This is a genomic window from Billgrantia antri (genome assembly GCF_019430905.1).
GTDB lineage: Bacteria > Pseudomonadota > Gammaproteobacteria > Pseudomonadales > Halomonadaceae > Halomonas > Halomonas antri.
In genome coordinates this window covers 170885-283013 of sequence record NZ_JAHYCA010000007.1, presented here as the reverse complement: position 1 = coordinate 283013, position 112129 = coordinate 170885, and the positions used below count along the sequence as shown (strand labels likewise).

The 112129-nt window shown below is 66.2% G+C and carries 106 protein-coding genes, 1 tRNA gene, 1 other RNA gene and 2 pseudogenes (2 of these 110 cut by a window edge); 58 read left to right on the top strand and 52 right to left on the bottom strand.

The window, feature by feature from the left end; translation table 11 throughout:
• Positions 1-446, bottom strand: partial view of a 4-hydroxy-tetrahydrodipicolinate reductase gene (dapB, locus tag KPL81_RS18415; protein WP_219793377.1) — the 5' portion only. Its footprint begins 358 nt before the window's first position; 446 of the gene's 804 nt are visible here — the first part of the coding sequence; the start codon lies at positions 444-446; its stop codon lies off the left edge, out of view.
• A gap of 132 nt (positions 447-578) precedes the next feature.
• Here dapB and KPL81_RS18410 point away from each other — a divergent pair, with 132 nt between their 5' ends.
• Positions 579-2549, top strand: a complete 1971-nt coding sequence (locus KPL81_RS18410; protein WP_219793376.1) for an MBL fold metallo-hydrolase — start codon at positions 579-581, stop codon at positions 2547-2549.
• Here KPL81_RS18410 and KPL81_RS18405 read toward each other — a convergent pair.
• The 5 genes from KPL81_RS18405 to grpE all read right to left on the bottom strand — a co-directional run bounded on the left by KPL81_RS18405 (position 2546) and on the right by grpE (position 7849).
• The gene (locus KPL81_RS18405; RefSeq protein ID WP_240549372.1) at positions 2546-3454 is read right to left on the bottom strand and encodes a DMT family transporter; all 909 of its coding nucleotides are present in this window, start codon (positions 3452-3454) and stop codon (positions 2546-2548) included. The two genes, KPL81_RS18410 and KPL81_RS18405, sit on opposite strands and share 4 nt — an antisense overlap.
• Positions 3451-3732: a DUF2218 domain-containing protein gene (locus tag KPL81_RS18400; RefSeq protein ID WP_219793375.1), complete on the bottom strand. Its 282-nt coding sequence runs from the start codon at positions 3730-3732 to the stop codon at positions 3451-3453. Before KPL81_RS18400 ends, KPL81_RS18405 begins: the two co-directional genes overlap by 4 nt.
• A 181-nt stretch (positions 3733-3913) precedes the next feature.
• Positions 3914-5062, bottom strand: a complete 1149-nt coding sequence (dnaJ, locus tag KPL81_RS18395) for a molecular chaperone DnaJ (RefSeq protein WP_219793374.1) — start codon at positions 5060-5062, stop codon at positions 3914-3916.
• A 105-nt stretch (positions 5063-5167) separates the two neighbouring features.
• Complete coding sequence (gene dnaK / locus KPL81_RS18390; protein WP_209474628.1) at positions 5168-7099, bottom strand: molecular chaperone DnaK; 1932 nt, start codon at positions 7097-7099, stop codon at positions 5168-5170.
• 120 nt (positions 7100-7219) lie between these two features.
• Positions 7220-7849: a nucleotide exchange factor GrpE gene (grpE, locus tag KPL81_RS18385; protein WP_209474630.1), complete on the bottom strand. Its 630-nt coding sequence runs from the start codon at positions 7847-7849 to the stop codon at positions 7220-7222.
• Positions 7850-8070: 221 nt separating this feature from the next.
• Between grpE and recN the strand changes: the two genes are divergently transcribed.
• The gene (gene recN, locus KPL81_RS18380; RefSeq protein ID WP_219793373.1) at positions 8071-9747 is read left to right on the top strand and encodes a DNA repair protein RecN; all 1677 of its coding nucleotides are present in this window, start codon (positions 8071-8073) and stop codon (positions 9745-9747) included.
• A 90-nt stretch (positions 9748-9837) separates the two neighbouring features.
• On the opposite strand, the gene fur is transcribed toward recN, so the two are convergent.
• A complete protein-coding gene (fur, locus tag KPL81_RS18375; RefSeq protein ID WP_209474633.1) occupies positions 9838-10284 on the bottom strand; it encodes a ferric iron uptake transcriptional regulator in 447 nt (148 codons plus the stop codon).
• A gap of 72 nt (positions 10285-10356) precedes the next feature.
• On the opposite strand from fur, the gene KPL81_RS18370 reads away from it, so the two are divergent.
• A complete protein-coding gene (locus KPL81_RS18370; RefSeq protein ID WP_209474635.1) occupies positions 10357-10842 on the top strand; it encodes an outer membrane protein assembly factor BamE in 486 nt (161 codons plus the stop codon).
• A 13-nt stretch (positions 10843-10855) separates the two neighbouring features.
• Here the strand turns inward: KPL81_RS18370 and KPL81_RS18365 are convergent, their stop codons facing one another.
• On the bottom strand, positions 10856-11164 hold the full coding sequence (locus tag KPL81_RS18365) for an RnfH family protein (protein WP_219793372.1): 309 nt from the start codon (positions 11162-11164) through the stop codon (positions 10856-10858).
• Entirely contained in the window at positions 11154-11588 is a 435-nt protein-coding gene (locus KPL81_RS18360; RefSeq protein ID WP_209474639.1) for a type II toxin-antitoxin system RatA family toxin, read from the bottom strand. The genes KPL81_RS18365 and KPL81_RS18360 overlap by 11 nt, the downstream gene beginning before the upstream one ends.
• Positions 11589-11717: 129 nt before the next feature.
• On the opposite strand from KPL81_RS18360, the gene smpB reads away from it, so the two are divergent.
• Complete coding sequence (smpB, locus tag KPL81_RS18355) at positions 11718-12209, top strand: SsrA-binding protein SmpB (protein ID WP_167119413.1); 492 nt, start codon at positions 11718-11720, stop codon at positions 12207-12209.
• Positions 12210-12330: 121 nt separating this feature from the next.
• Positions 12331-12710, top strand: a transfer-messenger RNA (tmRNA) gene (gene ssrA / locus KPL81_RS18350).
• Positions 12711-12769: 59 nt separating this feature from the next.
• Here the strand turns inward: ssrA and KPL81_RS18345 are convergent.
• Positions 12770-13543 (bottom strand): Crp/Fnr family transcriptional regulator, encoded by a 774-nt coding sequence (locus KPL81_RS18345; protein ID WP_242597481.1) that lies wholly within the window; start codon positions 13541-13543, stop codon positions 12770-12772.
• A 355-nt stretch (positions 13544-13898) separates the two neighbouring features.
• Here KPL81_RS18345 and KPL81_RS18340 point away from each other — a divergent pair, with 355 nt between their 5' ends.
• From KPL81_RS18340 to KPL81_RS18330, 3 genes are all read left to right on the top strand, one after another.
• Entirely contained in the window at positions 13899-15098 is a 1200-nt protein-coding gene (locus KPL81_RS18340; RefSeq protein ID WP_209474640.1) for a saccharopine dehydrogenase family protein, read from the top strand.
• Positions 15099-15104: 6 nt separating this feature from the next.
• Positions 15105-16277 (top strand): carboxynorspermidine decarboxylase, encoded by a 1173-nt coding sequence (nspC, locus tag KPL81_RS18335; protein WP_240549371.1) that lies wholly within the window; start codon positions 15105-15107, stop codon positions 16275-16277.
• Between the two features lie 144 nt (positions 16278-16421).
• Positions 16422-17726, top strand: coding sequence for an aspartate kinase (locus KPL81_RS18330; protein ID WP_219793371.1), 1305 nt, complete (start codon positions 16422-16424; stop codon positions 17724-17726).
• An 81-nt stretch (positions 17727-17807) separates the two neighbouring features.
• On the opposite strand, the gene KPL81_RS18325 is transcribed toward KPL81_RS18330, so the two are convergent.
• Together KPL81_RS18325 and gap are read right to left on the bottom strand one after the other, a co-directional pair.
• Positions 17808-18059 carry a hypothetical protein gene (locus KPL81_RS18325; RefSeq protein ID WP_209474644.1) on the bottom strand — a complete coding sequence of 84 codons (252 nt, stop codon included), beginning with the start codon at positions 18057-18059 and terminating at the stop codon, positions 17808-17810.
• A 192-nt stretch (positions 18060-18251) separates the two neighbouring features.
• Entirely contained in the window at positions 18252-19274 is a 1023-nt protein-coding gene (gap, locus tag KPL81_RS18320; RefSeq protein WP_209474646.1) for a type I glyceraldehyde-3-phosphate dehydrogenase, read from the bottom strand.
• Between the two features lie 348 nt (positions 19275-19622).
• Between gap and pyk the strand changes: the two genes are divergently transcribed.
• The 3 genes from pyk (at position 19623) to pgi (ending at position 23294) form a co-directional block, all read left to right on the top strand.
• The gene (gene pyk, locus KPL81_RS18315) at positions 19623-21089 is read left to right on the top strand and encodes a pyruvate kinase (protein ID WP_209474648.1); all 1467 of its coding nucleotides are present in this window, start codon (positions 19623-19625) and stop codon (positions 21087-21089) included.
• Entirely contained in the window at positions 21086-21565 is a 480-nt protein-coding gene (locus KPL81_RS18310; RefSeq protein WP_209474650.1) for a methylglyoxal synthase, read from the top strand. Before pyk ends, KPL81_RS18310 begins: the two co-directional genes overlap by 4 nt.
• A 73-nt stretch (positions 21566-21638) precedes the next feature.
• Positions 21639-23294, top strand: coding sequence for a glucose-6-phosphate isomerase (gene pgi, locus KPL81_RS18305; RefSeq protein ID WP_209474652.1), 1656 nt, complete (start codon positions 21639-21641; stop codon positions 23292-23294).
• 45 nt (positions 23295-23339) lie between these two features.
• On the opposite strand, the gene crcB is transcribed toward pgi, so the two are convergent.
• Both crcB and KPL81_RS18295 read right to left on the bottom strand, forming a co-directional pair.
• Entirely contained in the window at positions 23340-23732 is a 393-nt protein-coding gene (crcB, locus tag KPL81_RS18300; protein ID WP_219793370.1) for a fluoride efflux transporter CrcB, read from the bottom strand.
• On the bottom strand, positions 23729-24121 hold the full coding sequence (locus KPL81_RS18295; protein WP_219793369.1) for a CrcB family protein: 393 nt from the start codon (positions 24119-24121) through the stop codon (positions 23729-23731). The genes crcB and KPL81_RS18295 overlap by 4 nt, the downstream gene beginning before the upstream one ends.
• 279 nt (positions 24122-24400) lie before the next feature.
• Between KPL81_RS18295 and ybiO the strand changes: the two genes are divergently transcribed.
• From ybiO to KPL81_RS18280, 3 genes are all read left to right on the top strand, one after another.
• Positions 24401-26716: a mechanosensitive channel protein gene (ybiO, locus tag KPL81_RS18290; protein ID WP_219793368.1), complete on the top strand. Its 2316-nt coding sequence runs from the start codon at positions 24401-24403 to the stop codon at positions 26714-26716.
• Positions 26717-26916: 200 nt separating this feature from the next.
• Positions 26917-27318: a hypothetical protein gene (locus KPL81_RS18285; protein WP_219793367.1), complete on the top strand. Its 402-nt coding sequence runs from the start codon at positions 26917-26919 to the stop codon at positions 27316-27318.
• A complete protein-coding gene (locus KPL81_RS18280; protein ID WP_219793366.1) occupies positions 27315-29456 on the top strand; it encodes an outer membrane protein assembly factor BamB family protein in 2142 nt (713 codons plus the stop codon). Before KPL81_RS18285 ends, KPL81_RS18280 begins: the two co-directional genes overlap by 4 nt.
• Before the next feature lie 84 nt (positions 29457-29540).
• Here KPL81_RS18280 and KPL81_RS18275 read toward each other — a convergent pair whose 3' ends face one another.
• From KPL81_RS18275 to hemC, 4 genes are read right to left on the bottom strand one after another with little or no spacing between them, the layout of a single operon-like run.
• Positions 29541-30803 (bottom strand): heme biosynthesis HemY N-terminal domain-containing protein, encoded by a 1263-nt coding sequence (locus KPL81_RS18275; RefSeq protein WP_219793365.1) that lies wholly within the window; start codon positions 30801-30803, stop codon positions 29541-29543.
• Entirely contained in the window at positions 30800-32356 is a 1557-nt protein-coding gene (locus KPL81_RS18270; protein WP_219793364.1) for a uroporphyrinogen-III C-methyltransferase, read from the bottom strand. The genes KPL81_RS18275 and KPL81_RS18270 overlap by 4 nt, the downstream gene beginning before the upstream one ends.
• Before the next feature lie 6 nt (positions 32357-32362).
• Positions 32363-33160: a uroporphyrinogen-III synthase gene (locus KPL81_RS18265; RefSeq protein WP_219793363.1), complete on the bottom strand. Its 798-nt coding sequence runs from the start codon at positions 33158-33160 to the stop codon at positions 32363-32365.
• Positions 33161-34099 (bottom strand): hydroxymethylbilane synthase, encoded by a 939-nt coding sequence (hemC, locus tag KPL81_RS18260; protein WP_219793362.1) that lies wholly within the window; start codon positions 34097-34099, stop codon positions 33161-33163. It abuts the gene before it with no gap.
• 256 nt (positions 34100-34355) lie between these two features.
• Between hemC and argH the strand changes: the two genes are divergently transcribed.
• The 7 genes and pseudogenes from argH to KPL81_RS18225 all read left to right on the top strand — a co-directional run bounded on the left by argH (position 34356) and on the right by KPL81_RS18225 (position 40540).
• Positions 34356-35768, top strand: a complete 1413-nt coding sequence (gene argH, locus KPL81_RS18255; RefSeq protein ID WP_219793361.1) for an argininosuccinate lyase — start codon at positions 34356-34358, stop codon at positions 35766-35768.
• A 26-nt stretch (positions 35769-35794) separates the two neighbouring features.
• A pseudogene (gene lptM / locus KPL81_RS20675) lies at positions 35795-35902 on the top strand (LPS translocon maturation chaperone LptM); the annotation flags it as partial.
• A gap of 60 nt (positions 35903-35962) precedes the next feature.
• Complete coding sequence (gene lysA, locus KPL81_RS18245) at positions 35963-37255, top strand: diaminopimelate decarboxylase (RefSeq protein ID WP_219793360.1); 1293 nt, start codon at positions 35963-35965, stop codon at positions 37253-37255.
• Entirely contained in the window at positions 37255-38088 is an 834-nt protein-coding gene (gene dapF / locus KPL81_RS18240) for a diaminopimelate epimerase (RefSeq protein WP_219793359.1), read from the top strand. Before lysA ends, dapF begins: the two co-directional genes overlap by 1 nt.
• Positions 38089-38122: 34 nt before the next feature.
• A complete protein-coding gene (locus tag KPL81_RS18235) occupies positions 38123-38860 on the top strand; it encodes a DUF484 family protein (protein WP_209474678.1) in 738 nt (245 codons plus the stop codon).
• Positions 38853-39767, top strand: a complete 915-nt coding sequence (locus tag KPL81_RS18230) for a tyrosine recombinase XerC (protein ID WP_219793358.1) — start codon at positions 38853-38855, stop codon at positions 39765-39767. The genes KPL81_RS18235 and KPL81_RS18230 overlap by 8 nt, the downstream gene beginning before the upstream one ends.
• Positions 39764-40540, top strand: a complete 777-nt coding sequence (locus KPL81_RS18225) for an HAD family hydrolase (RefSeq protein WP_219793357.1) — start codon at positions 39764-39766, stop codon at positions 40538-40540. Before KPL81_RS18230 ends, KPL81_RS18225 begins: the two co-directional genes overlap by 4 nt.
• On the opposite strand, the gene yihA is transcribed toward KPL81_RS18225, so the two are convergent.
• Complete coding sequence (yihA, locus tag KPL81_RS18220; protein ID WP_219793356.1) at positions 40537-41154, bottom strand: ribosome biogenesis GTP-binding protein YihA/YsxC; 618 nt, start codon at positions 41152-41154, stop codon at positions 40537-40539. The two genes, KPL81_RS18225 and yihA, sit on opposite strands and share 4 nt — an antisense overlap.
• Before the next feature lie 258 nt (positions 41155-41412).
• Here yihA and KPL81_RS18215 point away from each other — a divergent pair, with 258 nt between their 5' ends.
• The 5 genes from KPL81_RS18215 to KPL81_RS18195 all read left to right on the top strand — a co-directional run bounded on the left by KPL81_RS18215 (position 41413) and on the right by KPL81_RS18195 (position 45757).
• Positions 41413-42033: a c-type cytochrome gene (locus KPL81_RS18215; RefSeq protein ID WP_219793355.1), complete on the top strand. Its 621-nt coding sequence runs from the start codon at positions 41413-41415 to the stop codon at positions 42031-42033.
• 184 nt (positions 42034-42217) lie between these two features.
• Complete coding sequence (locus KPL81_RS18210; RefSeq protein ID WP_219793354.1) at positions 42218-42868, top strand: thiol:disulfide interchange protein DsbA/DsbL; 651 nt, start codon at positions 42218-42220, stop codon at positions 42866-42868.
• Positions 42869-42951: 83 nt separating this feature from the next.
• Positions 42952-43719: an endonuclease/exonuclease/phosphatase family protein gene (locus KPL81_RS18205; protein WP_219793416.1), complete on the top strand. Its 768-nt coding sequence runs from the start codon at positions 42952-42954 to the stop codon at positions 43717-43719.
• Positions 43720-43794: 75 nt separating this feature from the next.
• Positions 43795-44343 carry a TRAP transporter small permease subunit gene (locus tag KPL81_RS18200; protein WP_219793353.1) on the top strand — a complete coding sequence of 183 codons (549 nt, stop codon included), beginning with the start codon at positions 43795-43797 and terminating at the stop codon, positions 44341-44343.
• Between the two features lie 10 nt (positions 44344-44353).
• The gene (locus KPL81_RS18195; RefSeq protein ID WP_219793415.1) at positions 44354-45757 is read left to right on the top strand and encodes a TRAP transporter large permease; all 1404 of its coding nucleotides are present in this window, start codon (positions 44354-44356) and stop codon (positions 45755-45757) included.
• A gap of 1 nt (position 45758) precedes the next feature.
• Here KPL81_RS18195 and KPL81_RS18190 read toward each other — a convergent pair whose 3' ends face one another.
• Positions 45759-46190 (bottom strand): YqaA family protein, encoded by a 432-nt coding sequence (locus tag KPL81_RS18190; RefSeq protein ID WP_219793352.1) that lies wholly within the window; start codon positions 46188-46190, stop codon positions 45759-45761.
• Between the two features lie 41 nt (positions 46191-46231).
• Here KPL81_RS18190 and thiD point away from each other — a divergent pair, with 41 nt between their 5' ends.
• The 5 genes from thiD (at position 46232) to KPL81_RS18165 (ending at position 52725) form a co-directional block, all read left to right on the top strand.
• Positions 46232-47044 (top strand): bifunctional hydroxymethylpyrimidine kinase/phosphomethylpyrimidine kinase, encoded by an 813-nt coding sequence (gene thiD, locus KPL81_RS18185; RefSeq protein ID WP_219793351.1) that lies wholly within the window; start codon positions 46232-46234, stop codon positions 47042-47044.
• A gap of 81 nt (positions 47045-47125) precedes the next feature.
• The gene (locus KPL81_RS18180) at positions 47126-47971 is read left to right on the top strand and encodes a universal stress protein (protein ID WP_209474696.1); all 846 of its coding nucleotides are present in this window, start codon (positions 47126-47128) and stop codon (positions 47969-47971) included.
• Positions 47972-48036: 65 nt separating this feature from the next.
• Positions 48037-48474 (top strand): D-aminoacyl-tRNA deacylase, encoded by a 438-nt coding sequence (gene dtd / locus KPL81_RS18175; RefSeq protein WP_219793350.1) that lies wholly within the window; start codon positions 48037-48039, stop codon positions 48472-48474.
• Positions 48475-48641: 167 nt separating this feature from the next.
• Positions 48642-52367, top strand: a complete 3726-nt coding sequence (locus KPL81_RS18170; protein WP_422674144.1) for an AsmA family protein — start codon at positions 48642-48644, stop codon at positions 52365-52367.
• 43 nt (positions 52368-52410) lie between these two features.
• Positions 52411-52725, top strand: coding sequence for a BON domain-containing protein (locus KPL81_RS18165; RefSeq protein WP_219793348.1), 315 nt, complete (start codon positions 52411-52413; stop codon positions 52723-52725).
• 12 nt (positions 52726-52737) lie between these two features.
• Here the strand turns inward: KPL81_RS18165 and KPL81_RS18160 are convergent, their stop codons facing one another.
• A complete protein-coding gene (locus KPL81_RS18160) occupies positions 52738-54693 on the bottom strand; it encodes an ATP-binding cassette domain-containing protein (protein WP_219793347.1) in 1956 nt (651 codons plus the stop codon).
• 77 nt (positions 54694-54770) lie between these two features.
• On the opposite strand from KPL81_RS18160, the gene KPL81_RS18155 reads away from it, so the two are divergent.
• The 7 genes from KPL81_RS18155 (at position 54771) to KPL81_RS18125 (ending at position 60860) form a co-directional block, all read left to right on the top strand.
• On the top strand, positions 54771-55295 hold the full coding sequence (locus KPL81_RS18155) for a TIGR02444 family protein (RefSeq protein ID WP_219793346.1): 525 nt from the start codon (positions 54771-54773) through the stop codon (positions 55293-55295).
• Between the two features lie 102 nt (positions 55296-55397).
• The gene (locus KPL81_RS18150; protein WP_219793345.1) at positions 55398-56426 is read left to right on the top strand and encodes a TRAP transporter substrate-binding protein; all 1029 of its coding nucleotides are present in this window, start codon (positions 55398-55400) and stop codon (positions 56424-56426) included.
• Between the two features lie 233 nt (positions 56427-56659).
• Positions 56660-57238, top strand: coding sequence for a TRAP transporter small permease (locus KPL81_RS18145; protein WP_219793344.1), 579 nt, complete (start codon positions 56660-56662; stop codon positions 57236-57238).
• 29 nt (positions 57239-57267) lie between these two features.
• Complete coding sequence (locus KPL81_RS18140; protein WP_209474711.1) at positions 57268-58551, top strand: TRAP transporter large permease; 1284 nt, start codon at positions 57268-57270, stop codon at positions 58549-58551.
• Between the two features lie 36 nt (positions 58552-58587).
• Positions 58588-59031, top strand: coding sequence for a universal stress protein (locus KPL81_RS18135; protein WP_209474713.1), 444 nt, complete (start codon positions 58588-58590; stop codon positions 59029-59031).
• 103 nt (positions 59032-59134) lie between these two features.
• Positions 59135-59818, top strand: a complete 684-nt coding sequence (locus KPL81_RS18130) for a BamJ family beta-barrel-assembly machinery protein (RefSeq protein WP_209474715.1) — start codon at positions 59135-59137, stop codon at positions 59816-59818.
• Positions 59819-59828: 10 nt separating this feature from the next.
• A complete protein-coding gene (locus tag KPL81_RS18125) occupies positions 59829-60860 on the top strand; it encodes an alpha/beta hydrolase family protein (protein ID WP_240549370.1) in 1032 nt (343 codons plus the stop codon).
• Positions 60861-60906: 46 nt separating this feature from the next.
• Here KPL81_RS18125 and KPL81_RS18120 read toward each other — a convergent pair whose 3' ends face one another.
• On the bottom strand, positions 60907-61500 hold the full coding sequence (locus KPL81_RS18120; protein WP_219793343.1) for an SCO family protein: 594 nt from the start codon (positions 61498-61500) through the stop codon (positions 60907-60909).
• Positions 61497-62009 carry a hypothetical protein gene (locus tag KPL81_RS18115; protein ID WP_219793342.1) on the bottom strand — a complete coding sequence of 171 codons (513 nt, stop codon included), beginning with the start codon at positions 62007-62009 and terminating at the stop codon, positions 61497-61499. The genes KPL81_RS18120 and KPL81_RS18115 overlap by 4 nt, the downstream gene beginning before the upstream one ends.
• Before the next feature lie 128 nt (positions 62010-62137).
• Here KPL81_RS18115 and KPL81_RS18110 point away from each other — a divergent pair, with 128 nt between their 5' ends.
• On the top strand, positions 62138-63055 hold the full coding sequence (locus KPL81_RS18110; protein WP_219793341.1) for an AEC family transporter: 918 nt from the start codon (positions 62138-62140) through the stop codon (positions 63053-63055).
• A gap of 469 nt (positions 63056-63524) precedes the next feature.
• Here KPL81_RS18110 and KPL81_RS18105 read toward each other — a convergent pair whose 3' ends face one another.
• Positions 63525-64430: a LysR substrate-binding domain-containing protein gene (locus KPL81_RS18105; protein ID WP_219793340.1), complete on the bottom strand. Its 906-nt coding sequence runs from the start codon at positions 64428-64430 to the stop codon at positions 63525-63527.
• 84 nt (positions 64431-64514) lie between these two features.
• On the opposite strand from KPL81_RS18105, the pseudogene KPL81_RS18100 reads away from it, so the two are divergent.
• A pseudogene (locus KPL81_RS18100) lies at positions 64515-65369 on the top strand (DMT family transporter); the annotation flags it as partial.
• Between the two features lie 10 nt (positions 65370-65379).
• Here KPL81_RS18100 and trmB read toward each other — a convergent pair.
• Genes trmB through thiS form a run of 3 tightly spaced genes read right to left on the bottom strand, consistent with a single transcriptional unit; the run spans position 65380 to position 67197 of the window.
• Positions 65380-66120 (bottom strand): tRNA (guanosine(46)-N7)-methyltransferase TrmB, encoded by a 741-nt coding sequence (gene trmB, locus KPL81_RS20670; protein ID WP_240549369.1) that lies wholly within the window; start codon positions 66118-66120, stop codon positions 65380-65382.
• A 24-nt stretch (positions 66121-66144) separates the two neighbouring features.
• Positions 66145-66939 (bottom strand): thiazole synthase, encoded by a 795-nt coding sequence (locus KPL81_RS18095; protein WP_209474729.1) that lies wholly within the window; start codon positions 66937-66939, stop codon positions 66145-66147.
• Positions 66940-66996: 57 nt separating this feature from the next.
• Complete coding sequence (gene thiS, locus KPL81_RS18090; RefSeq protein WP_209474731.1) at positions 66997-67197, bottom strand: sulfur carrier protein ThiS; 201 nt, start codon at positions 67195-67197, stop codon at positions 66997-66999.
• 104 nt (positions 67198-67301) lie between these two features.
• On the opposite strand from thiS, the gene KPL81_RS18085 reads away from it, so the two are divergent.
• Positions 67302-67703: a DUF423 domain-containing protein gene (locus KPL81_RS18085; RefSeq protein ID WP_219793338.1), complete on the top strand. Its 402-nt coding sequence runs from the start codon at positions 67302-67304 to the stop codon at positions 67701-67703.
• Here KPL81_RS18085 and KPL81_RS18080 read toward each other — a convergent pair.
• Positions 67679-68092, bottom strand: coding sequence for a PaaI family thioesterase (locus tag KPL81_RS18080; protein ID WP_209474734.1), 414 nt, complete (start codon positions 68090-68092; stop codon positions 67679-67681). The two genes, KPL81_RS18085 and KPL81_RS18080, sit on opposite strands and share 25 nt — an antisense overlap.
• 164 nt (positions 68093-68256) lie before the next feature.
• The gene (locus KPL81_RS18075) at positions 68257-70443 is read right to left on the bottom strand and encodes a malate synthase G (protein WP_219793337.1); all 2187 of its coding nucleotides are present in this window, start codon (positions 70441-70443) and stop codon (positions 68257-68259) included.
• A gap of 304 nt (positions 70444-70747) precedes the next feature.
• Here KPL81_RS18075 and KPL81_RS18070 point away from each other — a divergent pair, with 304 nt between their 5' ends.
• The gene (locus KPL81_RS18070; protein WP_219793336.1) at positions 70748-71731 is read left to right on the top strand and encodes an alpha/beta hydrolase; all 984 of its coding nucleotides are present in this window, start codon (positions 70748-70750) and stop codon (positions 71729-71731) included.
• A complete protein-coding gene (locus KPL81_RS18065) occupies positions 71725-72204 on the top strand; it encodes a hypothetical protein (RefSeq protein ID WP_219793335.1) in 480 nt (159 codons plus the stop codon). Before KPL81_RS18070 ends, KPL81_RS18065 begins: the two co-directional genes overlap by 7 nt.
• A 5-nt stretch (positions 72205-72209) precedes the next feature.
• On the opposite strand, the gene KPL81_RS18060 is transcribed toward KPL81_RS18065, so the two are convergent.
• Positions 72210-73715, bottom strand: coding sequence for a YifB family Mg chelatase-like AAA ATPase (locus tag KPL81_RS18060; protein ID WP_219793334.1), 1506 nt, complete (start codon positions 73713-73715; stop codon positions 72210-72212).
• 74 nt (positions 73716-73789) lie between these two features.
• Positions 73790-74119 (bottom strand): accessory factor UbiK family protein, encoded by a 330-nt coding sequence (locus tag KPL81_RS18055; protein WP_219793333.1) that lies wholly within the window; start codon positions 74117-74119, stop codon positions 73790-73792.
• Positions 74120-74410: 291 nt separating this feature from the next.
• Here KPL81_RS18055 and KPL81_RS18050 point away from each other — a divergent pair, with 291 nt between their 5' ends.
• From KPL81_RS18050 to glnK, 3 genes are all read left to right on the top strand, one after another.
• Positions 74411-74749, top strand: coding sequence for a P-II family nitrogen regulator (locus KPL81_RS18050; protein WP_209474746.1), 339 nt, complete (start codon positions 74411-74413; stop codon positions 74747-74749).
• 47 nt (positions 74750-74796) lie between these two features.
• A complete protein-coding gene (locus KPL81_RS18045) occupies positions 74797-76122 on the top strand; it encodes an ammonium transporter (RefSeq protein WP_219793332.1) in 1326 nt (441 codons plus the stop codon).
• Positions 76123-76260: 138 nt separating this feature from the next.
• Positions 76261-76599 (top strand): P-II family nitrogen regulator, encoded by a 339-nt coding sequence (gene glnK / locus KPL81_RS18040; RefSeq protein WP_086509163.1) that lies wholly within the window; start codon positions 76261-76263, stop codon positions 76597-76599.
• Between the two features lie 233 nt (positions 76600-76832).
• On the opposite strand, the gene KPL81_RS18030 is transcribed toward glnK, so the two are convergent.
• On the bottom strand, positions 76833-77609 hold the full coding sequence (locus tag KPL81_RS18030; protein ID WP_219793331.1) for a ferredoxin--NADP reductase: 777 nt from the start codon (positions 77607-77609) through the stop codon (positions 76833-76835).
• Positions 77610-77755: 146 nt separating this feature from the next.
• Between KPL81_RS18030 and KPL81_RS18025 the strand changes: the two genes are divergently transcribed.
• A complete protein-coding gene (locus KPL81_RS18025; RefSeq protein WP_209474753.1) occupies positions 77756-78682 on the top strand; it encodes a LysR family transcriptional regulator in 927 nt (308 codons plus the stop codon).
• A 14-nt stretch (positions 78683-78696) separates the two neighbouring features.
• Here the strand turns inward: KPL81_RS18025 and KPL81_RS18020 are convergent, their stop codons facing one another.
• From KPL81_RS18020 to phnD, 6 genes are all read right to left on the bottom strand, one after another.
• Positions 78697-80763, bottom strand: a complete 2067-nt coding sequence (locus KPL81_RS18020; protein WP_219793330.1) for a methyl-accepting chemotaxis protein — start codon at positions 80761-80763, stop codon at positions 78697-78699.
• Between the two features lie 113 nt (positions 80764-80876).
• Complete coding sequence (locus tag KPL81_RS18015) at positions 80877-81305, bottom strand: host attachment protein (RefSeq protein ID WP_209474757.1); 429 nt, start codon at positions 81303-81305, stop codon at positions 80877-80879.
• A 95-nt stretch (positions 81306-81400) separates the two neighbouring features.
• Positions 81401-82210, bottom strand: a complete 810-nt coding sequence (gene phnE, locus KPL81_RS18010; protein WP_209474759.1) for a phosphonate ABC transporter, permease protein PhnE — start codon at positions 82208-82210, stop codon at positions 81401-81403.
• Entirely contained in the window at positions 82204-83013 is an 810-nt protein-coding gene (gene phnE / locus KPL81_RS18005; protein ID WP_209474761.1) for a phosphonate ABC transporter, permease protein PhnE, read from the bottom strand. Before phnE (KPL81_RS18005) ends, phnE (KPL81_RS18010) begins: the two co-directional genes overlap by 7 nt.
• The gene (phnC, locus tag KPL81_RS18000; protein ID WP_209474763.1) at positions 83000-83806 is read right to left on the bottom strand and encodes a phosphonate ABC transporter ATP-binding protein; all 807 of its coding nucleotides are present in this window, start codon (positions 83804-83806) and stop codon (positions 83000-83002) included. Before phnC ends, phnE (KPL81_RS18005) begins: the two co-directional genes overlap by 14 nt.
• A gap of 70 nt (positions 83807-83876) precedes the next feature.
• On the bottom strand, positions 83877-84884 hold the full coding sequence (gene phnD / locus KPL81_RS17995; protein ID WP_209474764.1) for a phosphate/phosphite/phosphonate ABC transporter substrate-binding protein: 1008 nt from the start codon (positions 84882-84884) through the stop codon (positions 83877-83879).
• Between the two features lie 157 nt (positions 84885-85041).
• Between phnD and KPL81_RS17990 the strand changes: the two genes are divergently transcribed.
• The gene (locus tag KPL81_RS17990) at positions 85042-85632 is read left to right on the top strand and encodes a histidine phosphatase family protein (RefSeq protein WP_219793329.1); all 591 of its coding nucleotides are present in this window, start codon (positions 85042-85044) and stop codon (positions 85630-85632) included.
• Positions 85633-85744: 112 nt separating this feature from the next.
• Entirely contained in the window at positions 85745-86173 is a 429-nt protein-coding gene (locus KPL81_RS17985; protein WP_209474768.1) for a hypothetical protein, read from the top strand.
• A gap of 68 nt (positions 86174-86241) precedes the next feature.
• Here the strand turns inward: KPL81_RS17985 and KPL81_RS17980 are convergent, their stop codons facing one another.
• The 9 genes from KPL81_RS17980 to KPL81_RS17940 form a co-directional block, all read right to left on the bottom strand.
• Positions 86242-86970 carry an amino acid ABC transporter ATP-binding protein gene (locus KPL81_RS17980; RefSeq protein ID WP_209478738.1) on the bottom strand — a complete coding sequence of 243 codons (729 nt, stop codon included), beginning with the start codon at positions 86968-86970 and terminating at the stop codon, positions 86242-86244.
• A gap of 50 nt (positions 86971-87020) precedes the next feature.
• Positions 87021-88121, bottom strand: coding sequence for an amino acid ABC transporter permease (locus KPL81_RS17975; RefSeq protein ID WP_209474770.1), 1101 nt, complete (start codon positions 88119-88121; stop codon positions 87021-87023).
• A gap of 10 nt (positions 88122-88131) precedes the next feature.
• A complete protein-coding gene (locus KPL81_RS17970; protein ID WP_209474771.1) occupies positions 88132-89322 on the bottom strand; it encodes an amino acid ABC transporter permease in 1191 nt (396 codons plus the stop codon).
• Between the two features lie 109 nt (positions 89323-89431).
• Positions 89432-90460, bottom strand: coding sequence for an amino acid ABC transporter substrate-binding protein (locus KPL81_RS17965; RefSeq protein WP_209474773.1), 1029 nt, complete (start codon positions 90458-90460; stop codon positions 89432-89434).
• A 315-nt stretch (positions 90461-90775) separates the two neighbouring features.
• Positions 90776-92332, bottom strand: coding sequence for an alkyl hydroperoxide reductase subunit F (gene ahpF, locus KPL81_RS17960; RefSeq protein ID WP_219793328.1), 1557 nt, complete (start codon positions 92330-92332; stop codon positions 90776-90778).
• Positions 92333-92507: 175 nt separating this feature from the next.
• On the bottom strand, positions 92508-93071 hold the full coding sequence (gene ahpC, locus KPL81_RS17955) for an alkyl hydroperoxide reductase subunit C (protein WP_209474777.1): 564 nt from the start codon (positions 93069-93071) through the stop codon (positions 92508-92510).
• 128 nt (positions 93072-93199) lie between these two features.
• Entirely contained in the window at positions 93200-93604 is a 405-nt protein-coding gene (locus KPL81_RS17950) for a ribonucleotide reductase subunit alpha (protein ID WP_219793327.1), read from the bottom strand.
• Between the two features lie 111 nt (positions 93605-93715).
• Positions 93716-94882 (bottom strand): ChaN family lipoprotein, encoded by a 1167-nt coding sequence (locus KPL81_RS17945; RefSeq protein WP_219793326.1) that lies wholly within the window; start codon positions 94880-94882, stop codon positions 93716-93718.
• A 56-nt stretch (positions 94883-94938) separates the two neighbouring features.
• The gene (locus KPL81_RS17940; protein ID WP_219793325.1) at positions 94939-96243 is read right to left on the bottom strand and encodes an MFS transporter; all 1305 of its coding nucleotides are present in this window, start codon (positions 96241-96243) and stop codon (positions 94939-94941) included.
• A 187-nt stretch (positions 96244-96430) separates the two neighbouring features.
• On the opposite strand from KPL81_RS17940, the gene KPL81_RS17935 reads away from it, so the two are divergent.
• From KPL81_RS17935 to KPL81_RS17895, 9 genes are all read left to right on the top strand, one after another.
• Positions 96431-96910: a hypothetical protein gene (locus tag KPL81_RS17935; RefSeq protein WP_219793324.1), complete on the top strand. Its 480-nt coding sequence runs from the start codon at positions 96431-96433 to the stop codon at positions 96908-96910.
• Between the two features lie 95 nt (positions 96911-97005).
• Positions 97006-97599, top strand: coding sequence for a molybdopterin-dependent oxidoreductase (locus tag KPL81_RS20905; RefSeq protein WP_209474786.1), 594 nt, complete (start codon positions 97006-97008; stop codon positions 97597-97599).
• A gap of 12 nt (positions 97600-97611) precedes the next feature.
• Positions 97612-100074 carry a formate dehydrogenase-N subunit alpha gene (gene fdnG, locus KPL81_RS17925; RefSeq protein WP_219793323.1) on the top strand — a complete coding sequence of 821 codons (2463 nt, stop codon included), beginning with the start codon at positions 97612-97614 and terminating at the stop codon, positions 100072-100074.
• A 13-nt stretch (positions 100075-100087) separates the two neighbouring features.
• Positions 100088-101017 carry a formate dehydrogenase subunit beta gene (gene fdxH / locus KPL81_RS17920; RefSeq protein ID WP_209474789.1) on the top strand — a complete coding sequence of 310 codons (930 nt, stop codon included), beginning with the start codon at positions 100088-100090 and terminating at the stop codon, positions 101015-101017.
• Complete coding sequence (locus KPL81_RS17915; protein WP_219793322.1) at positions 101014-101709, top strand: formate dehydrogenase subunit gamma; 696 nt, start codon at positions 101014-101016, stop codon at positions 101707-101709. Before fdxH ends, KPL81_RS17915 begins: the two co-directional genes overlap by 4 nt.
• Complete coding sequence (gene fdhE, locus KPL81_RS17910) at positions 101706-102641, top strand: formate dehydrogenase accessory protein FdhE (RefSeq protein WP_219793321.1); 936 nt, start codon at positions 101706-101708, stop codon at positions 102639-102641. The genes KPL81_RS17915 and fdhE overlap by 4 nt, the downstream gene beginning before the upstream one ends.
• A 134-nt stretch (positions 102642-102775) precedes the next feature.
• Positions 102776-104236, top strand: coding sequence for an L-seryl-tRNA(Sec) selenium transferase (selA, locus tag KPL81_RS17905; protein WP_219793320.1), 1461 nt, complete (start codon positions 102776-102778; stop codon positions 104234-104236).
• Positions 104233-106158 carry a selenocysteine-specific translation elongation factor gene (gene selB, locus KPL81_RS17900; protein ID WP_219793319.1) on the top strand — a complete coding sequence of 642 codons (1926 nt, stop codon included), beginning with the start codon at positions 104233-104235 and terminating at the stop codon, positions 106156-106158. The genes selA and selB overlap by 4 nt, the downstream gene beginning before the upstream one ends.
• A 31-nt stretch (positions 106159-106189) precedes the next feature.
• A tRNA-Sec gene (locus tag KPL81_RS17895) sits at positions 106190-106285 on the top strand.
• A 12-nt stretch (positions 106286-106297) separates the two neighbouring features.
• Here KPL81_RS17895 and KPL81_RS17890 read toward each other — a convergent pair.
• The 5 genes from KPL81_RS17890 to KPL81_RS17870 form a co-directional block, all read right to left on the bottom strand.
• Entirely contained in the window at positions 106298-106948 is a 651-nt protein-coding gene (locus tag KPL81_RS17890; RefSeq protein ID WP_209474905.1) for a L,D-transpeptidase, read from the bottom strand.
• Positions 106949-107267: 319 nt separating this feature from the next.
• A complete protein-coding gene (locus KPL81_RS17885; protein ID WP_209474907.1) occupies positions 107268-107510 on the bottom strand; it encodes a formate dehydrogenase subunit delta in 243 nt (80 codons plus the stop codon).
• Between the two features lie 7 nt (positions 107511-107517).
• Entirely contained in the window at positions 107518-108342 is an 825-nt protein-coding gene (gene fdhD, locus KPL81_RS17880; protein WP_209474909.1) for a formate dehydrogenase accessory sulfurtransferase FdhD, read from the bottom strand.
• Positions 108335-111217: a formate dehydrogenase subunit alpha gene (gene fdhF / locus KPL81_RS17875; RefSeq protein WP_209474910.1), complete on the bottom strand. Its 2883-nt coding sequence runs from the start codon at positions 111215-111217 to the stop codon at positions 108335-108337. The genes fdhD and fdhF overlap by 8 nt, the downstream gene beginning before the upstream one ends.
• Before the next feature lie 17 nt (positions 111218-111234).
• A protein-coding gene (locus tag KPL81_RS17870) for a formate dehydrogenase beta subunit (protein ID WP_219793318.1) crosses the window boundary here: on the bottom strand, positions 111235-112129 show its 3' portion. The gene runs 656 nt beyond the window's last position; 895 of the gene's 1551 nt are visible here — the last part of the coding sequence; the start codon falls outside the window, past its right edge; it ends in the stop codon at positions 111235-111237.

The window sequence follows — 112129 nt, the reverse complement described above, 5'->3', positions numbered from 1 at the left end:
TCGTAGCCCTCGTCGCCCAGCGCCCGAGCCGCGGTCTCGAGCAGTTTCAGAGTCAGGTTCACCCCCACGCTCATGTTGGGGGCGAAGACGAAGGGCAGCCGCTCGCGGTAGCCGTCGAGTTCGGCCAGCTCGTCGTCGGCCAGGCCGGTGGTGCCGATTACCATGCGCTTGCCGTGCGCCGCGCAGAAGGCCAGGTTGGCCAGGGTCACCCGCGGCGCGGTGAAGTCGATCAGCACGTCGAAGTCGTCGACGATGGCGTCGAGAGAGTCCACCGCAACGACACCCAGCTTGCCGAGACCCGCCAGCTCGCCGATATCGGCCCCGGCCAGCGAACTGCCCGGCTCGACGATACCGCCGGCCAGGGTGGCCCCGGCATCCTGCTGCACGGCGTTGACCAGGGTGCGGCCCATGCGGCCGGAGACACCGACGATGGCGATACGGGTCATGCGGACTCCTGCGAAATCTGACGAGTGGGGATCGAGGCAGTATATCAGAGCATCGACCGGGCTGGCCGAGCGCTTGGGCAGCGACGGCGGAATCGCCCACACTGGGCATGACGACCCCGCACAAGGAACGCCATGTCTGAGCCGATGCCGACCGACACCCGCCCTGTAGCCGCCCTGCTCGAGCTGCTCGAACGTCATCCGCGCATGCTGCTAACGGGCCCAGCCGGCAGCGGCAAGAGCACCCTGGCGCGAAGTGCGGCGGCGGCCTTGGCCGAACGCGGCCAAGTATGCCGCTGCCTGGCCGCCGACCCCGGCCTGCCCGGCTTCGGCCCGCCCGGTGCCGTGTGCCTGGGGCGATGGGACGAGCACCTGGGCGACTGGCAGCTGGAAGCCATCGAGGCGCTGGCCACGCTGGACAGCGCCCGTTTCCGCCTGCCACTGGTCGAGGCGGTTCGCCGCCTGGCCCAGCGAGTCGGGCCCGGACCGCTACTGGTCGACGCCCCCGGCGTGGAGCGCGGCATCGCCGGCGCCGAGCTGTTGCCGGCGCTGGCCGGCGCCGCTGGCGTCGATGCCGTGGTGCGCCTGGCACCGGCACAGGTACCCGACCCGTATCCCCATGAGCGCTCCGTACTGGGGCTCGCCACACTATGCCTGCCGGCCGACGCCATGGCCCGACACCCCGGCAAGCAGCAGCGCAGGCAGTGGCGCACCGCGGCGTGGGACGCCTACCTGGCGCAGGCAAGGGAGCAGGAGCTGTCCCTGGCAGCGCTGGCCCTCCTCGGCACGCCGCCTCCGCGTGATACCGCCCACGCCTGGCAGGGGCGCCAGGTCGGGCTGCTCGACGACACCGGCAACACCCTGGCGCTGGGCGAGGTGCTGGCGCTGGAGGACGACATGCTGCGACTGCAGGCGCCTGCGCTGACTGCCACGCCCCGCCGGCTGGTGATACGCGACGCCGTTCGTCGTCGCGAGGGCGGCCTGGGTACCGCAGTACCCTCCCCACCGCCCAGCAAAGCCCTTTCAGGCAGCGAGGAGCCGGCGCTTACCCTGGCGCTAGACGAGCATCTCAGCGGCCCGCGCCCAACGCTGCGCCTGGGTAACGTGCGCGCCACCCTGGTCAACGGCGTGTTCGGCGATCCGCTGCTGCACCTACGCTTGCGTCACCACAAGCGCAGCCTGCTGTTCGACCTGGGCGACCCCGGCCGGCTGCCGGCGCGGCTGGCCCATCAGGTCAGCGACGTCTTCATCAGCCATGCCCACGTCGACCACATCGGCGGCTTCCTGTGGCTGCTGCGCTCGCGCATCGGCGACTATTCGGCCTGCCGGATCTACGGCCCACCCGGGCTCGCCGGCCATCTGGATGGCTTTCTGCGCGGCATCCTGTGGGATCGGGTGGAGGAGAAAGCGCCCCGCTTCGAAGTCTTCGAGCTGCACGGCGAGCGCCTGGCACATTACCGCCTGGTGGCAGGCCAGCCGATGAAGGCGCTCTCCCCGCGCGAGGTGGAAGCCGGTGTAATCCACGCCGAGCCCGGCTTTCGCGTGAGAGCGATGGCGCTGGATCATGGCACCCCGGTACTGGCCTTCGCCTATGAGCCGGAAACCCAGCTCAAGGTGCGAAAGGAGGCGCTGGAGGCCCACGGCTGGGCACCGGGGCCCTGGCTCGGCGAGCTCAAGCAGTGCGCGCTGGCAGGAAACAGCGACACATATGTCGACCTGCCCGACGGCAGCCGCCGTCCCGTTGCCGAGCTGGCAGAGCAATTGCTGTTCTCGCAGCCGGGCCAGCGCCTGGCCTATGCCACCGACTTCGGCGACACCCCTGAGAACCGCGAACGCCTGCACACGCTGGCCCAGGGCGCCGAGGTGCTGTTCTGCGAGGCCTCGTTTCGCCAGGACCAAGCTGAACAGGCCCGGCGCACCGGCCATCTGACTGCTCGCGCCTGCGGCGAGACTGCCGCTGCGGCCGGGGTCGGTCAGTTGGTGCCGTTTCACTTTTCGCGCCGCCACGTGGAGGACGTGCAGGAACTCTACGAGGAAATTCGCCGCCACTTTCCGCGGCTGGCCGCAACGCCTGGGAGTGAGCCGGGCACCGAGGAGCTGGATTAACGGGCGTCCTTGCCGTCCTGACGCAGCAGCAGGCCGATGGCGACGAGCACCAGCGCACTGCCCGGCAGCCAGTGCCAGCCGATCTGCTCCGGCGCCGTGGCGAACAGCAGCAGCATGGAAACGAAGGGCACCATGTAGCCGTAGGCGGTCACGGCGCCAGGCGTGAGCACCGAGGTGGCACGCTGCATCAGCCAGAAGGTGAGCGCGCTGGAGAAGAGCCCGAGGTAGATCACCAGGGCCAGGTCCTGCCAGCGCATGCTAGCAAGCTCGCCAGCGGGCTCGATGGCGAGACCCAGTAGGCCGATGGCGAGTCCGCCCAGGCCCAGGCTCCAGAAGGTGCGTACCGCCGCCGAGCCGGGCAGCCACTCGCGGGCCAGCCCCCACTTGCTCAGCACCGGGTAGAGCGCCGACGACACGCAGCCGAGGAAGAACACCGCTTCGCCGATGCCCAGTTGCATGGCTTCGCCGTGACTGCGCGCCTCGGCAAAGGCGAGTCCCAGGGCACCCGTCGCGCCCAGCGCGAGAATGGCGGGCAGCCGCCAGCCCGACCGCTCGACGCGAAAGCCGAGCCCCAGCAGGTAGGCCAGCAGCGGCACGGTGACGTAGAGGGTAGCCATGGAGAGTGCGGTTGCGTGGTGGGCGGCCCAGAACATGGCGCCAAAGAAGCCGGCCAGGCACAGCCCCATCAGCGTATAGAGCGGCACCACCCGCCAGGGCGGGAGGAAGTCGGCCGAGCGCCGCGCCAGCCACCACAGCCCGGCACAGGCGATGGCGAAGCGCAGCGCGGTGAGCGACAGCGGAGGCAGCTCGCTCATCAACCCCACGGCGGGAAACGACAGCCCCACCAGCAGCGCCCACAGCAGCATGCCCAGGTGGGCGAGGCGCGGCGCAGATGGCGCGCTCAATTTTCCCAGACGATGGCCAGCTCCTCGTCGCCCGCCATGCGCTGCAGGTGAGCGTCCACCACGCCTTCGAGCTGATCGAGCACCTCCTCGTCCAGCGCCTCGATGGCAACCAGCAGCTTGCCCGGCTCGACGCGCATCACGCAGGAGCCGTCCTCGAACGCCACGCGGCTCTCCTCCTCGCCCTGCTCCACCTCCAGCTTGTGCGTCCAGTGCTTGCACAACCGGTTCATCAACCTCGCCCCGGATTCGGTAGTGATCTCGGCCCGCGACATCGGCATAACAACGATCTCCCTTCGCATTGAAGTTAACAGACTAAGACGCCGGAGCGGGTCAGCGCCAGACCCGCGGCACAGCGTCAAACGAAACGGGAGGTTCGAGCCGGCAGGTCAATGCTCCGCTGCCATAAAGCAGAAACCCCCGATGCCAAGAGCAACGGGGGCCAACGAGGTGCAAGGGAGACTACGGCTTCATGTCCTCGAAGAACTTCTTCACGCCGTCGAAGAAACTGGTCTTCTTCGGCGAGTGGCGGCTGTTGCTGCCGTCGAGGCTTTCCTGCAGCTGGCGCAGCAGCTCCTTCTGGTCCTCGTTGAGGTTGACCGGGGTCTCGATGACGACCTTGCACAGCAGGTCGCCCGGCGGGCCGCCGCGTACCGGCTTGACGCCCTTGCCGCGCAGGCGGAAGAGCTTGCCGGTCTGGGTCTCGGGCGGGATCTTGAGCTTGACCCGGCCGTCCAGCGTCGGCACCTCGAGTTCGCCGCCAAGCGCGGCGTCGACGAAGTTGATCGGCACCTCGCACTGCAGATGCTTGCCGTCGCGCTGGAAGATACGGTGCGGCTTGATCGCCACCTGGACGTAGAGATCGCCGGGCGGGCCGCCGTTGATGCCGGACTCGCCCTCTCCGTTCAAGCGAATGCGATCGCCGCTGTCCACCCCGGCCGGGATCTTCACCGACAGGGTGCGGGTCTCGCGCATGCGGCCCTCGCCGTGACACTTGTGGCACGGCACCTTGATGTGCACGCCGCTGCCGTGACAGGTGGGGCAGGTCTGCTGCACGGCGAAGAAGCCCTGCTGCATGCGCACCTGGCCGTGGCCGTTACAGGTGGGGCAGGTCTCCTTGGTGGAGCCCGGCTCGGCACCCTGGCCGTCGCAGCGGTCGCACTCCACGTGGCGCGGCACGCGAATGTCGACGGTGGTCCCGGCCACCGCACTCTCGAGGTCGAGCTCGAGGTTGTAGCGCAGGTCGCTGCCGCGCTGCGGGGCATGGGGGCTGCGCCGGGCGCCGCCACCACCGAAGATATCGCCAAACACGTCGCCGAAGATGTCGCTGAAGCCCCCGGCACCGGCCCCGCCGAAGCCACCGCCACCGAAGCCGCCGGCCTGGCCGTCTACGCCGGCGTGGCCGAACTGGTCGTAGGCGGCGCGCTTCTCGCTGTCGGAGAGGATCTCGTAGGCCTCGGAGACCTCGCGGAAGCGCTCGGCCGCCGTATCATCGTCCGGGTTGCGGTCCGGGTGGTACTTCTGTGCCAGCCGTCGGTAGGCCTTCTTGATGTCCTTGGTGTCGGCGCCGCGTTCGACGCCGAGCACTTCGTAATAATCGCGTTTGGACATGGGTCCATGCGCCTCCTGGTCTAGGCAGTTCTGCCCGATCCGCGGAAACGGCAACGCGGGAGTCGTCCCCCCGCGCTACCGTCGTCCGTGGCATCGCCTTGGCGATTACTGCTTCTTCTGGTCGTCGTTGACTTCTTCGTACTCCGCGTCGACCACGTCCTCTTCCGGCTTGGCGCCGGCTTCCTGACCTTCGCCACCGCCCTGCTGGGCGGCCTCGGCCTGGGCGGCATACATCTTCTGCGCCAGGTTGCCGGAGGCTTCGGTCAGCTTGTCCAGCTTGGCCTGGATGTCGTCCTTGTCGTCGCCCTTGAGCGCTTCCTCGAGCTCGGAGGCCGCCGTCTCGATGGCCTGCTTCTCCTCGTCGGTGGCGTGCTCGCCGGCTTCCTGCACGGTCTTGCGCGCAGCGTGGACCATGCCGTCGGCCTGGTTGCGCAGCTGAACCAGCTCCTCGAACTTCTTGTCCTCGTCGGCATGGGCCTCGGCGTCGCGTACCATCTGCTCGATCTCTTCATCGCTGAGGCCGCTGGAGGCCTTGATGACGATCGACTGCTCCTTGCCGGTGGCCTTGTCCTTGGCCGAGACGTTGAGGATGCCGTTGGCGTCGAGGTCGAAGGCAACCTCGATCTGCGGCACGCCGCGCGGTGCCGGCGGAATGTCGGCCAGGTCGAAGCGGCCCAGCGACTTGTTCTGGCCGGCCTGCTTGCGCTCGCCCTGCAGCACGTGAATGGTCACGGCGGTCTGGTTGTCATCCGCGGTCGAGAAGGTCTGGGTCTTCTTGGTCGGGATGGTGGTGTTCTTCTCGATCAGCGGGGTCATCACGCCGCCCAGGGTCTCTATGCCCAGGGTCAGCGGGGTGACGTCGAGCAGCAGCACGTCCTTGACGTCGCCGCCCAGCACGCCGCCCTGGATCGCCGCGCCTACGGCCACGGCCTCGTCCGGGTTGACGTCCTTGCGCGCCTCCTTGCCGAAGAAGTCGGCGACCTTCTTCTGCACCAGCGGCATGCGGGTCTGGCCGCCGACCAGGATCACGTCGTCGATCTCGTTGGCCGACAGGCCGGCGTCGGCCAGCGCGGTCTTGCACGGCCCCATGGAGCGCTGCACCAGGTCTTCCACCAGCGACTCCAGCTTGGCCCGGGTCACCTTGACGTTGAGGTGCTTGGGACCGGTGTTGTCGGCAGTGATGTAGGGCAGGTTGACATCGGTCTGCTGGGCGCTGGACAGCTCGATCTTGGCCTTCTCGGCGGCTTCCTTGAGGCGCTGCATGGCCAGGTTGTCGCCCGAGAGGTCGATACCGCTGTCGGCCTTGAACTGATCGACCAAATAGTTGATCAGCTTCATGTCGAAGTCTTCGCCACCCAGGAAGGTGTCGCCGTTGGTGGCCAGCACCTCGAACTGGGTCTCGCCGTCGACGTCGGCCACCTCGATGATGGAGATGTCGAAGGTGCCGCCACCCAGGTCGTACACGGCGATGGTCTTGTCGCCACGCGCCTTGTCCATTCCGTAGGCCAGCGCTGCCGCGGTGGGCTCGTTGATGATGCGCTTGACCTCGAGCCCGGCGATGCGACCGGCATCCTTGGTCGCCTGACGCTGGGAGTCGTTGAAGTAGGCCGGCACGGTGATCACCGCCTCGGTGACGGTCTCGCCCAGGTAGTCCTCGGCGGTCTTCTTCATCTTCTTCAGCACTTCGGCGCTGACCTGCGGCGGCGCGAGCTTCTTGCCCTTCACCTCGACCCAGGCGTCGCCGTTATCGGCCTCGGTGATGCCGTAGGGCACCATCTTGATGTCCTTCTGCACCACGTCGTCCTTGTAGCGACGACCGATCAGGCGCTTGATAGCGTACAGGGTGTTCTGCGGATTGGTGACCGCCTGGCGCTTGGCCGCCTGCCCCACCAGAATCTCGCCATCATCGGTGTAGGCGATGATGGAAGGCGTGGTGCGGGCGCCCTCGGCGTTCTCGATCACCTTGGCGCTGTCGCCGTCGAGCACGGCCACGCAGGAGTTGGTGGTCCCCAGGTCAATACCGATGATGCGTCCCATAGGAAATCCTCGAAAAATTCGTTTGCCTTGAATCCATCTCAGCGGCGTCTGCCGCGGTTGACGACTATCTGGGGGGCGTGAACTCGCTTTTCAAGCCCCACCCCCGTTTTCATGTTCGGCTCAGCCAGCCGCCTGACTGACGACGACCATGGCCGGACGCACCAGGCGCCCGTTGAGCGTGTAGCCCTTCTGCACCACTTCCATCACACTGTTGGGCTCGAGCTCGGGGTTGGGCACCATGGCCATCGCCTCGTGATACTGCGGGTCGAACGGCTCGCCGGCGGGATCGAGCATCTCGACGCCGAACTTGCCCAGCACGTCCTGCTGCATCTTCAGCGTCATGGCCACACCCTCGCGGTGCGCCTCGCTGGCGTCCTCGCCCATGGCCTCGAGCGCCTTCTCCAGGCTGTCGACCACCGGCAGCAGCTCCTTGACGAAGCGCTCCAGGGCGAACTTGCGCGCCTTCTCGGCCTCCTGTTCAGCCCGGCGACGCACGTTCTGTGCCTCGGCGGCAGCACGCAGCGCCTGGTCCTTGGCCTCGACCAGGCTCTGCTCCAGCTCTTCGACCTGGGCGGCCAGCATGTCGGCCTCGGGGTTGTCGCTCACCGCCGTCGGTTCCTCGGAGGGGGCGGAGGCATCCTCCCCGACGCCAACCGCATCGTCCAGTTCGCCTTCCACCGGCTCCGGCCGAGCCTCTTCCTCGCGCCGTTCCAGCTCGTCGTCAAGCGGGGTCTGGGGTTCTTTAGCCATGCGCATCTCCTGAAGCGTGGTTCGGCCATACGGCCGCAACGGTGTCGAATGGGCGAAAGCCTCGAGTCTGCCCGCCTATATGGGGGCCTTGCCGGCAATCTCAAGAGAACAATGAAGCGCGAGCACCATGGAGATATTGAGCGGCCGCCTCGACTACTGTATAAAAACGCAATACCTTGTATGGATATCCAGCCATTCTGTGCCGGTTGCCGGGAGGTCTCATGCTGACGCAGCTCGCCATTCGCGATTACGCCATCGTCGATACGCTCGACCTGGAGCTTGCCGGCGGCATGACCGCCATTACCGGCGAGACCGGCGCCGGCAAATCGATCCTGCTCGGCGCCCTGGGGCTGTGCCTGGGCGAACGTGCCGATGCCGGCAGCGTACGCCACGGCTGCGAGCGCGCCGATCTCTCGGCACGCTTCGACATCGCCGCCCTGCCGGCCGCACGCCGCTGGCTCGCGGAGCGCGAACTGCCCGACGACGACTGCCTGCTGCGCCGCGTGGTCACCGCCAATGGGCGCTCCAAGGCGTGGATCAACGGCCAGCCGGCCACCGTGGCCGATCTCAAGGCGCTCGGCGAGCACCTGGTCGAGATCCACGGCCAGCACGCCCACCAGCTGCTGCTGCGCGAGGAGACTCACCTGCGCCTGCTCGACGACTTCGCCGGCAACCGCAGCGCCGTGAGCGAGCTCGGCGAGACCTTCCGTCGCTGGCAGACGACCCGCCGCCGCCTGAAGCAGCTGACCGAGAGCGGCGACGAAGTGCAGGCACGCCGCCAGCTGCTGCGCTATCAGGTCGAGGAGCTCGATGCCCTGGCCCTGGGCGATGACGAGCTTGCCACTCTGGAGCACGAGCAGGAGCAGCTCGCCCACGCCGAGGAGACGCTGCGCGAGGCGCAGTTTGCCGCCGAATGCTGCGACAACGACGACGGCGGCGCGCTGACACTGCTCAACCAGGCCACTCATCACCTCGACCCGCTACCCGGCAGCGACCGCGGCGCCTTGGCGGAAGTGCTCGCCATGCTCGGCGAGGCGCGAATCCAGATCGAAGAGGCCGTGCGCGAGCTGCAGCGTTTCGCCGACGCCACCGAGCTGGACCCCGAACGGCTGGCCTGGGTGGAGTCGCGCCTCGGCGAGGTGCACCGCATTGCACGCAAGCATCACGTGATGCCCGAAGAGCTGCCCGCATTGCACCGCCGCCTGCAGGCCGAGCTGGAGAGCCTCGAAGGCGGTGAACACGACCTGGAAGCACTGCGCGCCGAAGTGGAGGCCCTGCGCGACAGTTGGCGCGAGCGGGCACGCACCGTGGGCGAGGCTCGCCGTCAGGCGGCGGGGAGATTCGGCAAGGCGGTACAGGAGCAGCTCGCCTTCCTGGCCATGGGCAAGGCGCGCTTCGAGGTGGAGGTCGAGGGCCGCCATAGCCCCCAGGCCGACGGCATGGAGGAGGTACGCTTCTTGATCAGCGCCAACCCCGGCCAGCCACCACGGCCCCTGGCCAAGGTCGCTTCCGGCGGGGAACTGTCGCGCATCAGCCTGGCGATCCAGGTGGTCGCTGCCCGCCACTCCACGATTCCCAGCCTGGTGTTCGACGAGGTGGACGTGGGCATCTCCGGCGCCACCGCCGAAATCGTCGGCCAACTGCTGCGTCGGCTGGGCGATAACGGCCAGGTAATGACAGTGACCCACCTGCCGCAGGTGGCAGCCCAGGCCCATCACCACCTGCACATCGAGAAGCAGGCCAAGCGCGACATCACCTTGACGCGCATGGCGCTGCTCGACGAGGCCGGCCGGGTCAGTGAGCTGGCGCGCATGCTCGGTGGCGTCAACCTCTCCGATCGCACCCTGGCACACGCTCGCGAGATGCTGGACGCCAGTCAGCAGGGCGCCGCCCACTAGGCTGGCTCGGACCCGCTCCACGCCCATACGCAAGCGGCCCCGATCGAGGATCGGGGCCGCCATGGCGCGGATTCGACATTCACACGCGTGTCACTTGCGCGGCGTGCCTTCCTGGCGCGTGGCATTGGAGCCGCGTGGACGCACGTAGAGCACCAGGGCATGATCGACGAGCTCGAAGCCGTGCTCCTCGGCGATCTCCTGCTGGCGGCGCTCGATGGTCTCGTCGAAGAACTCTATGATCTCGCCGCTGTCGAGGCACACCATATGGTCGTGGTGTTCCTCCTGGGAGATCTCGAACACGGCATGACCGCCATCGAAGTTGTGGCGAATCACCAAGCCTGCCGACTCGAACTGGGTCAGCACGCGATAGACGGTCGCCAGGCCGACGTCCTCCCCGGCTTCCAGCAGGGTCTTGTAGACATCCTCGGCGCTCAGGTGGTGCTGGCCCGTGGCATTCTCGAGGATCTGCAGGATCTTCACTCGGGGCAAGGTGACCTTGAGGCCCGCCTTGCGCAGTTCATGGTTCTGGTCGGCCATGTTCGCTCTTCGCAGTATCAGGTAGGGTCGGGTATGATCGACCGAATCCACGATAGTGAAGAACGGACACAAATGCAAAAGCTGATCAAAACCCTCCCGCTCGTCATCGCCCTGACCGTTACCGGTGGCTGCGTCTACAAGCGCGACCTTCCCCAGGGCAACTACATCACCGAGGGCATGGTCCAGCAGCTCCAGCCCGGCCTGAGCCGCACCCAGGTCGTCGATCTGCTGGGCAGGCCGCTGCTGGAAGCGCCCTTCGACGCCAACCAGTGGGACTACGTGTTCCGCCTCGACGAAGCCTACGGCGACGTCCAGCAGCGTCGGGTGACGCTGACCTTCGCCGGCGACCGACTGGTCAACGTGCGGCAGGAGGGGGATTTCTCCGAGGACATCGAGCTACGCGGGCAGGACGAACTTGGCCCGGCCTCGGAGGGGGCCGACCCCGCCGGCATGCTGCCCGGGAGCCAGCCGGAGGCCGTGCCCGAGCGAGCCCCCGATGCCGGCGGTACCCTGCCGCGTGGCGGCGAACCGGCCTCTACCGAACCGCTGGACATGTGACGCCGCCGCGGCGCTAGAGCCCGGTTCGCTGTGCGCGCCGGGCTCGTGCCTCCTTGGGATCGTTTTCGAGAGGACGATAGACCTCGACCCGATCGCCGGCGCGCAGGCTGTAGTCGTCGGGGTCGCGCAGCCGCTTGCCGAAGATGCCCAGGTCCGCCTCGGCGAAGAACGCGGCCGGCACCTCGGGGAACAGCCTGCCCAGTTGCGCCAAGGCCACGGCCTGACGCGCCGTGGTGCCCGGCGGCACCTCGAGCGCGACGATGCGCTGCCTCTCCGGCAGGGCGAAGGCGACCTCCACCTCCAGCTTCGCCTCAGCGGCCATAGATTTCGTCGGCGCGGCGGGTGAAGGCATCGACCAGTTGCCCGGCCACTTGCTGGAACAGCTTGCCGAAGGCCATGCCCAGCAGCCGATTGGCGAACTCGAACTCCATTTCCAGGCACACCTTGCAGGCCCCCTCGCCCATCGGCAGGAACAGCCAGCGACCACGCAGGCGCTTGAAGGGCCCGCTGACCAACGACATCTCGATGCGCTCGGGCTCGATGAGGTCATTACGGGTGGTAAAGCTCTGCTCGAGGCCCGCCCGGCCCAGGGTCATTTCGCCGATCAGGTGCGACTCGTCGCGCTCGAGCAGCCGCGCCCGCCGGCAGCCCGGCAGAAACTCCGGGTAGCGCTCGAAGTCGTTGACCAGTTCGAACATGTCCCGAGGGGTGTGCCGCACCAGGGCGGACCGATTGACCATTGGCATTGAGCTCTCCGCTGACTTCACAGTGCCCAGGGCGTATCATGAGCGGTTATTTCACGCCTTGAATGGTATCACGCTTCCCCCCATATCGAAGGAGGCGTTGCCCCAGGCAAGTACATGACACGAGGTTCCATGGCCAACAAGAAAGGCAAGGGCAAGGGTCCCGGTAGTAGCGTCATCGCCCAGAACAAGAAGGCTCGCTTCGAGTACCACATCGACGAGTCCTTCGAGGCCGGCCTGGTACTGGCCGGCTGGGAGGTGAAGAGCCTGCGTGCCGGCAAGGCCCAGCTCACCGACACCTACATCCTGGTGAAGGATGGCGAGGCGTGGCTGCTGGGCAGCCACATCACGCCGCTGAATACCGCCAGCACCCACGAGATCGCCGATCCCTCGCGCACGCGCAAACTGCTGCTGCATCGCAAGGAGATCGCCAAGATCTTCTCGCGCTCGCAGGAGAAGGGACATACCTGCGTGCCGCTCAAGCTCTACTGGAAGGGCAACAAGGTGAAATGCGAACTCGCCCTGGTGACGGGCAAGAAACTGCACGACAAGCGCGCCACGGAGAAGGATCGCGACTGGCAGCGGCAGAAAGGCCGCATCATGCGGGAACACACCAAGGCCTGAACGGTCACAACACCTGTCGCCGGGTGGTTCTCCGAAAACAGCAAGAATCGGGGAAGCGGTGGAACCAACCCATCCGGCAGGTGTCATAGAAGTGCCCATGCTGATATGATGGGCCTGCTACGGGGGCGACATGGCTTCGACGCCGGTGACAACCTCCTAGGTGCATGCCGAGAGCGTGATGTATCTCGTAAATCCAACATCACGACTAAATAGTCGCAAACGACGACACCTACGCTCAGGGCGCCCTGGCAGCTTAAAAGCTGTTAGCGGTTAGTCCGGCCCCAAAGCGATGTGCCCATTCATCGCGGAGGGGATACGAGCTAAAACTGATGGGATCGCGGTTGGCGACGTCCTCTCGTCAATCGCTAAAACTTCGAGGAATCGCGTAGCTGGATCCTGCCCGTTGGAGCCAGATGCGTTAAACCAAAAAACGGACCTAAGCATGTAGAGCCGAAGAGCGAGTGCCGGCGGACGCGGGTTCGATCCCCGCCGCCTCCACCAATCGAGTACGAAAAAAGCACCCCAGGGGTGCTTTTTTCGTTTCTGCAAAGGCCGCCGGATCAGGCCTGGGGCGCGGAGGTGCTACGCATGCCGGCAAAACTCTGGAACGCAACGGGTAGGGCCTCGTCGATATAGGTGTCGTTGAACTCGACCAGTCGCGCCAGGGCATCGGGATCGGGCAGGACCACGTGCTGACGGTCGCGGATCACCAAGCCTTCGTCGCGCAGCATCGAAAAGGTGCGGCTCACGTGCACCGCGCTGAGCCCCAGCGCATCGCCGACCTGCTCCTGGGAGAGCGGCATGTGAAAGCCGTTTTCTTCTACCGCCCCGATCCGCTTGAGGCGCAGATAGAGCTCGTAGAGGAAGTGCGCCAGCCGCTCATGGGCGGCATACCGGCCCAGGTAGACCAGCCGCTCGGTGAGCATCGCCTGCTGGCGCACGGTCAAGGCGATGATACCAACGGCCAGGGCTGGCGAGCGTCCGAAGAGCTCGAAAAGCTGCTGGTGAGTGAACGGGCTGATGAGGCCGTCGTTGATCATCGCCACACCGGCCAGCCGGCGCGAGAAGCCGAAATCGCGCATGCCGATGATATCGCCAGGGAGGTAGACCTTGAGGATCTGCATCGATCCGTTACCAAGATTGCGGTAGGAGTATGCCCAGCCCTCCTTGATCACGCAGAACAGATCCACGTCCGCACTCTCCTGCCACAGCACTTCCCCGGCCGACACGCGCCTTGGATTGAGCTCGAGGCTCAGCAACAGGGTCTTGTCTTCCGCCGTCAACGCTGTGTGTCGGCTCAGGCCCTGCATCACTACACTGTCGAGTAGGGTCACACGTTGCCTCTCCGGCTTGTGGTTGGGTTGCGACATACTAAAACACAAGCTTATATAGAGCTTCATAACGCAGGTTATCGACGCTCGATAATGCATAAACGAGCGCCGGAAAGGGCGTGGTGGTCCGCAGCGAAACCACACCCCCGCTCGCTTTTCGGTTGCTTTCGCCCCACCCCCCTGCTTTGGTCTAATAGGTCACGACAAAATCACTTGCCCCTGGCTTCCCTGGAGGCCATTATCAGCCCGCAAGCATGAGCGAGACCGGGGTGGCATCGGGCACGGGCATACGAGATGGCCGAAACTCCGATAAGACCCTACGCTTCCATACACATCCCGATCTGAATTCGAGAGGCCCATGAGCAAAGTCCTGATTATCGGCGCCGGCGGCGTCGGAGGCGTCGTCACCCACAAGTGTGCACAACATCCCGAAGTGTTCAGCGAGATCTGCCTGGCCAGTCGCAACGAAGCAAAGTGCAAGGCCATTGCCGCTCAGCTGGATCGCCCGATCCAGACGGCTCAGGTCGACGCCGACAGCGTCGAGGCCCTGGTTGCGCTGATCGAGTCGTTCAAGCCGGACGTGCTGATCCACGTGGCTCTGCCCTATCAGGATCTGACCATCATGGAGGCGTGCCTCAAGACCGGCGTGCCCTACCTCGACACCGCCAACTACGAGCACCCGGACGAGGCCAAGTTCGAGTACAAGGAGCAGTGGGCGTTTCAAGACCGCTACGCCGAGGCGGGCAACATGGCGACCCTGGGCTGCGGCTTCGACCCGGGCATGACCAACATCTACTGCGCCTATGCCCAGAAGAACCTGTTCGACGAGATTCACCGCATCGACATCCTCGATGCCAACGGCGGCGATCACGGCTACCCCTTCGCCACCAACTTCAACCCGGAGATCAACATTCGCGAGATCACCGCGAAGGGTCGCTACTGGGAGAAGGGCGAGTGGAAGGAGACCGATCCGCTGGCGGTGAAGCGCAAGTTCGACTTCGACGGCATCGGCGAGAAGGACATCTACCTGCTCTACCACGAGGAGCTCGAGTCGCTCAGCCAGAACATCAAGGGCCTGGAGCGCATCCGCTTCTGGATGACCTTCTCCGAGAAGTACATCACCCACCTCAAGGTACTCGAGAACGTCGGCATGACCAGCATCGAGCCGATCGAAGTGGGCGGTGCCAAGATCGCCCCGCTGGAGTTCCTCAAGGCGGTGCTGCCCGACCCGGCCTCGCTCGGCCCGCGCACCAAGGGCAAGACCAACATCGGCATCATTGCCGACGGCATCAAGGACGGCAAGCGGCGCAAGGTCTACATCTACAACATCTGTGACCACGAAGCCTGCTACCGCGAAGTGCAGTCCCAGGCGATCTCCTACACCACCGGCGTACCGGCGGTGACCGGTGCCATGCTGATGCTGGAAGGCATCTGGAAGGGCGCGGGCGTGTTCAACGTCGAGCAGCTCGATCCCGACCCCTTCATGGCACGCATCGGCGACATGGGCCTGCCGTGGCAGGTGGTCGAGCTCGACCCCGATCACGACCCGCTGGCCTGATCCGTCATGGCACCAAGCGACATGGGCCAGCCGGCCTATCCGTTCGACATCGACGCCTGTCCCTCGCCGGCCTACGTGGTCGACGACGCACTGTTGCGCCGTAACCTGGAGCTGCTGCGGCAGGTCCAGGAGGAGAGCGGCGCGCGGATCCTGCTCGCACTGAAGGGCTTCGCCATGTGGGACACCTTTCCGCTGGTGAGCCAGTACCTGGTGGGCACCACCGCCAGCGGGCAGGACGAGGCGCGCCTGGGTGCGGAGACCTTCGGCGGCGAGGTGCACGTCTACTCGCCGGCTTTCACCCCCGAGGAGATGGAAGTGGTGCTGCAGTACGCCGACCACATCAGCTTCAACTCCCCGGGACAGTGGCGGCGCTACCGCGACACCGTCGCGGCGGCCCCACGCCAGGTTTCCTGCGGCCTGCGGGTGAATCCCGAGCACTCCACCGGTGCGGTGCCGCTATATGACCCCTGCGCACCGGGCTCACGGCTCGGTACACGGGTGACGGATCTCGCCGAAGGCGACCTGGAGGGGCTCGAGGGGCTGCATTTCCATACCCTGTGCGAGCAGAACAGCGACGCTCTGGAGGAGACGCTGGCCGCCTTCGAGGCCAAGTTCGGCCAGTTCCTCGCTGGGCTCGACTGGGTCAACTTCGGCGGCGGCCACCATATCACCCGCGCCGACTATGACGTCGAGCGGCTGGTGCGGGTGATCCGCGGCTTCCGCGAGCGTCACCCGCACCTCACCGTCTATCTGGAGCCGGGCGAGGCGATCGCGCTGAATACCGGCTATCTGGTCTGCTCGGTGCTCGATATCGTCGAGAATGACGGCCCCAACGCCATTCTCGATACCTCGGCCACCGCGCACATGCCCGACGTGCTGGAGATGCCCTACCGGCCGCAGATCATCGGCGCCGGCGAGCCGGGTGAGAAGGCCCATACCTACCGCCTGGGCGGCACGACCTGCCTGGCCGGCGACGTGATCGGCCGCTACTCGTTCGACGCACCGCTCAAGATTGGCGATCGCCTGGTGTTCACCGACATGGCCCACTACACCATGGTCAAGACCACCACCTTCAACGGCATTCGCCTGCCATCGATCTGCCGGGTGGACGAGGTCAGCCGTGAGGTGCGTACGGTAAGGACGTTCGGCTACGAGGCCTACAAGGAGCGCCTTAGCTAACCGCTCCAACGCAACAAAGCCCCCGCGGGGGCTTTTTTCGTATCTGCACCGCCATTTGCATGGTGCACCGACCTGCCCTTTCTCTCTCGGAGAATATGCACCATGGTGTAGGGCACGACGATACCAGAGACAGGGAGAGCCGGAATGCCCACCGTGTTCAAGTTCGGCGGTGCCTCGATCAAGGATGCCGATGCCATACGCCACCTGACCCCGCTGATAGAAGCGCATGCAGACCGCCCGTTGGTCGTGGTGGTCTCGGCCATGGGCAAGACCACCAACAAGCTGGAAACGCTGCTCGCCTCCGCCCGTGATGACGGCAGGAAAGATGCTTATCGTGACTGCTTCGACGCCCTGCAGGCCGAGCACCGCGAGGCGATCGAGTCCCTCTTTGGTGATGCATCGGATTCGCCGCGAGAACGGGTGGATGTCCTGTTCGAGGAGCTCGACACCCAGCACCGCAAGCACCGCGACGCTCCCTATGCCAAGCACTACGACCAGACCGTGTGCTACGGCGAGCTGATCTCCACCACCATCGTCGCGGCCTGGCTGAACCACTGCGGCATCGCCACCGACTGGCACGATGCCCGCGAGCTGGTGCGCACCGACGCCTGCCACCAGTCCGCAAACCTCGACTGGACCGCCACCGCCGACGCCATTCGCGGGCGACTGGCGGGCAGTGAGCGGGTGATCCTGACCCAGGGCTTCATCGGCGGCACCGAGCAGAGCGAGGCCACCACCTTGGGGCGCGAAGGCTCGGACTTCAGCGCGGCGATCTTCGCCCACTGCCTCGACGCCCACGAGGTGGTGATCTGGAAGGATGTCACCGGCCTGTTCAACGCCGATCCCAGGCGCTTCGACAACGCCGTACAGCTCGAGCGACTCTCCTACGCCGAGGCCACCGAGCTGGCCTGGCACGGGGCCAAGGTGATTCACCCCAAGACCCTGGGCCCGCTGCAGGAGAAATCGATTCCGCTCATGGTGCGCTCCTTCGAGACGCCCGAGGCCGCACCCAGCGTGATCGACGCCGAGCGCCGTTTCGATGCCGAAGTGCCCTGCTGCATCCTGCGCGAGAAGCAGGTCTGGCTGGAGGTACTGCCGCGCGATTTTGCCTTCATGGACGAACCGCGCCAGCACGACATCCTGGGCCGCCTGGTGGAAGCCGGCCTGCACGCCAATCTGATCGACAGCAGCGCCATGCGCTTCGCCCTCTGCCTTGACGACAAGCCCGAGCGACTCGAGACATTGATCGACTCGCTGGAGAACGATTACGAACTCAGACGCGAGGACAGGCTGACGCTACTGACCGTACGCCATCCCCGGCCGGGAATGATGGATGCCCTCAGCGAGGGTCGCGAAGCGTTGGCCGAGCGGCGCAACGCCACCACCGCCCAGCGCCTGTTCCACAGCGACGACTGCCCCGAGACCTGGCACATCCCCGAAGCCCGCTAGGCGAAAGGAACACCAGGCGCACAGAACCGCGCCCGCTCATGAGCGGGCGCGGTCGGTCCGGATGTGGGCGCCAAGATGGCATCAGTCATCGAGGTCGATATCGTCCTCGTCGGTAACCGCCCCGGTTGCAGCGCCTACCCCGGCGCCGACCGCCGCACCTTCTACCACGCCGGCTCCGGTGACAGCTCCCGCAGCGCCCCCTACGGCAGCCCCGACACCGGCCCCGCTGGCGGCACGCTCACCGGTGCTGGTACCGCAACCCGCCAGGGCCAGCATCAGTACCGCCAGGCAAGCAGTCACTGCATTCCGTCTTCCTGCTCCATCGCGTGTCATGTCGCACCTCCTATTCCATGGATAGCTTTTTCACCATAGTCAAGGCAGATGGCATGGAGCAAAGTGACGCCCAGCGGCGACAGGCCCGCCCGCTTCGTCGAATCGCAGCTCCTCGTACGGCCTGATGCCGCCCCGAAAGGACAAAGCGCCGGGATGTTACCCCCGGCGCTCAATCGGCTTGGCATCACCGCCTCATGCCGCTTCGCGCTTGGCATCCCCCGCGGCCTGCATGGCAAGCGCGGTGTCGAGCATGCGGTTGGAGAAGCCCCATTCGTTATCGTACCAGGCCATCACCTTCACCAGACGGCCGTTCACGCGGGTGTGGTTGGCATCGAAGGTCGAGGAGTTGGCGTCGTGGTTGAAATCGATCGACACCAGCGGCTGGGCGTTGACGGCAAGTACCGGCGAGGCCTCGGCGGCCTTGGCGACGATCTGGTTGATCTCTTCCCGGGTGGTGTCACGGCTGGCGGTAAAAACCAGATCCACCAGCGAGACGTTGATCACCGGCACGCGAACCGCCAGGCCGTCGAACTTGCCGGCCAGTTCCGGCAACACCAGGCCCACCGCAGCTGCGGCGCCGGTCTTGGTCGGGATCATCGAGTGCGTGGCGCTGCGTGCCCGGTAGGGGTCGCTGTGGTAGACGTCGGACAGGTTCTGGTCATTGGTATAGGCATGCACCGTGGTCATCAGGCCGTTTTCGATGCCCACCGTGTCGCTGAGCGCCTTGGCCACCGGCGCCAGGCAGTTGGTGGTGCAGGAGGCGTTGGAGACTACCTTGTGCTCGGGCTTCAGCACGTGCTCGTTGACCCCGTAGACCACGGTGGCATCGGCATCCGGGCTCGGTGCAGAGATCAATACGCGCTTGGCCCCGGCTTCGAGGTGCTTGGCGGCGGCATTGCGCTTGGTGAACAGCCCGGTGCACTCCATGACCAGATCGACGCCCAGCGACTCCCACGGCAGCGCGGCCGGATCGCGCTGGGAGAGGATGGCAATGCGGTCGCCGTCCACGCTCAGGCTCTCCTCGTCGTGCTCCACCTTGAAGGGGAAATGACCATGCACGGTGTCATGGCGCAGCAGGTGGGCATTGAGCGCGGGGTCGCCCAGGTCGTTGATGGCTACCACCTTGACCCGGTTGCGGTAGCCGTTCTCGTACAGGGCCCGCAGCACGTTGCGGCCGATGCGACCGAAACCGTTGATGGCGATCTTGAGCGTCATGGTTCGTTCCTCCGTATGGGTTTTGTCGGTAGGGAGTCGAGCCGATTGGCGGAGGTCGTGCTCACTGAACGGAATACGCGCAGGCCCACGGCTCATGGCAATACCCACAATGTGGCGCAGTAAAGCGACAGACTCAAGCATTTTTTAGTAACTTTACAACATAAACATCTTGATGAATCGATACAGCTGTTATGCCCTTTTCGCCTTCCCTGCAATGCAGCATAGCAAAATTGCCAAGCCAGGCGAGAGGTGGAGCAGATACTTCCTGCCATAGAGAGATGTAGTAAATTTACCGCAAAACCGATATGGTTGTAGCACTACAACATCTCTTCTCTCAGAGGCCTCGACATGCTGAAGCCACCGCCGCACACCCCCATCCGCCGCACCAAGATCGTCGCCACCCTGGGCCCAGCCAGCGATCGCGAGGGCGTGCTCGAGGCGATGATCCGCGCCGGTGTCGACGTGGTGCGCCTCAACTTCTCCCACGGCAGCGCCGCCGACCACCGCCGACGGCTGATCGCCGTGCGCCAGATCGCCGACCGCCTGGGACGCAGCGTCGCCGCCCTGGGCGACCTGCAGGGGCCCAAGATCCGCATCGCCCGCTTCCGCGACGGCGCGGTGGTGCTCGAAGAGGGCCAGCCCTTCGTCCTCGACATGGCGCTGGACACCGAGGCCGGCGACGCCAGCCGCGTCGGCTGCGAGTACACCCAGCTGGCCGACGACGTCGCCCCCGGCGACCGCCTGCTGCTCGACGACGGCCGCCTGGTACTGACGGTGGAGCGGGTCGAGGGCCAGCAGGTCCACACCACCGTGGTCACCGGCGGCAAGCTCTCCAACAACAAGGGCATCAACAAGCAGGGCGGCGGGCTTTCGGCCCCGGCGCTTACCGACAAGGACAAGGCCGACCTCGAGACCGCCATCGAGATCGGCGTGGATTATCTCGCCGTCTCCTTCCCGCGCTCGGCCGAGGACATGCACGAGGCGCGGCGCCTGCTGGGCGAGGCGGGCCGCGAGATCGGCCTGGTGGCCAAGCTCGAGCGCGCCGAGGCGGTGGCCGACGACGCCACGCTCAACGGCATCATCGAGGCCTCCGAGGCGGTGATGGTGGCGCGCGGCGACCTCGGCGTGGAGATCGGCGACGAGAAGCTGATCGGTATGCAGAAGCGCATCATCAAGCGCGCCCGCACGCTCAACCGCGCGGTGATCACCGCGACGCAGATGATGGAGTCGATGATTACCTCGCCGCTGCCCACCCGTGCCGAGGTGTTCGACGTCGCCAACGCCGTGCTCGACGGCACCGACGCGGTGATGCTCTCGGCCGAGACCGCCGCCGGCGACTACCCGGTGGAGACCCTGGAGGCCATGCGCCGGGTATGCCTCGGCGCCGAGCGCGAACGCGTCGCCCAGGAGTCGGGCCACCGCATCCACGAGGGCTTCTCGCGCATCGACGAGACCATCGCGCTCTCCGCCATGTACGCCGCCAACCACCTCACCGGGGTGGCCGCCATCGCCTGCATGACCTCGACCGGCTATACCCCGCTGATCGCCTCGCGCATCCGCTCGGGGCTGCCGATCGTCGGGCTGGCCCACAGCCCCATCGCCCAGCGCCGCATGGCGCTCTATCGCGGGGTAGTCTCGCTGCCGTTCGACACCACGGCGATGGCGGCCAGCGAGCTCAACGACCGGGCCCTGGCGCTGCTGGTGGAACAGGGGATTGCCGAACCCGGCGATCATGTCATCCTGACCCGGGGCGACCACATGAACGCCCACGGCGGTACCAATACCCTGAAGATACTCGAGGTAGGCCAGCCATGACCGAAAGCCGCCCCCGGCGCAGCGTGCGCCGCACCCTGCCGGCACGCAAGCGCATCGCGCTGATCGCCCACGACGGCAAGAAAGCGGAACTGCTGGAGTGGGCCGAACGCTGGCGCGACACCCTGGTCGCGCACGAACTGGTGGGCACCGGCACCACCGCCGGGCGCCTCTCGGCCAGCCTCGGGCTCGAAGTGGAGGGGTTGATGAGCGGCCCGCTGGGGGGCGACCAGCAGATCGGTGCACGCCTTACCGAACAGCGCCTCGACCTGCTGATCTTCTTCTGGGATCCGTTCGCACCGCAACCCCACGACCCCGACGTCAAGGCACTGCTGCGCCTGGCGGCGCTGTGGAACGTGCCGGTGGCATGCAACGCCGCCAGCGCCGACTTCCTGGTCAGCTCGCCCTGGCTGGACAAGCCCTATGAAATGGCCATTCCCGATGCCGACGCCTGGGTCGCCTCACGCAACCCGGAGTGAAGCGCAGGCCCCACAACGTAACCAGAACAACGCGTGACAGGCGGGCCGAGCCCGCGAACCGTGCGAGGACACCATGTTCCAACTTACCCGCAGCGTCACCTGGCAGGCCCTCCAGCGGCTGCAGCAAGCCACCGCCCAAGACCGCATCAGCGACTACTTCGCCGCCGACCCGCAGCGCTTCGACAAGATGAGCCTGCGCGTTGGCGGGCTGTTCCTCGACTACTCCAAGCATCACGTTTCCGAAGCGGTATTGGCCAAACTGCTCGAGCTGGCCGACCACTCGGCGCTGGTGCAGCGCCGCGCGCAGATGTTCTCGGGTGACATCATCAACGTCACCGAGGACCGCCCGGTACTTCACACCGCCCTGCGCAACCTCGGCGAGGGGCCGCTGATGGTCGACGGCAAGGACGTGATGCCCGAGATCCAACGCACCCGCGAGCAGATCAAACAGTTCTCGGAGGCGGTGCGCAGCGGCGAGTGGCGCGGTTACAGCGGCGAGCGCATCAAGGATGTGGTCAACATCGGCATCGGCGGCTCGGACCTCGGCCCCAACATGGCCAGCCGCGCCCTGCTCAAGTACCGCCACGCCGAGCTGAATTTCCACTTCGTCTCCAACGTCGACGGCGCCCATATCCAGAAGGTGCTCGCTCGCCTCGACCCGGCCACCACGCTATTCATCGTCTCGACCAAGACCTTCTCCACCCAGGAGACGCTGCTCAACGCCAAGACCGCGCGGCGCTGGTTCCTCGACAATGCCGGCGAGGGCGCCGACGTGGGCGCTCACTTCGTCGCCGCCTCGACCAATCGCAAGGCGGCCATGGAGTTCGGCATACGCGAGGAGAACGTGTTCGAGTTCTGGGCCTGGGTCGGCGGGCGCTACTCGATGTGGTCCTCCATCGGCCTGCCCATTGCGCTCTCCATCGGCTTCGACGGCTTCATGGAGATGCTCGAGGGCGCCTACGCCATGGACCAGCACTTCATCGAAGCGCCCAGTGCACGCAACATGCCGGTACTGATGGCACTGATCGGCATCTGGTACATCAACTTCCACGGCGCCGAGACCCAGGCCATCGTGCCCTATGACCAGGCGCTGCATCAGCTACCCGCCTTCCTGCAGCAGCTCGACATGGAGTCCAACGGCAAGTCGGTGGATATCTTCGGTCATCCGGTGAACTACAAGACCGGACCCATCGTCTGGGGCCAGACCGGCTCCAACGGCCAGCACGCCTTCTTCCAGCTGCTGCACCAGGGCACCCGCTACGTGCCGATCGACTTCATCGCCTCGCTCAAGCCCGAGCCCGGGGTCGAGGAGCACCACTTCGCCCTGCTCACCAACATGCTGGCCCAGGCCAACGCCTTCATGATGGGCAGCCAGGAGGGCAGCCAGCTCGACCCCTACAGCTGCCCCGGCAACCGTCCCTCCAGCGTGCTGCTGCTCGACGAGCTGACACCGCGCAATCTCGGCGCGCTGATCGCGCTCTACGAGCACAAGGTATTCGTGCAGGGGGTGATCTGGAACATCAACTCCTTCGACCAGTGGGGCGTGCAGCTGGGCAAGCGCATCGCCGGCGAGATCAGCGAGCGCATCGACGAGCGCAGTCAGGAGTTCGATGCCTCGACCCAGGGCCTGCTGGCGCTGGTGCGCGAGCACTTCCGCCCCGTCCCCGAGACGCAGGAGCCCGCCAGGGCCGACAAAGTGGAAAAGAAGGCAGCGAAGGCCAGGCGCTAAAAAAAGACGTAATAGGCAGGCCAGGAAAGCAGCGAAAGCGGCCCGTCAGCCGTGACGGGTCCGCACGAAGCGATCTCCCAGCCAGGCGGCGGCCAACCATAACGGCATGCTGAGCACGACATAGAGCAGCGCTAGCCCGGGGCGACCGCGTTCGAGCAGATGTAGCGTTTCCAGGCTGAACAGCGAGAAGGTGGTGAAACCGCCACAGAAGCCGGCCACCAGGAACGGCTGCCAGCGCGCTATCCGCCCCCGGCCGCGATGGACGGCATGAGCGGCAAAGGCCGCGATCAACCACGAGCCGAGCAGGTTTACAGCGAGCGTGCCCCAGGGAAAGACCGGCCCCAGAGCCGTCAACGCTCCCAGCGATACCAGCCAGCGCAACACGCTGCCCAGGGCGCTGCCGACGCCGACCGCCGCGTAGCGCTGCCAGCCGATCATGTCAGCCCCCTCGTCAGCCACCAGCCCAGCGCCGCCAACGCCAGCCCGGCGATCAACGTCGCCGTCACGTTGGCCAGCGCTGCACGCCGACGACCGCCCTGCCACAAAGCCAGGCTCTGCAGGCTCAGCGAGGAGACGGTGGTATACCCCCCCAGCAGCCCCACCACTACCAGCGACCAGCCGCCCGGCACCCCGGCCTCGTGCGACATGCCGTACCAGCCGGCCAGCGCACCGGCCAGTAGCGCGCCGCTGAGATTGACCGCAAGCGTGCCCCAGGGAAACCCCGTGCCCGCCCAGCGGGCCAGCAGGTCGGACAGCGCCAGTCTCGCCATGCCACCCAGCGCCCCTCCCGCTGCCACCAGCAGCAGCAACCCCATACTCGCGTTCATCCGCCTCCCTCGCCCTGATCAAGAACCGATGCTAGCCGAGTCGACGCATGGGGACAAAAAGAAGCCATCCGGAGGGCGGATGGCCAAGAGGATAGGGCTTCGTTCAGGGAATCGCGCCCAGGGAAGGGGCGCAGGTAAAATATGACACACTATCGACATAATGTACAATAACTGCATAAGTAGTTATCGCCATTCGTCCCTGCCGCTCTGACGCCCTATCATTAGCGGGACGGAATACATACCATTTCCCGCCCGACACGCCCGAGACGGAGGTCACGCGTGAAAGCAAACCGGTTTCTCCCCTGGCTTTTCGGCTGGCTGATATTGGCCCTGCTGGTCGCCGCACCGGCCCAGGCCCAGCCTGCCGACAGTGATGCCGCTCCCGCCCCGGAAGCCCTTGCCGAACTGCTCGAGAACGAGCAGACCCGGCAACAATTGATAGACCACTTGCGCCGTCAGGCCAGCGACCCTGAACTGACCGCCGAAACCAGCCAGGCAGAGGAGGCAATATCGCTGCCCAGGCAGCTGGCCGGCATGACCAGCCGCATCGTCAGCGACATCGGCGGCGAGGTACGCAACCTGTTCGACATCATGGCGGGACTGTTCAGCACCCAAGCCGATACCCCCGCCCTGGACTGGAGCGATTTCACCACGGCCGTGATCAACCTGGGACTGGTGATCCTGGCGACCTTCATTCTGTTTCTGGGCTTTCGCCAAGTGTCACGCCCGCTCTTCTCGCGACTGAGCCAGTGGTCGCGGCAGGAGAGCGGGCTCAATCCGACCATACGCCTGGTGCTGTGCGTTGCCGTCGCGGCGCTGTTCGACGCGCTGGTGGTCGGGCTGGCCTACGTGGGCGGCAATCTCATCGCCACCTTCGCCGTGGGCGAGAGCGGCGAGCTGTCGACCCGCGCCTCGCTGTTCCTCAACGCCTTTCTGATTATCGAACTGATCAAGGCGGCGCTGCGCATGCTGTTCTCGTCGCGCTACGAGGGGCTCAGGCTGCTGCCCATCTCGGCCGGTGAGGCCTCCTACTGGAATCGCTGGTTGGCGCGGCTGGTCGGCTTGATCGGCTACGGCCTGCTGGTGGTGGCGCCACTGGTCAGCGTCTATCTGGCGCCCACGCTAGGCCAGGGTATCGGCGCGCTGATCATGTTCATTGCCTTCTTCTACGCCGTCGCGGTGGTGCTGAAGAACCGCATCCGCATTCGCGGCGAACTCAACGCCATGGCGGCCCGCTCCGACTTCACTGCGACCCGCATTTCGCTGCAGTTGTTTGCTCGCACCTGGCACCTGTTTGCCCTCGCCTATTTCCTGGTGGTGCTGGTACTGACCCTGACGCGTCCCGTGGACGCGCTGCCCTTCGTGCTCTTCGCCACGCTCAAGACCGTGGTCGTGGTGGTGGTCGGCATGCTGCTGTCGAGCCTGCTGACCCAGACCATCGGACGGCGCATTCGCCTCTCCGACGACCTTCGCCGCAAGCTGCCGCTGCTCGAGCCGCGGCTCAACAGCTACGTACCCAACGCGCTGCGCGTCATCCGCAGCGTGATTCTGGTCGCGATCGTGCTGCTGGTGCTCAACGCCTGGGGCGCCTTCGACCTGGCCGCCTGGTACGCCTCCGAGGCAGGACGCGGACTGATCGGCAAGCTGATCAGCGTGGCCGTGATCCTGCTGGTCGCCATCGGCGTGTGGCTGGCGCTGGCCAGCCTGATCGAGCACAAGCTCAACCCCGAGACCGGCAAGGGCGAGCCCGACGCTCGTGCCAAGACGCTGCTGTCGCTATTCCGCAATGCCCTGGCCATCGCCCTGATCACCATGACCGGGATGATCGTGCTGTCCGAGATAGGCATCAATATCGGCCCACTGATCGCCGGTGCCGGCGTGCTCGGCCTGGCTATCGGCTTCGGCGCCCAGAAGCTGGTGCAGGACATCATCACCGGCGTCTTCATCCAGGTGGAGAACGCCATGAACACCGGCGACGTGGTCACGGTGGGCGGCATCACCGGCACCGCCGAGCGGCTCAGCATTCGTTCGGTGGGCATTCGTGACCTCCAAGGGGCTTACCACATCGTGCCCTTCTCCAGCGTCGATACCGTGTCCAATTACATGCGCGAGTTCGGCTATCACGTCGGCGAGTACGGCATTGCCTATCGCGAAAGCATCGACGAGGCGATCGTCGCCCTGCGCGAGGCCTTCGACGAGCTGGCCGCCGACGACGAACACAAGATGAACATTCTCGCCCCGCTGGAGGTGGCCGGCGTCATCGCGCTGGCCGACAGCTCGGTGAACATTCGCGTGCGCATCAAGACCACCCCGGGCACCCAGTGGGGCGTGGGGCGCGCCTACAACCGCCTGGTCAAGCTGCACTTCGACGCCAAGGGCATCGAGATTCCCTTCCCCCACACCACGCTTTACTTCGGCGTGGGCAAGGAGGCCGAGGCACCGCCGGCCAACGTGCGCCTGATGCGGCAGAATTTCGATATCGATGGCCGCCCCGGCGGCCAGCCCCGCTCCGGCGAGAGCAGCCGCGAAGGCGAGGACGATCCGCGTGCGAAGCCCAACCCCGAGTTCAAGGGCGACTACGACGAGCGCGATTGAGCCCTAAGCGCCTCGAGCGCTCATGTACCTCATGACACGCCTCCCACCCCACGGTGGGAGGCGTTGTCGTTGCGCCGCGGATGACCGCCAGGAAGAATCTCGCGACGTGCCTATACTGTCCCTGGGCCCTGGCGAAGCGCTATCTGCATGCCGCCAGCCGGGCCACCATGCTTCGAAGGCGTTCAAGGGATGGGACTACCATGACAAGCAAACCGCAAGGCACCGCCTACGGCGCCTGGTTGCTGCTCGCGATATCGACCATTGCGCTGATTCTCGCGGCAGTCGCCACCTTCAATGAAGGCAATGGCATTGCCTACACGCCGGGCACCTACCTGGTACTGATCTCCACCGCATTGATGCTGCTCGGGTCGTTGCTGCTGGCGCTTGCGCGCAGCATGCCACGCTGGCTGGGCGGGCTGCTCACTTTCCTGCTGCTGCTCGACCTGCTGGGCACGGGCCTGGCGGCCTATCTGCTGCAGGCCGAGTGGCTGCTCGGCGCCGTGGGGGTCGGTCTCGCGGCATGGCTCATCCATGTGGTGGCCGACCCCGCATCGGGCAAGCGCACCCCGGTCATGACGCAACGCCAGGAGGCCGATTCATGACACGCCAGGACATCATCCCCACCTTCGCCTCGCTGCTGCTTGCGGGCTGCATCGGCTACGCACAGGCACAGGAGGATACCTCTAGCGGCGAGGGGGGCGGTCAGCCCCAGGAAATCACCGAGACCCAGGACGACGAGTCCGAACGGGGCGCCAGCGGCGACGAAGCGCCAACAGGCCAGGACGGCGGCGAAGACTCCGCGGTCACCCCGACCGGCCCCGGCGGCCGTGTCGAGACGGGCCCCGCCGGACAGCCCCCGCGCGACGACGGCCAGTCCGAGCCGCCGCGCCAGGGCCCGGACGCCTGGATGGAGTCGCCCGACAGCTGGGCAACCTTCAATGGCGACCTTCGCGCCCAGAAATATTCGCCGGCCGAACAGATCACGCCGGGGAATGTCGGCGAGCTGGAGCCGGCCTGGGAATACCATACCGGCGATGTCGCGGATGGCAGCGACGAGGTGCCCATGTCGGTATGGTCGGCAACCCCGCTGTTCGTCAACGATACCCTTTATCTGGGCACGCCCTTCTATCGCATCATCGCCCTGGACCCGGGCAGCGGCGAGGAGAAGTGGACCTTCGACCCCGAAGCGCCTCTGGAAGCGCTGACCCAGCCCAACATGAAGGGCCGCGGCGTGGCCTACTGGGAGGCCGACGAGCCGCAGCCGGGCGAGGCCTGCCAGAAGATCGTATATATCGGCACCATGGACGCCAAGCTCTACGGCGTCGATGCCGACACGGGAGCCCCCTGTGCCGACTTCGGCGACGATGGCATGGTCGACGTCAACCAGTGGAACACCGTCAACGACAAGTGGCCGCTGTCGCTGTTTCAGCCGCCCACGGTATACAACGACACGCTGTTCCTCGGCTGGGCCGGCAAGGACTGGACCAACGCCGTCGCGCCGCCGGGAACGGTCTTCGCCCTCGACGCACGTACCGGTGAACGCAGGTGGACCTTTCATGCCTTGCCCGAGGAAGTCGTCGAGCGAACCGGTACGGCCAACGTCTGGGCGTCGATGTCGCTCGATCCCGAAACCGGACTGCTCTACATCCCGATCAGCTCGCCGAGCCCCAACTACTACGGCGGCGAGCGCACCGAGGAGCTGCCCCTGGCCACCTCGGTCACCGCGCTCGACACCGAGACCGGCGAGGTGGTGTGGAGCCGCCAGCTCGTACATCACGATATCTGGGACTACGATACCGTCGCCCCGCCCACGCTGGTCGACATCCAGAAGGATGGCGAGACGGTTCCCGCCCTGGTGCAGCCGTCCAAGCAGGGCTTCCTCTTCGTGCTGAACCGGGAGACCGGCGAGCCCGTGTACCCGATCGAGGAGCGCGAGGTGCCGGCCTCGGATGCCGAAGGTGAGCAAGCCTCCCCGACCCAACCCTTCGTCGACGTTCCCGAGCCGGTTACCCCGGATGAGTGGCCGGGGATCTCGAAGCTCGCCGACATCGTGGGCCTGGGCGAGTGCAGCCGCAAGGCCGAGGGGCTGCGCTACGAGGGTCGTTTCACGCCGCCCAGCGTCGAGGGCACGCTCACCTATCCGCCCACCACGGGCGGCTCGCAGTGGGGCGGCGGCGCCGTCGACCCGGAGACGGGCGTATTCGTGATCAATTCCAACAGCGTGGTGCAGATCTATCGACTCATCCCACGCGACGAATACCAGCAGTTGGAGCAGTCGGGCGAGACGGGCGGTTACTACGCCCAGGGCGACACGGCCTACGGCTTCCAGCTCGAGACGTTCCTCAACTGGGCGGGCATGCCGTGCTGGAAACCGCCCTACGGCACTCTCGCTGCCTACGACCTCACTACCGGCGAGCGGTTGTGGAACGAGCCGTTCGGTCAGGTGCAGAAGCATGGCTTCTACATGCCCGAATCATGGGGATCGGTCACCATCGGTGCGCCGGTGATCACCCGTTCGGGATTGATCTTTATCGGCGCCTCGATGGACTCACGCGTGCGTGCGCTCGACCTGAAGAGCGGTGAGGTGCTGTGGAAGCACCTGGTGGATGCTCCCGCCGTCTCGATGCCGGCGGTCTACACCTACGAGGGCAAGCAGTACGTCACCTTCGCGGTGGGCGGCAACTCCATTCTGCTACCCAAGGTCAGTGATCAGGTGATCTCCTTCGCCCTGCCCGACTGAACCGGTCGGCAGGGCTCCGGGAGCCAACGACGAAGGGGCGCCTGGCGGCGCCCCTTCGTCGTCTTGCAGGCGGGTGACGGCGGGTCAACCGGCCTTCTGCTCCTTTGCCTCGCCCTTTTCGGGCTGGACGGCCGGTTCGGCCGGCTGTGGTAGCGAAGGCAGCGACTTGTCGAGCAATTCGACGCTCTGACGATAGTAGAGCTGGCTCTTGTTGTGCTCGCCCAGGTTGGCGTAGAGCCGTGCCAGCTCGGCGCACACCACGCCGCTGGGGCGCTGGCGCTGGCTCGCCTCGAAGTACTCCTGCGCCTTGCCCCAGTAGGCATTGCGCAGCGCCAGGCGACCCAGGGTGAGCAGCAGGTCAGGATCGTTGGGACGCTCCTGCAGCCATTTCTCGGCATGCACCAGCTGGCGTGCGGGGTCGACATCGAGCAACCCGTAGCGCAGCACCAGGCGGCTGTCCCAATGCTCCTTGAGCGAGTGGCGCAGCAGTCGCTCGGCGATCCCCTCCTCGTTGCCACGCACCAGGGCTTCGGTATAGAGCACCACCAGCTCGACGTTGCCGCGCAGTGCATCCGGCATGTCGGCCCACAGGTTGCGGATGCGCTCGACGTTGCCCGGGTCGCGCGCCTCGTGAACCAGCAGCTCCTTGTAGGCGCGCAGCTCCAGTTGGGTGCGCTCCTGCGGAGCGATCAGCTGACGCGCCGCCAGCCGCGGCATCAGCCGGCGCAGGCCGTCCCAGTCGTTGACGCTGAGATAGGCCTGCTTGAGCTGCTTGAGCACCTGGGGGTGATTGGGCATCTGACGGTCGAGACGGGTCAGGATGGCCAGGGCCTCCTCGTACTGCTGGCGATCCAGCATCAGCTGAACCTGCATCAGCCCGACGGCGCTATCGGCCCCTTCGGTAGAGAGATGGGCTCGCTTGAGCAGCGTGTCGGCCTGCTCGTAGCGACCCTGATAGTGAGCCGCCAAGGCAGCGGAGAGGTAGTTGACCAACGGCGTGCTGGAGTCGTCGGCCGCCTTGACCAGTGACTTCTCGGCACGCTTCCAGCGGCCTTCGGCCAGCGCCACCAGCCCGCGCACGGTACGCTTCATGGCGTTGCGGTGACGGGTGCGACGGTTCCACACCTTGAGCCGGCTGACAGGGTGACGCAGGCGCATCAGCACCCGCAGGGCGAAGTGCAGGACCAGGAATACCGCCAGCAGCAGCACCAGGCCAAACCAGAAAGAGGTCTGGTAGGAGGTATCCCCGACCCTCACCAGCCAGTAGCCGGGTAGCGAGACCATCAGCTGGCCGAACAGGGCGCCCAGCGCCAGGCCGAGGAGGACGATCAGCAGCAGTTTTCTCATGCCTCGTCCCCTCCCTCATCGCGCGAGCCGAAGCGGCGCTCGATGAATTCCTGCAGTGCCTCGTGGGAGCCGCTGATGTCGGGCAGTTCGGGCTGGATCGCCTCGCCCTTGAGCTCCTGAAGACGCTCGACGACGGCCTGAACCTCGCTGCTCTCGGTGTCGTAGTAGTTCTCGACCAGCGTCAGCGCCTTGTCGAGGCTGGCCTCGTACAGCGCCTGCTCCTCTTCGAGCAGCGCCAGCTGGGCCTGTTCCAGCACCAGGCGTGCGCTCTGGCGCAGGTAGGATTCCTGTTCCGGCGCGATCAGCCCTTCGAGCGCTTCGTCATGGTGGCGGATGACGATCAGGTCCTTGAGTTCCTGGCCGAAACGCGACAGCTGGTCCTGCCAGCCGCCGCTCGGCGCCTCCTCGATGCCGGAGCGCGCCGGAATCTCCTCCAGCTCGCGCGACAGCGGCAGCTGTGCCAGGCGCTCCTGGACCGAGTTCAGAGCCAGATACAGGCCGGTACGGTCGACCTCCGGCACGCCGGCGAGGATCGACAGCTCGGAGGCAATGGCGCGGCGTACCGAGAGCAGCGCCGGGTTGTCGGCTTCTGCCAGTCGCTCGTCGGCGGTACGCAGCAGCGCCGCGGCGCCTTCCACATCGCCCTCAAGCTGCAGGCGCTGGCTGGCGAGCCGCAGCAGATAGGCGGCCTCGGCGTGCAGCCACTCGCCTGCATCCGGCTCTTGCTCGCGCGAGAGCTCCTCGAGCACCTGGTCGAGCGCCGCGTCGACCTCGCTGCGGTAGCTGGCGAACTCACCCTGCATGGCCTCGATCGCCTCGGTCAGTTCGGCATCGCGCTGCCGTTCGCCGCTCTCGAGCTGCTCACGCAGGCCCGCGACTTCCTCGGCCGAAGCGGCACTGCCGGCGCGCTCCTCCAGCTCGGCCAGGCGCTGCTGCTGGGTGTCGAGGCGCCCCCAGGTATTCCACGCGAACAGGCCCGCGCCGATGCCGAGGAACAGCACCAGGATCAGGGCCAGCACGCCGGCGGCTCGGCTGCCGCCCTTGCCGGCACCACCGCCGGTCGAGCTCGGCGTACCGCCGCCACCGGCCGGAGCCGCCTTGGCGGTGTCGCCGCCGGGCTTGCCGCTGCCGGACTTGTCACTGGCCGGCGTCTTGCCGGAGGCGGCCGGCTTGGCATCGCCCCCCTTGCCGCCGGTCGGGGCGGGCTTGGCATTTTCCGGCTTTGCGGCGCTGGGCTTGTCACTGTCGGCAGGCTTGCCGCTGGCCTTGTCCGACGACGGCGTAGCAGCCGTCGACTTGTCAGCGGCCGGAGTAGAAGAAACCGGTGTGGCGCTCTTGCCCTGGCTCGCGGGCGCATCATCGGCGGGGGGTGTCGGCGGCTTCTCGCCTGCCTTACCTGCCGCGGACGGCGACGATGAGCTACCGCGCTGGGGGCGACTCTTATCGCCGCCGCTGCCGGGCTTGCCCTTGGCACCGGCCTCTTGACCCTTGTCGTCCTGGTCCTTGGCAGAAGGCGCCTTCTGTTCGTCCTGCTCGTTGGTCTGCTTGCTCATCTGTCGCTAGCCCTTTTCGAGATCATCTTGATCGACATCAGCATCCTCCTGGTTACAGGCCGCGGCCACCGCGCCGGCAAGCGCCGCCGGCGTGGCCCCCGGTGCCACCACGGGAGTGCGAAACCCCAAGTCGTCGGCCAGTGTAGCCAACCGGCGACTGGACACGATTAGCGGTTGGCTCAAGGTAGCCCTGGTGCACCATCTTGCCAGATGTTCGAGGATTTCTCCGCTACTCACTACCAGCGCACGGTACTCGCCTCGTGCGAGGCGTTCGCGCAAGGCAGCGGGCGGCGACTCGAGGCGCCTGCGATAGAGCGCCAGCCGGGTGACCCGTGCGCCGCGCGCCTCCAGGGTCTCGGCCAGCAGCGTCCGGCCGCCCTCGCCGGCTACCAGCAGTACGCGCTGGCCGTCGAGGGCGCGCAGCGAGGCAAGCTCGAGCAGCGCCTCGCTGGTGTCCTCGCCGGCCGCGGCCGGCGGCAGGTGCACCCTGGCGCCGAATCGCGCGTGCAGGGCTTCGGCGGTGGCCGCTCCTACCGCGTACCAGGCTGTCCCCAGCGGCAGCTGGGGCCAATAGCGGTCCAGGGCCTGGTAGAGACACTCGGCGGCGAAGGGGCTGACCACCACCACCTTGTGGAAATGGTCGAAATCGAGCCACGCCTGACGCGTGGCCGGGGTTTCCGGCAGCGCCTCCAGCGTCATGGCCTCGAGATTCGCCACCGGGAAGCCGGCGGCCTCGATGGCGGCCGCCAACGCAGCCGCCCGCTCGCCCGGTCGGCAGATCAGCACGGGAAGCCCGGCCGCCATTCAGGCGCCGTAGACCTGTGCCAGAATCTCGCCGGCACCCTGTTCCAACAGGTCTTCCGCCACCCTTATGCCGAGCGCCTCCGGCTCGTGGATCGAGCCGCGCCCCTCGGCGCGCAGCACCTCGGTACCCTCGGGGTTGCCCACTAGTGCGCGCAGCCACAGCGTCTGGCCGTCTTCCTCGAACACGGCATAGCCCCCGATGGGCACCTGGCAACCGCCCTCGAGGCGTGTATTCATGGCGCGCTCGGCGCGCACCCGGGTCGCCGTGATGGGGTCGTCCAGCGGTGCCAGCAGGGCGATCAGCTCGGGATCGTGGATGCGGCACTCGATGCCCAGCGCGCCCTGGCCACAAGCCGGCAGGCACACCTCGGGGGGCAGCTCCTGGGCGATGCGTTCGCCGAGCCCCAGACGCTTGAGCCCGGAAGTGGCCAGGATGATGGCGTCGAACTCGTCGGCGTCGAGCTTGGCCAGGCGCGTCTGGACGTTGCCGCGCAGGGTGAGGATCTCCAGGTCGGGACGCTGCTCGCGCATCTGCAGGCCGCGGCGCAGGCTCGAGGTACCGATGCGTGCCCCTTCGGGCAGCTGGTCGAGCGTGCCGAAGCGGTTGGAGACGAAGGCGTCGGTGGGCTCGGCACCGGCGAAGATCACCGACAGCCCGAGCCCCTCCGGGAAGTGCATGGGTACGTCCTTCATCGAGTGCACGGCGATATCGGCGCGCCCGTCGAGGATGGCCTCCTCCAGCTCCTTGACGAACAGCCCCTTGCCGCCGATCTTCGCCAGCGGCGTATCGAGAATCTTGTCGCCACGGGTGGAGAGCGCGACCAGCTCCACCTCGAGCCCCGGATGTTCGGCCATCAGCAGGTCGCGAACGTGTTCGGCCTGCCACATGGCCAGCAAGCTCTTACGGGTGGCAATGCGCAGCGTAGTGTTGGATCGCACGTGGTTCTCCCATGCAGCGGGCCTGAACGGCCTCGGCTCAGCTGTCGTTGCCGCGCCATTATCGGTCACGGTCGGTAGACGGTCATTGACGTTCATCATAAAGCACCGGGCGAAGCAGGAAAAATTGGCCCTCTCGTCGCTTGCTGCGCCCCTCGCCACTCGCGCCGACTCTGGTACACTGCAAGACCTGACCTACGCCGCCGCACGCGGCTTCCCGAGAACGCCACAGCATGCAACACGCAGGATGCCCACGCCGATGAGCTCTAGTTCCCCAACCCCCGGCACCAACCAGTCCTGGGGCGGCCGCTTCAGCGAGCCCACCGATGCCTTCGTCGAACGCTTCACCGCTTCGGTCGACTTCGATCAGCGCCTCGCCCTGCAGGACATCCAGGGCTCCATCGCGCATGCCACCATGCTGGCCCGGGTGGGTGTACTGACCGACGCCGAGCGCGATGCCATCGTCACGGGGCTGACCGAGATCCGCGGCGAGATCGAGCGCGGCGAGTTCCAATGGTCGGTGAAGCTCGAGGACGTGCACATGAACATCGAGGCACGCCTGACCGACAAGATCGGCATCACCGGCAAGAAGCTGCACACCGGCCGCTCGCGCAACGACCAGGTGGCCACCGACATCCGCCTGTTCCTGCGCGACGAGATCGACGTGGTCGAGGCCGAGCTCAAGCGCCTGCGTGAAGGCTTGATCGAACTCGCCGAACGCGAAGCCGACACCATCATGCCCGGCTTCACCCACCTGCAAACCGCCCAGCCGGTGACCTTCGGCCACCACCTGCTGGCCTGGCAGGAGATGCTCGCCCGCGATCACGAGCGGCTGCTCGACTGTCGCAAGCGGGTCAACGTCATGCCGCTGGGTGCAGCAGCGCTGGCCGGCACCACCTATCCCATCGACCGCCATGTCACCGCCGAGCTGCTGGGCTTCGAACGTCCCGCCGAGAACTCGCTCGACGCGGTGAGCGATCGCGATTTCGCCATCGAGTTCACCAGCTTCGCCAGCATCCTGCTGATGCACCTGTCGCGCATGAGCGAGGAGCTGGTGCTGTGGACCAGCGCCCAGTTCGATTTCATCGACCTGCCCGACCGTTTCTGCACCGGCAGCTCGATCATGCCGCAGAAGAAGAATCCCGACGTGCCCGAGCTGGTTCGCGGCAAGACCGGGCGTGTCTACGGCCACCTGATGGGCCTGCTGACGCTGATGAAGTCGCAGCCGCTGGCCTACAACAAGGACAACCAGGAGGACAAGGAGCCGCTGTTCGATACCCTCGACACGGTGCGCGACTGCCTGAAGGCGTTCGCCGACATGGTGCCGGCCATCGAGGCGCGCAAGGAGAGCATGTACGAAGCCGCCCGTCGCGGTTTCTCCACCGCCACCGACCTGGCCGACTACCTGGTGCGCCGCGGAGTGGCCTTCCGCGACGCCCACGAGATCGTCGGCCAGTCCGTGGCCTTCGGCCTGCGCGAGAAGAAGGATCTCTCCGAGATGAGCCTCGACGAGCTGCGTCAGTTCTCCGACGTCATAGATGACGACGTCTTCGAAGTGCTGACCCTGGAGGGCTCGGTGGCGGCACGCAACCATATCGGCGGCACCGCGCCGGACCAGGTGCGCGCCGCCGCGCAGCGGGCCCGCGATGCGCTGGCGGCCCTGGGCCGCTAACCATGCGCACGGCGAGAAGCAGCAAGGTGCGCACGCCAGCCCTGATGGCCCTCACGCTCGCGCTGTTGGCAGGCTGCGGCCAGAAGGGGCCGCTCTACCTGCCCGGCGACGAGGCCGCCGAGGAGCGCTACGGCAACCCTGCGGTACAAAGTGACGAGCAGCAAGACGCCGACGACGAGGACACGGACTGAATCATGGATCACTTCGAATATCGCGACGGCGTGCTCTACGGCGAGGAAGTACCGCTGTCGCGGGTGGCCGAGGAGGTCGGCACGCCCTGCTACGTCTACTCCAAGGCCACCCTGGCGCGGCACTTCCGTGCCTATACCGAGGCGCTGGGCAGTCATCCCCACCTGATCTGCTATGCGGTCAAGGCCAATTCCAACCTGGCGGTGCTGGGCCTGCTGGCGCGCATGGGGGCTGGCTTCGACATCGTCTCACAGGGCGAACTCGAGCGCGTGCTCGCCGCCGGCGGCGATCCGGCCAAGGTGGTGTTCTCCGGCGTGGCCAAGCAGGAGTGCGAGATGGCCCGGGCGCTCGAGGTCGGCATCAAGTGCTTCAACGTCGAGTCGCGTCCCGAGCTTGAGCGCCTGAGCGCCGTGGCCGAGCGCCTCGGCCAGGTGGCGCCGGTATCGCTGCGGGTCAACCCCGACGTCGATGCCGGCACCCACCCCTACATCTCCACCGGACTCAAGGACAACAAGTTCGGCATCCCGGTGGACGAGGCGCTCGCCGTCTATGAGCTGGCCGCCCGCCTGCCGGGGGTGAAGGTAGTGGGCCTGGACTGTCACATCGGCTCGCAGTTGACCGAGCTCGCCCCCTTCCTCGACGCCCTCGACCGCCTGCTGGTGCTGCTCGAGCGCCTGCGCGAGCGCGGCATCACCGTGGAACATCTGGACCTCGGCGGCGGACTCGGCGTGCCCTACCGCGGTGAGCGCCCGCCGCAACCCTTCGACTACGCCGCCTCGCTGCTCGAACGCCTGGCCCGCTGGGAACACGGCGCCGGCCTGACCCTGCTGTTCGAGCCGGGCCGCTCGATCGCCGCCAATGCCGGCGTGCTGCTGACCCGGGTCGAGTATCTCAAGCCCGGCGAGACCAAGAACTTCGCCATCGTCGACGCCGGCATGAACGACCTGATCCGTCCCTCGCTCTACCAGGCCTGGCAGGCGATCATCCCGGTGGATACCCGGCCCGTGCGCGAGCGCGCCACCTATGACGTGGTCGGTCCGGTCTGCGAGACCGGCGACTTCCTGGGCAAGGAGCGCGAACTCGCCATCGACGCCGGCGACCTGCTGGCGGTGCGCTCTGCCGGCGCCTACGGTTTCGTCATGGCCTCGAACTACAACAGCCGGCCGCGCCCCGCCGAGGTGATGGTCGATGGCGACGCCTTCCACGTGGTGCGTCGCCGCGAGAGCATGGAATCGCTGTGGGCCGGCGAGTCGCTGTTGCCCGAGACAACGGCGGACGCGAGCGGAGAGAAGCGCTGATGCTGCTGCATTTCACCAAGATGCATGGCCTGGGCAACGACTTCATGGTGGTCGATCTGGTCACCCAGCGCGCGCGGCTGCGCGACGAACAGATCCGCCGGCTCGCCGACCGCCGCTTCGGCGTGGGCTTCGACCAGTTGCTGCTCGTCGAGCCGCCGCGCGACCCCGAGATGGATTTCCGCTACCGCATCTTCAATGCCGACGGCAGCGAGGTGGAGAACTGCGGCAACGGTGCGCGCTGCTTCGCCCGCTTCGTGCGCGACCAGCGCCTGACCCACAAGCGTGAGATCCACGTGGAGACCGCCGGCGGCCCACTGACGCTGGTGGTGCAGCAGGACGGACAGGTGACGGTGGATATGGGCAGCCCTCGCTTTGCGCCGACGGCACTGCCCTTCGATGCCGCCGAGGACCGCCCGCTGCACCGGCTCGAGGTTGACGGCGAGACGCTGGAGATCGGCGCCGTCTCGATGGGCAACCCGCACGCGGTACTGCGCGTGGATAGCATCGACACCGCGCCGGTCGAGCGCCTCGGCCCGGCCATCGAGGCTCATCCACGCTTTCCGCGGCGGGTGAACGTCGGCTTCATGCAGGTGGTCTCGCCCCACGAGATCCGCCTGCGCGTCTTCGAACGCGGCAGCGGCGAGACCCTGGCCTGCGGCACCGGTGCCTGCGCCGCGGTAGCCAGCGGCATGCGCCAGGGTCTGCTGGAAACGCCCGTCACGGTCCACCTGCGCGGCGGCGACCTGCGCATCGACTGGCCCGGTGGCGATGCACCACTGCTCATGACCGGCCCTGCCGAACGCGTCTTCGAGGGACGCGTCGCCCTGGCCTGACTTGCCGGGCCCACCCGAACCGAAGGAGGCAAGCATGACCCGAGCCGTCCCCGAACCGCGCAAGACCCTCGATCCGGACCGGGTGGCCGAATGGCTGGCCCGTCATCCGGATTTCTTCGTCGGTCGCGAGGGGCTGCTGCAGCAGCTCAAGGTGCCTCATCCCGAGGCCCATGGCACCACCTCGCTGCTCGAGCGTCTGGTCTACGATCTGCGCCGCCGTGCCGAGCAGGCCGAGTGGCGGCTGGAGCAGCTGCTGGAATCGGCACGTCACAACGAGGTGCAGTACCGTCGCACCCGTGAACTGGTGCTGGCACTGCTGGAGGCCGAGGATGCCGACGCCCTGGGCCAGGCGCTGGCCACACAGATGAGCGAGCACTTCCAGATCCCCGCCGTGGCGCTGTGGTGCCCGTCCCAGCTCACCGACCACGAGCCGCTGCCGCCACAGCCACCGCGGCACGTGCTCGACGAGCATGCCGGCGTGCGCCTGGCGGCGCTGCTCGACGGCCGGACCAGCCGTTGCACCCGGCTCACGCCCACCGACTGGGGGCGCCTGCTGCCGCACACGCGGCCGCCGCGACAGGCCGGCTCCTGCGCCCTGACCCGGCTGACCCTGGGCGAGCCAATGGGCTACCTGGTCATGGCAAGCCCTGACCCGGACCATTTCCGCGCCAGCATGGATACGTTGTTCACCGAGTACCTCGGCGACGTCCTGGCGCGACTGCTGCTGCGCCATGCCCCGGCCCCCCATGGCTGCCCTACGTCGCATGGCTGACAGCCCACTGCGCCAGCAGCTGGCAGCGTGCCTGGAGACGCTGGCGCGCACCGCCAGCCCGGCCACGCTGAACGCCTACCGGCGCGACCTCGAGGCGATGCTGGCCTTCCTGGAAGAGCGTAAGATCGAGGATGGCGCCGGGCTGGACGTCGGCCTGGTGCGCCGTTTTCTCGGCGCCGAGCGCAGTCGCGGCCTCGCTCCGCGCAGCCTGGCACGGCGCCGTGCGGCGATCTCTCACTTCGCCAACTTCCTGGTGAAGCACGGCGTGCTCGAGCACAATCCCGCCGAGTTGGTACCCACGCCGCGCCAGGGCGCCCACCTGCCCAAGCCGCTGGACGTGGACCAGCTCGCGCGACTGCTCGATACGCCTCACGACGGCTCGCCGCTGGCGCTGCGCGACCAGGCGATGCTAGAGCTGTTCTACTCCAGCGGCCTGCGCCTGGCGGAGCTCGCCGGCCTCGACCTTGACGCCCTGGAGCCGCGCCGCGTGCGGGTGCTCGGCAAGGGCGGCAAGCCGCGCCAGGTACCGGTGGGACGCAGCGCCCGACGCGCGCTCGACGCCTGGCTGGCCTGCCGCGCGAGGCTGGCGGCGCCGGGAGAGACAGCGCTGTTCGTCGGCGCCCGCGGCGGGCGGCTCGGACACCGCGCCATCCAGAAGCGGCTGACCGAGGTGGCCCGCCGCCGCGGCCTGCCCGAGCACCTCCACCCGCATCGCCTGCGCCACTCCTTCGCCAGCCACCTGCTGGAGTCGAGCCAGGACCTGCGCGCGGTACAGGAGCTGCTGGGGCACGCCAACCTCTCGACCACCCAGGTCTACACCAAGCTCGACTGGCAGCACCTGGCGGCGAGCTACGATGCGACCCACCCACGCGCCCGCCGGCGCAGCGACGAAACACGCGATGCATGACCATGACTGACCCCTTGCCGCTCCAGGCCATCACCTTCGACCTCGACGACACCCTGTGGGACAACCATGGTGTCATGGTCGCCACCGAGACCGGCCACTACGCCTGGCTCGACCGCGAGCTCGCCGGCTGGCTGCAGGCGCACGGGCGTTCCACCTCGCCACGCTTCAGCGAGTGCTTTCCGCTGGAGAGCTTCGAGCTGCGCCGTCGCGCGCTGGCCCACGCGCACCCGCTGCATCGCGGCCACTTCACCTGGCTGCGCGAACGGGCGCTAACGGAAATGCTGGGGGAGTACGGCCTCGAGCCGGCCACGGCGGAGCAATGGGCGAGGGCAGCGATGGCTCGCTTCATGGAGCTGCGCCACCGGGTCGAGCCGCACCCCGAGGTGGAACCGCTGCTGACCGGGCTGGGCCGGCACTATCGCCTGGCCAGCATCACCAACGGCAACGTGGATATTCAACGCCTGGCGCTCGGCCGGCACTTTCCGGTGGCCATCGCCGCGGGTGAGATCCTCGCTCCCAAGCCCGACCCGCGCCCCTTCCTGGCGGCGCTGGCGCGACTGGGGGCGTCGCCGGCCCGTGCCCTGCACGTGGGCGACTCCTGGCGCGAGGATGTCGAGCCGGCCCGGCGCCTGGGCATGCAGGTGGCCTGGATCTCACCTCACGTGGACGACACGCCGATGCCACCCGGCATCCATCGCCTCGATCACGTGCGCGAGCTGCCCGCGCTGCTGCGCCGGCTGGGCCAGCCGGCGCCGGAGTGGGAGCTGCGCTAGGCGGGTTCGGGGTCGGCCAGCCAGGCGTCGAGGCGGGCACAGGCCTCGTCGACCCCCTCGCGCTTGAGTGACGAGAACAGCTGTACCGTCACCAGATCCTCCCACTCGCGCAGGCGACTGCGCACCTGCTGCAGGGCGCTCTTGGCCGCCCCAGACTTCAGCTTGTCGGCCTTGGTGAGCAGGATGTGCACCGGCATGTCCTGGTCGTCGGCCCAGCCCAGCAGGGTCTGGTCGAACTCGGTCAACGGATGGCGCACGTCCATCACCAGCACCAGGCCGCGCAGGGCACGGCGACCGCGCAGATAGTCGGCGAGGTGGCGCTGCCACTCGCGCTTGACCGCTTCGGGCACCTTGGCATAGCCGTAGCCGGGCAGGTCGACCAGCCGCCGGCGGGTGTCATCGCCCAGGGTGAAGAAGTTGATCAATTGGGTACGTCCCGGGGTGCGCGAGGTGCGTGCCAGCGCCTTCTGTCGGGTCAGTGTATTGATCGCACTGGATTTTCCGGCATTCGAGCGGCCGGCGAAGGCGACCTCGGCACCGTCGTCGGGCGGGCACTGGGCTAGCGTGGGCGCGCTGGTCAGAAAGCGCGCACTCTGATAGTTCATTCGGGTCATGGCCTCAACGTTCTGCCGGTAAAGTCGCAGAGGACACCATCGGTACCTGCCCTGCATTTCCGATGCCGGCCTGTTTCGTTATAATGCGATGTCTTTTTTCTGCGACCTGGGCGCGCTAGTGTAACATCGTGCTCTTGCCGGCAGCGACCAACCGAGTGTCGCCTCGGCAGCAGGGCAAGGCCGGCCTGGTATCCGCAAGGCGGGGCAGCTCCCAGGAATGCGTACCGGTATAATCCATAACGGCATAGTGAATCAGCGATGAGAAAGTTACTGGCAAGCCTGGCAATAACCCTCGGCGCCGTTGGCGTCGCTCACGCCGACCTGGAAGCAGACGCCGACGCTGCCGCTGGTCGCGAAAAAGCCCAGAGCTGTGCGGCCTGCCATGGCCAGAACGGCATTAGCTCCGCGCCCTCCTTCCCGCACCTCGCCGGTCAGCAGGCGAGCTACCTGGCCAAGCAGATCATGGATATCCGCGACGGCAAACGGCTGGTGCCCGAGATGGCCGGGCAGGTCGACGATTTCTCCGACCAGGATGCCTGGGACGTCGCCGCCTACTTCGCCACGCAGGACGCCAACATCGGTCAGGCCGATCCGGCGGAGGAAGCCTTGCTGCGTGGCCAGGAGCTCTACCGCGCCGGCGATGCGGCCAAGGGGATTCCGGCCTGTGCGGCCTGCCACGGGCCCAGCGGCGCCGGTATCCATACCGCCGTCTACCCGGCCCTTTCCGGCCAGTTCCCTCAGTACATCGTCACCACGCTGCAGGATTTCGCCGCCGGCGAGCGCAGCAACGATCCCAACGGCATGATGGGCGATATCGCCGCCAAGATGAGCGATGCCGACATGGAGGCCGTGGCCAACTATATCCACGGCCTGCACTGAGCGCCGCATCGCGGACCTCGCCGGCTCCGGCCGGCACGGAAGGCGGCCCCTGGCCGCCTTCGTCGTCTTGACCCGACGACGTGGTTCGGAACCGTCAGCGGCATCGGCGCTCAAAGTGAACGACGCATCCGTCAAGCGGGTCCTATCGCCGCCTTTCGGCGTACTTCACAGGAGTTCCAGTTCTATGTTCAAGCCCTTGCGTATCCTCCAGTCAGCTGTTTTCGCCATGGCCGGCCTGAGCCTGGCGACACTGGCCAGCGCCGACAACCTGGTCGAGGGACAGCACTACGAGAAGCTGCCCGAGCCCATCGAGACCCGCGCCGGGGAGGACCAGGTCGAGGTGACCGAAGTGTTCTGGTACGGCTGCCCGCACTGCTACAACCTGGAGGAGCCGCTCAACGCCTGGGTCGCCGAGCAGCCCGACGACGTCGCGTTCAACCGCATGCCGGCGACCATGGGTGGCGACTGGAACACGCATGCGGTGATGTTCTATGCCGCCGAGGAACTGGGAATTCTCGAGCAAGCCCATCCCGACTTGTTCCACGCCATCCACGAGGAAGGGGAGCGTCTCAACGATACCGACAGCATTGCCGGCTTCTTCAGCCAGTACGACGTCAGCGAAGAGGAGGCACGCCAGGCGTTGGACGCCTTCGGCGTCAAGGCCCAGGTCAACAAGGCCCACGCACGCATGCGCACCATGCGCCTGATGGGCGTCCCGGCGCTGGTCGTCGACGGCCGCTACCTGGTCACCCCGAGCAGCGCCGGCAGCCTCGAGAACATGCCGCAGGTTGCCGGTGCGCTGGTCGAGCGCGTGCGCCAGGAGCGCACGAACTGAGCGTGTCTGCCGAGCGCTCTCACCTGGTCGATGCCAGGACCCCGACCCTGGAGGGTGGGCATCTCAAGCTGCTCACCTTCAACATGCAGGTGGGCATCCAGACGTCGGCCTACCATCATTACCTGACGCGCAGCTGGCAGCACCTGTTGCCGCATCCCCAGCGGGTGCGGCGACTGGACATGGTCAGCAACGTGCTGAGCCGCTTCGACATCGTCGGGCTGCAAGAGGTCGACGGCGGCAGCTTTCGCTCCAGCCACGTCAACCAGATCGAGTACCTGGCCACGCGGGGCGGCTTTCCGCACCACTACCAGCAGCTCAACCGCAACCTGGGACGCTTCGCCCAGCACAGCAACGGTCTGCTGTCACGGCTCGCCCCAACCCGGGTCGAGGAGCATCGCCTTCCCGGCACCCTGCCGGGGCGCGGCGCCATCCACGCCCGCTACGGCGACGGCCCGGACGCGCTGCACCTGTTCGTCGCCCACCTGGCGTTGAGCCACCGCGGCCGGGTACGCCAGTTGGATTACCTGAGCGAGATCATCCAGCCGCTGCAGCACGTGGTGGTGATGGGCGATCTCAACTGCACGCCGGATCAGTTGCATTCGCATACGCGCTTCTGCGACTCGCTGCCGCTGCATCCGGTGCGCCCGCTGCTCAGCTACCCTTCGTGGCAGCCGCGCCGCGCGCTCGACCACATCCTGATCTCCAGTTCGCTCAAGGCTCAGGACGTGCGTGTGCTCGACCACCTGTTCTCCGATCATCTGCCCATCGCCATCGATGTGGCACTGCCGCCCCGCTGTCTGGCGCTGCTCAAGGAACTGCGCAAACGCCAGCAGCGCGAGCCAGGACGTTGAGGCATGAGGATGACGCACGCTGCGTAATCAGCGATGATGCGTCCCCTGATATTGCTTCGACACGAGACTTCCACCATGCAAACCGCAAACCGTGATCCGGTCCTGCTCGCATGGCTCGACGGCTTTACCGAGGTCGTGGGCCGCTCCATCGCCTGGCTGGTGATCCTCATGATGGCGGTACAGTTCGCCATCGTGGTGATGCGCTATGTCTTCGGCCTCCACAGCATCGCCATGCAGGAGTCGGTCATGTACATGCATGCCATGGTGTTCATGCTGGGGGCGGCCTGGACGCTGCGTCACGATGGCCACGTCCGCGTCGACATCTTCTATCGCAAGCTCTCCGCCCGCGGCCGGGCGTGGATCGACCTGCTTGGCACGCTGTTCCTGCTGTTTCCGGTGACGCTGTTCATCGCTTATTCGAGCCTCGGCTACGTGAAGAGCAGCTGGGCGATTCTCGAGCGTTCGCCGGACGGCGGTATCCCCGGTGTCTTCCTGCTCAAGTCACTGATCCTGATCATGATGCTACTGCTCATGCTGCAGGGCGTGGCTCAGGTGATGCGCCAGGTGCTGATTCTGCGCGGCAAGGCCCCTGGCAATACGCCCGACCACGACGAGGGGGTCTGACGTGGAAGTCCTGTTCGAGTTCATGCCGCTGTTCCTGTTCCTTACCGTCTGTGCCGTGCTGATGCTGGGCTATCCGGTCGCCCTGGCGCTGGCCGGTACCGCGCTGATCTTCGCCGGCCTCGGCCACCTGCTGCTGCAGATGGGCATGCCGGTGCCGTTCGAGGCAAGCATGCTGGGCGCCATGCCCAACCGCCTGTACGGCATCATGACCAACCAGACACTGCTGGCGGTACCGCTGTTCGTGTTGATGGGGGTGCTGCTGGAGAAGTCGCGCGTCGCCGAGACCCTGCTCGACGCCATGGCAATGCTGTTCGGTTCGCTGCGCGGCGGACTGGGTATCTCGGTGATCCTGGTCGGCATGCTGCTAGCCGCCTCGACCGGCATCGTCGGCGCCACCGTGGTCACCATGGGCCTGCTGTCGCTGCCGACGATGCTCAAGCGCGGCTACTCGCCGTCGCTCGCCACCGGCACCATCTGCGCCACCGGCACCCTGGGCCAGATCATTCCGCCCTCCATCGCCCTGGTGCTGCTGGGTGACGTGCTCTCCAATGCCTATCAGCAGGCGCAGCTCGCCATGGGCGTGTGGAGTCCCAAGACGGTCTCGGTGGGCGACCTGTTCGTCGGCGCCCTGATACCGGGCCTGCTGCTGGTAGTGGCCTATATTCTCTATCTGCTGGCCGTGGCCTGGTGGAAGCCGGAGAGCGCCCCGCCGGCCGACCGCGAGGCGCTCAAGCAAGAGCTCGGTCACCGCGGCAGCCTGTGGCCGCTGCTGATCAAGGGTCTGATTCCCCCCGTGCTGCTGATCGTCGCCGTGCTGGGCTCGATCCTGGGCGGCTTCGCCACCCCCACCGAGGCCTCGGCGGTGGGTGCCATGGGTGCCCTGCTGCTGGCGCTGGCCAACCGCCGGCTCAACCTGGCCATGCTGCGCGAGGTGGTTCAGTCCACCGCCAAGGTCACCAGCATGGTGTTCCTGATCCTGATCGGTGCCGCGCTGTTCTCGCTGGTGTTCCGCGCCTACGGCGGCGAGGAGCTGGTCAAGCAGCTGTTCGAGGCACTGCCCGGCGGCGTGGTGGGTGCCACCCTGGTGGTGATGCTGGTGATCTTCCTGCTCGGCTTCATTCTCGACTTCATCGAGATCACCTTCGTGGTGGTGCCGATCGTCGGGCCGGTGCTGCTGATGATGGGCCTCGATCCGATCTGGCTCGGCATCATGATCGCGGTGAACCTGCAGACCTCGTTCCTGACGCCGCCATTCGGCTTCGCGCTGTTCTATCTGCGCGGCGTGACGCCGGACTCGGTGCCGACTTCCGCCATCTACCGCGGCGTAATCCCGTTCATCCTGCTGCAGCTCGGCATGCTGGCGGCGCTGGCGCTGTTCCCGGGACTGGCCACCTGGCTGCCTTCCCTTCTATAGGTCAGTCACATAGCGGCGCCAGCCACGCCTGGGCCAGAGCCAGCACCACGGCGTAGCGTGCCGCCTTGGCCAGGGTGATCAGCAGCACTGCGCGCCACCAGGGCAGGCGAAAGACGCCGGCAAGCACGGTGAGCGGGTCGCCAATCAGCGGCGCCCAGCTCGCCAGCAGGCTCCACTCGCCGAAGCGGTGATACCAGCGCTCGGCGCGGGCCAGGCCCTCGCGCGAGGCAGGGAACCAGCGGCGGTCCTGGAAGCGGCGCGCGTAGCGCCCCAGCCAGACGTTGACCAGGCTGCCCAGGGTATTGCCGCAGGTGGCCACCAGCCACAGCCCCAGCAGCGGCTGGCCCAGGCACCACTGCCGCGCCAGCCAGACTTCCGAACCGCCAGGCAGCAACGTAGCACTGGCGAAGGCCACCAGGAACAGACTCAGCATTCAGCGCCTCCCATACCCATCAGTTTGCAGGACGAGACGCCATGACCCACGATCGCCTCATTCCCAACGTTCTCACCATCGCCGGCTCCGACCCCAGCGGCGGCGCCGGCATCCAGGCCGACCTCAAGACCTTTTCGGCATTGGGCGCTTATGGTACCAGCGTCATCACCGCACTGACCGCGCAGAACACCCGCGGCGTACGCGGCGTGCATCCGGTACCGGTGGAGTTCATTCGCCTGCAGCTCGACACCCTGCTCGACGACGTGGCTGTCGATGCGGTGAAGATCGGCATGGTGGCCAGCCGCGAAGTCGCCGAGACCATCCGCGACGCCCTGCAATCGCGGCGTCCCCGCTGGATCGTGCTCGATCCGGTGATGGTGGCCAAGAGCGGCGACGTGCTGGTCGACGAAGCCGGCATCGCCGCGGTACGTGAGGTATTGGTCCCGCTGGCCGACCTGATCACCCCCAACCTGCCCGAAGCCGCAGTACTGCTGGGCATCGACGCACCCAGCAGCCGCGATGAGATGCTCGCCATGACACCCGACCTGACGACGCTGGGAGCCGGTGCCGTGCTGCTCAAGGGCGGTCACCTGCGCGACGAGAGCTGTCCCGACCTGCTGATCGGCCACGGCACACCGCACTGGGTCGAAGGTCCCCGCATCGACACCGCCAACCTGCACGGCACCGGCTGCTCGCTCTCCTCGGCCATCACTGCGCGCCTGGCGCAGGGCGATTCGCTGCCGCAGGCGATCGCGACGGCCAAGCAGTGGCTCGAGGCGGCGCTGACGGAGAGCTGGCGTCTTGACGTCGGCCGGGGCCGCGGCCCGGTGCATCACTTCCACCGCTGGTGGTAGTGACACGGTGCTTGCGCCTTGGTCGAGTGCCGCCCATGCTGAAGTCTGTCCTGTCAGGCTCATCCGCCACGGAGAGACGTCATGACCCAGACCCTGCTGTTTGCCTGCGACCTATCGGCCGAGAATCGCGCTGCCTTCGCCCGGGCCATACGCCTGGCCATCGAGAACGGTGCGCGCCTGGATGTCATTCATGTCCTCGACCCCTTCCTGCCGCGAAGGGTACTGCACGATCTGGAAGAGGCCGTGGTGGCCGACATGCAGGCTATCCTGACGGATGTGCGCGAGGACTATGCATTACCGGAGCCGAGCGTGATGCTGCAGACGGTGGCCGGCGCCACCTATGCCGAGATCATCCGTGAGGCACACGACCGCGAGGTGGACATGATCGTGCTGGGCTCCCACCGCAAGCGTGGCCAGCCCGATCTGGTCGCCGGCACCACCCTGGCACGGGTACTGCGCAGCGCTCCCTGCCCGGTGCTGTCGGTCTCCCAGCCGGCCAATCGCGACTGGCAGGAGATTCTGGTGCCGGTGGATTTCTCGCTGGCCAGCCGCAATACCCTGCGTGCGGCACTCAAGCGCTTTCCCGAAGCCCGCCTCACCTTGCTGCATGCCTGGGATATTCCCGGCGAACGCGAGCTAGGCTCCGACAGCGACTACGCGCGCTGGCGCGACCGCGAAGTGGAACGCCTGCGCTGCCAGATCGAGCGCGAGACCGACCAACTGATGGGCGAACTCGACAGCGTGCCGGAGGTGGAGCTGGTGCTCGAACAGGGCGAACCGCTGGAAGTGCTGCTGACCCAGCTGCGGCGCCAGCAGCCCGACCTGCTGGCGCTGAGCAGCCGGGGCCAGCTGGGCCGTCAAAGCCCTGTCACCGAGGCGCTGCTCGCCGAGCCGCACTGCGACATCATGCTGTGCAGGGCTTGGTAGCGTCTGCCCTTCGTCCCGGCGCATGATACCCTTCGGCGAGTTGACGACCGAAGGAGACTCGCCGCATGAAGGCCCTGATACAGCGCGTGCGCCGCGCCAGCGTCACGGTGGATGAACGTAGGGTGGGCGCCATCGATCACGGCCTGCTGGCCCTGGTGGGGGTAGAAAAGGGCGATGACGAGGCCGCCGCCGAGCGGCTGCTGCACAAGCTGCTACGCTACCGGGTATTCAGCGACGCGGCAGGCAAGATGAACCTCGACCTGCAGCAGGTCGAAGGCGGGCTGTTGCTGGTATCGCAGTTCACCCTGGCCGCCGACACCCGCAAGGGGCTGCGCCCGAGCTTTTCCAGCGCCGCACCGCCGGCCGAGGGCGAACGGCTGTTCCACTACCTGCTCGAACGCGCCCGGGCGGCCTGGCCCCGGGTCGAGAGCGGTGAGTTCGCCGCCGACATGCAGGTCGAGCTGGTCAACGACGGGCCGGTAACGTTTCTACTGGAGAGCTGAGGCAGCGCCAGACCACACTGAGAGGATGACCGCAGGCAAGGAAAGCGGCACAGGACGGCCGAGTACCGCCTCTCCGGACGGTACAAGTCCCAAGCTAAGGAACAGGGAGCGGACGGATGAAGCATGGCTCCTCTAGGCATTTCTGGTGGTTGGCCCCGGTCCTCATCGTGGCCTTCCTCGTTGCTGCGGTGGATTTGCTGCACTGGAATGCACTGAAGCCGGTCATCATCGAGCGCGTGGAAGAGACTACCGGACGCCAGGTGGCCGTGCGCGGCGATGTGGGTATCGACCTGTTTCCCCGGCCACAGCTGACACTCGAGGACGTGACGCTCGACAATCCCGACTGGGCCGAGGCTGAACACCTGCTCGAGGCGCGGCGTATCACCCTGACGCCCGCCCTCGGCGATCTGCTCCGCGGCCAGGTCTCGTGGGATGAAGCTGGAGTAAGCGATGCGACCCTGAACCTCGAGCAGCGCGCCGATGCCCCGGGCAACTGGCTATTCGACACCGGCCGGGAAGAGCGCCAGGCCCAGGAGGATTCGGCCTCTCGCCTGCCCTTGCGCCAGCTCTCCATCGCCGATTCGCAAGTCCATTACCGGGCCGCCCAGACAGAGATCCCGCTCGAGTTTTCCCTCTCCAGCCTAGAGATACAAGCCGACGACGAGGCCCTGCACACCGAGGCGATGCTGTCGTTTCGGGGACGCCGCTTTGCATTGGAGGCCGATACCGCCCCCATCGCGACGTTCATGGATGCCACTCAGGCGTTCAACGGAGAGGTTTCTCTCAGCTCCGAAGAAAGCCAGTTCACTGCCACCTTCGAGATATCCGGCGCTCCGTCGATGGATGGCTTGCGGGTCAATGGAGATCTCAATCTCAAAGACCTTGCTCAATGGTCTCGCGGGCTGGGGCTGCCGCCAATGGCACTGGATCACCGCGAGGTGGCGGGAAAAGTTGAGCGCGAAGGCCACGTGTGGCGCTTGCGCGATATCGAAGCCTCCGCGGCCGAGAGCCGCCTTAGCGGAGAGCTGGCAATAGATACTTCGGGCGCGGCACCGACCCTGGACGGACGGCTCTCCTCAAGTGAGCTCGATGTCGCCGCCTTGCGCAAGGCCATGCCGGAATCCGAGCAAGAGACGGCGGTCTCGGTGCCCGTGCTGCCGGACTGGCGCGGCGAGGTCGCTCTCTCCGTCGATCGCCTGAAGCTCGCCGAGACAGTGATTCAAGACCTTCAGGGGCAGCTACGCTTCGCCGAGCACACGGCTGCTCTCGAAGCTATTGACTTCGAGATGGCGGGCGGCAGCGTCGAGGCTGAGGCACGGCTGACGAGCGACCCCGAAACGCTCGAGGCACAGGCTCGGCTCTCTCTGCAGAATATCGACCCGGCGCAGCTGGGTATGGGACAGGATCCCGGCGCCACGCTGGATGCCGAGCTTGCGCTGGAACTCGAGCCGCTCTCGCAGCGTGCCAGTTACTCGCGCAGCACGCTGCTCGCCAACCTGCGAATCGCCGACGCTCAGGGCACCTATCGTCACGAGGAAGCCGGCAACGACCTCCAGGTGACGCTCGAGAGCATCGACGAGAAGGCGCCACCCGGGCTACGCCTGACGGCCAACGGCACCTTTCGCGACAAACCGCTAGCGTTGCAGGCCAGCGGCGCCCCCCTACCCGAGCTGTTCGACCTGCAAACGGGCAGCCTGAGACGGGATTACCCGTTCGCGGCGCAGGCGACTTCCGGCAGGCTGGAAGCCGCCACCGATGCGTCCCTCGACCTGCTCCTCAACCCCGAGACCTTCGCCATCGACCTGACGCTCGACGACGAAAGCGGCCGCGCCCTGGAAAGCTGGATCGGCCCGGTGCTGCCGCCCCTGCCCGGCTATCGGCTCGCCGGTCGGCTGAGCCGGGAGGGCGAGCAGTGGGCCGCCAGCAGGGTCGAAGGGGTGGTTGGTTCGACCCCAGTGGCCGGCAACGTGGAAGTAAACGCCACGGAGCGCCCTGAGATCACGGCCGATATCGAGGCCGGGCGCATCGAGCTGGCGCAGTTCATTCCCGCTGATCAGGCATCGGACGACACGGCCCGGGACGAATCGTTGCTGGCGCCGCTGAGAAGCTTCGACGGGGAATTGGACCTTCAGGCCGACGCCCTGGTGCTGCCCAATGAACTCGTACTGCACGACCTCGCCCTCGATGCCGAGCTGGATTCAGGCCGGCTGCAGGCGGACCTCTCGCGGTTTCGCCTGGCAGACGGTTCGCTCAGCGGCGCACTGACGCTGGATGCCGGCAGCGCAGCGGCGTCCGGGCAGCTGGATCTGGTCTTCGACGATATCGCCCTGAGCCGCCTGGGCGACACCTTCACTACGGTGGAGGACCGCCTCGGCCGGCTGTCGGGCGACCTGCACCTCGACGTGAGCGAAGCGCTGCCCGGCGTACGCCGCGACGACCTGCTGTTGCCGTTCCTCGGCCACCTGAGCTTCGCCCCCTCGGAGCTCCGCTTCGTTGACCCACGCGCCGGCACCGACCTGACCCTGCGCCTGGAAACCCAGGGCGCCGGCAGCGGGAACCAGACGTTCCAGCTGCAAGGCGAAGGCCGCTACGACGGCGCCCCAGCCTCGCTTACCCTGCAAGGCGACCCCCTGCTCGACGCCCGCGCCCCGGATCGCCCCTACGCCGTCGAGTTCGAAGCGGACCTCGTCGACACGAGCATCCAGCTGCAAGGCTCCCTCATGCGGCCACTCGCGCTGGCCGGGCTGGATCTGCAGCTCGCGGTGGAGGGGCCGAACCCGCAGCGCCTGAGTCGCCTGTTGGGTGTCTCGCTGCCCGAACTGCCCCCCTACGCCGTGTCGGGAGACGTCCAACTGGAAGATCAGCGCTGGACCTTCCGTAACATGCAGGGGCAGGTCGGCGACAGCGACCTTGCCGGCCGCCTGGCGCTAGATGTCGGTGTCACGCCGCCTCGACTGGAAGGAAAGCTCTCCTCCCGCTTTCTCGAACTAGAGGACCTGGGGTTCCTCGCCGGTGCCACCCCCGAGGAGACCGCCGACGACCGCTTCGTGCTGCCCGATACGCCCATCGTCACCGAGGGCTGGCAAGGGGTCTCCGCGGACGTGAGCTTCCGGGGTGAATCGGTGCGCGCAGGGAACCTCCCCTTGAGCGACGTGAGCTTAGACTTCGAGCTCGAGGATGGCCGCGGCCGCTTCGCCCCACTCCGCTTCGGCGTGGAAGAAGGCAGTGTCGATCTCACGCTCGACATCGATTCCAGCACCCGGCCTCCCAGCGGCACGGTACAGGTGGAAGTCAAGCGCCTGGATCTTAACGATGCGCTGCAGCATTGGGAGCTGGCCGATGAAAGCGTCGGCACTATCGCCGGGCGCGGCAAGCTGTGGGTAGAGGGTGCTTCGATCGCCGAGCTGCTGGCCTCCGCCGATGGCGGCGTGGTCGCGCTGATGACCGGCGGCAAGCTGGATGCGCTGCTTGTGGAGCTTGCCGGCATCGATGCCGGCCAGACATTCTTGAGCTGGGCGCGAGGGCGCGGCCCGATTCCCATCGACTGCGCTTACGCTGACCTTCAGGCGAGGGACGGCGTGGCCCAGATGGACACCTTCGTGGTCGACACGAGCGATACCACCTTCACCCTGGGAGGCCAGCTCGACCTGAACCGGGAACAGGTGGATGTCAGTATCATCGCTCATCCCAAGGACCCAGTCTCTTCGTCGGCCGCTCCCCCCTTCATCTCGGCGGCACGTTCTCCGACCTCGACCTCGACCCGCACCGCCAAGGGCTTGCCCTGCGGGCCGGAGCGAGTGTCGCCTTGGGAGCCCTTGCCAGCCCCATCACCGCTCTCCTGCCGCTACTGGAGCTCGGCGCCGGTCCCGACGTGGCCTATTGCCAAGGCTTGATCAGCCGCTCCCGTGGCGCCATCGTTGACGAGGAGGCCAATTGATGCTTCGATGCCGCCGTCTCATGCCTCTTGCCCTACCGGGGCTCCTGCTGCTCGTACTGGCCGCTTGCACCGTTGCCCCGGTCAATGAAACCGCCAGACTCGAGCAGCAGGATTCGCTCGCTGCCGTGCAGATCAAGGCCCGGCTTCTCGAAGCGCCGGACCTGGCGGGTTCGGCCATCGACGTGGATCTCGCCGGTGACCGCGCCATCCTCACGGGCTTCGTCGAGACCGAGGAGCAGCGTGAACGGGCCGCCACCCTCACCCGGGAGCAGGACGGGGTGGCGCAGGTAGACAACCGCATCACCGTGAAATAGTCCCTCGGCGCACTATTCACTTCCCGTCGTCAGCAGCTCCGCTTCCATGGCCTCCAGTGCCTCCTCGGCGTCGAGCCATTCGGCTTCCAACTCTTCGAGCCGCGTCTTCAGTTCACCCTGGCGGGCCAGGTGCTCGGTGAGCGCGGCCTTGCGCGCCGGGTCGGTATAGAGCTCGGCCTCGCCCAGCGTCTCCTCCACCGCGGCCAGCTCCGCCTGGGCCTTCTCCATGGCCTGCTCGGCGCGATCGCGCGCCTTCTTCAGCGGGCGCAGCTTCTCGCGCAGCTCGGCGGCGGCGCGGCGGCTCGCCTTGCGGTCCTCCTTCGGTGCGGGACCCTCCGCCTGGCGCTCGGCCTTGTCGGCTCGCGCCTCGCGTCGCTCGCCCTCCAGCCGCGCCTTGAGCCAGGCGCGATAGTCCTCAAGATCGCCGTCGAAGGGCTCGACACGATGGTCGGCCACCTTCCAGAACTCGTCGACGGTGGCACGCAGCAGATGGCGGTCATGGGAGACCAGGATCACCGTGCCTTCAAAGCTGGCCAAGGCCTCGGTGAGCGCCTCGCGCATCTCCAGGTCAAGGTGGTTGGTGGGCTCGTCGAGCAGCAACAGGTTGGGTTTGCGCCACGCCACCAGGGCCAGCGCCAGGCGGGCCTTCTCCCCGCCCGAGAAACGCCCCACCTCGCCGAAGGCATCGTCGCCCGGGAAGCCGAAGCCGCCGAGGAAATTGCGGATCGACTGATCGCTGGCAGTGGGCGAGAGGCGCTGCACATGCATGAACGGCGTAGCCGCCATGTCGAGCCCCTCGAGCTGATGCTGGGCGAAATAACCGACGCTGAGATGCTCGCCCGGCACCCGCTTTCCCGCCAGCAGCGGCAGCTCGCCGGTCAACGACTTGATCAGGGTCGACTTGCCGGCCCCGTTGGGCCCCAACAGGCCGATACGTTGTCCCGGTAGCAGGGTCAGCTTGACCGCGTCGAGCTGCACCTTCTCTATGCCGGCTTCGTCGCGGTAGCCGAGTCGTGCCTGATCCAGCACCAGCAGCGGATGCGAGGTCTTGTCAGCGGCGGGAATGGTGAAATGAAACGGCGAATCGGCATGGGCCACGGCTATGTCGCCCATGCGCTCGAGCATCTTCAGCCGGCTCTGGGCCTGGCGCGCCTTGCTCGCCTTGGCCTTGAAACGCGCTACGAAGCGTTCGATCTCCTCGCGCCGTGCCTGCTGCTTGGCGGCCTCGGCCTGCTGCAGCGCCAGCTTCTCGGCGCGCGTGCGCTCGAAGGTGGAGTAGTTGCCGCGATAGAGCACCAGCCGACGCCGGTCGAAGTGCACGATGTGGTCGCACACGGCATCGAGGAAATCGCGGTCGTGGGAAATCAACAGCAAGGTACCGGGGTAGCGCATCAGCCACTGCTCGAGCCATAGCAGGGCATCGAGGTCCAGATGGTTGGTGGGCTCGTCGAGCAGCAGCAGATCCGACGGCATGAACAGCGTACGCGCCAGGTTGGCACGCATGCGCCAGCCGCCGGAGAACGCCGACAGTGGCCGCTCCAGGTCGGCCTGGGTGAAGCCCAGCCCGATCAGCAGTTGGGCGGCACGCGCCGGGGCGCTGTAGCCGTCCAGCGCCTCGATGAGGCCGTGCAGCTCGGCCTCGCGGTGAGCGTCGCCACGCTCGCGCGCTGTACCCAGATCCGCCTCGGCCTGGCGCAGCTCACGGTCGCCGTCGAGCACGTAGTCGACGATGGCGCGATCCAACGCATCGACCTCCTGTGCCATGTGGGCGATGCGCTGGCCTCCGCTCATTTCTATCTCGCCGCGATCGGGGGCAAGCGTGCCCAGCAGCAGACCGAACAGGCTGGACTTGCCGGCCCCGTTGGGGCCGACGATCCCGGCCTTGTGACCGGCGTGCAGGGTCAGGTCGGCGTTCTCGAGCAGGGTCTGGGTGCCGCGTTGCAGGGCAACCTGGCGCAGTGCAATCATGCAGGCTCCAACTGGCAGAAAGGTGGCGCCACGGCGCCGGGCCCCGCTTGCGTGGTCCGGCTGGTGACGACGGGTTCATGACGGACGATTCTACCGCAACGCTTGTCGCTCTGCGGGCCGGGCTTGGCGCCGACCCGCTGTGGGACTTTGCCCTCGCCTTCTACGCTCGCCCCGGCGTTGAGGCCGCCTGTCTGTGCCTGCAGGACGAGGCCGGCATCGACGTGTGCGAACTTCTGTGGCACTGCTGGCTGTACCGGCACGGTCTGACCCTGCGTGAGGAGCCGCCCGAGCTCGAGGCCATTCGCCGTTGGCAGCGCAGTGTCACTCAATCGTTGCGTGATCTGCGCCGTCAGCTCAAGGCAGAGGCCGCCCGCAGCCCCGGCATCGCCGATGTCCGCCGGCGAATCCAGCAGGCCGAACTTGCCGCCGAACGTGAAACCTTGCAGCGTCTCCAGTGCCTCGCCAAGCAGGCCGAGCCACTCACGCCCCTGTCAGCGGACGATCCAGGTCTCGTAACTTCCCTGGCAAGTCGCTGGAAATTACAGAAAAAAGCACAACTTTTGGCACTCCAAACCCTCGAATACCGCCTTGACCCTCTCTAGGGGGCACGCTAGCCTGAAAAAAGCTGTGTAGCTTTTTGTGGCTACCGATGCCTGTTGATGTTGCATGTTTTCACGGGCCAAACCTGCGAGGAGAAGATAATAATGAAGGCAACCCAGTTGTTGACCACGGCCAGTATCGGCGCCATGTTGCTCGGCATGTCCGCGGCCGCATATTCCGATAACTGGCGTTATGCGCACGAGGAATATGAAGGTGATGTACAAGACGTGTTTGCCGTCGCCTTCAAGGAGCATATCGAGGAAAACTCCGACCACAGCGTCCAGATCTATCGTTTCGGCGAGCTGGGTGAATCCGACGATATCATGGAGCAGACCCAGAACGGCATTCTCCAGTTCGTCAACCAGTCGCCCGGCTTCACCGGCGCCCTGATTCCGTCAGCCCAGATCTTCTTCATTCCCTACCTGCTGCCCACCGACGAAGAAACCGTGCTCGAGTTCTTCGAGGAGAGCAAGGCGATCAACGAGATGTTCCCCGAGCTCTATGCCGAGCACGGGCTGGAACTGCTCAAGATGTACCCCGAAGGGGAAATGGTGGTCACCGCCGACGAGCCGATCACCTCGCCGGAGGACTTCGACAACAAGAAGATCCGCACCATGACCAACCCGCTGCTGGCGGAAACTTACAGCGCCTTCGGCGCAACGCCGACGCCGCTTCCGTGGGGTGAGGTCTACGGCGGCCTGCAGACCGGCATCATCGACGGTCAGGAGAACCCGATCTTCTGGATCGAATCCGGCGGCCTGTACGAGGTCTCGCCGCACCTCATCTTCACCGGCCACGGCTGGTTCACCACCGCCATGATGGCCAACCAGGATTTCTTCGAGGGCCTCTCCGAGGAGGATCAGCAGCTGGTTCGCGAGGCGGCTGACGTGGCCTACGATCACACCATCGAGCACATCCAGGGGCTGTCCGAGGAGTCGCTGGACAAGATCATGGAAGCCTGTGACGAGTGCAGCGTGACCCGTCTCGACGAGGAGCAGATCCAGACCTTCCGCGAACGCGCGCCGCAGGTCGAGGAGGAGTTCCTCGAAATGACCGGTGAAACCGGACGCGAGCTTCTCGAGCAGTTCAAGGCCGACCTGGAAGCGGTCACCGAGAACGGCGAAAACGGCTGAGTTCCTGGATCACGCCACCGCTTCGGGGGCAGCTGAGGCTGCCCCCGAGTTGTTTCAAGCGGTCTTGAACGAGCCCCGTGCGCATGGCATGGGACAGGCGGTAACCGCCACGTAGTGGGTTGCAGCGTAAATGCAACGTTGAGGTCGCTGAGGTGTTCGGCACCGGCACTTGGTGGCTACGCTTAAGACTCATCAGCCCGTATTCGGCTTTCGCACCAAGAGGAAGCGCCATCATGTCCGAAGAAGAAGCTGAAAAGAACTATCGCTCCGGTCTCCCTGGCTTTCTTGGCACCATCGACACCCTGATCAGCAAGATCGAAGCCGTCATCCTGGCAATGGGGGTACTGTTGATGGCCATCAATACCATTGCCAACGTGATCGGACGCTTCGTCTTTGGCAGCAGTATTTTCTTTACCGGCGAGATCAACCGGATCCTGATCATCATGATCACCTTCGCCGGAATCGGCTATGCCGCGCGTCATGGGCGCCACATTCGCATGTCGGCCGTCTACGATGCCCTGCCGGTCGGTGGGCGCCGGGTGTTGATGATCGTCATCTCGCTGTTCACCGCGCTGGTCATGTTCTTCCTGCTCTACTATTCGATCGTCTACATTGCCGATCTCTACTCCAAGGGGCGGGTTCTTCCGGCGCTGAGCATTCCGGTCTGGATCATCTATGTCTGGGTACCCCTGGGCTTTCTGATCACCGGCATCCAGTATTTTCTGACCGCGATCAAGAACATGACGTCGCGTGACGTTTATCTATCGACCGGTGTCCTCGACGGCTACAAGGATACGGAAACGGAAGTCTGACGCAGCTCAGGTGTTCGGGGGAACACAGCATGACCACAGTAATGGTAACGACGATGATCGCCCTGCTGCTGCTGGGCTTTCCGATGATGATTCCGCTGATCACGGCAGCCGTCATCGGCTTCTACATGATGTTCAACGGGCTGGGTCAGATGGACACGCTGATCCAGCAGATGATGGCGGGCATACGGCCTGCCTCCCTGATAGCGGTCCCGATGTTCATCCTCGCCGCCGACATCATGACCCGAGGGCAATCGGCCGAGCGTCTCATCAATATGGTGATGGCCTTCATCGGCCACGTGAAAGGCGGACTCGCCGTCAGCACCGCGGCCTCTTGCACCCTGTTCGGGGCGGTTTCGGGCTCGACACAGGCCACGGTGGTGGCCATCGGCTCGCCGCTGCGCCCCAAGATGCTCAAGGCAGGTTACTCCGACTCCTTTACCCTGGCGCTGATCATCAACGCCAGCGACATCGCCTTCTTGATCCCGCCCAGCATCGGCATGATCATCTACGGTGTCATTTCGGGCACCTCGATAGGCGAGCTGTTCATTGCCGGCATCGGTCCGGGCTTGCTGATATTGCTGATGTTCTCGGCTTACTGCGTGGCCTACGCCATCCTCAAGGACGTGCCGACGGAGGCCAAGTCCAACTGGCAGGAGCGCGGCCGGGCCGTGCGTGAAGCACTCTGGCCTCTCGGTTTCCCGGTGATCATCGTGGGCGGAATCTACGGCGGAATCTTCAGCCCCACCGAAGCCGCTGCGGCGTGCGTACTCTATGCCATCGTGCTGGAGTTCGTCGTCTTCCGCTCTCTGAAGATTCCGCACATATATGCCATCGCCAAGTCCACCGGCCTAATCACCGCGGTCGTATTCATTCTGGTGGCCGTGGGCAACGGCTTTTCGTGGATCATCTCGTTCGCCCAGATTCCGCAGGCCATTCTCGAAGCCGTCGGCATCAACGAGGCCGGCCCCACCGGGGTGCTGATCGCGATCTGCGTGGCCTTCTTCGTGGCCTGCATGTTCGTCGACCCCATCGTGGTGATCCTGGTGCTGACCCCCATCTTCGCTCCTGCCGTCGCGGCCACCGGGCTCGACCCGGTGCTGGTAGGGGTGCTGATAACGCTGCAGGTGGCTATCGGCTCGGCGACGCCTCCCTTCGGCTGCGACATCTTCACCGCCATCGCCATCTTCAAGCGCCCCTACTGGGAGGTGATACGCGGAACGCCACCCTTCGTGTTCATGCTGATTCTGGCGGCGGCGCTGATCATCATATTCCCCCAGATCGCCCTCTTCCTGCGCGACATCGCCTTCAGGTAGTAGCGCGGCCGAACTGTTACCTTAGGAGTCGCTGAGATGTTCAATCGCATACTGGTTCCGGTGGATGGTTCGAAGGGCGCCCTCAAGGCGCTGGAGAAAGCCGTCGGTCTGCACCTGCTGACCGGCGCCGAGCTCTACATCCTGTGCGTGTTCAAGCACCATAGTCTGCTGGAGGCCTCGCTCTCCATGGTACGCCCGGACAGGCTCGATATCCCCGACGATGCCCTCAAGGAGTACGCCACCGAGATCGCCGTTCACGCCAAGAGCGAGGCGGTCGAGCTGGGCGCCGATCCGGCCCGGCTGCGCGCCTTCGTCAAGGGCGGCCGCCCTTCGCGCACCATCGTGCGCTTCGCTCGCAAGCGGGAGTGCGACCTGATCGTGATCGGTGCCCAGGGCACCAACGGCGAGAAGGGCCTACTGCTGGGCAGCGTGGCTCAACGGGTCGCGGGCTCCGCCCATTGCCCGACCCTGGTGGTATGAGCCCGTCGGGCCCGTAGCGTGCGGCAAGTGCGGAACCGGCGCCGCCCTGATAGAGTCCGAGTACTGTTGCATGCCGCTCAATGACTGATCGATAGGACTCTGCATGAAAAGATTGCTGACTTCCGCCTCCTTGGTTGCCCTGGTGGCCGCGGTACCGTTCGCGCTGGCCGCACCAGAAACCGAGGACGAACGTCTCAGCTACAGCCTGGGTGTCGCCTACGGCCAGAGCATCGCCCAGGAGTACCCCGAGCTCGACATCGAAGCTTTCACCGACGCCATTCGCGATCTCATCGAGGGCAATGAGCTGGCCATGGAAGCAGATGAGATGGCCGAAACCTTGAGCCAGTTCCAGCAGGATGCACTGGCCGCCCGCCAGGCCGAGGCCGAGGAAGTGGCCGAGCGCAACCTCGAAGAAGGCCAGGCCTTCCTGGAGGAGAACGCTGAGCGCGAGGAGGTCACCACCACCGATTCGGGCCTTCAGTACGAGGTAATAGAAAGCGGCGATGGCGAAAGTCCCGGACCGAGCTCGCATGTCGAGGTGCACTACGAGGGTACGCTGGTCGACGGCACCGTGTTCGACAGCTCCTTCGACCGCGGTGAGCCGCTGAACTTCCGTGTAGACCAGGTCATCGAGGGCTGGCAGGAAGCGCTGCAGCTGATGAGCGTGGGGGACACCTGGATGCTGTTCATTCCGCCGGAGCTGGGCTATGGCGCTCAAGGCCAGGGCCCCATCGGTCCCAATGAGACCCTCATCTTCCGCGTCGAACTCCTCGATGTGGTGGAGTGACACCGGCCGAATGAAAGCGCTTCTGTTGAGTGCCGGACTGCTGCTGGCATTCGCGGCCAATGCCGAAGAACGGCTGCCCGAGCTGCCCCAGCTCGCCCTCTCACCTGATGCTACCAGCGTGATCGGTGTCTCTTCGGGCGGCTACATGGCCACCCAACTGGCCGTCGCCTGGCCACAGCGCTTCCAGGGCTTGGCCGTGCTCGCTGCCGGCCCATGGAGCTGTGCCGAGGGCGGCCTGGGCCAGGCCCTCGGCCGGTGCATGTCGCTGCGCCGGGGCAGCCCCGATCTCGACGCCTTGAACGTGCGCCTGCGCGACTACCAGGCACGCGGGCTGGTAGGCGAGGCCGGCGACATCGCCGAGCTGCGGGCCTTCGTCTGGCATGGCGGAGAGGATCGCGTGATCGATCCCTCGCTCGGCAAGGCGCTGGCCGAGCAGCTGGCCGGTTGGCTGGCCGATCCCGAGGAGCAGTTGAAAGCGGTCGAGTCGCCTGGCGTCGGCCACGGCTGGCCGCTCGAGGCCGATGCGCAAATCCCTCCCGGTCGACTGGCCCGATGTAGCGACGGTGGGGGAACGCACATGCTGGCCTGCGGCATGGACATTGCCGGCGAGGCACTGAGTTGGCTGCACGGCACGCTGGAGCCCCCCGTCGACGCGCCGACGGCCCGGCTGCTGCGCTTCGACCAGGCGCCGTTCGATGCGCGCGGCCTGGGCGACGCCGGCTATGTGCTGATTCCCGAGACGTGTGAGTCGGGAGGGTGCCGACTCACCGTGGCGCTGCACGGCTGCGGCATGACCGAGGAGCTGCTCGACGACGCTTTCGCACGTCATAGCGGACTCAACGAGTGGGCCGAGGCCAACCGCCGTGTCGTGCTCTATCCCCAGGCCAGCAGCAGCCTCGCCAACCCGCAGGGCTGTTGGGACTGGTGGGGATTTGCCGAGAGCACCTGGCAGCTCGATCCGCTCCACGACACGCGCGAGGGGACCCAGGTGAAGGCGCTGATGGCCATGATCGAGCGGCTAGAACAATCGCTGGAGGAGTAGAAGACGGCGCATACGCCTCGATAAGGAGGCTAGCGCCCGACCCTCCCTATCCGCCGAGCTCTTGCTCCAGTGCTGCGCGCAACGAGTGCGGCGTCGGCGAGTAGAGCACTCGTTGCAGGATCGTGCCATCGCGGTCGACCAAGTAGAGGGAAGAGCTGTGGTCGATGGTGTACTCCATCGCCGAGTCGGGGGTTTCCACGCGCCGCCAGATGATCCCGTAACGCGCGGCCAGCTCCTCGAGTTGCGCCTGACTGCCGGTGGCACCGATGAAGTTGTCACCGAAATAACCCACGTACTCGGCCAAGCGCTCCAGCGTATCGCGTTCGGGATCCAGCGACACCAGCAGCGGGACCACACGGCGCCGCTGCTCCTCGTCCAGCCCCTGCATCACCTGGCGCATGACTGCCATGCTCATCGGACAGACGTCCGGACAGTGGGTATAGCCGAAGAACAGCACGGCCAGTTGGTCGTCCTCGAGCTGAGACAGGGAGAACTCCCCCTGGGTAGAAGGCAATTCCACCGGACCACCCTGCGGGCCATCGCTCCCGGCCTGCCGCAGCTGCTGGTAGCCGAATAGCCCGCCGACAGCCACCAGCACGACCAGCGCGCCTACTGCCCCCCAGATACGTTGCCGCTTCATGGCACACTCCGCTCCACTGTGAAATCGAACCGGCTTCCCAGCCGGCCCTCTGCGGTTTCCACCACGACCTGTGCCTGCCAGGGCATGACCGACTCGGTGCAGATCGGCACCTGGCCGACCCCCTCGAAACGCCCACTATCCTGCTTGCTCAGGGGAAAGCGATGCAAGCCCATGTCCATGTCGCGACCGATGAAGTCGACGCTGGCCGCATCGACCTCGATACCATCCACGCGAACCGTCAGCGGCAGCAGCTCCAGGGCCCGTATCCTTCCCGAAGCCTCGACATCCAGGGTCAGCGTGCGCCCCCCGCCAAGGCTGGCAGTACAGGCCGACTGGTGAAGATCGCAGGGCAACGTGGCGGCATGCCAATCGACATCGGCTTCGCCGCGCAGCAGGTGTGCAGCCAAGTACCAGAGCGCCACACAAAGGGTCAGCAGCGTGACCAGCATCAACAGACGCAACCTCGGGAAACGGGATTCGCCCGTATCGGGCTGGGAGGGAGAGGACATGGCAGCAAGAGCAGCACTTTATCGGATAGGAGGGTAAGCTTAACAGCATTTGTCGTCCGGCCAGGCGTGTACCGTTGTCGCAGGGTTTAACGCTCATTTAATGGCCAACCGCCACGAAGGATACCGCTATGCAAGGCGTCGCCGATGCCCTGGGCCCCCTGTTTCTGCTGATACTGCTCGGTGCCGCGCTAGGTCGGCTGCGCCAGCCGGACGGTGACTTCTGGGCGCAGCTCGAGAAGGTCATCTACTTCCTGCTCTTTCCTGCCATGCTGGTGGCCACCCTGGCGACCGCCAACGTGGACGAGGTGCCGGTGGTCCGCCTGGCTCTCGCCCTGCTCGGCAGCCTGGTCGCGTTCTCCGTCCTGCTGTGGGTCTCGCAGCGCCGGCTGGGACTCGAGGCGGCGGCCTTCACGTCGGTATTCCAGGGCGCGCTGCGTTTCAACACCTACGTCGGCGTGGCCGGTGCCGCCGCCCTGCATGGGTCGGCCGGCGCCACGGTGGCAGCGGTGGCCGTGGCGCTGATGGTGCCGGTGGTCAATGTGCTGTGCGTCGCCAGCTTCATAGCCGCCGGCACGCTCGGCCCCTCGAGCCTGGGCAAGAGTCTGGCGGCACTGGTGCGCAACCCGCTGATCCTCGCCTGCCTGGCCGGCATCGGCCTCAACCTCTCCGGCATCGGCCTACCCGGCTGGAGCGGCTCCGCAGTGGAGCTGCTGGGTCGCGCCGCCCTTCCACTGGGTCTGGTCGCGGTGGGTGTCGCTCTGCGCCCTCAGGCACTGCTGCGGGTGGACCGCGGTGTGTGGGCTGCCAACCTGGTCAAGCTGGCACTGATGCCCGCTCTGGTGTTCGCCTTGGCGCTTCTGTTGGGGCTGGATGCCGTTAGCCGCGACGTCGCTCTGCTGTTCGCCGCCCTTCCAACCGCCACCTCGGCCTACATCCTGTCTCGCCAGTTGGGCGGCGACGCCGAACTGATGGCCGCCCTCATTACCGGCCAGACGCTGCTGGCCATGGCCACCCTGCCCCTGTGGCTACACCTGGCCGGAAGCTGAAATAAAAAACATTCGCATTCGTGTTGACATCGATAATGAGAATGGCTTACATTGAAGGCGTGGTGTTGATGAGGCACCACGGCCATTAGGGGAACCGCCAGTTTCCCGCTATGGTTTCTCCCCCTCATTGCTAGTCACGGTCTTGCCTGCGCCTCCTCTGGAGGCGCTTTTTTTGTGCAAAAAATAGATCCCCTCATTGCTGCTTTATACAAATTCAGGGTCTTGCCTGCACCTCCCCTGGCAGCGCATTCTTGTGCAGAGAACACCCCTCATTGCTGCTTTATACAAATTCAGGGTCTTGCCTGCACCTCCCCTGGCAGCGCATTCTTGTGCAGAGAACACCCCCTCATTGCTGCTTTATACAAATTCAGGGTCTTGCCTGCACCTCCCCTGGCAGCGCATTCTTGTACAGAGAACACCCCCTCATTGCTGCTTTTTTCATATTCAAGGTCTTGCCTGCGCCTTCTCCTCACCCTGAGCCTGCACCGCGCCAGGGCCCGCGCCCACGCAGGCGTTCACGCAATAGCTCGGCCAGGGCCTCGGCGGCAGGTCTTGATCCAGGCTCGATGGATTGGGCGAAGTGCAGCTGCGCTTCGCAGCGCCCCAGCACGGGCAATCCTTCGTCTTCGCCGAGTTCGCGCATGGCCGGGGTGAGACGTTCGCGGTCGAGCACGCTGATCGCCAGGCCCCGTTCTACCGCCCGCTCGATGGCGTGAATGCTGGTGCTGGTGAACACCGCGTGCCAGGGCCTGCCGAGCCGTTCCAGCGCCTCGGTCGCCAACGCCCGATAGGGGCAATCGACCTCGTGCAGGGCCAGCGGCAGGCTGTCCCGCTCGGTCAGGTTGGCGATGCGTGGCGCCGCCCATACCGGCCTGGTGCGCCACAGCGGCTCGCCTCCTGGCAGCGCGATGGGGCGATCCAACACCACCGCCAGGTCCAGCCGCGCGCGCCCCAACTGGCGTGCCAGCTCACCGCTGGTGGCCGTCACTGCCTGCAGCAGCACCTCGGGGTGGCGCGAAGTGAACTCGGGCAACACGTCGCCGAGCAGCTCGCGGGCGTAATCCTCGGGCAGGCCGAAGCGTACCTTGCCTCGCAGGCCGCGCCCGGCATAGCGGGCGACGATCCCGTCATGCATGCGCAGCAATTCGCGCGTCTCCTGCAGCAGCGCCTCGCCCGTGGTGGTAGGCACCACGCCGCGCGGCCCGCGTTCCAGCAGGCGGGCTTCGAGCAGCGACTCCAGGCGCTTGATCTGCATGCTGATGGCACTCACGGTACGGTGCCGCTGTTCGGCCGCCGCCGCCAGCGAGCCAAGCTGAGCCGCCGCCTGGAAGCTGCGCAGCAGTTCGAGATCCAGCGTCGAGCTGACTTCAGCCATATTGAACCCTGACTGCAACAAATATCGCTTCATTGAAGCCTCTATGGCGGTCAAGCTCAAGCTCCCTCATCGAGGAGTAGGAAAATGCCACATCAGGCCCTATCGCTATTGATCGCCGTCGGCTTCGTGGTGTGCTGGAGTTCGGGCTTCGTCGGCGGCCGACTCGCCAGCGCATTGGATACGCCAGTGCTTGCGCTATTTGCCTGGCGCTTTTTGCTCGCCGCCCTGCTGGTGGCGCTATGGTGCCGATGGCGGCTCGGCGAAGCGCCGAGGGCGAGAGACATGCGACGTGAGATGGCGGTCGGCAGCCTGACCATGGGCGGCTACTTGCTGGGCGTGATCGTGGCCATCGACCTGGGCGTCAGCGCCAGCGTCACGGCGCTCGTCACCGCCCTGCAGCCGCTGCTGGCGGCGGCACTGGCAGGCCCCCTGCTGGGAGAGCGCCTACTACCGCGAGGCTGGCTGGGAATGCTCGTCGCCACCCTGGGCGTGACGCTGTGCGTGGCCGACGACATGCAGCAACCGCTGGCCGCGCCGTGGTGGGCCTATCTGCTGCCGCTGCTGTCGGTGATCTCGGTCACGCTCGGCAGCGTACTGGCCGTGCGCCAGGCACCCGCCATGCCGCTATCGGCGGCGCTGCTGGCCCAGTTGCTCGCGGCCGCGGGCATCTTCCTGCTGGCCGCGCTTGCAGCGGGGGGAGGAAAGCTGCCAGCGCCGACGCGCGAGCCCCCTTTCCTCGCCGCCATCGCCTGGCTGGTGGTGCTGTCGAGCCTGGGCGGCTACGGCTTCTTCATCGCCAGCCTGCGTCGGCTGGGCATCACGCTGACCTCGGCGCTGGTACACCTGACGCCGGGGGTGACGCTGCTGTGGGCCGCGGCAATGTTCGGCGAACGTCTCGGCCCGACAGGCATCGCCGGCATGGTGCTGGCCGGCGGCGGCGCCGGCCTGGCTATTCGCTACGTTCGAAGATCAGATCCCACACGCCGTGACCGAGACGCTCGCCGCGCGCCTCGAACTTGGTCAGCGGACGAAACGCAGGCCGCGGCACATAGGGTGCCGTCTCCGGGGTCGCAGAGTTGACGTAGCCCGGCGCGGCCGCCATCACCTCGGCCATCCACTCGGCATAGGCCTGCCAGTCGGTGGCCATGTGCAACTTACCGCCCAGCTTCAAGCGGGTGCGAATCAGCTCGACGAAGGCGGGCTGCACGATGCGCCGCTTGTGGTGCTTCTTCTTCGGCCAGGGGTCGGGGAAGAACAGCTGCAGGGTGTCGAGGCTGGCTTCCGGCAGGCACTGTTCGAGCACGGCCAGGGCGTCCTCGCGATAAACGCGGAGGTTGGTCAGGCCACGCTTGTCGGCCTCGTCGAGCAGCTTGCCCACCCCCGGGGCGTGCACCTCGATACCGATGAAATCGGTATCGGGATGGGTCTCGGCCTGCTCGATCAGCGAGGCGCCCATCCCAAAGCCGATCTCCACCACCCGCGGTGCCCGGCGCCCGAACAGGGCGTCGAGGTCCTGCCGCCCGTTGGCCAGGGTCAGGCCCAGCCGCGGCCAGACCTCGTCCAGGCCGCGGGTCTGGGCCTGGGTCATGCGCCCGGCACGCAGCACGTAGCTCTTGATGCCGCGACGATGCAGCGGGGCGTCCGATCCTTCCGGGCCGGTGGTGGCAATATCGCGTTGCGGGTCACTCATGGATTCGTTGTGGCTCCGGTGGGTTCAGCCGTTGATGCGGCCGGCAAAGGGCGAGGAGGGCTCGGCGGTCTGACGACGCGGCATGCGACCGGCGAGGAAGGCCTCGCGTCCGGCCTCGACGGCTTTCTTCATGGCGCTGGCCATCAGCACGGGCTGATGCGCGTGGGCAATGGCCGAGTTCATCAGCACGCCGTCGCAGCCCAGCTCCATGGCCATAGCGGCATCGGAAGCGGTGCCGATCCCGGCATCCACCAGCACCGGCACCTGCGCCTGGTCGATTATCAGGCGGATGTTGTGCGGGTTCTGGATGCCATGGCCGGAGCCGATCAGCGAGCCCAACGGCATGATCGCGCAGCAACCCAGACGCTCGAGCTCCTTGGCGACGATGGGGTCGTCGCTGGTATAGACCATCACGTCGAAGCCGTCTTTGATCAGCTCTTCCGCCGCCTTGAGGGTCTCGACCACGTTGGGGTAAAGGGTCGTGTCGTCGCCGAGCACCTCGAGCTTGACCAGCTTGTGGCCATCAAGCAGCTCGCGGGCCAGCTTGCAGGTGCGCACGGCATCCTTGGCAGTATAGCAGCCGGCCGTGTTGGGCAGCAGGGTGAAACGATCCGGCGGCACCACGTCGAGCAGGTTGGGACCGGCCTCCTGGCCGAGGTTGGTACGCCGCACGGCAAAGGTAACCACCTCGGCGCCGGAGGCGGCGATGGCATCGGCCGTCTCGTCGAAGTCCTTGTACTTGCCAGTACCGACCAGCAGGCGGGAGGTGAAGGCGTGGCCGGCAATCCGCAGCGGTTGATCCTGATAGAAATCTGTCATCGCATGAGCCTGTGTCTGTAGCGGAATCTGGAGGAACGGGCGGGAGAGGAGTCCCCTCTAGCCGCCGCCGATGGCATGCACGATCTCGATACGGTCGCCGTCGGTCAAGGACGTGGTCTCGTGCTCGCTCTTCGGCACGATCTCCTCGTTGCGCTCGACGGCGATACGCCGCCCGCTCAGACCAAGGCTGTCGATCAACTGCGCCAGCGTGAGACCGGGGGCAAGGTCTCGGGCCTCACCGTTTAGCTGAATCTGCATGGCGTGCTCTCCACGTTGACGAGTGTCGCGGGCCGATATTGTAGCCCCTTAGCGCTCCCCGCGGTACGGTAGGCGGCAATGCCTTATCCGCAGGAGGAGACACGATGCATGACCGCGGTTGGTGGTGCCTGGCGGCGCTCTCGGGTGCCGTGACGGTCATGGCCGGCGCGTTCGCTGCCCATGCTCTGCAGGGGGCATTGCCCGAGCGCCTGTTCGGCGCCTTCGAGACCGGCGTGCGCTACCAGGCCTGGCACACCCTGGCGATGCTTGGTGTATTGGCCTGGCGTGCGTCGCGACCGATGCACGGTCAGTATCTGGTATTGGGGCTTTGGACAACGGGAATGCTGCTGTTCTCCGGCTCTCTCTATGCCATGGCTTTCAGCGGACTCGGCGGCCTGGGCATGGTAACGCCGTTCGGCGGCGTGCTGATGATCGCCGGCTGGCTGGCGCTTGCCCTCTGTGCGCTGCGGGCCCGCTACGATCAGTCGGAGTCGGGAATGACATAAGTGGCGGTAACCAGCGCCACCGGGCGCTCGTCACCAGCCGAGAACAGCTGCACTTCACCTACCGCCAAGCGGCGTCCCAGCTTGAGCAGACGCGCCGTGGCGATGATATCGCGGTCGCCGCGCGGGCGGCGCAGGAAACGGCAGTGCAGATCGCTGGTGACCGCCATGGGCTCGGGGCCGATCTGACCGAGAATGGCCACGTAGAGGCAGACATCGGCCAGACCCATCAGGGTGGGCCCGGAGACGCTTGAACCCGGTCGCAGGTGCTCATCCTCGATGGCCAGACTCATGGTCGCCCGCATGTCGTCGACGGCCTCGATGGTCCCGATACGCTGGGGAAACACCTCGTCGAGAAAGTCCTCGATGGCAGCGGCGGTCATCACGGTCATCGGCAGGCTCCTGGTGAGTTGGCTGGGGTGGCTGCCGAAAAGGCAACGCAGCTCAACATAACCCAAAGCGCCCCGGGCGGGTACCCGGGGCGCTTCATGATACTGGCCTCAATCAGGACGGCCGAAGCCAGCCCGGCTGGTGGCTCAGTCTCCGGTGCCCCATGTCACTTTGCCTTGTGCACGGCGCGCCAGTGGTGCAGCAGCGGCTCGGTGTAGCCGGAGGGCTGTACGCGGCCCTTGAAGATCAGGTCGCTGGCCGCCTGGAAGGCGCTTGAGCCGGCATAATCGGCCGACATCGGCGTGTAGGCCGGATCGCCGGCGTTCTGCTCGTCGACCACCTTGGCCATGCGCTCCAGGGTCTTCTTCACGCGCTCTGCATCGACCACGCCATGGTGTAGCCAGTTGGCGATGTGCTGGCTGGAGATGCGCAGCGTGGCTCGATCCTCCATCAGGCCCACGTCATGGATGTCAGGTACCTTGGAGCAGCCCACGCCGTGCTCGACCCAGCGCACCACGTAGCCGAGGATACCCTGGCAGTTGTTGTCGAGCTCCTGCTGAATCTCTTCGTCGGACCAGCCGGCCTTCTCGGCCACCGGCACGGTGAGCAGGTTGTCGAGCAGCTCTTCAAGCAGGGCAGGTTCGCCCTGGGCTTCCAGTTCGCGCTGGATTTCGGCGACGTCGATCTGGTGGTAGTGCAGTGCGTGCAGCGTAGCGGCCGTCGGCGACGGCACCCAGGCGGTGTTGGCACCGGCCTTGGGGTGACCGACCTTCTGCTCCAGCATGGCGGCCATCAGGTCAGGCATGGCCCACATGCCCTTGCCGATCTGAGCCCGGCCACGCAGGCCACAGGCCAGGCCGACCAGCACGTTGCTGCGCTCGTAGGCCCCGATCCAGGCGGCGTTCTTCATGTCGCCCTTGCGGATCATCGGGCCCGCTTCCATGGCGGTGTGCATCTCGTCGCCGGTGCGGTCGAGGAAGCCGGTGTTGATGAACACCACGCGGGAGGTGGCCTCGGCGATACACGCCTTGAGGTTGACCGAGGTGCGACGCTCCTCGTCCATGATGCCCATCTTCAGCGTGTCGCGGGCCAGGCCCAGCAGGTCCTCGATGCGGCCAAACAGCTCGTTGGAGAAGGCGACTTCCTTGGGACCGTGCATCTTCGGCTTGACGATGTAGACCGAGCCCTGGCGCGAGTTGCGCGGATCGTCCTCGCGCTTCTTGAGATCGTGCATGGCCAGCAGGCTGGTAACGATGCCGTCGAGAATGCCTTCGGGCAGCTCGTTGCCGTCGGCGTCGAGCACCGCCGGAGTGGTCATCAGGTGGCCGACGTTGCGCACGAACATCAGCGAGCGCCCGGGTAGCGTGAGGCTGCCGCCGTCCGGCGTGGTGTAGCGGCGATCGTCGTTGAGACGTCGCGTGAAGGTCTTGCCGCCCTTCTCGATCGCCTCCTCCAGGTCGCCCTTCATCAGCCCCAGCCAGTTGGCGTAGACGCCGACCTTGTCCTCGGCATCAACCGCCGCCACGGAGTCCTCGCAATCCATGATGGCAGTCAGTGCGGCCTCGACCAGCAGGTCCTTGACGCCGGCCGGATCAGTCTTGCCGATCGGATGGCTGGGGTCGATCTGAATCTCCAGGTGCAGATCGTGATTGGCGAGCAGGATCGCCTCGGGGCTGGCGGCATCGCCGCGATAGCCGATCAGCTTGCCCGGCTCCTTCAGCCCGGTCTCGCGGTCCCCTTCGAGGGTCACCACCAGTTGGCCGTCGCGCAACGCATACTTGACCGCGTCACGATGGCTGCCGTTGGCCAACGGGGCGGCCAGGTCGAGCACGCCGCGGGCGTAAGAGATGACTTTCTCGCCGCGCTTGGGGTTGAAACTTGCGCCCTTCTCGGCACCATCTTCCTCGGAGATGGCATCGGTGCCGTAGAGCGCGTCGTAGAGGCTGCCCCAACGGGCATTGGCGGCGTTGAGCGCGTAGCGGGCGTTGCTTACCGGTACCACCAGCTGCGGGCCGGCCTGAACGGCGATCTCGCGATCCACGTTAGCGGTGGAAACCGTCACCTGGGAGGGCGTCTCCACCAGGTACCCGATCTCTTCGAGGAAAGCGCGGTAGACGCTCATGTCGCGCACCGGGCCGGGGTTCTGCCGGTGCCAGGTATCCAACTGCTCCTGCAGGCGCTCGCGCTCGGCGAGCAATTCCCGGTTTTTTGGTGTCAGATCATGAAAGATGGCATCGACCCCGGCCCAGAAGCTCTCGGCATCGAGACCGGTGCCGGGGAGAGCCCGGTCGTTGATGAAGCGGTCCAGTTCAGCGGCCACCTGGAGACGATGGCGTGTGACGCGTTCGGACATGGAAAAGTCTCCTCCTGCGTGGCGGCCGATGTCGTGCGCTCGGCCAGCCGCAATTCGTGGGGTGATACCACTGCGAAGGCGCCAATTCTGTGGAAAACTGTTCCACATGTAAACCCGAAGGAAGGGCTACCCTACTAGACATAGGGTTAAGACCCGATTTTTTGACCAAACGGTCAAAAAAATGTGGCGTATCACGGTGATAGCTCACCCACAGCATGGTCGGTAGATAAACTTGCTGCACGCTCCGTGCCGCTGTAGACGAAAGGATTCGAGGGGACAATGTCTTGATTCGCTGGAGAACGCCATGACCGACTTCACCCCTCTGCAGGCGTTGGGGCCGATTGCCCCCTTCCGGGCCGATGGAGAGCCTTCGCTGACCGGTTATCTGAGCCACTACGGTCTCGCCCCGCTGCTCTCCGAGCAGGTCGGGCTTTATGTGGGTTACGTGGATGCCCAGCGCTACCAGCTATGGACGCAGGTGTGGAGCCCAGCAGCGCCGATCGGCACGGTATTCGTTGTGCATGGTTACTACGATCATCTCGGGCTCTACCGGCATCTGCTGGAGCGGCTGCTGACGCGCCGTTGGCGGGTGGTGCTGTGGGATCTACCGGGGCATGGTCTGTCCAGCGGCAAGCGTGCCTGCATCGATGACTTCGCCCACTACGGCGAATGCCTGCATGCCCTGCAGGAGCAGCTGGACGCCGGGGGGCTCGCCCCTCGCCCGTGGCTCGGTATCGGCCAGAGTACCGGCGCCGCCATTCTCGCCACCGATGCCTTGAGCCGTCCCGGCGAAGGTCATTGGTCGGGCCTGGCGCTGCTCGCTCCTCTGGTGCGCCCCTTCGGCTGGCCCCAGGCCGGATGGCTGCACACCCTGGTGGGGCCTTTCGTACAGAGCGTGCCACGCAAGTTCCGCGCCAACTCCACCGATGCCGAGTTTGCCGCCTTCCTGCGCGAACATGATCCGCTGCAGCCGAACCATCTCTCACTCAACTGGGTCAGCGCCATGCGCCGCTGGATGCCCCAGCTACTCGCTCTTCCCCCCTGCGACCTGCCCACCCTGATCCTGCAAGGGGAGCAGGACGTCACGGTGGACTGGGAGTGGAACCTGGCGGTACTGGAGCGCAAGTTTCCCAACGCCCGCATACATCGCCACCCGGAAGCGCGACATCACCTGGTCAACGAGGCCGAGCCCATTCGCACCGCCCTGTTCACCGCTCTCGATACTTTCGTTGCCGAATTGGAACTAGGCCCTGCGCCGGCCGCCCAGGAACGCTTCTCCCGATGCTGAGACCTATCGCACTGCTGCTGTTTTTCACTCTGTTCGCCGGTTGCGCCAGCCAGCCACCCGAGCCCGATCCCATTCGCCGAGCACTGCAGAACCTGAGCGACCGCGCCGTGGCCAGGGTGCTGGACGTGGACGCCCTGCAGCCTACCCAGGAGCAGGTACTGCTGCTGGTGTCGCCACAGGTGGATAACAGCCTTGAGATCGGCAGCGAGCGCCTCCTGGAAAGCCTCACCCGCGCCCTGCTGGGCGCCAGCGACGGCCCTCAGGTGCTCGACTGGCGCCCGGCCATGAGCGGCGAAGGCGGCGATCACCAGTGGCGCATGGAGAGCCGCCTGGAAGCCACGGCGCCACGCCTGCGCCTCTCCGATCGCGACCTGCTGCCCTATCGCCTCACCCTGTCGCTCTATCGCCCCGACGGGGAGCGCGCGCTGTGGCAGACCGAGATCGAGGGCGCCTTCGACGCCACGGCGTTGTAGTGCCCCTACCCTTGGCGGAGCTGGCGATCCAACTGCCGATAGCCGATCGCCTCCATCAGCTCGCCACGCTCCGGATGCGGCTTACCAGCCAGGTCGGCCAGGGTCAGCGCCACACGTAGTACACGGTGGTAGGCCCGCGCCGAGAGGCGCAAGCGCTCGAGCACCCCGGCCAGCCAGGCACGGTCGGCCGTCGACAGGGCGCAGGCCGCTTCCAGCTCGCGCCCGCCCAGGTGAGCGTTGAGCGCACCTCGGGCGTATTGCCGTTCGCGTGCCGCCATGACCCGGGCACGCACCTCTGCCGAGCTTTCACCCACTTCGCGGGACGTGAGCTGCTCCGGTGGCAACGCCGGCACTTCGATCTGCAGGTCGATGCGGTCGAGCAGCGGCCCCGAAAGACGCGACTGGTAGCGCTGAATCTGTGCTGCGGTGCACTGGCAGGCCTGGCGCGGATCGCCGAGGTGGCCGCAGGGGCACGGGTTCATCGCCGCGACGAGTTGGAACCGCGCCGGAAATTTACGCTCGTGGTTGGCGCGGGCGATATGAATGCGCCCCGACTCCATCGGTTCACGCATCACCTCGAGTACGTGGCGGCTGAACTCGGGCAGCTCGTCGAGGAACAGCACGCCGTGATGAGCCAGCGAGATCTCACCCGGTCGCGGCCAGGAGCCACCTCCGACCAGGGCCACGGCGCTGGCGGTATGGTGCGGCGCACGAAAGGGCCTACGCCCCCACTGCTCGGCCAGAGGCAGGCCGCACACCGAGCGAATGGCGGCGACTTCCAAGGCCTCCTCCTCGGTGAGCTCGGGCAGGATGCCGGGCAGGCGGCTCGCCAGCATGGTCTTGCCGGTACCGGGCGGGCCGGCGAACAGCAGGTTGTGCGAACCGGCCGCGGCGATCTCCAGCGCACGGCGCGCCTGATGCTGGCCGCGCACCTCGGCCAGATCACCCTCGCGGGTATCGGCGACGGGCGGCGTTTCGAGACGGTGCGCGGCGATCGGCTTCTGCCCCAGCAGATGGGCCATCACGTCGAGCAGGTGCTCGGCCGGCAGCACCTGCAGGTCGCCGGCCAGCGCCGCCTCGTCGGCGTTCTCCCTGGGCACGATCAGCTTGCGCCCGGCCTTGCGTGCGGCCAGCGCCAGAGGCAGCACCCCGCTGATGGGGCGCAGGCGGCCGTCCAGCGCCAGCTCGCCGACGCTTTCGATACCCTCGACCGCCTCGCCGGGTACTTGACCGGAGGCGATCAGGATGCCCAGCGCGATGGGCAAGTCGAAGCGCCCGCCGACCTTGGGCAGGTCGGCGGGCGCCAGGTTGAGTACGATCCTGCGGGTATTGGGGAAGTCGAAGCCGGCATTGGTGAGGGCGCTGCGCACCCGCTCGCGGCTCTCCTTGACGGCGGCCTCGGGCAGGCCCACCAGGGTCATCCCCGGCAGGCCATTGGCCAGGTGTACCTCGACTTGTACCTCGGGCGCTTCCAGCCCCAGGCCGGCCCGTGTGGCAACGATCGCCAGCATCGTGCGGTCCCTCGCAGTCCATTAGAGAAGGGCTAGATACTAGCACTGTGCCGCAACGAGCTCTCCACGCTGGCTCAGCGCTTGGCTTCGTCGGCCGCGGCTTGGTCTTCGTCGAAGCCTTCTGGCGGCGTAAGGCTCGCCTGGGGCGCAGGGGTGTCGCGGGCTGCCAGCGCCTCTTCCAATGCCGCGACCTGCTGCTCCAGCGCTTCGACCCGGATCCGCGTGCGCTGCATCACGTCCATGAGGATGTCGAAATCTTCCCGCGACACCAGCTCCAGGCGATCGAAGGCCCCGCGCACGACCTGCTGCACGCCCTTCTGAAACTCCTCCGGCGCCTGGGCCGCCCCCTGCAGGCGCTCGCCTAGCTGCTGCGCCAGTCGGCTGATGGGGTCCTGATTCGCCATGGTGCGCTCCTCCTGTTGGCCTGCTGATGTTGGACTACAGCATACGCAAGGCCCCGCCACCGCGCATTCCCTTCTCTCGCCCTCTCATGACGCAGGCGCACCATGAGCCAGCACCACTCTGGTGCACGACCGCAGAACCGGCTGCGCCATTGCGGCGCAAGACATGCCACTAGGTACCGGCAACTACATGTTTCATCGCACATAAAAATGGATTGGCACGTTCCGCGCATGGGGAGAGGTACAGCCGGCTGGCGACCCCCGCCGCCCCTATTTCCAGCAGGGAGAAACGCGATGAAGCTCATCACCGCCATCATCAAGCCATTCAAGCTCGACGACGTTCGTGAGGCGCTGGCCGACAACGGCGTCCAGGGCATCACCGTAACCGAAGTGAAAGGCTTCGGGCGCCAGAAGGGTCACACAGAGCTCTACCGCGGCGCCGAATACGTGGTCGATTTCCTGCCCAAGGTGAAGGTCGAGGTCGCCGTGGACGACTCACGTCTGGAATCGGTGCTGGATGCCATCTGCAGCGCAGCCAACAGCGGCAAGATCGGCGACGGCAAGGTCTTCGTGACCCCGCTGGAGGATGTGATCCGCATCCGCACCGGCGAACGCGGCGCCGAGGCCGTGTAACGCCCCCTACAACAACTCGCAGCAACAAGAGCGATGGAGTAACTCCCATGAGTGAACTTGCCGAGTTGAGCTATGCGCTCGACACCTTCTACTTCCTGATCTGCGGCGTGCTGGTGATGTGGATGGCCGCGGGCTTCTCGATGCTCGAGGCCGGACTGGTGCGGGCCAAGAACACCGCCGAGATCCTGACCAAGAACATCGCCCTGTTCGCCATCGCCTGCACCATGTACCTGCTGGTGGGCTACGCCATCATGTATTCGAGCGATGCTGGCGGCATCCTGCCCAACCTGGGCGTACTGATCGGCGCCGAGAATGGCGTGGACGCGGTCACCGCCGGCGGCGACGATGCCCCCTACTACTCCATGCGTGCCGACTTCTTCTTCCAGGTGGTATTCGTCGCCACCGCCATGTCGATCGTCTCGGGTGCCGTGGCCGAGCGCATGAAGCTGTGGGCCTTCCTCGCCTTCGCCGTGGTCATGACCGGCGTCATCTATCCGGTCTCGGGCTACTGGACCTGGGGTGGCGGCTGGCTCTCCGAGCTGGGCTTCTCCGACTATGCCGGCTCCGGCATCGTGCACATGGCCGGTGCGGCCGCGGCGCTTGCCGGTGTGCTGATCCTCGGCCCACGCAAGGGCAAGTACGGCAAGGACGGCAGCATCCATGCCATTCCCGGTGCCAACCTGCCGCTGGCCACCGTGGGTACCTTCATCCTGTGGATGGGCTGGTTCGGCTTCAACGGCGGCTCCGAGCTCAAGCTCTCCGACGTGGCCTCGGCCAACAATGTGGCTCAGGTACTGGTCAACACCAACGCCGCTGCGGCTGGGGGGGTCATCGCCGCACTGATCCTGGCCAAGCTGTGGTTCCGCAAGGCCGACCTGACCATGGCGTTGAACGGCGCCCTGGCCGGCCTGGTGGCGATCACCGCCGGCCCGCTGACGCCCTCGGCGCTGGGCGCCACGCTGATCGGCGCCGTGGGCGGGATCATCGTGGTGGCTGCCATCGTGATGCTGGACAAGCTGAAGATCGACGATCCGGTCGGCGCCATCTCGGTGCACGGCGTGGTCGGCATCTGGGGCCTGCTGGCAGTGCCGCTGTCCAACGGCGACGCCACCTTTGGCGCTCAGATCATCGGTGCGATTGCCATCTTCGCCTGGGTCTTCGCCGCCAGCCTGGCCGTGTGGCTGATCATCAAGGCGATCATGGGCGTTCGCGTCAGTGACGAGGAGGAGTACGAGGGGGTCGATCTGGCCGAATGCGGCATGGAAGCCTATCCCGAGTTCAGCGTCGCCCGGGTCTACGGCGGCAGCGGCGGCCGCCCGCAGTCCGGCGGCTACGGCGTCGGTGCGCCGCTCGGCCAGCCCCACGCCGAGTAAGCGCGACAATCTTGGCACAAGGCTCCCTGCGGGGAGCCTTTTTTCTTCCTGCCAGCGGCGGTGTATGCTTGGAGCCAACTGCTACCGTATCAACCGGGTCCGACCTGCGGACTCTGCCCGACCATGAGGAAACAGACCATGAAACTGGTGACCGCCATCATCAAGCCGTTCAAGCTCGACGACGTTCGCGAGTCGCTTTCGGAGATCGGCGTCCAGGGCATCACCGTCACCGAGGTGAAGGGCTTCGGCCGCCAGAAAGGCCACACCGAGCTCTACCGCGGCGCCGAGTACGTGGTCGACTTCCTGCCCAAGGTTAAGGTCGAGATCGCCATCGACGACGACCTCGTCGAGCAGGTGATCGACGCCATCACCCAGGTCGCCAATACCGGCAAGATCGGCGACGGCAAGATCTTCATCACCCCGCTGGAGCAGGTCATTCGCATCCGCACCGGCGAAACCGGCAAGGACGCCGTATAGACCCTAGACCCAGGTCGCGCCTACACATTCAGCAAGATCGGCGACGGCAAGATCTTCATCACCCTGCTGGAGCAGGTCATTCGCATCCGCACCGGCGAAACCGGCAAGGACGCGGTGTAACAACTGGGAAGCCAGCAAGCAAAAAACCCACGACCGCGAGGCCGTGGGTTTTTTGAAGCGTCGGCAAGCGCCGAAACGTCTTGAGCGCCCGAAACGTGAGCGAGCGTCCTTTTTTACTTCTCGACGAAGGCGCGCTCGATCACGTAATCCCCCGGCTCGCCCATACGCGGCGAGATGTTGAAGCCCAGATCGTCGAGCAGTGCGCTGGTCTCGTCGAGCATCGCCGGGCTGCCGCAGATCATGGCGCGGTCCTGCTTGGGGTCCATCGGTGCTACGCCGGTGTCCTCGAACAGCTTGCCGCTGCGGATATGATCGGTGAGGCGTCCCATGGTGTGGAACTCTTCGCGGGTCACGGTGGGGTAGTAGACCAGCTTCTCGCGGATCTCGTCGCCCAGGTACTCATGCGCCGGCAGCTCCTGCTGGATGAAGTCGGCATAGGCCAGTTCGCTGACGCTGCGTACGCCGTGCACCAGAATCACCTTCTCGAAGCGCTCGTACACTTCCGGATCCTGGATCAGGCTCATGAACGGCGCCAGGCCGGTGCCGGTGGAAAGGAAGTAGAGGTTGCGCCCCGGCAGCAGATCGTCGGTGACCAGGGTGCCGGTGGGCTTGCGGCTGACCATGATCTGGTCGCCCACCTTGAGGTGCTGCAGGCGCGAGGTCAGCGGGCCGTCGGGTACCTTGATGCTAAAGAACTCAAGGTGGTCCTCGTAGTTGGGGCTGGCGATGGAGTAGGCACGCATCAGCGGCTTGCCATTCACTTCCAGACCGATCATCACGAACTGACCGTTCTTGAAGCGCAGACTGCGCTCGCGGGTGGTGCGGAAGCTGAACAGGGTGTCGTTCCAGTGATGGACGCTAAGCACCTCTTCCAACGAAAACTTGCTCATGCCGGCTCCTTTCTATTCCAATTTCGAATAACTCAAAGGGCAAATCGATTTGCTTGCATTATAAGAGCGCAAGGTTTATCTGTTAATTGGATTGTATGGATAACCTTTATCCAGACCACTGATATAGATCAACGCCAGGCTTATTCATGCACTTCACCCTGCGCCAGCTCGAGGTCTTCGTCGCCGTCGCCCAGCACGAGAGCGTCTCGCGTGCCGCGCGCGCCCTCTCCCTATCGCAGTCGGCCACCAGCACCGCCCTGGCCGAACTCGAGCGCCAGTTCGACTGCCAGCTGCTCGACCGCGTCGGCAAGCGGCTGCGGCTCAATGCACTAGGCTTCCAGCTGCTGCCCAAGGCGGTGGCACTGCTCGACCGTGCTGACGAAATCGAGGAGATCCTGCACGGCCAGCAGGGCATCGGCTCGCTCGACGTGGGCGCCACTCTGACCATCGGCAATTACTTGGCGACGCTGCTGATCAGCGACTTCATGCAGCGTCACCCGGGCAGCCGAGTGCGGCTTGCAGTGCGCAACACGCGGGAAATCGTCGACCGCGTGCGCCAGCACGAGCTCGATCTGGGGCTCATCGAGGGGCACTGCGAGGAGGAGGACGTCATTACCCAGCCCTGGGTGGAGGACGAGCTGTCGGTGTTCTGTTCGCCGCGCCATCCGCTGGCAGGACAGGGACCGGTGGAGCTCGACCGCCTGCTGCGTGAGGCGTGGATCATGCGCGAGCAGGGCTCGGGCACGCGCATGACGCTGGAACAGGCCGCGCGTCACCGACGCGGACGCTTCAACACCCTACTTGAGCTGGAACATACCGAGGGCATCAAGCGGGCGGTGGAGTCGGGGCTCGGCATCGGTTGCGTGTCGAAGCTGGCGCTGCGCGACGCCTTCCGCCGCGGCAGCCTGGTGCCGATTGCCACGCCGGAGCTCGACCTGAGCCGTCAGTTCGCCTTCATCTGGCACCGTCACAAGTACCTGGCCACCGGCATGCGCGAGTTCTTGCGCCTGTGTCGGCAAATGACCGAAGGCGTCAGGCGCAGCGACGAGATCGACCTGCCGCCGGTATCCTGACGCCCTTGTCGCCGCTAGCGGCGTTCGCTCAAGCGAAAGCCGCCCACGACCCTGGCCAGGCGATCGGCCTGCTCGCTGAGCTGCTCGGCGGCGGTGGTCGATTCCTCCACCAGCGCCGCGTTCTGCTGGGTCATGCGGTCGAGGTCGGCCACCGCCACACTGACCTGGCCGATGCCATCGCTCTGCTCGGCGGCGGCCATGCTGATCTCACCGAGCATATGCGCCACCCGGTTCACGCTGGCCACCAGTTCGTGCATGCTCTCGCCGGCGCGACCCACCAGCTCGGCGCCGTTGGCGACACGCTGGGTCGAGGCATCGATCAGTGCGCGGATGTCACGCGAGGCCTCGGCGCTGCGCGTGGCGAGCTGGCGAACCTCACCGGCCACCACGGCAAAGCCGCGGCCATGCTCGCCGGCCCGTGCAGCCTCGACCGAGGCATTGAGCGCCAGCAGGTTGGTCTGGAAGGCGATGCCGTCGATGACCTTGACGATTTCGCCGATCTGCTCCGACGAGCGGCTGATCTCGTCCATGGTATCCACCACTTGGCCGACCGTCTCCCCCGAACGCTGAGCGACCTCGGAGGCCGTTTTCGACAGGCCGTTGGCCTCGCGCGAGGACGTCGAGGTGTGTTCGACGGTGGCGGAGATCTCCTCCATCGAGGCCGAGGTCTGCTGCAGGCTGGCGGCGGCCTGCTCGGTGCGCCGTGACAGGTCCTCGCCGCCGCTGGCGATTTCGCTGGCCGCCACGCGCACCGACTCGCTGCTGTCACGCACGTCGAGCAGCACGTCGTGGATCTTGTCGACGAAGGCGTTGAACTGGGTGGCGAGTTCGGCACTCTCGTCGCGCCCACGCACCGGCAGTCGCTGGGTCAGATCGCCATCGCCACTGGCGATCTCACGCATGCGCTCGGCCAGCAACCGCAGCGGCCGCGAGACCCGGGTGCCGACCCACCACAGCGCGGCGAGTCCCAGCGCCGCCAGTAACAGGCCGACCAGCGCCATGCCCAGGGTATCGGCGCGACGCTGCTCACCCAGCACCTCCTGCAGGGTCGCAAGCTCTGCCATGACGGCCTCCTCGGGCAGGCGGATCAGCAGCGTCCAGGGCGCGTCGCTATCGCCGATAGTGAAAGGCTGGTAGCGTTCGAGCAGGCCCTCGCGCACCAGACTCACGCTCACACCCTCCGTGCGCGCCTGCTCGATGGCGGCGAGCACATCGCCATCGAATGCCTCGCTCGCCGCTGCGCCGAGCCGCTCGGCATCGGCGGTATGCGCCACCAGGCCGCCGCGCCCCGCGATCAGCGCCATCTCGCCCGCCCCACCGTAGAGCGACTGATTGGCCTCGAGCAGCAGCGCCTGGATGAAGTCGAGCGCCAGGTCGACCCCGGCAACGCCGCGAAACTCGCCGTCGACCAGAATCGGCACATTGAACGACGTGACCAGCAGCGTCTCGTCGCCATACTCGTAGGGCGCCGGGTCGATGATGCAGGGGGCCAGGGTCTCGCGCGGGCAGAGATAGTACTCGCCTTCACGTACGCCGCTGGCGAGCACCGCGGTGCTCTCCATGGTCCCACCCAGCGGCAGCACCTCGACCTCACCGTCGCCGCTACGATACCACCAGGGCATGAAGCGGCCGCTGCCATCGTAGCCATCGCTTTCGCCAAGGTCGGCATACAGCGCGTCGCGGCCGAAGGCGTCGGGCTCCCAGCCGATGAAGGCATCCAGCAGCGATGGGTTCTCGACGACGGTCTGGCGCACCAGGTTGGAGAGTTCGCGACGGCTCAGCGAGAGGGAGCGGCGGCCGCTGGCATCCTGCTGCCCCATCAGCGCATTGGTGTCGGCCAACTGAGTCGCCAGCGTCAGCGCATGCTCGAGTTCACGCTGAATGCGTCCGGCCTCGGCATCGGCCAGTACCGCCAGGCGTTCGTCGATCGCTCCCTCGAGCAGCTCTCGGGTATGGGCCTCGACGGTCTGCTGGGTACGCGCCGAGGAGAACAGGCCGTAGAGGACCAGGGCCACGACCACGGCCAACAGGCAGGGGCCGGCCAGCAGGACAACGAACTGGCGGATCGATTTGAGGTGCATGGGCGCTCTCGCTGAAATAGAAGCCGGTAATCGCGAAGAAAACTTCGCTTTCATGGCTCTCTTATCGGCAAGAACGCCCCCATCTTGAGACGAAAGTTTGAGGATGGATGGGATCAGCGCATATCGCTGACAGCCTGCTGGATGTCGTTTAGCGGCGCCTTGGACAGGTCCTTGTCCAGGGTATGGATAACCAGCTTGCTGGTCGGACCGTCGAGCTTGTCGCGCAGCACACCCAGGAAGCGTGGCGGTGCCACCAGGATCAACTTGTCCATGCTGTTGTCGACCCGGGCCTTGTAGATGCGCTCGGCGATCTGCTTGGCGAAGATCTCGGCTTCGTGATCCAGAGCCACGCTGTCTCCCCGACTGGAGCGCCGGGTCTGAGAGGTCGATTCATCCATGGCGCCCGTGGCGCCCGTCACCAAGTCTCCCTCGTGCAGCCGCCCTTCGGCGTGTACCAGACTCTCTTTCTCCTCCAGCTTGAGCGCATCGCGTGTAAACACGCGAGCCCGCGCCGCATCGGCCACCACGATATACGTTGTCATAGCCTCTCCTTGAGTCGGGTTGAAGTCAAAGCCCGCCTTCCCGTTGCGGACTCTCTATCTCCAAAATGGCAAGCAGACTCTCAAGGGTCAACCGGTTACAGCACCTTGCCCCGCAGCAGGCCGGTCACCGCCTCGCCGATCAAGACGAGCACCACGATGGCGATCAGGATGGTGGCTACCGTGGGCCAGGCGAAGGTGTCGATGGCACCCTGCAGGATCACCCCGATGCCGCCGGCGCCGACCAGGCCCAGCACCGTCGATTCGCGAATGTTGATGTCCCAGCGCAGGATGACGATGGCAAAGAAGGCCGGCATCACCTGCGGCACGATGGCATAGGCGATCACCTTGGCCTTGGACGCACCGGTGGCCTCCATGGCCTCCACCGGGCGGCGGTCGATCTCTTCGATCGCTTCGCCCATCAGCTTGCCGATGAAGCCCACCGAGCGAAACATGATGGCGAGTATTCCGGCCAGTACTCCCGGGCCGAAGATTGCCACGAACAGCAGTGCCCAGATGATGGTGTTCACCGAGCGGCTGGCGACCAGGATGAAGCGGCCCAGCCACAGGCAGGCACGGTTGGGAGTGGTGTTCTGGGCGGCAATGTAGGAGACCGGCAGCGCAATGAAGATCGTCAGCGCGGTGGCCAGCGTGGCGATGTGCACCGTCTCGAGCAGCGCATTGACGATCGCCGCCAAACGCGAGGGGTCGGGCGGCCACATGCGCGCACCGAGGCTCGATATCTGGTTGGGCGCGTCCCACACCCAGGGCCAGAAGATATCGATGTCGCGCACCGCCCAGTAGACCACCATCACGGTGGCCAACAGCACGGCGTAGCGGATCATGCGCTGTTTGCGGTCATAGCGTCGCCACACGCGGTCGGCCAAGGCGCCGGCACGATCTACCATATCTTCTTCCTCACCCAGCCGCTGATGCCTTCACTGACCAGAATCACCGCAATGATCGTGAGCAGGATGGCAAAGGCAAAATCGTAGTCGTAACGCCCGAAGGCGTTCATCAAGGTGCCGCCAATGCCGCCGGCACCGACGATGCCGACCACCGCCGAAGCGCGCAGGTTACTGTCGAGCTGGTACATGGAGAGCCCTACCTGGCGCGGCAGGATCTGCGGGAATACGGCGTAGACCAGGGTGGCGAGGTAGCCCGCGCCAGCGGCCTTCATCGCCTCGACCTGGCCCCAGTCGATCTCCTCGATCTCCTCGGCCAGCAGTTTGCCGACGAAGCCGATCGAATAGATCGTCAGGGTGAGGATACCGGCCAGGGGCCCGAAACCCACCGCGGCGACGAACAGGATGGCGACGATCACCGGATGGAAGCTGCGCGAGACGATGATCACCGCGCGCCCGAGCAGGTAGATGGGCTTGGGCGCCACGTTCTTGGCAGCCATCACGGCAAAGGGAATCGACAGCGCCACGCCGAGCAGCGTGGCCAGGATGGCGATCTGGAAGCTCTCCTTGAAGCCGGTGAGCAGCAGTTCGCTGCGCTCGAAGCTGGGCGGAAAGCCGCCGCCGAAGATACGCGCCGCTCGCGGCAGGCCCTCGCTGATGCGCTCCCAGTTGAACGGCAGCGAGCCGAACGCCCACACCAGATAGACGAGTATCGCCAGCCACAGCCCATAGCGCAGTAACGGGCTGGCAATGAAGGGCGGCTTGCGCCAGGTGCGCGGCGCACCGACAGGGTCAGGTGGAGTCATGCGCCACTCCCTGTCTCGAGCGGCCAGGCTCCGCGGTGATCTCGTCCTCAGCGGCTTCGATGCCGCCATAGATGGCGTCCAGCGCCTCCTTGGTGAAGTCGGCCGGGACGCCGTCGAAGATCATTTTCCCATGGCGTAGTCCGACGATGCGCTCGGTATAGGCCTTGGCCTGGGCCACATTGTGGATATTGATCAATACCGGCAGCGAGAGCTCACTGGCCAGGCTCTGCAGCAGTTTCATGATCTGCTCGGAGGTGCGCGGATCGAGCGAGGCCGTCGGCTCGTCGGCGAGCAGGATCTCGGGCTCCTGCATCAGCGCCCGCACCACACCGACACGCTGGCGCTCGCCGCCGGAGAGTTCGTCGGCACGCTTGTTGGCGTAGTGGGCGATGCCCACCCGCTCCATCAGCTGGAAGGCACGCTCGATGTCGCTCTGGGGATAGCGCCGGGTAACGGCCTGGAAAAGATTGACGTAGCCGAGTCGGCCAGCCAGCACGTTCTCCATCACCGTCAATCGGTCGATCAGGTTGAAGCCCTGGAAGACCATGCCGATCTTGCGTCGAGCCCGGCGCAACTCGCGCCCTTTGAGGTTGACCAGCTCGGTGCCGTTGAGCCGGATCGAGCCCGAGGTCGGCTCCACCAGGCGGTTGATGCAGCGCAGCAGGGTACTCTTGCCGGCACCGGAGGCACCGACGATTGACACTACGCTGCTTCCTTCTACCTTCAGGTCGAGCTCTTCCAGTACCGGCTTGTCACGGCCGTAGCGCTTGACCAGTCGCGTTATTTCCAGCATGCCACTCCCTCATACCACCAGGAACGAGGGGCCCCGGCCATGCCGAGAGCCCCGACGCAGTTCACCAGACTTACTCCTGGTCCAGGTTCTCGGGAGTGTATTCGACTCCGTTGGCGTTCTGGATGGTACGGATGACCTTCCAGTGTTCCTGATAGTTGATGGGGATGAACTTCTCGACACCCTCGAACTCGTCGCCCAGCTCGGTGCCCTCGAACTCAAAGGAGAAGAAGGCCTCCTCGATCTTGTCGACCAGGTCGGGGTGCAGGTTGTGAGCATAGGTATACGAAGTAGTGGGGAAGCGATCCGACTCGAAGATCATGCGCACCTCCTCGGGATCGTAGAGGCCACGGGCGGCCATGCGCTCGACCACCTCGGAAGCCACCGGGGCGGCATCGTAGTCGCGGGCGACCACGCCGAGCATCGACTGATCGTGGCTGCCGGAGTAGACCACCTCGTAGTCCTCTTCGGGTACGACCCCCAACTCGGGAAACAGGGCACGCGGCGCCTGGTTGCCGGAGTTGGAGGTCGGCGAGGTGTGCGCAATGCGCTTACCCTTGAGATCCTCCAACTCCTCGATGTCGGAGTCGACGTGGGTGTAGACCTGCAGGGTGTAGCCGAACTGGCCGTCGTCGGAGCCCATCAGGGCGAAAGGCACCGCCCCCGCCAGGTTGACGGCAAACGGCGTCGGCCCGGTTGAGAAGCCTGCGATGTGAAGTCGTCCGCTGCGCATGGCCTCGACTTGCGCCGAGTTGGACTGCACGGCGAAGAAGCGCACGTCGCGCCCGGTCACTTCCTTCAGGTGGTCGATGAAGGGCTGCCAGATATCGGAGTAGATGGCCGGATCCTCCACCGGGGTATAGGCGAAGATCAGCGTATCGGGATCGACCCATTCGGATTCGTCGCTGGGACGGTCGGCCACCAGGTCGCCATCCTCGTCACAGTAGATCTGGTCCAGGTCGCCGCGCTGGCAATCGGACTGAGCCTGCGCCTGGGCGGGCAACAGCAGAAGCAGCGGCAGCAGTGAGGTGAAGGCCAGCGTGGCGAAGGGGGAACGACGGAACGTCCTGATAGTTGTCATTGGCGTGTCTCTCTGTATCACTGTCATTATGTTGTTGTCAGCGATGGCGGGAGCGAAAATGCCCAGGAAAGCCGCTCATCTGCTCGAAAGCGAACACGGTAAGGCCCATATGATCGCAAACGAAACTAACCAACAATCTAGGTAGTATGCCAACACGATGTCAATCCGATTTCACTCCGCTTTGGGCCAACGCCACAACCGCTACCTGCTGATGCGGCATGGCCACAGCCAGGCCAATGCCCGTCACTTGATCATCAGCACGCCGGCCCGGGGTCTGGCGGAATATGGCCTCTCCGAGCAAGGCGAAGCGCAGCTGGACGCGCTGCTCGCCGACTGGCGCTGGCCGGCTCCTACCCACATTCTGCACTCGGACTTCCTGCGCACCACGCAAACCGCCAGGCGAGTGGCCGCTCACTTCGGCCTCGAGATGCAGGCCGAGCCGCGCCTGCGCGAGCGCGACTTCGGCGAACTCGAGGGCGCGGCGGACAGTCGCTATCGTGACGTCTGGGTCCATGATGCGCGCAGCCCCGAGCACCGCGAATACGGGGTCGAGAGCGTGGCCAGCGTCGCCGCCCGCATGCAGGGCGTGATCGCCTCGCTGGAGCAGGCACTGCGGGGCGAGACCGTACTGCTGGTCAGCCACGGCGACCCGCTGCAGATCATGCTGACCGCCCTCGAAGGTCGCCTGCTGACGGAGCATCGCGACCGCGAAGCGCTGCTGCCGGCCGGCATCGCTGTGCTCGATTGATCGGGACATCGACAGGACGGCTGACGCTCGGCGTCTTCTGGGGTAGCATCGGCTTTCCGGCAGGGATGCCGGCCACATCATCGTACTGCGAAGCATCCACGGGAGGACCCCGATGCGACAGTTCCTGTTTCCCCGCCGCCCGATGTCCCGGGGCGTGCTGCTCCTGATTCACTTCGGTCTGCAGGCTGGCCTGCTGACTTACGCCCTGCTGTGGCTGCTGCCGCGCAGTCCTTGGTTCGGCGCGGTCGAATGGCACCTGGCCTGGCCCAGCCTGGCGCTGGGAGTCGGGCTCTGGCTGGCCGCGACCCTCGTTTTGCGCCTGCTGATCGAGCTCTGCCTGCTGCCGCATCACCTCGCCAACCGCACCGGTTTTGCCCCGGGCGACATGGTCACCCGCTCCTTCGAGCGCCGCCCGGCGGTGCACGACAGCCAAGCGGCCTGGACCAGCGAGGCACGCCCGGTGGAAACCGAGCCCAGTGTTCTCGGCAACGCACGCGTGACACGGCCCGCCGAGCCTCTCAAGCCTCAGGGCAGCCTCTGAGCTAGCCGGGCCTAAACGGAATGCGCGGCCGGCCCCGTAGAGTGAGGCGGCCGCGCAGGGCCCAGACCTCAGTGACCGAGGATCTGACTGAGGAAGAGCTGCGTCCGCTCGGACTGCGGATTGTTGAAGAAGGGCTCCGGGGCGTTCTCCTCGATGATCTGGCCCTGGTCCATGAAGATCACGCGGTCGGCCACGGTCTTGGCAAAGCCCATCTCGTGGGTCACGCAGAGCATGGTCATGCCCTCGTTGGCCAGCTCCACCATGACGTCGAGCACCTCCTTGATCATCTCCGGGTCGAGCGCCGAGGTAGGCTCGTCGAACAGCATCACGTCGGGATGCATGCACAGCGAGCGGGCAATCGCCACGCGCTGCTGCTGCCCGCCCGAGAGCTGGCCGGGATACTTGCGCGCCTGCTCGGCGATCTTGACCCGCTCCAGGTACTGCATGGCGAGCCGCTCCGCCTCGCGGCGTGGCTTCTTCTGAACCCACATCGGTGAGAGGCAGCAGTTCTCCAGTACCGTCAGGTGCGGGAAGAGATTGAAGTGCTGGAATACCATGCCTACGCTGCGGCGGATCTGCTCGATGCGCTTGACGTCCTGGGTCAGCGGCACGCCGCCGACCACGATCTCGCCGGCCTGGTGCTCCTCGAGATGGTTGATGCAGCGGATCAGCGTCGACTTGCCCGAGCCCGAGGGCCCGCAGATGACGATCCGCTCGCCCCGCTTGACCTCTAGGTTGATGTCGCGCAGTACATGGAAGTCGCCGTACCACTTGTTGACGCCGCGCATCTCGACCATCAGGGTCTCCGCGCCGGCCTGGGTTGCCTGTTCAGTCATTGTTCTAGTTCCTATCTCTTATGGCCGGTGTGAAGTTTCCGCTCGAGGTACTGGCTATAGCGCGACATGCTGAAACAGAAGATCCAGAACATGAACGCGGCGAACACGTAGCCCTCCAGGGAGAAGCCCAGCCAGCGGGAATCCGACAGCGCTGCCTGCACGATGCCGAGCAGGTCGAACAGCCCGATGATCATTACCAGGGTGGTGTCCTTGAACAGCGAGATGAAGGTGTTGACGATGCCGGGGATCATCAACTTCAGCGCCTGGGGCAGCACGATCAGGCCCATGCGCATCCAGTAGCTCATGCCCAGCGCCGCCGCCGCCTCCTCCTGGCCACGGGGAATCGCCTGCAGCCCGCCGCGGATGACCTCGGCCATATAGGCGCTCTGGAACAGGGTGATGCCGATGAAGGCCCGGATCAGGCGGTCGACGCTGACCCCGGTAGGCATGAACAGCGGCAGCATCACCGAGGCCATGAACAGCACCGTGATCAGCGGCACGCCGCGCCAGAACTCGATGAACACCACGCAGAAGCTCTTGACGATGGGCATCTGTGAGCGTCGCCCGAGTGCCAGCAGGATGCCGATCGGCAGCGCACCGACCATCCCCACCACGGCCAGCACCAGGGTCAGCATCAGCCCGCCCCAGCGGTGGGTTTCCACCACCCGCAGGCCGAAATGCCCGCCGTAGAGCATGAAGTAGGCGAACACCGGGAAGGCCACGAGGGTGGCCAGCGCCACCCAGCGCTTGAGCGGCAGCCGCGGGATCATCAGCCAGGCGATCAGGGCGGCGAACACGGCGAAGGTCAGGTTGATCCGCCAGAGTTCGTCGCGCGGGTAGAGGCCGTAGATGAACTGGCCGATACGCGCATTGACGAAGACCCAACAGGCGCCTTCACGGGAACAGTCGTCGCGGCTGGTGCCGATCCAGTCGGCATTGATGAAGGCCCACTGGATCGTAGGCGTCAGCAGCAGGTAGAGCAGATAGAGCCCCAGCAGGGTGAAGATCGTGTTCACCGGCCCGCTGAACAGATTGGCCCGCAGCCAGGCCACCGGGCCGATGGTATTGCCGGGCGCCGGTCGCGCCTCGATCATCTTGTGTTGAATCGTCATGGCGCCTCTCCTAGCGTTCCACCAGCGCCACGCGGGCGTTGAACCAGTTCATGAACATCGATACCAGCAGGCTGATGGTGAGGTAGACCGCCATGGTCATGGCGATGACCTCGATCGCCTGCCCCGTCTGGTTGAGCGTGGTGCCGGCGAACACCGAGACCAGGTCCGGATAGCCGATGGCCGTGGCCAGCGAGGAGTTCTTGATCAGGTTGAGGTACTGGCTGGTCAGCGGCGGGATGATCACGCGCAGGGCCTGGGGCACCACCACCAGGCGCAGCACCAGGTTGCGCGGCAGGCTCAGCGCCTGGGCTGCCTCGGTCTGGCCGTGGGGAATCGCCTGGATGCCAGAGCGCACGATCTCGGCGATGAACGAGGCCGTATAGATGGAAAGCGCCAGCCATAGGGCCAGGAACTCGGGGATGACGGTAATCCCCCCGCGGAAGTTGAAGCCGCGCAGCTCCGGCACGTCCCAGGTCACCGGCACGCCAGTGGCGACCAGCACCAACAGCGGCAGGCCAATGATCAGGCCCAGCGAAATCCAGCCCGCCGGCAGCCGCTTGCCGGTGGCTTCCTGGCGTCGCTTGTTCCAGATCATCAGCCCGACACTGGCCACGACAGCCACGCCGAAGGCCAGCGGAATCAGGCCGAAGCCCGACTCGAATAGGGGTTGGGGCAGAGACAGGCCGCGCACGTTGAGAAACACGGCCTCCCCGAGCGACAGGCTGTCACGCGGGCTGGGCATGGCGCGCAGCACGGCGAAGTACCAGAAGAAGATCTGTAGCAGCAGCGGGATGTTACGGAATATCTCGATATAGCCGCTGGCCAGCCGGGCGATCAGCCAGTTGGGCGACAGCCGGGCGATGCCGACGACGAAGCCGATCAGGGTAGCCGCCAGGATCCCCAGCGCCGATACCACTAGGGTATTGAGCAGCCCCACCACAAAAGTACGGCCGTAGGTACTCTGCGAGGAGTATTCGATCAGGCTCTGGACGATGCCGAAACCGGCGGTATTGGTCAGGAAGCCGAAGCCGGTGGTGATGCCGCGGGCGGCCAGGTTGGCCTGGGTATTGCCGACGATATACAGCAGGAAAGCCGCCACTGCGGCGATCAGCAGGGCTTGGAAGAGCAACGCACGCTTGGCGCGATCACGCCAGAAAGGCGGTTTTGGGCCCACGGACTGGGCCTTGGGTCGAACGGACATGAAGGGACTCTCCGCCTGGATCCGTCAAGCAGGTATCAAGCCCCGGCCTGGGATGGCCGGGCCGGGGCTAAGTTGGATCGAGGCACCTCAGGTGACTCGGACGGTTCGATCAGCGGATCGGCGGAGCGTACTGGAAGCCGCCATCGTTCCACAGCGCGTTCACCCCGCGCTCGATACCCAGCGGCGAATTCGGGCCCACGTTGCGATCGAAGCTTTCGGCGTAGTTGCCGACCTGGCTGATGATGTTGTAGGCCCAGTTGGCGTCGAGCCCCATGCCCTCGCCGTAGTTGCCGTCCTGCCCCAGCAGACGGGCGATGTTGGGGTTGTCGGAGTCACGCATTTCGTCGACGTTCTCGCTGTTCACACCGAGCTCTTCGGCGTTGAGCATGGCGAACAGCGACCACTTGACGATGTTGAACCACTGGTCGTCGCCCTGACGCACTACCGGCCCCAGCGGCTCCTTGGAGATCACCTCGGGCAGGATCATGGCACTGTCGGGTTCGGAAAGCTGAATGCGCAGTGCGGCGAGCTGGGAAGTGTCGGAGGTCAGCACGTCGCAGCGGCCAGCCTCGAAACCGCCCACGGTCTGCTCGGAGGTATCGAAGACGATGGGATCGAACTGCATTTCGTTGGCACGGAAGTAGTCGGCCAGGTTCAACTCCGTGGTGGTACCGGACTGGATACAGATGGCGGCACCATCGAGCTCTTTGGCGCTGGAGATACCCAGATCCTTGGACACCAGGAAGCCCTGGCCATCGTAGAAGTTCACGCCGGCGAAGTTCAGGCCCAGGGTGGTGTCGCGGGTAGCGGTCCAGGTGGTGTTGCGCGAGAGGACGTCGACCTCGCCGGACTGCAGCGCGGTGAAGCGCTCGACGGCGTTCAGCGAGATGTAGCGCACGGCATCGGCATCGCCGAACACCGCGGCGGCCACGGCACGGCAGACATCGACATCAAGACCCTGCCACTCACCCTGGTCGTTCGGCGCGGAGAAGCCCGGCAGGCCGTCACTGACGCCGCACTGAACGACGCCTCGCTCGCGCGTATTCTCGAGTGTCTCGGCGGAAGCCACGGAGACGGCACCCAGAGTCAGTGCGGCTGCGGAAGTGAGCAGCACCCACTTGTTCTTGTTGTCGCGCATGGAAAGATCCCTCGTAGGTCTATTGTCTTTTGGACGATGCATGCCGAAGCATGTGCCTGCACCTTAGCAAGGTTTGTTCCAAGGCAGGGATAGCGCAGGCAAAACACTTATTCAACGGTCGTGAAGAAGAATATCCGGCCGCATCCGTTGCCCCACGATGGTGCAACGAGGCGAGATCGCGCACCAGCGATGCGGTGCGCTTGCCTTCAACGAAAGAGGCTCATCCGGAAACACGACGCCCCCGCAGGCAGAGCCTACGGGGGCGCTTCACGAGGTTCGCCGCGGCGGGCGAACCTCGAACGCTACGGGGCGGCGTCAGTGCCGAATGAGATAGTCGAAGGCCCCCAGTGCGGCCTTGGAACCCTCGCCCATGGCGATCACGATCTGCTTGTAAGGCACGGTGGTGACATCGCCGGCAGCGAAGATGCCGGGCACCGAGGTCATGCCGCGCTCGTCGATGACGATCTCGCCGCGGGGTGACAGTTCGATCGATGAATCGGTCAGCCACTCGGTGTTGGGTACCAGACCGATCTGCACGAAGATGCCTTCCAGGTCGAGTCGCTTGATCTCGCCGCTGGCGCGCTCCTCGAAAGTCAGGCCGTTGACCCGGGTTCCGTCGCCGTTCACCTCGGTGGTACGCGCGCCAAGGATGATCTCGACGTTGGGCAGGCTGCGCAGCTTCTTCTGCAGCACCGCGTCGGCGCGCATCTCGTCCATGAACTCGATCAGCGTTACGTGGCCGACGATGCCGGCCAGGTCGATGGCCGCCTCGACGCCGGAGTTGCCGCCGCCGATCACCGCCACGCGCTTGCCCTTGAACAGCGGGCCGTCGCAGTGGGGGCAGTATGCCACCCCCTTGTTGCGATACTCGGCCTCGCCGGGTACGTTCATCTCGCGCCAGCGGGCACCGGTAGAGAGGATCAGCGTCTTGCTCTTGAGGCGCGCGCCGGACTCGAACTCCACCTCGTGATCGCCGCCCTGGTCGGCCGCCGGAATCAGCTTCACCGCACGCTGCAGGTTCATGATGTCGGCTTCATACTCCTTGACGTGTTCCTCCAGCGCCGCGGCCAGCTTGGGGCCTTCGGTGTAGGGTACGGAGATGAAGTTCTCGATCGCCATGGTGTCGAGCACCTGGCCACCGAAGCGCTCGGCCGCCACGCCGGTGCGGATGCCCTTGCGCGCGGCATAGATGGCCGCCGCGGCACCGGCCGGGCCGCCGCCCACCACCAGCACGTCGAACGGGTCCTTTTCGTTGAGCTTGGCCGCCTCTCGCTTGGCCGCGCCGGTGTCGACCTTGGCCAGGATCTGCTCCAGGCTCATGCGGCCCTGATCGAAGGGCTCGCCGTTGAGGAAGATGCTCGGCACCGACATCACCTGGCGTGCTTCCACCTCGTCCTGGAACAACGCGCCATCGATGGCCACGTGGCGCACGTTCGGGTTGAGGATCGCCATCAGGTTGAGGGCCTGCACCACGTCGGGACAGTTCTGACATGACAGCGAATAGTAGGTCTCGAACTCCAGCTCACCCTCGAGCTGCTTGATCTGTTCGATGACGTCGTCGCTGACCTTGGGCGGGTGACCGCCGACCTGCAGCAAGGCCAATACCAGCGAAGTGAACTCGTGGCCCATGGGGATGCCGGCGAACACCAGGCCGGTCTCCTCGCCGGGACGGTTCAGGGCGAAGGAGGGCTTGCGGGCATCCTCGCCGTCGAGGCGCAGGCTGATCTTGTCGCAGAGGCTCTCGATGTCCTTGAGCAGTCCGTGAAGCTCCTTGGACTTGGCGCCGTCATCGAGGGACGCGACGATCTCGAACGGCTGCGTGACCTTTTGCAGGTAGGCTTTTAGCTGACTTTTCAGATTGTCGTCCAACATGACAGCGGTTTCCTTCATGTCTGGCTCATGATTGACGGCAAGACGCCGCCCTGACGCGGACCCAAAGTCAGCGCGGGCAAGAGCTTGCACATCTGGGAAAGAGCGCCCGGGCGGTGCCGCCCGGGCTGGGAACACACGAGGTCAGGGGATTGCCTCGCGGACCGGAAGATCCGTCTTAGATCTTGCCGACCAGATCCAGAGACGGCGCGAGGGTCTCTTCGCCTTCCTTCCACTTGGCGGGGCAGACTTCGTTCGGGTTGTTGCGCACGTACTGAGCGGCCTTGACCTTGCGCAGCAGCTCCTCGGCGTTGCGGCCGATGTTGCCGGCATTGATCTCGACGATCTGGATCTTGCCGTCGGGATCGACGACGAAGGTACCGCGCTCGGCCAGGCCGGCGTCTTCGATCAGCACTTCGAAATTGCGCGAGATCTGCAGGGTCGGGTCGGCCAGCATCGGGTATTGCAGCTTGCCGATGGTCTCGGAGCTGTCGTGCCACGCCTTGTGGGTGAAGTGGGTGTCGGTGGAGACGCTGTAGATCTCGACGCCCAGCTTCTTGAATTCCTCGTAGTTGTCCGCCAGGTCACCCAGCTCGGTGGGGCAGACGAAGGTGAAGTCGGCCGGATAGAAGAAGAAAACGCTCCACTGGCCCTTCAGGTCGGCGTCGGTGACGTCGATGAACTCGCCGTTGTGATAGGCAGTGGCTTTGAACGGCTTGACTTCGGTGTTGATCAGGGACATTCAGCAATGCTCCATGTCATGGGGTGGATGTTCCGAATACGGGGCACATCATATCCATCGCAACCGATAGGCGAAAATTGATTGCCGCCATGGTTCCGATAAGGCTTGTCTATGGTGGCACCGTGGCTTCATTGCAAGGCCACCGCCTCCCCCTGTCGATCCAGCGCCAGGAAGCGCTGGGTATTGCCCATCTGCAGCGACTCGACCATGCGCTGTAGATGACTCTCGGCTTCGTCGCCGGTGGGTGCCTGCCGCCCCCGACCCGACAGTGCGCCGACGAAGACGATGTCCCACTCGACCCCGGTACGCTGCGACTCCGCAACCAGCGAAGCCATGTCGCTGAGCTCCTCAGGCGTCTTGTCGACGCACAGCACCGGCGTCAGCACGCCGCCCTCGCCCTGCTCGAAGCGCTGGCGCTGCTCCTCGCTGGGGTCGTCGGGCAGCTCGGCTCGGGTAAACACGAACAGCAGCCGCTGCGGCTCGGGCTGACTCCGTGCTTCCTCCAGCAGGTCGGCAAAACGGGAAATGGCCAAGGCGCTCCTCCAGACGTTGCGGCCCCCGGGCATGGGGCGAAGTGGTCGTGCGCCGAACGGGCGGCGCACGGGATACGATAGCGCATTCGCCCCTCCCGCGCCTGACCTGGGTCAGTGCCCCGTCACCTCGTGGGGCGGGAAGCGCGCCAGCACTTCCCGCTCCTCGCCGCGGCGGCGAATTACCAGCGGCAGCAGGGTGCCGGGCGGCTGGCGACGCACCTGTCCGATCAGGTCGGCAGGCTGGGTAACGGTCTCACCGGCCGCCCGCAGGATGACGTCGCCCGCCTCGATCCCGGCCGCCTCGGCGACCGAACCCTCGATCACCTCCTCCACCGCAACCCCCTCCCCGTCGGATGCCAGCAAAATGCCAAGTTGCGGCGGGGAGACCACCGGTTCATCGTGTTCGACGATGCCGAACAGCGCCTGCGCCACATCTGCCGGGGGCGGCTCGCAAGTCGCGCCGGCCGCCGGCCAGGGCAGCAGCGTGGCGAAGTCGTCGATTCCCAGGTCGACGAGCTGATGCGGCACGCCGTGACCGTATTGCAAGTGGCCCTGACCGATCAGACCGACCACCAGCGCGGTCTCGCCGCTGGCCTGCTTCAGGCCGGCGGCCATGGCCCGGTCCCACACCAGCTGCGCCGCGATGAAGCGCTCGAGGCCTTCCCCGTCGTCGTCGCCGTTCATGTGCTGGGCGTGTATCTCGGCCAGGCGCTGGCGATAGCCGGGCGAGGCCTCGACCGGTGCGGTAATGCCGAAGCGCTCCGCTTCCGGCACCGCCGCCCAGCCCGCCTCTGCCAACCGCCCACGTAGTTTGCGGGAGACGTTGATCGCCCTGAGCGGTACCCGATTCAAACGGGCGAAGTGCAGGATCGGCAGGTAGAGTTCGGCATCGAAGCCCCAGGCGGCATACCAGTCGCTTGCTTCGAGGAAGGCCACCTCGTCGAGCTCCCCCGCCACCCAGGCGTCGAGAGCCGGCTGCGCCTCGCGCGGCAGCATCTCGAGGGCGATGGCCATGTCCGGCTCAAGGGCATGCAGACCGGCCACGACATGCAGCTGCCAGCGATGGTGGTCCATGCGATCGTGCTGCTCGCCGAGCAGCACCACCTCGCGCCCGGCCAACTCACGCATCAGCATTACGCTGTCGAGCTCTTCACCGGCGGGACGAAGCCACTGCCCAGGGGCGGGACAGGAATCGGCCCGCGTGCCAAGGGCCATGGCGCTCAAGGCCAGGCAGGCCAGCACAGGCAGGACACGGGGCAAGGCGAACGAACGGCGCATCGGAACCTCCCTATCGAATCGCCCCATGATGGCGCATTGCGCGCCGCTCGGCAGCATCAGACAGCCTGCCGATGCGCCTCGTCGTCCTTGCTCTCTTCGAAATGGAACTCCAGTTGGTCCGGCTCCAGACGCGGATCGAGCTCGGTGAAGTGTGGCGTCTCCAGCGTCGGTACCGCCACGAAGGGCTCCTGCTCGACCTCCTCGACGGGTACGCCGGGACGCCGGCGCAGGCGCCAGGCCACGAACGCTGCCAGCGCCAGCGAGGCGCCACCGAGAAACACCCACAGGCCATCGGGACCAACCAGGCGCATCACCAGCGAAGCGGCGAAAGGGCCGATGATCGAGCCGATGCCGTACCAGATCATCAGCTTGGCGTTGGCCGCCACGACCTCGCCGGGTTCGAGCCAGTCGTTGGTGTGGGCCAGGCTGAGGGCATAGAGCGTATGCAGCATGGCGGTATGGAAGCAGGCGGCCAGTACCAGCATCCAGAAGTCGATGCGCACCAGCATCGACACGAAGGCACCCGAGACCGTCATCACCACCGCCATGCCGAGGATCACCTTGCGCCGGTCGATGCGATCGGAGAGCCGCCCCAGCCCCCACTGGGCGAACAGCGCCACCATGGTGGTAATGGCCATGAAGCGGGCCGTCTCGCCGGTGCTCAGGCCGACCTCCTGGCCGTAGAAGGGCGTCATGGCAAAGAACGCCTGGACCATCATGCCGGCGGTGAAGGCGCCGACCAGCCCCACCGGGGCACGCTGGTACAGCGCCTTGAGGCGGATCTTCTGGGGCTGGAAGTCGTGGGCCTGGCGCGGGCCTTGGATACGCACGATCGACAGCGGTACCAGCGCCAGGGCGAACAGCATGCCGACCAGCGAGAACAGTGCGGGCCCCGACGGATCGCCGACATTGAGCATCCACTGCCCGCCGGCCAGCGACAGGGTCGAGATGATCATGTAGAGCGCCAGCACCCGTCCACGGTTCTCGTTGGTCGACTCCCCCGAGACCCAGGACTCCATCACCATTAGCATGCCGGCGGTGGCGACACCACCGATCAGGCGCCAGGCCAGCCAGGCCCAGGGGTTGACCCACAGCCCGTGCAGCATCGCGGTGACCGCCAGCAGGCCGGCGCAGGCGGCGAACACGCGGATGTGGCCGACGCTGCGGATGCGCTTCTCCAGCGCATAGCTGCCCAGCACGAAGCCAAGCGAGAAGCTCGACATCAGCAGACCCGCCATCTGCGAGGGGAAGCCCTCGATGGACATGCGCACCCCGAGCAGGGTCATGATCAGGCCGTGGCCGAGCAGGAAGCTGATTTCGCAGACGAACAGGATCGGAAGGGTTGCCGGTAGACTGCGCAAGATGTCACTCCGTTGACGTAGCTGCACACGCTCCGGGCCAGCGGCGGCCCGGGCTCGAACGAGTTTACTGTGGCCTGAGTGTAGTAAGCCCCCCTCCCTGCGTGCCAGTCCGAAGGCGCTGTCATCCCCGTCGCGATGGGTCTACGCTGGGAATGACCCCCCAGACTCGCGTTCGTGGAGATGGATCATGGCAAGGATGCGCAAGCGGGTACTCCGCTGTCTGCATTGGGGAGGCGCGCTGCTGGGCGCGGCTTGGCTGACCGGCGCCAGCGCGCAGGAGACCGAGCCGGACTCCGCCAGTCCCGCCGTCCCGGGCCGCGGTGCGGCGACACCGGACCCTGCCGAGACCACGCCTCCTCCCGATGTCACTACTGGCCAGTACGGCACCAGCAGCGGCATCACCAACTCGGACATGCTGATCCGCGAGGAGGACAGCGGCAGCGGCCAGGCCCAGGGAGACAACCTGTTCCAGACCCCGGCCGCGGGCTCCGAGGCCGGCCCCGACCATGATGTGCAGACGCCCGAGACAGACACCGATGCTGACCAGCGCGCCGGCGCCGAGCAGCCCCGAACGTCGCAGGCGAACGACAATTCCGCAAACGGCCAGCCCCAGAGCAGCAACGCTGACCAGGGGCGCGACAACGGTAGCAGTGACCAGAACCGATGACCGAACCAAGCACGAGCGGGGCGTCGTCCCGAACGTCCGCCGCAGCAAGACCGACAGCCAGCCATAAGAGGTAGAAGAACCAGGCAGGAGGCCTCATGACCCTACAGGTGACACGTCGACAATTCTTCAAGCTCGGTGCGACCGGGCTGGCCACGTCCAGCATGGCCATGATGGGCTTCGCTCCGGAGCCTGCCGTCGCCTCGGTCCGCCACTTCAAGCTGACCGGCGCCAAGATCACGCGCAGCAACTGCACCTACTGTTCGGTGGGGTGCGGCGTGCTGCTCTACAGCCGGGGCGACGCGGCGATCAACGTCGTCGATGACATCTACCACGTGGAGGGCGATCCCGATCACCCGGTGAGCCGCGGCTCGCTGTGTCCCAAGGGGGCGGGACTGCTCGACTACGTCAAGAGCGACTCGCGGTTGCGCTACCCCCAGGTGCGTGAGGCCGGCAGCAACGAGTGGAAGCGTATCGGCTGGGACGAGGCGCTCGACCGCATCGCGCGCCACATGAAGGACGACCGCGATGCCAATTTCGAGGCCGATGACGATGACGGCAACATCGTCAATCGCTGGACCACGACCGGCATGCTGGCGGCCTCGGCCTCGACCAACGAGACCGCCTATCTGACCCAGAAGGTGGTACGCAGCCTCGGCATGGTGGCCTTCGACAACCAGGCGCGCGTCTGACACGGACCGACGGTGGCAGGTCTTGCCCCAACATTCGGTCGCGGTGCCATGACCAATCACTGGGTCGATATCCGCAATGCCGACCTGATCGTCACCATGGGCGGCAACCCCGCCGAAGCGCACCCCGTGGGCTTCCGCTGGGTGATGGAGGCGCGTCAGTACAACGATGCGCGGCTGGTGGTGGTCGATCCGCGCTTCAATCGCACGGCGGCGGTAGCCGACTACTACGCCGAGATCCGCACCGGGAGCGACATCGCCTTCCTCGGCGGGTTCATCAACTACCTGATCGAGAACCAGCGCTTCCATCGCGAGTACGTGCTCGCCTACACCGACGCCAGCCTGATCGTCAGCCCCGAGTTCGGCTTTGAGGATGGCCTGTTCAGCGGCTACGACCCCGACAGGGGCGAGTACGACAAGGCGAGCTGGCGCTACCAGCACAACGCCGACGACTACGCCCGGCGCGACGAGACCCTCGAGCACCCGCGCTGCGTGTTCCAGCTGATGCGCCGGCACTACAGCCGCTATACCCTCGATGTGGTGTCATCGGTCTGCGGAACGCCGCGCGACAAGATCCAGCGCGTGTGGGACATGATGGCTGAGACGGCTGCGCCCGACAGGACCATGACCTTCCTCTACGCGCTGGGCTGGACGCAGCATTCGATCGGCTCGCAGATCATCCGCACCGCGGCCATCATCCAGCTGCTGCTGGGCAACATGGGCATGCGTGGCGGTGGGGTCAACGCCCTGCGCGGCCACTCCAATATTCAGGGCCTGACCGACCTGGGCCTGCTCTCCAACCTGCTACCGGGCTACCTCAAGCTCGCGCAGTCTGACGAACAGAGCTATGCCAGCTACATCGACGATCGCGCCCGCCCGCCGCTGGTGGAGGACGAGGTCTCATACTGGCGCCACTACGAGCGCTTCCACGTCAGCCTGATGAAAGCGTGGTTCGGCGACGCCGCCAGCGCCGACAACGACTGGTGCTACGCCTGGCTGCCCAAGCTCGGCCAGCCTCTCTACGACGTGCTGCACACCTTCGAGCGCATGCACCGGGGCGAGGTGAACGGCTACATCTGCCAGGGTTTCAATCCGCTGGCGGCCTTCCCGCACAAGGCCAAGAACACCGAGGCTCTGTCGCGGCTGAAATACCTCGTGGTGATCGACCCGCTGCGCACCGAGACGGCGGAATTCTGGAAGAATCACGGCGAGTTCCACGACGTCGATCCCGCACGGATCGACACCGAGGTGTTCCGCCTGCCGACCAGTTGCTTCGCCGAAGAGGACGGCACCATCGTCAACAGCTCACGCTGGCTGCAGTGGTTCTGGTCGGCGGCCAAGCCTCCCGGGGAGGCGCGCGCCGACACGGCGATCATGGCCGGCATTTTCCTGCGACTCAAACGCCTCTACCAGCAGGAAGGCGGGGCTTTCCCCGAGCCGATCCTCAACCTGCAGTGGCCCTACCGCTACCCGGAGGAGCCGAGCCCCGACGAGCTGGCACGAGAGTACAACGGCTGGGCGCTCGAGGATGTCTACGACGAGGCGCGCAACCTGGTGGTGCGCGCCGGCGAACAACTCCCCGACTTCGGCACGCTGCGCGCCGACGGTTCCACCGCCTGCGGCTGCTGGCTGTTTGCCGGCTGCTGGCCGCGCGAAGGCAACCTGATGGCCCGGCGCGACAACTCCGACCCCTATGGCACCGGCCAGACCCTGGGCTGGGCCTGGGCCTGGCCGGCCAACCGTCGCATCCTCTACAACCGCGCCAGCGCCCGCCCCGACGGCACCCCCTGGTCGCTGCGCAAGGCGGTGGTGTGGTGGAACGGCCAGCGCTGGGTCGGCAACGATGTGCCCGACTTCCCGGTGGGCTCGGCGCCGGAAGAGGGCCAGGGCCCCTTCATCATGAACCAGACCGGGCGCGGCCAGATCTTCGCTCGTGATCGCATGAACGAGGGTCCGCTCCCCGAGCACTACGAGCCCTTCGAGACCCCCATCGCCAGCAACCCCCTGCATCCCGACAACCCGCGGGCCAAGCACAACCCCGCGGCACGGGTATTCGAGCAGGATCGCGAGAACTTCGGCACCCTCGAGGAGTTCCCGCATGCCGCCACCAGCTACCGCCTGACCGAACATTTCCACTACTGGACGATGCACAACCGGCTCAACGCCATCGCCCAGCCGGAGAAGTTCGTCGAGATCGGCGAACGCCTGGCCGAGGAGCTGGGCATCGCCAAGGGCGACCGCGTGCGGGTCAGCTCCAAGCGCGGCTACATCGAGGCCGTGGCGGTGGTGACCAAGCGCATCCGCCCGCTGCAGGTGGCGGGCCGCACCGTGCATCAGGTGGGGATCCCGCTGCACTGGGGCTTCCTCGGCGAGACGAAGAAGTCCTATCTGACCAATACCCTGACGCCCTTCGTCGGCGACGCCAATACACAGACGCCGGAATTCAAGTCGTTCCTGGTGCGGGTCGACAAGCTGTAGGAGGAGGCCAAGGATGAGAGGCGACCAGATCAATCTGCAGAACGTCATCGCCCGCTCGGCGACCCAGGTGGAATCCCCCCGGCAGCGCGACGGCGGGGTGGAAAAGGTGACCAAGCTGATCGACGTGTCGCGCTGCATCGGCTGCAAAGCGTGCCAGGTGGCCTGTGCCGAGTGGAACGACCTGCGCGACGAGGTCGGCGAGTGTGTCGGCGAGTACGACAACCCCCTCGATCTCACTCCCGATACCTGGCAGGTGATGCGCTTCAACGAGTACGAGGACGAGCAGGGCAACCTGGAATGGCTGATCCGCAAGGACAACTGCATGCACTGCGCCGAGCCGGGTTGCCTCGAGGCCTGCCCCGCGCCCGGTGCCATCGTGCAGTACGCCAACGGCATCGTCGACTTCAATTCGGAGCACTGCATCGGCTGCGGCTACTGCGTGTCGGGCTGTCCCTTCGACGTGCCGCGCATCTCGAAGCAGGACCACAAGGCCTACAAGTGCACGCTGTGCTCCGACCGCGTCTATCACGGTCTGGAGCCGGCCTGCGTCAAGTCGTGCCCCACCGGCTCGATCATGTTCGGCACCCGCGAGGAGATGCTGCACCTGGCCGAGGAGCGCAGCGACTTCCTCCACCGGCGCGGATTCGAGAATGCCGGCGTCTACAACCCCGAGGGGGTCGACGGCACCCACGTGATCTACGTGCTGCAGCACGCCGACAAGCCCGAGATCTACAGTGGCCTGCCCGCGGATCCACGTATCAGTCCCCTGGTCGACGCCTGGAAGGGCGTGACCAAGCCGCTGGCCTCGGTGGCCATCGGGCTTGCCGCCCTGACCGGCTTCTTCCACTACGTCACCGCCGGCCCCAAGGAACACGGCGAGGAGGACGAAGCTGCCGTGCGCGAGGACGACGCCCGCGAACGTGAACGGGAGGAGCGCCCATGAGCCTGGCCAAGTCGGATCCCTCCCTCCAGCGCTACAGCGTCTGGAACCGCCTCAACCACTGGCTCGTCGCGATCAGTTTCGTGCTGCTGGTGCTCAGCGGGCTGCCATTCTTCCACCCCTTCTTCTGGTCACTGACGGCACTGTTCGGTGGGCCGACCATGACCCGCATCCTGCACCCCTGGATCGGCCTGTTCATGACGCTGATGTTCCTGTTCATGGCGATCGCCTTCTTCAGGGAGAGCCTGATCAGGCGGCGCGACATCCAGTGGCTCAGGCAGATCCGCGACGTGCTGGCCAATCGCGACGATAAGCTGCCGCCCGTCGGCAAGAACAACGCCGGCCAGAAGCTGGTGTACTGGATCATGCTCGGCTGCATCGCCCTGCTGCTGATCAGCGGCCTGCTGATCTGGCAGCCCTACTTCGCCGGGGCCGTGCCCATCACGCTACGCCGGCTGGCGTCACTGGGCCACGCCGGCGTCGCCTTTCTCGCCATCCTCACCCTGATCATCCACGTCTACTCGGGTATCTGGGTCAAGGGCTCGTTCCAGGCCATGGTGCGCGGCCGGGTCAGCTGGGCCTGGGCCCGCCATCACCATGACCTGTGGTACGAAGAAGAGCGCGAGAAGGCGCGCAAGCACCGTGCGATCAGCAGCCGCCACGACACGCCCACGAACCGACAGGAGTCGCCGTGACCCACGCCTTCGGCAACGCCCCGACGGGTGTCATGCAGCCGCCCGAGGTCCGCCTGCCCGACGCCGACCACTTCGCCCGCCGTGCTCGGCGCCTGCGCGAGCTCGCCGACCGCGTCGCGCCGCTGGGAGATTTCCTGCACTTCATGGCGCAGCTGGCACAGGCCCAGCAGGCGGCTTTCGAACATGCCACGCCGGCCTGGCAGCCGGAGCCTCGAGCCTTCGCGCTGGCACTGGAACATGGCATGCCACCGCTCAACGTGCAGGCGCTGCGCAGCAGCATCGATCTCGGGACCGAACTCGATGCCGTGCTGGACGCCCTCGAGCTGCATGTCGGCCAGGCCCAGCGCCCGCTCCTCGACGCCCTGCGTCGCCTATCGGCTGCCGAGATCGACCGGTTGGCGGATGAGGTACTCGCCGGCAACGCCGGCGAACCCACCCGGCGCGGATTGATGCCCCTGGTGGCCGCCGCACTGCAGGTGGCCTGGCTGCGACTGACGCGTGCGCTGCCCCAGGCGCCAGCACGCCCCGCCGGCGAGGTGCGTACCCTGTGCCCCTGCTGCGGCTCGCCACCGCTGGCCAGCGTGATCGAAGCCGAGCCGCGCTACCACGGCGTACGCTATCTGCAGTGCGGCCTGTGCGCCACCCAGTGGTACCTGGAGCGCTCCCTCTGCAGCGTGTGCGAACGCAGCGGCAAGCTCCATTACCTGAGCCTGTCGTCGGAGACGGACGAAACGGAGGAGGGCAACGCTGTCGCCCAGGCCGAAGCCTGCGGCGACTGCGGCAGCTACCTCAAGATATTTCCGCGCGAGCTGGAGCCCGCTGCCGAACCGCTGGCGGACGACCTCGCGAGCCTCGCGCTCGACCTGCTGCTCGGCGAGAAGGGGCGCTATCGACGCAGCAGCTTCAATCCGCTGTTGATCGTTGACGACTAGCAGACACAACATGGACGTCCCCCGCCCCGACATGCTATGCCATAGAAGTGCCTATTCCTCGAAACACGGAATATGACCCTCCCTTGCCGACAAGGGATGACCCACTTCGTTGAGACAGGGACCACGACCCCGGCATGGACATGACGACAACGGACGTTCGACGCCGCCTGCCCGCGGTGGACACGCTACTGGCCCATCCGCATGTGCTGGAGGCACGCAGGCAATACGGTCACCGCCTGATCCGGCGCGCCGTGCGCCAGACGCTGGAGGAGACTCGCCGGGAGTTGGCACAACCGTCCTCGACCGCCCCCGACGTGGATGAGCTGGCTCGGCGCGTGCTGAAGCAGCTGGACGAACTGGCCCGCCCGGCCAGCCAGCCGGTCTTCAACCTCACCGGCACGGTCATTCACACCAACCTGGGCCGTTCGCCGCTCGCCGAGGTGGCCGTCGCCGCCATGACCGAGGCGGCGCGCCACCCGGTAGCATTGGAGTACGACCTCGACAGCGGTGGCCGTGGCGATCGCGACCGGCTGGTGGAGAGCCTGCTGTGTGAGCTGACCGGCGCCGAGGCGGCCACTGTGGTCAACAACAATGCCGGTGCCGTGCTGCTGGCCCTGGGTGCATTGGGTGCCGGCCGCGAGGCGCTGATCTCGCGTGGCGAGCTGATCGAGATCGGCGGCGCCTTTCGCATGCCCGACATCATGGCGGCGGCGGGGTGCCGCCTGCGTGAAGTCGGGGCGACCAACCGCACCCACGCGCGCGACTACGAAGACGCCATCGGCGAGCACACCGGGCTGATCGTGAAGGCCCACACTTCCAACTATGCCGTCACCGGTTTCACCTGCAGCGTGCCCGAGACCCGCCTGGCGGAGATCGCCCATGCCCACGATATTCCTTTCCTGATCGACATGGGTAGCGGTGCGCTGACCGATTTCGCCGCCCTCGACTTGCCTTACGAACCGCAACCGGGCGACGCCATCGGCGCCGGGGCCGACGTGGTCACCTTCAGCGGCGATAAGCTGCTGGGCGGTCCCCAGGCCGGCCTCATCGTCGGTCGCCGCGAGGCCATCGAGAGGATCAAACGCCACCCGCTCAAGCGCGCCCTGCGTCTGGACAAGCTGACCCTGGCCGCGCTCGAAGCCACGCTGCGCCTCTACCGCGACAGCGACGCTCCCCAGCATGACGTTCCCACCCTGGCGCTGCTGACCCGCCCGGAGGCAGACATCATGGCCACCGGCGAACGGCTGTTGCCCCGGATGGAAGGGCTGCTCGCCGACTTCGAGGTCACCCTGACGCCATGCGCCAGTCAGCTCGGCAGCGGCTCGCTGCCGGTCGATCGTCTGCCCAGCCGAGCCTTGTCGTGGTGCTCCCGCGCCGACAGTCGGCGCCAGCGCGAGCGCCAGATCCGCCGCCTGGAGACCGCCCTGCGCCGCCTGCCGCGTCCGGTCATCGGACGCCGCCACGAAGGCGCCCTGCTTCTCGATTTGCGCTGCCTCGAAGGCGCTCAGGAGGAAGCCCTCTTCCTCGCGCAGCTAGAGCAATTGCCCTACCTCTACGACACGACCGCAACGCAGGGCAGCGAGGCGTCGCCGTGATCGTCGGTACCGCCGGTCATGTCGATCATGGCAAGACCGCGCTGATCCAGCGGCTCACCGGCATCGACACCGACCGCTTGAAGGAGGAGAAGGCGCGCGGGCTTACCATCGAGCCCGGCTTCGCCTACCCCGAGGTCGCCGACGACGTGGAGCTCGGCTTCATCGACGTGCCCGGCCACGTGCGCTTCCTGCATCACATGCTGGCGGGCAGCGCCGGTGTCGACACGGTGCTGCTGGTGGTGGCCGCCGACGACGGCGTGATGCCGCAGACCCGCGAGCACCTGCAGATCCTCACCCTGCTGGGCCTGGACCGCGGGCTGGTGGCCCTGACCAAGGTCGACCGGGTCGATACCGAACGCCGCTGCCAAGTACGCAAGGAGATTGCCACGCTGCTGGCCGATACACCGCTGGCCGGAGCACCGATCGTCGAGGTCTCCAGCCACAGCGGCGAGGGCGTGGAAGCGCTGCGCGACCGGCTGTGGACCGCAGCGGCGGCGCAGCACCAGGCAACGGCGCAGGGGCACTTCCGGCTCGCCGTCGATCGGGTCTTCACCAAGACCGGCGCCGGACTGGTGGTAACCGGCACGGCTTTCGCCGGTCAAGTGGCGCAGGGCGACGAGGTACGTCTGGTGCCGGCCGGCCTGAAGGCCCGGGTGCGCGGTCTGCGTCGCCAGCATCGCGACAGCCGGTGGGCGCAGCAGGGCGATCGCGTGGCGCTCAATCTCGCCGGCAATCATATCGACCGCGATTCGATCCAGCGCGGTGGCTGGATCGTGGCCGAAGCGCTGGAGACGCCGCCGCTGCGGCGGCTCGACGTCCAGCTCCGGCTGCTCGACGGTGCACCGGAGCTCAAGCACTGGGCCGCAATACACGCGCACCTGGGCGTGACACGGCTCAGCGGACGCATTGCGCTGCTCGAGGGCCAGCGCCTCGCCCCCGGCGAGCACATGCTGGGCCAGTTGGTGCTCGATGCCCCGGTGCACGCCTGTCTCGGCGACCGTTTCGTGATTCGCGACCCCGCCGGGCGCCTCACCCTGGGCGGTGGTACGGTGCTCGATGGCGCCCCGCCGCGCCGCGGCCAGCGCCGTCCCGAGCGGCTGGCCTGGCTCGCCGCGCTGGCCGAGTGCGCCACCATCGCCCCGCTCGACCTGACCCCGGCGCTGCGGGAGGGGCTGCACCGCCGCCCCGTCGGCATCGACCTGCACGCCCTGGCGCGCAATGCCAATGCCGAGGTGCAAGCGCTGGTCGAGACGGTCAAGTCGCTTGGCGGGGAGACCTTGACGACCGCACAAGCCGCCCGGAGCTTCTCTGCCGAGGCCATCTCGGCCCTGGAGACCCGGCTGCTCGACACCGTCGCCGCCAATCACCAACGCGAGCCCTCGATGCTCGGCACCGAGCGTGCCCGCCTGATCCGCCAGGCCATGCCCGCGCTACCCGAAGCGACGGGCCGGCAGTTGCTGGAACGCCTGATTGAAGACGGCAAGCTGGAGGCCCACGGCCCCTTCGTCGCCCTGCCCGGCCACCAGGTAAGCCTCGGCGAAGAGGAGGAAGCGCTATGGGCGCGGCTCGAGCCGCGTATCGCCGCTGCCCCCTTTCAGCCGCCGCGGGTGCGCGACCTGGCGACGAGCGAACACCTCGACGTGGGTCGCATTCGCGAGGTCCTCGCCGCCTGTGCCCGTCTCGGCCGGCTCTACCAGGTGCGCCGGGACCACTTCTACCCGGCCGAAGCGGTGGCCGAGATGGCCGCCACCGTGCATCTTCTCGAGCGCGAGCACGGCAGCATTCGCGCGGCCGCCTTTCGCGACCGCATTGGCACCGGCCGCAAGCTCGCCATTCACATACTCGAATTCTTTGATAAGGTAGGCTTCACGCGCCGCGTCGGCGACGAGCGCGTGATACGCAACGCCGATATTTGGCCGTAGGGCAACGGCCCTGTCACAAGGCACCGCTCAAGGAAGAGGATCGACCCCCGGTGGGGCGGCCAGACTTCAAATCTGGCAGGGGCTGCCAGCGGTCCCTGGTGGGTTCGACTCCCACGCTCTTCCGCCAGCCTCCCCGCGCTCAACCACTGATCACCACCCGCGTGCCGATCCTTAGCCAGGGGTCCAGCGCGCGGATCTCCTCGTTGCTGACCGCAACGCAGCCTTCGGTCCAGTCGAAGCTGCGGTGCACGTCGGGATCGCCCTGGCCCAGGCCGTGAATACCGATCAACCCGCCCAGTGAGGTGGTATGCGGTGCCCGGCCGTGACGCGCCCGGTAGTTCTCGATGTACCAATACTCCTGCAGCGTGATCTTGCCGCTTTGCAGCGCTTCTTCCGCCACTTGCGCATTGGGATAGTCGAAGCCGAAGAACAGCCCGAAGCGCGAAGCGCGATTGATGCGGTCGACGCGAAATTCACCCAGCGGCGTCATCGAGCTGCCCTTGGCCCGCAGCGGCGCCGCACCGCCGGCACCGAAAGCAAGATGCTCGATGCGCTCGATCACGGTTTCGCCGCGCAGCACGCGCACCTGGCGGTTGCGCAGGTCGATGCTGAGCCACACCTCGTCGGCCGTCAGCCCCTCCGGCATGGCCACCGCATCCAGCACCTGCCACAGCGTCGGCGAGTCACCCAGCCTGCCATCGAGAGAAACGGGAAGATTGGCCTGGGCCGCCGGCCCAAGCGTGAAGAAGCCTGCCGTCAAGGCGGCAGCCTGGAGGAATGCCCTGTTCATGAGCCCCTGCCCCGTGCGTAATGGAGTTATTGTCGACTTGAGTCGATCGAGTTATTCGGACCTGCCATGGTCCGCGCCATGAGGGTCATGGCACGACTCCTTTCGAGGGACGTCATCGCATGGGAGCAGGAACAAGGGGGAGTGGTGCAGGCGCTTTCGCCGCCCGACTCCCGGTATAGACCCTGGGGCGGGCCCCATGAGGCCCGTCGGTCGGGCCACCGGCCGAACCATGAGACGCATGAGGCAAATATAGCACAGGCCGGTTAAGACGAAATAAGGAGAGCGCCTGACACCGTTGAAAAGCGTGATCCCATCGGGTTCAAGCGCTTGCCGAGCGAGCCTCTGTCTGGGCTTGCGCCAGCCGCTCAATGGCCTCCCTGGCCAAGGGCGAGAGCTCGCTGCCGTCCTGCTGCAGGTAGTCGACGATCTGGCGCTTCATGCTGCGGGCCCAGAACTTGGTCAGGTGGGCATGAATGCGCTCGGCAGCGTCGTCGTAGTGGGCATTGTTGATGGCGATCTGGTTCACCATATGGATCAGGGTATCGAGCTGGCTACGGCTCATGGCGACATCAACCTCCGCTGGCATGGGTTGCCGGCGCTGTCTCGGCGGCCGGCTGATGATAGATGACATGGCGCCCCGTGCGGGCGAAGCCGACCAGCATCAGGCCGGCCTGGCGCGCCTGCTCGATGGCAAGCGAGGTGGAAGCCGACACGGCGACCAGGCAGCCGATGCCGGCGCTGGCGCTCTTCTGCACCATCTCGTAGCTGGCCCGGCTGGAGACCAGCACGAAGCCCTGCCGGTCAGTATCACGCTGACGAAGCAGGGCACCGATCAGCTTGTCGAGGGCGTTGTGACGACCGACATCCTCGCGCGCCAGCAGGATACGCCCCTCGAGATCGCACCAAGCAGCGCCGTGGGTGGCCCCGGTCTCCCGCTGAAGCGGCTGGTGCCACTTGAGCGTCTCCAGAGCATGCTGAATGGCAGCGTCGCCGACCATCGGCGCCACGACCGGCGCCACCGGGCGAATCGCCTGTTCCAGCGACTCGGTACCGCACAGGCCGCACCCGGTGCGGCCGGCCAGGCTGCGCCGGCGCTGCTTGAGCGCCATGAAGCGCGGCGTCGCGATCTCGAGATGCACGGCAATGCCCTGGGCTTCCTGGCGCACCTCCAGGTCGTAGAGCTCATCCGCCGTGCCCAGGATACCCTCGGTGAGGCTGAACCCCAGCGCGAAGTCCTCCAGATCGGTCGGCGTGGCCATCATCACGGCGTGGGAGATGCCGTTGTAAACCAGCGCTACCGGCAGCTCCACGGCGATACTGTCTTCGAGCCGCATGGCACTGCCACCCCGGTGTACCTCAACCGGGGCTCGGCAGTGGCTGGGGTCGTCACTCATTCACACGCTCCGCTGAGGGCTCGTCGCCGCGCAGCAACCTTAGCTGGAGCCGGTCGAAGCTTTCGAACTGGCGCTGCCAGACGGACGGCTGGCTGACCTTCTCGACCTGCACGGCGGTCACCTTGTATTCCGGGCAGTTGGTCGCCCAGTCGGAGCTGTCGGTGGTGATCACATTGGCTCCGCTGCCCGGGTGGTGGAAGGTAGTGTAGACCACCCCCGGCGGCATGCGGTCGCTGACCCGGGCACGCAGTACCGTCTGGCCGGCTCGGCTGGTGATGCCGACCCAGTCGCCATCGCGTATGCCGCGCAGCTCGGCGTCGGACGGATGCAGCTCGAGCACGTCCTCGTCGTGCCAGGCCTGGTTGCCGGTGCGCCGGGTCTGGGCGCCGACGTTGTACTGGGAGAGGATGCGCCCGGTGGTGAGCAGTAGCGGGAAGCGACGGTTGGAGCGCTCCTCGGTGGCCACGTAGTCGGTGATGGCGAACTGACCCAGGCCGATGGGGAAGTCCTCGATATGCATGGTCGGCATGCCCTTCGGGTACGCCTCGTTGCACGGCCATTGAATGCTGCCCAGCTCGTCGAGCCGCGCGTAGCTGACCCCGGAGAAGCTCGGCGTGAGGGTGGCGATCTCGTCCATGATCTGGGCCGGGTGGTCATAGTGCATGGGGTAACCCAGTGCATTGGCCAGGTCCACGGTCACTTCCCAGTCCTGCTTGCCGGCCAGCGGCGGCATCACCTTGCGCACGCGGTTGATGCGTCGTTCGGCGTTGGTGAAGGTGCCGTCCTTCTCCAGGAAGGAGGAGCCCGGCAGCAGCACGTGGGCGAACTTGGCCGTCTCGTTGAGGAAGATGTCCTGCACGATCAGGCACTCCAGCGAGCGCAGCGCCTGCTCTACGTGCTGGGTGTTGGGGTCCGACTGGGCGATGTCCTCGCCCTGCACGTAGAGCGCCCTGAAGTCGCCGGCGATGGCAGCGTCGAACATGTTGGGAATGCGCAGCCCCGGCTCGTCATCGATGGGCACGCCCCAGGCCGCCTCGAAGCGCTCACGCACGGCAGGGTCGCCGACGTGCTGGTAGCCCGGCAGCTCGTGGGGGAAGGAGCCCATGTCGCAGGAGCCCTGGACGTTGTTCTGCCCGCGCAGCGGGTTGACGCCCACCCCCTCGCGGCCGATGTTGCCGGTGGCCATGGCCAGGTTGGCGATGCCCATCACCATGCTCGAACCCTGGCTGTGCTCGGTGACGCCGAGGCCGTAGTAGATCGCGCCGTTGGGCGCCTGGGCGTAGGTGCGCGCGGCGCGGCGCACCTGCTCGGCGGGCACGCCGGTGATCGCCTCGACGTTCTCGGGCGAGTGGCGCTCGTCGAGGATGAACTCGCGCCAGGCCTGGTAGCCCGCCGCATCGCAGCGCTTGGCAATGAACTCGCGATCCTCGAGTCCCTCACTGACCACCACGTGCGCCAGCGCGTTGATCATCGCCACGTTGGTGCCGGGGCGCAGGGCGAGGTGCTGGGCGCCGCGATGGTGCGGTGTCTTGAGCAGGTCGATGCGGCGCGGGTCGACGACGATCAACTCGGCGCCCTGGCGCAGCCGGCGCCGCATCTGCGAGGCGAACACCGGGTGGGCGTCGGTGGGGTTGGCACCGATGACCACGATCACGTCGGCCTTCATCACCGAATCGAAGGTCTGGGTGCCGGCGGACTCGCCCAGCGTCGCCTTGAGGCCGAAGCCGGTGGGCGAGTGGCACACCCGCGCGCAGGTATCGGTGTTGTTGTTGTGGAAGGCCGCGCGCACCAGCTTCTGCACCAGGTAGGTCTCCTCATTGGTGCAGCGCGAGGAGGTGATGCCGCCGATGCTCTCGCGACCGTGCTTGGCCTGGATCGCCTTGAGCCGCTCGGCGGCGAAGGCGATCGCCTCTTCCCAGCCCACTTCGCGCCAAGGCTGGTCGATCGACTCGCGGATCATCGGCGACTTGAGCCGGTCCGGATGGGTGGCATAGCCGAAGGCGAAGCGCCCCTTGACGCACGAGTGGCCATGATTGGCGTCGCCGCCCTTATAGGGCACCATGCGCACCACCCGGTCGCCCTGCATCTCGGCCTTGAACGAGCAGCCCACGCCGCAGTAGGCGCAGGTGGTCACCACGCTGTGCTCCGGCTGACCCTGCTCGATCACCGACTTCTCCATCAGCGTCGAGGTCGGGCAGGCCTGCACGCAGGCACCGCAGGAGACGCACTCGGAATCCATGAACGCATCATTCTGCCCGGCGGCGACCTTGGACTCGAAGCCGCGCCCCTCGATGGTCAGGGCGAAGGTGCCCTGCACTTCGTTGCAGGCGCGCACGCAGCGCGAGCAGACGATGCACTTGCTGGGGTCGAAGCTGAAGTAGGGGTTGGAGTCGTCGGTCTCGGCGTCCAGGTGATTCTCGCCGTCGAAGCCGTAGCGCACCTCGCGCAGGCCCACCGCGCCGGCCATGTCCTGCAGCTCGCAGTCGCCGTTGGCCGGGCAGGTCAGACAGTCCAGCGGGTGATCGGAGATGTAGAGCTCCATCACGTTGCGCCGCAACTTGGCCAGCCGTGCGTTCTGGGTGGTGACCTTCATGCCGGCCTCGACCGGCGTGGTGCAGGAGGCCGGCAAACCGCGCTTGCCCTCGATCTGCACCGCACACAGACGGCAGGAGCCGAATGCCTCGAGGTTGTCCGAGGCGCACAGCTTGGGAATGTTGATGTCGGCCAAGGCCGCTGCGCGCAGCACCGAGGTGCCTTCGGGGACGGTGATCTCGTGGCCGTCGATCTCGAGGCTGACGAGCGTCCCGGAGAGCCGCGCCGGGGTACCGTAGTCGCGCTCCGGAGAAGCGTGCTTGGGGTCGAAGTATTGCAACATGTCGTACCTCCTCCCGCTCAACGCTGCGTGGCGTCGCGCTGCAGGTCGTCGGGAAAGTGTTTCATCACGCTCTGCACGGGGAAGGGCGTCATGCCCCCCATGGCGCAGAGGGAACCGTCCACCATGGTCTCGCACAGGTCGCCCAGCAGCGCGAGATTGGCCTCGCGGTTGTCACCTGCGCGGATGCGGTCGATCACCTCGACGCCGCGCACCGCGCCGATGCGGCAGGGCGTGCACTTGCCGCACGACTCCACCGCACAGAACTCCATGGCGAAGCGCGCCTGTTCGCCCATGTCGACCGTGTCGTCGAACATCACCACGCCACCGTGGCCGACCCCGGCCCCCACCTCGGCGAAGGTCTCGTAGTCGAGCGGCAGGTCCCACTGGCTTTCGGGCAGATAGGCGCACAGCGGACCGCCCACCTGCACCGCGCGCAGCGGTCGGCCACTCGCGGTGCCGCCGCCGAAATCCTCCATCAGCTGGCGCAGGGTAGTGCCGAAGGCCAGCTCGACCAGGCCACCGCGCTTGACGTTGCCGGCCAGCTGCAGCGCCAGGGTGCCGCGTGAGCGGCCCATGCCGTAGTCGGCATAAGCCGTTGCCCCGCGGGAGAGGATGAAGGGCACCGCCGCCAGCGAAAGCACGTTGTTGACCACGGTGGGCTTGCCGAACAGCCCCTCGAGCGCCGGCAGCGGCGGCTTGAAGCGCACCATGCCGCGCTTGCCCTCGAGGCTTTCGAGCAGCGAGGTCTCCTCGCCGCAGATGTAGGCACCGGCGCCGAGCCGTACCTCGAGGTCGAAGCGCCGGCCGCTGCCGCGGATGTCGGCGCCGAGATAGCCGGCAGCCTCGGCGCGGGCAATGGCCTCGTTGAAAATCTCGTGTGCCAGGGGGTATTCGGAACGCAGGTAGACGTAG

Excerpts from the sequence above, each read along its gene's own strand:
- KPL81_RS18310 (WP_209474650.1), top strand. The coding sequence starts at position 21,086 with ATGACCGAAAGCCGCCCCCGGCGCAGCGTGCGCCGCACCCTGCCGGCA.
- recN (WP_219793373.1), top strand. The coding sequence starts at position 8,071 with ATGCTGACGCAGCTCGCCATTCGCGATTACGCCATCGTCGATACGCTC.
- KPL81_RS18270 (WP_219793364.1), bottom strand. The coding sequence starts at position 32,356 with ATGAGCAAGCAGACCAACGAGCAGGACGAACAGAAGGCGCCTTCTGCC.
- phnE (WP_209474759.1), bottom strand. The coding sequence starts at position 82,210 with ATGGTAGATCGTGCCGGCGCCTTGGCCGACCGCGTGTGGCGACGCTAT.
- KPL81_RS18130 (WP_209474715.1), top strand. The coding sequence starts at position 59,135 with ATGAAAAGATTGCTGACTTCCGCCTCCTTGGTTGCCCTGGTGGCCGCG.
- KPL81_RS20905 (WP_209474786.1), top strand. The coding sequence starts at position 97,006 with ATGACCCTACAGGTGACACGTCGACAATTCTTCAAGCTCGGTGCGACC.
- pgi (WP_209474652.1), top strand. The coding sequence starts at position 21,639 with ATGTTCCAACTTACCCGCAGCGTCACCTGGCAGGCCCTCCAGCGGCTG.
- KPL81_RS17980 (WP_209478738.1), bottom strand. The coding sequence starts at position 86,970 with ATGGTCGAGATGCGCGGCGTCAACAAGTGGTACGGCGACTTCCATGTA.
- KPL81_RS18050 (WP_209474746.1), top strand. The coding sequence starts at position 74,411 with ATGAAGCTCATCACCGCCATCATCAAGCCATTCAAGCTCGACGACGTT.
- KPL81_RS18285 (WP_219793367.1), top strand. The coding sequence starts at position 26,917 with ATGACAAGCAAACCGCAAGGCACCGCCTACGGCGCCTGGTTGCTGCTC.
- KPL81_RS18150 (WP_219793345.1), top strand. The coding sequence starts at position 55,398 with ATGAAGGCAACCCAGTTGTTGACCACGGCCAGTATCGGCGCCATGTTG.
- KPL81_RS18165 (WP_219793348.1), top strand. The coding sequence starts at position 52,411 with ATGCTTCGATGCCGCCGTCTCATGCCTCTTGCCCTACCGGGGCTCCTG.
- fdhF (WP_209474910.1), bottom strand. The coding sequence starts at position 111,217 with ATGTTGCAATACTTCGACCCCAAGCACGCTTCTCCGGAGCGCGACTAC.
- KPL81_RS17965 (WP_209474773.1), bottom strand. The coding sequence starts at position 90,460 with ATGCGCGACAACAAGAACAAGTGGGTGCTGCTCACTTCCGCAGCCGCA.
- KPL81_RS18400 (WP_219793375.1), bottom strand. The coding sequence starts at position 3,732 with ATGCCGATGTCGCGGGCCGAGATCACTACCGAATCCGGGGCGAGGTTG.
- KPL81_RS17915 (WP_219793322.1), top strand. The coding sequence starts at position 101,014 with ATGAGCCTGGCCAAGTCGGATCCCTCCCTCCAGCGCTACAGCGTCTGG.
- KPL81_RS18235 (WP_209474678.1), top strand. The coding sequence starts at position 38,123 with ATGACCCGAGCCGTCCCCGAACCGCGCAAGACCCTCGATCCGGACCGG.
- phnC (WP_209474763.1), bottom strand. The coding sequence starts at position 83,806 with ATGCTGGAAATAACGCGACTGGTCAAGCGCTACGGCCGTGACAAGCCG.
- KPL81_RS18190 (WP_219793352.1), bottom strand. The coding sequence starts at position 46,190 with ATGCTGAGTCTGTTCCTGGTGGCCTTCGCCAGTGCTACGTTGCTGCCT.
- KPL81_RS18095 (WP_209474729.1), bottom strand. The coding sequence starts at position 66,939 with ATGACAGATTTCTATCAGGATCAACCGCTGCGGATTGCCGGCCACGCC.
- fur (WP_209474633.1), bottom strand. The coding sequence starts at position 10,284 with ATGGCCGACCAGAACCATGAACTGCGCAAGGCGGGCCTCAAGGTCACC.
- KPL81_RS18045 (WP_219793332.1), top strand. The coding sequence starts at position 74,797 with ATGAGTGAACTTGCCGAGTTGAGCTATGCGCTCGACACCTTCTACTTC.
- yihA (WP_219793356.1), bottom strand. The coding sequence starts at position 41,154 with ATGACCCGAATGAACTATCAGAGTGCGCGCTTTCTGACCAGCGCGCCC.
- grpE (WP_209474630.1), bottom strand. The coding sequence starts at position 7,849 with ATGGCTAAAGAACCCCAGACCCCGCTTGACGACGAGCTGGAACGGCGC.
- KPL81_RS18200 (WP_219793353.1), top strand. The coding sequence starts at position 43,795 with ATGCAAACCGCAAACCGTGATCCGGTCCTGCTCGCATGGCTCGACGGC.
- KPL81_RS18330 (WP_219793371.1), top strand. The coding sequence starts at position 16,422 with ATGCCCACCGTGTTCAAGTTCGGCGGTGCCTCGATCAAGGATGCCGAT.
- thiD (WP_219793351.1), top strand. The coding sequence starts at position 46,232 with ATGACCCACGATCGCCTCATTCCCAACGTTCTCACCATCGCCGGCTCC.
- KPL81_RS18105 (WP_219793340.1), bottom strand. The coding sequence starts at position 64,430 with ATGGCTGAAGTCAGCTCGACGCTGGATCTCGAACTGCTGCGCAGCTTC.
- pyk (WP_209474648.1), top strand. The coding sequence starts at position 19,623 with ATGCTGAAGCCACCGCCGCACACCCCCATCCGCCGCACCAAGATCGTC.
- KPL81_RS18030 (WP_219793331.1), bottom strand. The coding sequence starts at position 77,609 with ATGAGCAAGTTTTCGTTGGAAGAGGTGCTTAGCGTCCATCACTGGAAC.
- KPL81_RS18070 (WP_219793336.1), top strand. The coding sequence starts at position 70,748 with ATGACCGACTTCACCCCTCTGCAGGCGTTGGGGCCGATTGCCCCCTTC.
- KPL81_RS18125 (WP_240549370.1), top strand. The coding sequence starts at position 59,829 with ATGAAAGCGCTTCTGTTGAGTGCCGGACTGCTGCTGGCATTCGCGGCC.
- KPL81_RS17970 (WP_209474771.1), bottom strand. The coding sequence starts at position 89,322 with ATGTCCGTTCGACCCAAGGCCCAGTCCGTGGGCCCAAAACCGCCTTTC.
- KPL81_RS17885 (WP_209474907.1), bottom strand. The coding sequence starts at position 107,510 with ATGAGCCGTAGCCAGCTCGATACCCTGATCCATATGGTGAACCAGATC.
- KPL81_RS17975 (WP_209474770.1), bottom strand. The coding sequence starts at position 88,121 with ATGACGATTCAACACAAGATGATCGAGGCGCGACCGGCGCCCGGCAAT.
- KPL81_RS17935 (WP_219793324.1), top strand. The coding sequence starts at position 96,431 with ATGGCAAGGATGCGCAAGCGGGTACTCCGCTGTCTGCATTGGGGAGGC.
- dnaK (WP_209474628.1), bottom strand. The coding sequence starts at position 7,099 with ATGGGACGCATCATCGGTATTGACCTGGGGACCACCAACTCCTGCGTG.
- glnK (WP_086509163.1), top strand. The coding sequence starts at position 76,261 with ATGAAACTGGTGACCGCCATCATCAAGCCGTTCAAGCTCGACGACGTT.
- KPL81_RS18155 (WP_219793346.1), top strand. The coding sequence starts at position 54,771 with ATGACGGACGATTCTACCGCAACGCTTGTCGCTCTGCGGGCCGGGCTT.
- KPL81_RS18135 (WP_209474713.1), top strand. The coding sequence starts at position 58,588 with ATGTTCAATCGCATACTGGTTCCGGTGGATGGTTCGAAGGGCGCCCTC.
- KPL81_RS18280 (WP_219793366.1), top strand. The coding sequence starts at position 27,315 with ATGACACGCCAGGACATCATCCCCACCTTCGCCTCGCTGCTGCTTGCG.
- KPL81_RS18410 (WP_219793376.1), top strand. The coding sequence starts at position 579 with ATGTCTGAGCCGATGCCGACCGACACCCGCCCTGTAGCCGCCCTGCTC.
- KPL81_RS18140 (WP_209474711.1), top strand. The coding sequence starts at position 57,268 with ATGACCACAGTAATGGTAACGACGATGATCGCCCTGCTGCTGCTGGGC.
- KPL81_RS18230 (WP_219793358.1), top strand. The coding sequence starts at position 38,853 with ATGGCTGACAGCCCACTGCGCCAGCAGCTGGCAGCGTGCCTGGAGACG.
- selA (WP_219793320.1), top strand. The coding sequence starts at position 102,776 with ATGGACATGACGACAACGGACGTTCGACGCCGCCTGCCCGCGGTGGAC.
- KPL81_RS17890 (WP_209474905.1), bottom strand. The coding sequence starts at position 106,948 with ATGAACAGGGCATTCCTCCAGGCTGCCGCCTTGACGGCAGGCTTCTTC.
- KPL81_RS18115 (WP_219793342.1), bottom strand. The coding sequence starts at position 62,009 with ATGTCCTCTCCCTCCCAGCCCGATACGGGCGAATCCCGTTTCCCGAGG.
- dtd (WP_219793350.1), top strand. The coding sequence starts at position 48,037 with ATGAAGGCCCTGATACAGCGCGTGCGCCGCGCCAGCGTCACGGTGGAT.
- KPL81_RS18060 (WP_219793334.1), bottom strand. The coding sequence starts at position 73,715 with ATGCTGGCGATCGTTGCCACACGGGCCGGCCTGGGGCTGGAAGCGCCC.
- KPL81_RS18215 (WP_219793355.1), top strand. The coding sequence starts at position 41,413 with ATGAGAAAGTTACTGGCAAGCCTGGCAATAACCCTCGGCGCCGTTGGC.
- KPL81_RS18120 (WP_219793343.1), bottom strand. The coding sequence starts at position 61,500 with ATGAAGCGGCAACGTATCTGGGGGGCAGTAGGCGCGCTGGTCGTGCTG.
- KPL81_RS18025 (WP_209474753.1), top strand. The coding sequence starts at position 77,756 with ATGCACTTCACCCTGCGCCAGCTCGAGGTCTTCGTCGCCGTCGCCCAG.
- crcB (WP_219793370.1), bottom strand. The coding sequence starts at position 23,732 with ATGATCGGCTGGCAGCGCTACGCGGCGGTCGGCGTCGGCAGCGCCCTG.
- KPL81_RS17945 (WP_219793326.1), bottom strand. The coding sequence starts at position 94,882 with ATGCGCCGTTCGTTCGCCTTGCCCCGTGTCCTGCCTGTGCTGGCCTGC.
- ahpF (WP_219793328.1), bottom strand. The coding sequence starts at position 92,332 with ATGTTGGACGACAATCTGAAAAGTCAGCTAAAAGCCTACCTGCAAAAG.
- gap (WP_209474646.1), bottom strand. The coding sequence starts at position 19,274 with ATGACGCTCAAGATCGCCATCAACGGTTTCGGTCGCATCGGCCGCAAC.
- dnaJ (WP_219793374.1), bottom strand. The coding sequence starts at position 5,062 with ATGTCCAAACGCGATTATTACGAAGTGCTCGGCGTCGAACGCGGCGCC.
- KPL81_RS18370 (WP_209474635.1), top strand. The coding sequence starts at position 10,357 with ATGCAAAAGCTGATCAAAACCCTCCCGCTCGTCATCGCCCTGACCGTT.
- KPL81_RS18365 (WP_219793372.1), bottom strand. The coding sequence starts at position 11,164 with ATGGCCGCTGAGGCGAAGCTGGAGGTGGAGGTCGCCTTCGCCCTGCCG.
- KPL81_RS18020 (WP_219793330.1), bottom strand. The coding sequence starts at position 80,763 with ATGCACCTCAAATCGATCCGCCAGTTCGTTGTCCTGCTGGCCGGCCCC.
- KPL81_RS18295 (WP_219793369.1), bottom strand. The coding sequence starts at position 24,121 with ATGAACGCGAGTATGGGGTTGCTGCTGCTGGTGGCAGCGGGAGGGGCG.
- phnE (WP_209474761.1), bottom strand. The coding sequence starts at position 83,013 with ATGACTCCACCTGACCCTGTCGGTGCGCCGCGCACCTGGCGCAAGCCG.
- KPL81_RS18325 (WP_209474644.1), bottom strand. The coding sequence starts at position 18,059 with ATGACACGCGATGGAGCAGGAAGACGGAATGCAGTGACTGCTTGCCTG.
- fdhD (WP_209474909.1), bottom strand. The coding sequence starts at position 108,342 with ATGAGTGACGACCCCAGCCACTGCCGAGCCCCGGTTGAGGTACACCGG.
- KPL81_RS18180 (WP_209474696.1), top strand. The coding sequence starts at position 47,126 with ATGACCCAGACCCTGCTGTTTGCCTGCGACCTATCGGCCGAGAATCGC.
- KPL81_RS18360 (WP_209474639.1), bottom strand. The coding sequence starts at position 11,588 with ATGCCAATGGTCAATCGGTCCGCCCTGGTGCGGCACACCCCTCGGGAC.
- trmB (WP_240549369.1), bottom strand. The coding sequence starts at position 66,120 with ATGAGTGACCCGCAACGCGATATTGCCACCACCGGCCCGGAAGGATCG.
- KPL81_RS18275 (WP_219793365.1), bottom strand. The coding sequence starts at position 30,803 with ATGAGAAAACTGCTGCTGATCGTCCTCCTCGGCCTGGCGCTGGGCGCC.
- KPL81_RS18110 (WP_219793341.1), top strand. The coding sequence starts at position 62,138 with ATGCAAGGCGTCGCCGATGCCCTGGGCCCCCTGTTTCTGCTGATACTG.
- dapF (WP_219793359.1), top strand. The coding sequence starts at position 37,255 with ATGCTGCTGCATTTCACCAAGATGCATGGCCTGGGCAACGACTTCATG.
- KPL81_RS18265 (WP_219793363.1), bottom strand. The coding sequence starts at position 33,160 with ATGGCGGCCGGGCTTCCCGTGCTGATCTGCCGACCGGGCGAGCGGGCG.
- KPL81_RS18225 (WP_219793357.1), top strand. The coding sequence starts at position 39,764 with ATGACCATGACTGACCCCTTGCCGCTCCAGGCCATCACCTTCGACCTC.
- KPL81_RS18210 (WP_219793354.1), top strand. The coding sequence starts at position 42,218 with ATGTTCAAGCCCTTGCGTATCCTCCAGTCAGCTGTTTTCGCCATGGCC.
- fdxH (WP_209474789.1), top strand. The coding sequence starts at position 100,088 with ATGAGAGGCGACCAGATCAATCTGCAGAACGTCATCGCCCGCTCGGCG.
- nspC (WP_240549371.1), top strand. The coding sequence starts at position 15,105 with ATGGCACCAAGCGACATGGGCCAGCCGGCCTATCCGTTCGACATCGAC.
- phnD (WP_209474764.1), bottom strand. The coding sequence starts at position 84,884 with ATGACAACTATCAGGACGTTCCGTCGTTCCCCCTTCGCCACGCTGGCC.
- KPL81_RS18340 (WP_209474640.1), top strand. The coding sequence starts at position 13,899 with ATGAGCAAAGTCCTGATTATCGGCGCCGGCGGCGTCGGAGGCGTCGTC.
- lysA (WP_219793360.1), top strand. The coding sequence starts at position 35,963 with ATGGATCACTTCGAATATCGCGACGGCGTGCTCTACGGCGAGGAAGTA.
- thiS (WP_209474731.1), bottom strand. The coding sequence starts at position 67,197 with ATGCAGATTCAGCTAAACGGTGAGGCCCGAGACCTTGCCCCCGGTCTC.
- KPL81_RS18055 (WP_219793333.1), bottom strand. The coding sequence starts at position 74,119 with ATGGCGAATCAGGACCCCATCAGCCGACTGGCGCAGCAGCTAGGCGAG.
- ahpC (WP_209474777.1), bottom strand. The coding sequence starts at position 93,071 with ATGTCCCTGATCAACACCGAAGTCAAGCCGTTCAAAGCCACTGCCTAT.
- KPL81_RS18080 (WP_209474734.1), bottom strand. The coding sequence starts at position 68,092 with ATGACCGTGATGACCGCCGCTGCCATCGAGGACTTTCTCGACGAGGTG.
- KPL81_RS18015 (WP_209474757.1), bottom strand. The coding sequence starts at position 81,305 with ATGACAACGTATATCGTGGTGGCCGATGCGGCGCGGGCTCGCGTGTTT.
- KPL81_RS18075 (WP_219793337.1), bottom strand. The coding sequence starts at position 70,443 with ATGTCCGAACGCGTCACACGCCATCGTCTCCAGGTGGCCGCTGAACTG.
- KPL81_RS18145 (WP_219793344.1), top strand. The coding sequence starts at position 56,660 with ATGTCCGAAGAAGAAGCTGAAAAGAACTATCGCTCCGGTCTCCCTGGC.
- KPL81_RS17990 (WP_219793329.1), top strand. The coding sequence starts at position 85,042 with ATGTCAATCCGATTTCACTCCGCTTTGGGCCAACGCCACAACCGCTAC.
- KPL81_RS18065 (WP_219793335.1), top strand. The coding sequence starts at position 71,725 with ATGCTGAGACCTATCGCACTGCTGCTGTTTTTCACTCTGTTCGCCGGT.
- KPL81_RS17985 (WP_209474768.1), top strand. The coding sequence starts at position 85,745 with ATGCGACAGTTCCTGTTTCCCCGCCGCCCGATGTCCCGGGGCGTGCTG.
- KPL81_RS18205 (WP_219793416.1), top strand. The coding sequence starts at position 42,952 with ATGCAGGTGGGCATCCAGACGTCGGCCTACCATCATTACCTGACGCGC.
- smpB (WP_167119413.1), top strand. The coding sequence starts at position 11,718 with ATGGCCAACAAGAAAGGCAAGGGCAAGGGTCCCGGTAGTAGCGTCATC.
- argH (WP_219793361.1), top strand. The coding sequence starts at position 34,356 with ATGAGCTCTAGTTCCCCAACCCCCGGCACCAACCAGTCCTGGGGCGGC.
- KPL81_RS18085 (WP_219793338.1), top strand. The coding sequence starts at position 67,302 with ATGCATGACCGCGGTTGGTGGTGCCTGGCGGCGCTCTCGGGTGCCGTG.
- KPL81_RS18160 (WP_219793347.1), bottom strand. The coding sequence starts at position 54,693 with ATGATTGCACTGCGCCAGGTTGCCCTGCAACGCGGCACCCAGACCCTG.